The following is a 112,102-nucleotide window of genomic DNA, read 5'->3' as shown; positions in this document are numbered from 1 at the left end:
AAACCCGTTTGCCCGGTCCGTTGCAGACGATTCAAAAGCAGGACCTGAAACGCCTGCAACTCTTCGACATGACGTGCGAATTCGGCTGCATCAACCGTCGCCATCCCGTCCTTGCGCCGTTTTACATTGGTCAGCTTCCACTGCCCCGTGGCACGCGCGATCTTGTGCGAGACATAGCTCTCTGCCGGGTTGCGGGTAAGAATGATTTTTGCACAGCGGGGATCATCAAGAACGGCATCCAGAATCCGTGGATCATGGTCGTGAAAATAGCGGAAACCGGCAAAATCCTCCGCGTCACGAAACCGGGCAAGAAACCCCAGTGGATCCTGTTCGCGCTGGTCCTGCGACCAGCCCAATGTGGTGTCCCGATTGGGGTAACTGATGAAATGCGGATTGAACGCCTCGCCGTGGCACGTGACACCATCAAGCGCGTTCAGGTTGGCCTCTAGGAAATTGGAGCCGGTCCTCATCTCGGCAAAGACGACAAAGTAATCAAATGTTCCGGTCATGAACTACCGCACCAAATAGGGTTTGCGAGAAGGTTTGGGCATGTTCAACGGCCCCTGTTCTGCCGGGAAATCGCCCATCAGATAGGGATGCATGCCCTGGTTCTTGAGGTTCTGCAAAAACTGGCCGAACCCCGCTAGGTCCACCATTGTTGGCGCCGTATTCAGATGCCGTTGTGTCTGTGCGCCGAACTCATCCAGAATGGTCTGGATCGGTTCCATCGGGGATTCAACAAATTCTGCCATGGTCCAGATCCGCACCCGGGCTTTGACGTGGCGGGACCGCAGCACCTCGATGTGCTTTGCTTCGATCTGTTGCAGGCGCGCAGCCTCGCGGCGGAGTTCCGAGAAATTCTTGTTCGAGCGAAACAAAGGCACCGCCCAAGCCCCGGAAATGACCGAGACCTGCGCATTCGGATCACGTGCGACCAACCAATTGATGGCCTGATTGTCCTGCGGGCCGAACTGAAAGCACTGTCGCTCTCCTCGGGTGTTCCAGATCAGGTTGGTCAGGAAAGCCTTGGGATTGTAGTCGCGCAGACTGGTGCTATCGCAAAGCGCCCCGTTGATCAGTGTCTGGCGATCAGCGAATTCGACCGCGTCAGGAGAAAAGAGATGCCCGTGCACCTTGGCGCCAGTCGCCTGGGTCAGCCAGTCTTCAAAGTTCTCAAACAGCTCGCTAAAGCCCTGAAACATCGAATAAGGGTTGCAGGTCACACCGTTTTCGGACCCGTTGGCTGGCATCCGGCTTTGCATATAAAGACCCGGTCGCCCCCGCGTGCGCCGCTCAACCGCTTTGGCAAAAATCCGGTCGATCTTTCCCGGGTTGGGTTCTGTCCCCTTCATCGCGTCGGGATTGTCACCCAGGAACGTGGAATACAGTCGCTCTGCGTGTGGCCAGATTTTGCGCGCGACAAAACAGTCGGACCTGCGCAGCAATTGCAGATGATCGTCATAGAAATTGTGCGGTTTGCCCTGAAAATCAAACTTGGAGAGTGTCAGCGACCGGCTTTCGATATTTGAGGAGTAAAGCCGCACCAGCGTTTGATAGTAGCTTTCATCGGGGATCCAAACCTTGCGAAAATAGCGGTCATACCGCTCGCGCTCCGGATCTTCGAGAATCGCAGACAGGGTTTGGCGTGTCAGGCACCACCATTGGCTGCCCATATGGGGCACCAGCCCATCCGGAACCCTGCGTTTGATGCCTAGCCGACGTTGAAGGTTGACGTATTTATCGAACAGAAATCGCTGCGTTTTCCAGGAAAAGGGAAACCGCAGAGTAAAGCGTTCCACATCCAGTCCACCTACGATCCAGGGCACGTCCGCTGTTGTTGCGCTCTCGATGAAATCGGTGCGAGGTCGCGCTGCGAGATAGTCCACCAGATCAGCCACGGGCCGCAGTGGCAAACAAGAACCCGACGCCAGATAGACGTGGCGCACATCCGGATACTGCGCCAGCATCATTTCTGATGCGGATTGCGACGCAGCAACGATACCCCATGTGCCCCACTCGCACCGGTGCCGCCGCGAAAAGCGCACCATCGGCTCTCCCGCAAAGGCGGCTTTGAACGCGGAATAGGTCGACTTCGGCACCTTCTTGTCGACATGCAGAACCACAGGACAGCCCCCTGCCACCCAGTGTCGGGCGACCTGTTCGGCACGATCCAACGCGGTATGGACCAGCATGACAATGCCGACCGTGCTCATGCCCAGTTTCCTTTGGACATCAGGCCCAGGATCTCCAGCTGGCGCCAGTTGATGTATTTCTCACTCCACTTGCACCACAGTTCCGGCTGCTGTTCGCCCAGCTCTGCATAGGCCTTGTACTCTGCCGACCGGTTGTAGTGCTGGCCTCGCAGCATCTCTTCCTCGGCCTTCTCGCCAAATGTGTGGAGAAACTTGGTGTGCAGCAACGCGCCACTCGCCTTTTCCCCACCGTCGATTTCATAAACCTGGTTCAGGCCCCGTGGCAGCAGCGCGTGGGTTGAACTGACATAGGTGTAACGCCGGTCCCATTTCACCAGCGGGATCTTGTTCAAGGCTGGTGCCTTTTTGGGCTGGTCTGCAAAAAACACCCGCGCCCGAGGACCGCCCTGAATCCAGAGATTGCCATAAAGCGGATTGCGCTTGATCGAGTAGTTGCCGCTGTCGAACCAGTTGGCAATTTCAAGCGGATCCTGACCCGCACGGTAGGGCACCGCATCCAACCGCCCTTTCGGGTAGACATCGATCAACATGGCAGAAAAACTGCGGATGCCAGAGTTATCCAACCAATCCGTCAGCGCCCGCAGGGGCCGACTGTCGCAGAATGGGTAGATGAACAACTCATCCGGGTCTACCACAAGGACCCAATGCCCGTCAGCATAGCGGCGTTTGAGATAGTTCATCCAGTCGACGCCATAGCCCGCACGGCGATAGCTTGCCATCGTATGCCACACCGACACATCGCTCATTCCCGCCAGGTAGTCTCGGGCACCGTCGACCGATCCGTTGTCCACGACAAGAAAGTGATTCACGCCAAGTTTGCGATAATAATCAAGGAAGTATGGCAGGCGGATTTTCTCGTTCCGCATTGTCATAACCAGAAGAATATCCCCCGGCCTGATCCGTGCGGTATTGTCCTGAACAGCAGAGAGTTCGCGGGACTTGCGCAACGCCCGTAGGATGCGACGCTTCCGTCGCAGGCGCATCCGATAAGACTCCCAAAGGCTCAAGACTGCATCCATTCCCGGTTGAACAGGGCCCGTGAACAGGGACCATGGCGGGCCGCCGCCCATCCGGCCCCATCCTGCCAGCGACATTCCGCACAATATGCCATGTAACCTATTTGGAAACAATGAATTTGGAACTGGCGCGGTTGTTGCCAACTCTGCTCTTGCGTTGCCTCAGCCGCTTTCCGGGCAGGCGCGCAGAGCGGCCAGTTCCAGATCAAATGCACGGCTTGGCATTCGTCCGTCCCGCTGATCACGCCACAGACAATAGGCCGCCATCCGCCAGTGGTACCACGGGCGTAGCGCGAGATAGCGCGCAACAAGTTGTGGGTCCGGATAGCGGTCGAGGAAGGCCGCCTCTTCCGCCGCGCTAAGCGGCGCGCCACGGTAAACCTGCTGCATGGCAGGTGACAAAAATAGCGCCAGATCCTCAGTCGGGTCACCGATCTGCGGGCATTGCCAGTCAATCAGGGTCAGCGTGCCATCATGGGCCACAATATTCCCCGGCACGGGATCTCCGTGGATCAAAGTGGGTGACAGATAGGGCGCGACCTCTCCCCTCGGCTCCACCGACAACAAGGTCTCAGCCCCATGGCAACGTCCAAGGATGTGATGCGTCTGTTCGGCCAACGCCCTGCTGCCATTACACCCTTGCGGCAGACCGGAAATGGTTGGTTGGTCATGCAGACGTCCAAGCAGCTGAGCGACATGGCCTGCGTTCTGTGACCAGGTTTCACCCGGGATATGTGTGTAAGCGAGCCACTGTTGCCCCTCGAACGCTCCATCGGACAGATAATGTGGCACCATCCCGGTTCCGCCCAACGCCTGAAGCGCGGCCCGCTCTCGCTGCGGATCATTTGCAAAGAGTGGGTTGTCGGTATCACGAGCATAGAGTTTGACCACCACAGTCCCAAACCGCCAAACGCGATTTGACCGCCCCCCGACAAGGGGACGGGCAACCGTAATGGTCAGGCCTATCTCGGCCAGATGCGCCAGAAAGCGCTCTTCGTCATGTGACCGGTGCTGTCGCAGATCAGGCTCCGTTGCTGTGACGCAATCCTATAGACGCGTCCGCGCCCGGTGCCCAGCGCGATGCCCGGTATCAGCTGCCGGCAGATGCAGGCTCTCTCAGGGCTGTCACGGATGACGCCAGAATAGCCGAGCCGCTTTCGAGGATCAGGGCAACCTCATTCCCTTGCATCTGGGTTTCCTTCACGCGGGTATAGGTCTCTGCGGCATCGCTCAGGACAACCTCACCATTTTTCTGGCTTTCCAGGGTGAAGCTGTAGCTTCCTGGCGGGAAGGGAAGACCGTCATCATCAATCCCTTGCCATTGATAGGGATCGGCAGAAACCGGCATGGCGATGCGCTGCACTTCGGTTCCCTTGTCGTTCTTGACAATGAGGGTCACGGTATCGGCGATCTTGGCCGGATTGGGAGACACGGTGATCGGATTGGCACCATCAAAATGGGACGGCGCAGTTGATCGTGTTTCCATTCCGACCCAACCTGACATTGCAGCCATATTGGCCAGACCCAGCTGGGCCTGCATTGCGGTCAACAGATCATTGCCCTGCACCTGCTGTTCCACCATCGAGAACTGCGCCAGCTGTGCCGAATACTCTGTCGAATCAATTGGTTCCAGAGGATCCTGATAACGCGCCTGCGCCGTCAGCATTTTCAGAAAGGTTTCGAAATCCGACGCGATGCCGGTGGCTTTCTTGGGTGTGGCAGCTGCCGCTGCCGCCTGCTGTTGTTGCGCTGCAGAGGCGCCCGTTACAGTTGTCATCTCATTACATCCTCATATCCACGCCGGCATCCCCAATGTTGAGCGGCGGTGCAGTCATTTCAGAAGGCGCATCGGCCATCACGGCAGAACCTTCCGCAGCAGAGCCACGGCCCTGTCCGGATCCCTGACCCGATTCGCCACCACGGCCACCCTGGCCAGCCGTTTCACCGCCAGAGAACTGGAACGAAATGTCCTCGAACCCCATGCGGCGGAACTCATCCGCAAGCTCATTGATATGGCGGCGCATCAGATCACCTGTTTCCGGGCGTTCCGTCTGGATCATGACGCTGACGCCGGTCTCCGTCACCGAAACACGCATGTTCACATGGCCCAGTTCCTTGGGGTTCAGCGCCACGTCAACGTTGCGATCTCCCTTGGTGGCAAGTGCCTCAGCCATCTGATTCGCAATCAGCCGCGGCGTTTCCGGCTTGTGAATGGTGCCCGGGCTCATGGTCGCTTCGGTCAGAAGCTGAGACAGCCCTGGCATCTCCATACCGATCAGGCTGGTCCCCGATTGGCCTGCCAGCGGTTCAATCGCAGTAAGTGATTCGATCTGCATCGCAGGGGTTTGGGGCATCGCCGCCGTCAGCGCGCCAGCCCCCAAACCAAAACGGGCGACCGAATAAACACCATGAGCTGAGGTTGCGGAATAGGTCGGCGTCGGCGTCGCTGTCGAGGTGGAGGACGAAGTCTGCTCCACACCGGACAGGCGCGCTTCTGCGCGTTCTTTCGATACGCTGATGGCATCCCGCGCGGCAGATACCGAATCAGCGGCCTGCCCGGCGGTAAGCGCCGCGGCGGACACTTGCCCCGGGTTTTGCTGCATGACCGAGGTCTGGACAGTGGCGTCCGTCTGCGGGTTCGAGTGGATGGCCGCGCCATCCCCTCGCTGAACCTGTTGCTGTGCTGTTGATTCGCCGGTTTTCACCGCTGCGACAGATCCTTTTGTCGCCAGATCAACCCGGCTGGCATCCGCTTTATCTGGTGCAGCCCCACTCTGAGCGGCAGGGCCATTTGCTTCGGCCGGGGCCGTCTTTGCTCGTGCGGTGGCAACCTCAACGTCAACAATCCGACCGATTTTCTGATGAACCTCGGTTGCATCAATGGCGGCAGCTGCCGGATCAGCCTGCGTCGCAGCAGCAACAGCAGACGGATCCGCCGCATTCGCCCCAGCCGCGGCTACGGCTGCCTGAGACACCTGCGCATGACGGATGTTACCAGGCACCGGTGGAGTGGACAGAGCAGCCGCCATCTTTCCTGCTTCGGAAGAGCCGCCATTTGCAGTCGTCTCGGTCGTCGGTGTCTTGACCTGCCCATCCGCAGCGACAGGAGAATCACCCCCCTCGTGATCTGCAACCGGCTGCGGATTTTCTGTCGACACGATGCCTTCATCACCGCCATCTGCAACCAGATCACCTGTCACAACGGCAATGTCCGACGCCCGTTCACGAGGCACGTCAAAACGGATCGAGTCAGGAGCATCCGTATCCACACCCTCATCTGGGGCGTCATCGGAGACAGCAGCATCCTTTGCTGTATTTTCGTTGGATTCGTCAGTGTTTGCAGCGACCTCATTCTCTGTCGTCTCTGCTGCGACAGCCGGTTCAGCTGCTTCGCCAGTCTTTGTTTCTGCTGTCTCTGCCATGACCGCATCAAAGCTCGCGCCTTTGCGGGAATTGGCTGATTCGCCTTGCTGGATCTTCTCCGATCCTTGCGCGCCACCAGAAAGGGGGCCGGTAAGTGCGTTGATAAACATTGGCTTCCAGACATTCTATCTCGGTGTCTGGCACCTTAGCGCCAATCAGTTACGGCAATTTTAACCGATCATCGGCCAAACTCTGAAAAATCGAAGCAATTTCGACGTCTCAGAATGAGGTACAGAATGGAACAGATTGCTCATATGCCAAGCGTTCAGCGCGCAGGCAAAATAAAGTCGCAACCCCAGGATCCCCTGCGCAAGGCTGCCCAGGATCTTGAAGCGACGTTTCTTACAGAAATGTTGAAATCTGCCGGATTGGGCGAAACCAGCGAAACCATGGGTGGTGGCGCAGGTGAAGACCAATTCTCCAGCTTTCTTGTCCGCGCCCAGGCGGAACAAATCACCAAAGCAGGCGGGATCGGTCTCGCCGAATCTCTCTATCACGCATTGAAAAAGGCACAGGACAATGACTGATCGCACCCCTCAGGACATGATTGAACAGCTCGACGACCTGCTGGATCAAGAGCGCATCGCGCTGCTTGCAGGTGATCTCCATGAACTGGAGCCGCTTCTCGCTCAGAAAGAAGAGATCATCACCGCGCTGAACATGGCCGGTGATCTGGAGCGCGAAACACTGGAAAGCGTTCAAAGCAAAGTCACCCGCAATCAGGCCCTTCTGGACAGTGCAATGGAAGGCATTCGTGCCGTGGCCGCCCGAATGGCGGAACTGCGTCGCGTGCGCAAAGGACTGGATGTCTATGACCAGGCCGGCCGCAAGACCCGTTTTGCCACTCGTGGCGCACCTACTCTGGAAAAACGCGCCTGATCGGAAAATTTTGGAAAAATTCTAGCAATGGAATTCGCGGCATTAGCACTCCTTTAGCACATATTGGGCCAATGTCGCTTTGCACCTTCCAAAGAGGTGGCGCGGAAGCCGGATGGCGGAACGCATGGTCAGAAAGACGTCAGAGAGCGCCCTTCGGGGCAGGGAAAACCAGAGGTAAAATAGGCCTCGAACTAAAGGAATACATGCTATGTCCAGCATTCTGACTAACAACGGCGCAATGGTTGCTCTGCAGACTCTGAAGTCTGTAAACATGGACCTGAACGACACCCAGAGCCAGATCTCCACCGGTAAGCGCATCGGTTCTGCAAAGGACAACGCTGCTGTTTGGGCGATCTCCAAAACCATGGACTCCGATATTGCCGGTTACAACTCGGTTCAGGAATCCCTGGGCGTGGGTGAGGCAACTGTTGCTGTTGCTCTGTCCGGTGCCGAACAGATCGTTGAAACTCTGACCGAGATGAAACAGCTGGCGATTTCCGCAAACTCGGAAAACGTGGATCACGCCAAAATTCAGGACAGCCTCGCCAAGAAAGCGGCACAGATCGAATCCATCATCGACTCTGCTGAATTCAACGGTGCCAACCTTCTGGATGCGGCAACCACAACTCAGCTGACCGTTCTTGGCGGTCTGGATCCGTCGGCGGACACCATCACCGTGACGTCGATCGACTCTGCCGCGGATCTTAGCACGGCCGGTATCACCGCGATTACCGACGTTGCGACCGCGTCTACTGCGCTGACTGAGATCGAAACCATGCTGGGCAACGCGATTGACGCTTCTGCTCAGCTGGGTGCGGACTCCAACCGCCTGAGCGACCAGAGCAAGTTCGTGTCGAAGCTGAACGACTCCCTGAAAATGGGCGTCAGCACCATGACCGACACCAACATGGAAGAATCGTCTGCTCGACTGAAGGCGCTTCAGACCCAGCAGCAGCTGGCAGTACAGTCTCTGTCGATTGCAAACCAGGCACCGCAGACCCTGATGTCGCTGTTCCGTTAAGGGCAGCTTGATCTGGGGCGCGTCATTCGCGCGCCCCAGATCCCATATCGCAGAGAATCTGTAGATTACATGTTAGGATAACACGTGAATGCCCTTCTAAAGGCGAAGAGCGCCTACTCGGCGGCAAAGGCCCCGACACGAACTGCCAAAAACCTTGAATATGAAGTCATCGCGCGCATCACCCGCCGCATGGTTGCCGCCGCCCAAAAAGGTCGGCCTGGTTTCAAGGAACTGGTGGAAGCCCTGAAAGATAACCGAAAACTCTGGTCTATTTTCGCGGACGAAGTCGCCAATCCGGAGAACCCTCTCCCCGAAGATCTCAAGTCTCAGCTGCTCTACCTTAGGGAATTTACAAATCAACACACCAGCAAAGTCATGGCCCGCAAGGCGGATGTCCGGATGCTGGTGGAAATCAATACGGCCATCATGCGTGGCCTTCGCAGCGGAGCGTCGTAAGATATGAGCGGATTGGTTCTGAAACTTGCCCCAAAAGAGCGGGTCCTGGTCAACGGAGCGGTGATCGAAAACGGTGATCGTCGCAGCCGGTTGTCCATTGTGACCCCCGATGCCAACATTCTGCGTCTGCGTGACGCAATCCATCCCGAAGAAGCCAACACACCGGTGCGCCGCGTGTGTTATGCGGCCCAGCTGGTTCTGTCCGGCGATGTGAATGGCGAAGATGACCGCCTGCAGATGCTCCGCCGCATCGAAGAGCTGAGCCAGGTCTTTACCGATCCTGACAGCCGGGCCTCGCTTGCCGAAGCAACGGATGCTGTCTTGTCGGACAATCATTACCGGTGTCTCAAGGCTCTGCGTGCACTTCTGCCGCGCGAAGACCGTCTTCTGGCGGTACGTCCTTCCTGATTTTTGGGCACTATGGCAGCCGAACCATTCGGCTACATCGACCAAGAAATCTCTGATCGCCGACAAGTGGACCTTGTCCAACACCAAGACAGCCCCAGTCGGCAAAAATAAGAAATGCAGTCTCTGCCTTGCAAAAAGACGCCGCACCTCAAAGGTGCGGCGTCTTTTTTTGTTGGGGGGCTCCGATTGCCGGTTCCTGCCAGGGCAGCAAAATGATTGCCTGATTTTCGCACTATTTATCGCATTCAGCAGCAGACAAGAGAAAGGCGCCCGGTCAGGCGCCTTATCTTTCTGAATGATTGTGGGGTCACCGATCTATCAACGCAGGGCACCCGCCCGGCGGACCATCAACATCAACCTGTTGAAGCTGCTTTTGATACCATCTGGATCGGATTTCCCGAAGAATGAATCCAACTCCGGCCAGAGCTTCACTGCCTGATCAAGCGTTACGTCATTGCCTTCCGAATACAGACCGGCGCGGATCATCACCTCTGACTGCTCGTACGCGCCAAGATATTTCCGCACATCCAGAATGGCGGCATTTTCCTCTTCAGTGGCCGCTGCAGGCAGACTGCGCGACACGGATCGAGACACATCAACGGCGGGAAACCGGCCGCGCTCTGCGATTTCACGGTTGAGCACGATATGACCATCCAGAACGCCACGCAGGATGTCGGCGATCGGCTCATCCATGTCCGAGCCGGCAACCAGAACGCTGAAGACGGCCGTGATATCCCCCTGACCGTCGCTGCCTGGCCCCGCACGCTCGCAAAGCCCGGTGATCAGCGGGGTCACCGAGGGTGGATAGCCCCGCAAAGCAGGTGCCTCGCCGGAAGCAACCGCAATCTCGCGGTGGGCTTCGGCAAAACGCGTGACGGAGTCTGCGAGAAACAGAACGTTTTTGCCCTGGTCACGGAAATGCTCGGCGACGGCCATCGCCGACCATGCACAGCGGCGCCGCACCAATGCCGACTGGTCGGAGGTCGCGGCCACAACAACCGCGCGTTTCATCCCGTCAGGACCCAGAACCTCATTGACGAAGTGGTTGACCTCGCGTCCTCGCTCCCCGATCAGCGCCATAACCACGACATCTGCTTCCATATTCTGGGCCAAGGTCGCCAGAAGCGTGGATTTCCCAACGCCAGATCCCGCAAAAAGACCAACACGCTGGCCTTTCACGATGGGGAGAATCGTATTGAAAACCGCGAGCCCAGTCGCGAGTCGCTCTCCCATCGGCCGGCGCTCTGCCGCTTTTGGGGGCGCCGCCATCAGGTCACGTGCGGTTTCTCCGCGCATCATCGGGCGCCCGTCAAGCGGCGCACCAAAAGGATCAATGACGCGGCCAATCCAGCTGTCGGCAGGCGCAAATTCCGGTGTCGGATGCAACAAAACCGGATCACCCACGGCAACTCGATCAGGGGCAGTATCCGGCAACATGCTGATTTCTCTTCCAGAAATTCGCATCACCTCGCCTTGCAGCGGATCTTTCCCTCCGCGCCGCAGGACCAAGCGATCGCCGATCCGTGCCTGACCGTCCAGCCCTGATACTGCAATAGCACCCCCAGAAATTTCGGTTACACGGCCCACCGCAGCGGACAGGCGCTTGTTCGCCAAATCTTGGGTCAAGGCATTGATGGCTGAGATCATGTTCTGCGTCTCCAACTGTTCCTGAAAACAATTTCTAAAGGAATCGGGGTTAAGCCTTGATTGAAATTGATCGAGGGAGAAGCCCCGGTGTTCAAAGAACTGAACGTCTTTAAAATTGCGTATTCCATGGCGACCCATGCGGGTAAGCGCCAGGCATTGGTTGCACAGAACATCGCCAATGCGGATACCCCCGGCTACAACGCCAAGGACATCAAGCCCTTTAAAGAAGTCTACGCACAGCGTGCTCGGCCCGGCGACATGATCGCAAGCCGTGCCAACCATCTGAACGGTGGCAGCGGTGCAGACATGAACTGGGCCGTGACTGAACAGCGCGGCGGCAGCGACCCCAACGACAATTCCGTTTCTCTAGAAGCCGAAATCCTGAAAGGGGTCGAGGTCAAGCGTCAGCACGACCGCGCATTGGCGATCTACAAATCGTCGATGAAAGTCCTGCGCGCCAGCCTTGGCAAGAACTGAGGAGGGTAGACCATGAGCGAATTTGCCAAATCACTTTCTATCTCTGCCAGTGCACTGCAGGCCCAATCGACCCGCCTGCGTCACGTGTCCGAGAATATCTCCAACGCCGACACCCCCGGCTATCGCCGCAAGACTGTCCCGTTTGAGGCGGTGCGCGACCTGTCAGCTGATGTCGAAAAAGTCTCTGTTGGACCTGTGCGTCTGGACCGCTCTGATCTGGAGCAGGTCTACGATCCGTCCCACCCGCTGGCAGATGACAGCGGCCACTACAAAGGATCAAATGTCGATCTGATGATCGAAATCGCTGACGCCCGCGAGGCGCAGCGCAGCTACGAAGCCAACCTCAAGATGTTCGAGCAGGGGCGCCAGATGTCCTCTTCGCTGATGGATCTCTTGCGCCGCTAACCTGAATTCGACCAACCCCACTTTATTACTGGAGATCCAGAATGGATATTCGCAGTCTTTCCGCCACCTCCGGCTATGCCGCCGCCCGCCCGGCCACCAAAATCGACCCGGAGCACACGGCAACCAGCCCCACGGCGCGGATCAAAGCCAGCTTTGAAGAGTTCAACAACACTCTTCAGCAAAGCGAACAGACCTCTGTCACCGCGATGACCGGAAATGGCGATCCGCACGCGCTGGTCCAGGCGCTGGCGCAGACTGAACTGGCTGTCGAAACAGCGGTGACCGTCCGCAACAAGGTTGTCGAAGCCTATCAGGAAATCCTGCGGATGCCGGTTTAACGCCATGCTGAGCGAGGGGATTTTCTACGACACGCTACGCCAGGCTCTGTGGACCTCTGTGATCATGTCCACACCGATCCTGTTGGTGGCGCTGGTTGTTGGTCTGGCTATCGGCCTGTTCCAGGCGCTGACCTCGGTGCAGGAAATGACACTGACCTTTGTCCCCAAAGTTACAGCAATCGTTATCGTTTTCTGGATGACCATGGGCTTCATGACGCAGTCCTTGGTCGCATTCTTTGAAGGGCACATCGTGCCGTTGATCGCAGGAGGTCTGTGATGGGTGTCACCGGTTACACCACTTTGTCCCGCCAGTCGGGTCTGATGCGCGAAATGCGGGTTGTTGCAAACAACATCGCAAACGCCGCCACCACTGGCTACCGTTCCGAAGGGCTGATTTTTTCGGAGTTCATTCAATCTGCTCCCGGCCAGGAATCCCTGTCGATGGCGCGCGCCAACATCCGCAACACCTCTCTGGCGCAGGGTCAGTTGACCCAGACCGGTGGTGATCTGGATCTGGCACTGGAAGGTGACGGCTATTTCATGGTCGAAACCCCAATGGGCGAACGTCTGACCCGATCAGGCACCTTTTCCACCAATGCCGCCGGCGATCTGGTGACCATGGATGGGTACCGGGTTCTCGACGCAGGCCGCGCGCCGATGTTTGTTCCTGGTGATGCCAAATCGGTGAAATTCGGCGCAGACGGCACGCTCAGCGTGGATGGGCGGGCCTTGGGCCAGATCGGCATTTTCAAGCCGGAACAAACCCACCAGATGGTGCGCGAGGACGGCGTGATGTTCCGCGTCGATGGCGAAGTGGAAGCTGCGTTTGAAACCCGCGTTCTGCAAGGCTTTCTCGAAGGATCGAACGTCAACGCCATTTCCGAAGTCGCCCGCATGGTCGAAATCCAGCGCGCCTATGAAATGGGTCAGAGTTTCCTGGAAACCGAAGACCAGCGTGTACGCGACGCCATCAAGAAACTGATCAAGACAACCTAGGAGTAAGCCAATGCGCGCCCTCAAGATTGCTGCAACAGGTATGACCGCGCAACAGCTGCGCGTTGAGACCATTTCCAACAACCTCGCGAATATGAACACCACAGGCTATAACGCCCGGCGTGCTGAATTCGCTGATCTGCACTATCAGCAGGTGACACGTGCAGGCACCGTGAATGCCTCGGACGGCACTGTTCTGCCGACAGGGGTTCAGGTTGGTCTGGGTGTTCGGGCCTCTGCCATTTCCATCCACCTCGCCCAAGGCGCGCTCACTCAGACCGGTAACGATCTGGACGTGGCCATCGATGGCAAAGGCTACCTTGAAGTCACGCTGCCCTCTGGTCAGTCGGCCTATACCCGCGATGGTTCACTCAAACGCTCGGCCGAGGGGCTGATCGTCACCTCCGACGGTTTCACTGTTTCCCCTGACATCACCATCCCCGCGGATGCACGCAATGTGTCAATCAACGCCGATGGTGAAGTCTACGCCTATTTCGATGAAACCGCCGAAGGCCAGCTGATGGGTCAGCTCACGCTTGCCGGTTTTTCCAACCCCAAGGGGCTCGAGGCTCTGGGCAGCAACCTCTTTGTTGAGACCGAAGCCTCTGGTGCAGCAACCGTTGCCTCCCCTGGCGAAAACGGTCTGGGCACCCTGCGTCAGGGATACCTGGAGGCGAGCTCTGTCGACGCAGTCCGCGAAGTGACCGAACTGATCGAAGCACAGCGCGGTTATGAAATGAACGCCAAGGTCATCTCGGCAGTCGACCAGATGATGGGCGCAACCACACAGGTGCGGTAATGAAACGGATCCTCGCCATCTTGATGCTTGTCTGTGCCCAACCCGCTTGGGCAGAGATCCTGGTCCCGGTGCGCACCATCCGCGCCAAGGAAATCGTCACGGCCGAGGATCTGGCCCTGAAATCCGCCGACGTGCTCGGCGCGCTCTCCGACCCGTCCGAGGTGATTGGCAAAGAGGCGCGCGTTGCCCTTTACGCCGGGCGCCCCGTGCGTGCAGGCGACGTCGGCCCGCCTGCCATTGTTGAACGCAACGACCTTGTCACCATTCGCTTTACGCGCGGTGGGCTGACCATCATGGCAGAGGGCCGCTCGCTCGGCCGTGGCGCCGATGGAGAGGCCATTCGCGTCATGAATCTTTCGTCACGCACAACCGTCACCGGCCGCATCGCGTCCGACGGAACAGTTGAGGTAAACTAATGAACAAGAAACTCTTTTCAGCCAAGACCGCCCTCATGGGTGTGGTCATGCTCAGCGCCTGCGGACGGATGGATCACGTTGGCAAACCGCCCAGCTTCAGCCCGGCGAATGAAACCCCGGAACATGTCGCCATGTTGTTCCAGGGCCTGCCAACCGATACGCAGACCCAGCGCCCCGTTGATCAGGCATCGCTCTGGAGCGGCTCGCGCCAGTCCCTGCTGGGCGATCGTCGCGCCACCAAACGCGGCGACATTCTCACTGTCGTGATCGAGATCGACGAAGAGGCCGAAATCTCCAACGACACCAAACGCTCGCGTTCTGGCTCCGAAAGCCTGGCCATGCCGCAGCTGCTTGGCCTGCCTCAGCGGCTGGATCGTCACCTGCCTGAAGGCGCGACTGCAGCCGATGCCGTCGATCTGAGCAGCACCAGCCAGTCCGGTGGCAAGGGGTCGGTCAAACGTAGCGAACGGCTTGAACTGCGGGTCGCGGCCACAGTTGTCGATGTTCTCCCGAACGGCGTTCTGGCAATCAGCGGCACCCAGGAGCTGCGCGTAAACTTCGAACTGCGTGAACTGCTGGTCACTGGCTATGTCCGACCCGATGACATCAGCCGCCAGAATGAAATCACCTATGACAAGATCGCCTCTGCCCGCGTGTCCTATGGCGGCCGTGGTCAGATCACCGATGTCCAACAACCCCGTTACGGCCAGCAGGTGCTGGACGTGATCCTGCCATTCTGAGGACTGTCCATGCTGTCTAAACTCCTGCCCGTCATCCTTCTTTTGGTTGGAACTGCTGGTGGAATCGGCGCGGGGATCGTCATGGCCCCCGCCCCCGAAGAACACGCGCAGGAAGGCGCAGAACCTGTGGAAGAGGCTCAGAAAGAGCCCGAAGAGGAAAAAGAACCGACCCGCGAGTTCGTCAAAATGACGAGCCAGTTCGTCGTCCCCGTTGTTGAGCGGGAGAAACTGTCGTCGCTGGTGGTGATTTCCCTGAGCCTTGAGGCAAACATCGGCCTCACCGAAAAGATCCACGCCTATGAACCCAAACTGCGCGACATGTTCCTGCAGGTTCTGTTCGATCACGCCAACATGGGGGGATTCAACGGCGCCTTCACCCGCTCTGACATGCTGACACCACTGCGCACCGCGCTGCGTGAAGCGGCGCAAAAAGAGTTGGGTAAAGACATTCATGACGTCCTGATTGTCGAGATGTCACGCCAAGACGTCTGATCAATCCCACCTGATAGATCACCACAAAGAAACCCCCGGCACCAAATTGGCGCCGGGGGTTTCGTTTTTCGGTGACCGTTTTCAAGCAGGATCAACCCTGAAAGTTTACGGCCTGGCTCACTCCTGGTTCATCAGACGATTGCGCTGTTTCTCGGCCAGCTCGACCTTGCGGCGCTGGCGTTCTTCCTTGGCCATCGTCTCGACCGCATGTTTGCGACCAAAGGCCTTGCGCAGTCCATCCATCGCACGCAGTTTTTGCGCAGTGATCTGGGCGAGCTCCATATTCAGCTGCCTCTTGCTGCGGCTATGCCAGCTCTGCCAAAGAAGATCCGCGCCGAGCGCTTTCATCGCGTGATCGCTATGGGCCAGTTCGCGGGTTTCCTGATACTGTCGGTCCAGTTTTGCCAGCTGACCGCGCAAACGTGCCTCGGCATCAAGCACCGGTTTCACCTTGGCATGTTCGCGCAGGTACATCGCTTCGGTCACGCTGGCCATCTGGTCGAGCATTTTCTGTTTCATCACACCATCCCCTTCGCCCGTTGACGCATTTTCTCCGCAAAGCGGATCGCAGCGGCGACCGGCGCGTAATGTTCTTCGTGGATTTCGTCACCAATTTCGACCGCCGCATGAAGCGCACGGGCAGTTGGTGGGTCACTGTGAATCGGAACGCCATTTTCATTCGCGACCTCGCGAATAATCGCGGCCACCTCATCAACACCCTTGGAAACACAGACCGGAGCCTGCCCTGGCTGCCGATCCCATTTCAGCGCCACCGCATAGTGAGTCGGGTTCACGATCACCACGTCCGCCGTTGCGACATCTTGAACGCCCGCGCTCATGGCGATTTGCTGGGCCTTTTGCCTGCGCGCGCCCTTCATGTGCGGATCGCCTTCCGAGTTTTTCATCTCGTCCATGATTTCTTTGCGGGACATCATGTTCTTGCGGGTGAAATCCGCCTGCTGAAAGGCCGCGTCCACGACGCCCACGGCCAGCGCAATAATCAGCGCCAGAACCATGAACTCAATCGCAAGCTGCCCCAGCATCGTCACCACGACAAAAGCGCCCGTGGCTGCAGAGGCAATCATGTCGGGCAAACGGTAGTTGAGATAGATCCCCATGCAGACCGAAAACAGGATCAACTTGACCGTGCTTTTTGCAAACTCAAACAGGCCGGTCATGCCGAACTTGTTCTTGGCATTCGACATGATCGAAATCCGCGAGAGTTTTGGCTCCAGCTTCGATGGGGCAAAAACCAGCGCGCGTTGGCCGACCAGGGACAGGATCACCGCCGCAGCCGGGATGATGAACATCGGCGCCATAGCAGAGGCAACCGATTTCAGAAGGCCGCCAACCGGCGGTGTGCCGTTATCGGAAAAAAACAGCTCCGCATGGCGGTCGGGCTGATCCAGAAACGACATCATGAGGCTGCCCATGTCCCGGACCATGTCCTCGCCTGCGGTGTAGACGACGATGATCAGACCCAGATACGCCGCAGCCACGGACAGATCCGTGGACTTGGGCACGTCGCCCTTTTCCCGCGCCTTGCGGATTTTCTCTGGCGTCGGTTCGTATGACTTGTCTGAATCGTCGTCTTGGCTCATCGCATGCCCTCACCCGGATTTGCGAAGAAACTCATAAGCGCCGTGCTCCAGATCTCAAGCAGCATGGGGCTGGCGACCATCAGGATGGCAAGCCCACCAAAGGTCACGACCGGGGCACCGACAAAGGCAACCATCAGCTGCGGCATGGCACGGTTGATGACACCCAGGGTGAGGTTGTAGATCAACGCCCCGATCAGGAACGGCGCTGCCAGCGAGAACCCGAGCGAAAATGCTCGTGAAATCCGGTGGACGCCCCAGTCGGACAGGCCCATAGCCGCCGGGAACTCTCCCATTGGGAACATCATGTACGAATAGATCATGAACTCTGCCGCCCGTACGTGGATGCCCAGCATCACCGCAAGGGCCAGGGCAGAAATCAGCAAAACCGCCCCGATTGCGGGCATTGCCTCAGCACCGATGCCGCCCAGAACCTGTGCAAGCGACGTCGACTGCGCCGCAATGGTGCCCGCTGTCTGAATGGCGTGAATAAAGAGACGGATGCCAACTCCCAACGCCAGGCCAATGATGGCTTCACTCGCCGCATAGCCCGCGTATTGCAGCGGTGTGTCAGGGGCAGGAAACAACGGCAGCGCCGGCGCCACAACAAATGTAAACGCAAGCGCAATCGCCAGTTTCACACGCACTGGAACATATTGTTCGCCAAAGGCCGGCAACATGGCGACCATGGCCGATACTCTCAGAAACACGATTGCCCCATGCCAAAAGCCGGCGCCCAGAAGGGCCACCAGCTCTGGAGGCAGAAAGCCGATATTCATGCGGGGACCATCCCGACCAATGCGGGCCGTGCTTCCAAGCCGATTTCCTCGAAACTCAGCACCGGGTTCATGATCCCGCGTGATTTCAGGATCGTTCGCAAATATCGGCGGCGGCGGGTCGAGGTCACGACTGCTGCAAAAACGCCCTGCTCTGTCGTGGTGTTCAACCGATCGGTCAACCCCTCTGCCAGCTGGTTGAACTTGTCCGGTGGCAGCGCAATGTCGACGGCCCCGCCGTGTGCATCAATCTGATAGGTGGAGAATGTCTCCTCCCACTCCGGTGCCAACTGGATCAACGGAATTGTGCCGTCCTCGCGTTTCATCTCTCCGACGAGCTGGAAGCCGAGACGTTGACGCACGTGTTCACAGATCATCTCGGGCTGCGAAATATGCTGGCGCGCTTCAGCGATGGTTTCCAGGATCAGTGGCATGTTGCGGATGGAAACACGCTCTTCCAACAGCAGGCGCAGCACCGCATGAAGCGTGTCCATCGGCACCTTGTCAGGCACCAGTTCATCCAAAAGCTTGCGGTTTGCTTCGGCGCGGAACTCATCCGATAGCTCTGTCATCTCGTTAAGCAGGCGACGCAGTGCTTTCAGCGTCAGCAAGCGGGGGAAGTTCTGCTTGATCACTTCCAAAAGGTGGGTTGCCAGAATTTCCGGCGCGGTCACGATGGTTGCACCAGACAGCGCAGCCTGCTCTTGCGACTTGGCCGAAATCCAGCGCGCGGGCGCGCCATAGACGGGTTCTGTCACATCTGTGCCCGGCGGCAGCGCATCCTGATTGTCGGGCATCAGCGCCAGAACCATATCCGGACGCAGATTGCCGCGCACCTGCTCAACCCCCTGCACCTTGATCACATAGGTGCCCTGCATCAGCTCTGGTTCATCGGTCAGGCGAATTTCCGGCAGAATGAGCCCAAAGGTCGTCGCCACATGGGTTCGCATGTTTGCGATACGGGCATCCAGACCGGTGCCTGCATCCAACACCATGCTCACCAAATCCGGCGCGAATTCCAGATGCAGATCATCAAGATCCAGAATATCCCCAAGCGCCCGGCTTTCCTTTGGCTGCATGACCTCTTCGATCTGCTCTTCCATCTCGGCCTCGGCCTCATCGGTGATTTTCTTGCTCATCCGATAGGCCGTGTATCCCAGAACGCCGCCACCAACGATAAACGGAATGAACGGCAGGCCCGGAACCAGTGCAAACAACACCATCAGGACAGCCACAGTTGCCAGCGCGGCAGGGTGTTTGCCCAACTGATCCGCCAGCGCCATGTCGGTCGCACCGGTCGCACCACCACGCGCCAGCAGCAGCGCCGCAGCGATCGAGATGATAACAGAAGGGATCTGCGACACGAGGCCATCGCCGACCGTCAGGATCGCGTAGGTTTCAAAAGCAGCCCCCACGGGCATGCCGTGAACCAGGATCCCCATCACCAAACCCATGATCAGGTTCAAAAGGGTGATCAACAGGCCCGCAATCGCGTCGCCCTTCACAAACTTGGAGGCACCATCAAGGGAGCCAAAGAACGTGGTTTCACGCGATTCCGCTTCACGACGTTCCCGGGCAGTCGCATGGTCGATCGCGCCTGCGGACATATCACTGTCGATCGCCAGCTGCTTGCCTGGCATCCCGTCAAGGGCAAACCGCGCACCCACCTCGGCCATACGGGCGGCGCCTTTGGTGATCACCATGAAGTTCACGATCAGCAGCACGCCAAAGACGACAAGACCAAGGAAGACGCTGCCCCCCATCACGAACTGGGCAAAGCCCTCGATCACACCGCCAGCTGCATCAGTGCCTGTGTGACCTTGGCCGATGATGAGCTTGGTCGACGAAACGTTCAGCGACAAACGCAGCATGAGAGAGGCCAGAAGGATCGTCGGGAAGGACGAGAAATCAAGCGGCCGCTCAATGAAAAGAGTGATGGTGAAAATCAGAATCGCCAGACCAAAGGACGCGGCGAGCCCGATATCCAGCACCCAGGCAGGCATTGGCAAGATCATCATCACGATGATCGCCATCAGCGCCAGCGCAAGAAGCACGGTCGGGCTGAACACTTTTTGGATGTCGAAGTTTTGCACGAAAGTCTGCCCTTATTTCAGAACGATCAAGGCTTGCGCCGAAGATCCGCCACCGTTCAACGGCACGAGAGAGCCCATGCGGGCCGTGCCCTGCGCGATCAGTGGCGAAGGATTGTGAAGATTGACCAGCGGTTGCGGCGCTGTGAACGTGGCCCGCTGACGGGTCCGCTCCACCGGGAGGGCCGCAACAGTTTCGACCGGCTTCAGCTGTGCACGAACCCGGTCAAAACGCGCGGTATAGCGGTTGGCATAGGTGGGTGTGCGCGAGTGATAGGCGCCTGCCGCCTTTGACCAATCGCCGAATTCATTGTGCAGGTCGCGCAAAAACCGCGCCGCGTATTGGGCATTGGCAACCGGATCGAACATCTGGTCGATGGAGTCGAATGCCTGCCCGTGCCATTTGAAATTGATCTGGAAACACCCGACATCAAAGCTACGCGCGCCGCGTTTGAAATGGGAAAACACATAGGCGCGGGCTTCGTCTTCGGTCTGGAACCACTTGCCCGCCCCTTCCATGTTGACGGTCCAGGGCCAGGGCTGCAGTCCCTGCTTGCCACCCCGCCCTGTTTCGGTGCGGGTGATTGCACGCAAAACATCCAACGGCACACCCTGATCACGGGCGGCCCGACGCGCAGCAAGATCACAAAGTGCAGAAACCTGCGGCGAGGCCGCAAAGGCCGGTGCAGGCACGATCCCCGCAAACAGCCCAAAAGCGGCCAAACCAGCCGCGACGTACAACCTGAAGGCAGGTTGCTGATATCCCGCAACGGTCGTTGACCGCTGCCGTCTGAAAAAACGAGTCATTTTCGGCATTCTGCCTGTCCAAATGAGGATTCACCCTAATCCTGAAATTAGGCCGAGACCGTTGACAAAGCGTTAGCACTGAACACGCAAAGACCGCCCAAGAGGCGGCCTTTGTCTTTGCAAGATCTTCTAGTGGCTCCGGATTATCAGGATCCGTTGCCGACCTCGTTTTGCCGGGTCACCCGTTCCAAAAGATCGGCGATGCCACCTCGGGTTCCTTCGCTGCTCTCCACCAGGGCGCGGGCGTGGGCTAGGGGCGGCAAGCCTGTCGGCTCTTTTGCGGTTTCCTTGATCTGCGTTGTAACTTCGGCAACCCCGCCAAATTGCTGGGCGGCGTCCGGATCGATTTCAGACAGCGTTTCGCCATCCTGCGAATGCCAGAACCCGCGGGCGGCGGCGTCCTTGTCTTCGACTTCCAGCAGATACTCACCGGCCCGCGCATATTCCCCGTTCTGCCACAGCGCTTCTGCCCGCAGTTTGTCGGCATCAGACCCAGACAAACCCATCAGTTCCACCAGGGCGGCATGGGGTTTTTCCTGAACCAATGCAGCCTTTGCCAGCATCAAGCGGCGCTTGGTGTTGCCCGGTTCCATCGCCAGCTTTTTCAGCAAGGCCTGGGCCTGCTGGGCAAACCCAAGATCAAGCAATCGCGCAGCCACCAGATCGGCAACCGGCTCGACGTCTGCAGCCTTGCTGTTGGCGGCAAAAACCAGGGCATACTGAAGGAATGTCACGTCATCCGCCCGCTCTGTCAGCAGCGTCATAAGCGGTATCATCGCGGTCGCGCGGGCGGCATCACCGTCGTGGCGATCAACCTTGTCCAACTGCGCAAAACTGTCATGATACTGACCCGTCAACGCCAACGCGGTCACGATTGCCTCGCGCAGATCAGCACCGAGCTCCGAATCCCGGCTTTCGACTTCGTAGGATGCCGCCAAATCCGGCACATCCGGCGACAGCGCCTTACGCTCATCATAGCTGAGTTCAATCAGTTCGATCAAAGCGCGTGGTGCATTTTCCGTGCGTTCCGCAACCTCTTCGGTCAACTCTTCTGCAACGGTTTCAATGTCGCCTTCCAGCTTTGCCAGCTCTGCCTCTGCGAGGTTGATGTCAGGAATGTCCTCAACCCCCATCCGGTCAAGCGACCGCAGCGCAGCACCCGCGAGATGCGGGTCACCGGCCTGGGCGAAAAGTTTGCTCAATCGCGGACCCACCTGGATCCGCAGGTGCGGAGGCATCTTGGCAAAAGCCTGCTGAATCGCGTCGGTGTTGGCGCTTTTCTTGATGGTGCCGTCGGCAAGTGCGGCCCAGAATGCCACGTCACTGTTGCAGACCTGTTGGCCGGCAAAGGCGTGATTGACATCCATCTCCTTGCCGTCAAGGATCGCCGCCATTGCGGCCAGCGCCATCGCGTCGTCATGTTCCACAGCGCCCGAGGGCATCATGTTCAAGATCGCCTGCGCCTCAGCTCCGAAACCGAAATAGACATAGGCCCGTGCCAGTCGCAAAACCGCGACCGGATCAACGTCATCAAATTCACGCACCAGCGCGGCGCGCAGCGGCGGGATCTGCTCGTTAAACGAAGCGTCGGACCCCCAGTTGTGCACTGCAACCTGATAGCCAGGCATGCAGTGAGAGGCCTCGCTGCTGGTCGGCGCACGGCGGGCAGAAAGGCCGCTTTCGCGATCGACAGAGGACGTCACAGCGACCTGATCCAGCGGATCAAGCGGACGATCAGCCAGGCCAAGCGGGTCAATGATACGTCCACCATCCCGCGCGTTCATGCCAACCAGATCCAGCAGGCCCTGGTTGGTTGCGCGGCCAATTTGCTGCAACAGACGTTGTTCAGACGCATTGACCGTGGCCGCCCGTTCGTTTTCAGCCAGATCCAGCAGCAGATCACTGTTCACCTCAACCGCGACCGGTTCCTCCTCCAGCTTTTGTGGTTCACGGGCTGGTGTCACCTCAGTGGCGGCAGCGACTTGCTGCGCACTGCGCTCTGGCTTGGGATCCGCCAGCGTCACGGAGGACAGGTTGAGCCCGGTCGATGTCGACCCGCTGACAGGAAGGCGAATTTCCCGGCTGAGTGCTGCCTGCTCTGCCGGATCGGGCTGTGTCACGGCCGGGGTTTCGAGCGAAGAGGCGGCAATCTGAATAGTCTGTGTCGGGGTTCGGCCGGAAATCACACCAGCGAGATCCAGCGCCGTGCGGGCATCAGCGGCGGCACGGGCTGCAAGGTTGAACCGATAGCCAGAACCGGATGCCGCACCCAGCCCACCGGGAATGAGCGGCAACGACGTTGGCAAGGCGGCCCCGGTCAACTGACGCGGCGCGCCTCCTTCTCCATCGCGGATATCGACCACGAGAAATCCGTCATCTTCGATAAACGTGCTGATTTCACATTCGCAGCCCAGCTGCAGCTGCAGCGGTTGCCCCGGACCTGCCTGGGTGACCGCCTGCAGCCGGGTGCGGGGGATCAGATTGAACACGCTTGAGGTGTCAAAAACGATCGCTGGCGCATCAACCGACAGGCTGGCGGATTGGCCGGACTGGTTCAGGGACCAGGCCACGCCGTCAGGCAACCGCATGACCAGGCGGGAAAAGCTGTCGTGCTCGCCCGAACGGGTCACGACAGTTTGTGCGCCAGCGGTCGATGCGAGTGCCGCAATAAAGGCAGGTGCGATGGCTCGCCACATTATGCTGCGTCCTGTTTCACCGATTTCAGGGCGTCCTCAAGCTCGGAAAAGCCGGGACGGATATGCGAGGGCGTATTCTGACGGCCCACTTCGATACAAATAGCGGCTGCATGGTTGTGCAGATTGGCCACCAGAACCTCACGGATGAGGGAGTAGAAATGGCCGTCCTCTTCGGTCACAGACTTCACTTTGCCTGCGAAGGGGCCAACGATGCCATAGGCCAGGAAAACCCCAAGGAACGTCCCGACAAGCGCGCCACCAATCAGTTTACCCAGAACCTCTGGCGGCTGGTCGATCGAGCCCATCGTCTTAATGATACCAAGAACCGCCGCAACAATGCCGAGAGCGGGCAGACCATCCGCCAGCGACTGAAGCGCATGGCTGGAATGCATGGCATGATGCAGGTTTGCCTCGATCCGTTTTTCCAACACTTCCTCCACCTGGTGGGGGTCGTCATAGTTCATCGACGCAGAGCGCATGGTATCGCAGATCAGGTTCACAGCTTCCTTGTCCGCCAGAATCTTGGGGTAGCGGTTGAAAACAGAAGAGTTTTCCGGATCTTCAATATGCTGCTCCACCTCAACCGGGTTGGCGCGGGCAATTCGGATCAGCGAAAACAGCAGGCAGAGCAGATCGCGGTAGTCATCCGGCTTCCATTTGGGGCCTTTGAATACCTTGCCCAGATCTTTCAGCGTGTGCTTCACGCCACCCATGTCATTGCTGATGAGAAAGGCACCGATGCCTGCACCACCAATCATCATGAATTCGAATGGCAGAGCTTTGATGATGATCGCAAACTTACCACCAGCAAGGAGGTAGCCGCCGAACACCATGACAAAGATAACCACGATGCCTACTATACCAAGCATAGGTCCACTCCGAATTTCGTTTGTTTGTACAAGTTTAGGCGATTCACGTTAAAAAAGCCTGAGGAGTGGCCGCGGCTCACTCCTTTGGAACAGACCCATTACGACCCGCCAGGACCACGCTGATGGTATAGGCAGCTTGCGGGCTGAGACCCGCCATGATGCCTGCTGCTGCCTCCGGGCGCATCCGCGCGAGGAAACCCGCCGCAAAGGCCGGATCCATTTCCTCAAACAGGGCAGCTGATTCCTTGGGTTTCATCTGCTCGTAGACTGCTGTCAGCCGCGTCAGATCCCCTTCGGTTGCGCCATCAGCCAGGGCAAGCGTGGATTTCAGCTCTTCCTCGGCTTGTTCCAGCGCGACCAGTTTCTGTTCAATCGCCTCATCGGCAATCTCAAGCGCCTTCATGCGGTCTTCGATCTCCGCTTCGCGGGCGCTGAGGGCGGCTTCACGCTCCTTGAAGGCCGCGAGCATGCTTTGCAGTTCCGCAGAAGATGGCATGGATTGGCCTTTCAGCCCGCCCTTGGCTTCGCCGTCTGCGACGTCTTCCTGCTGCAGATTGGCAACCTCGCGCGCGATCGCGGGGCCTGCCTCCAGGCCCAGCCGCACAGCGGCCGACCCGATCAGCAAAAGAGCCAGCATCATCAGCGCACTGCCGCGGGCGCGGCGGTTGCGCTGCTTCTTGGCCGGTTTGGCCTTGGGCTGTTTGACTTTGGCTTTCGACATTATGCTACCCGACCCTGTGCACGGTTGTGACGTACAAACATCAAGCCTGCGGGTTTTGCGGGCTCTGCTTCTGCTGCAGGTGCCGGTTCTTTTTCGGCCTCATAGGCCGCAGCCAACGCGTCCGATTCTTCCGCAACAGGCGCTGCCGGTGCCGGGGTCGGGGCTGGCTTTTCTTCTGCCTGGGTCTCGGGCATCGGCACATCTGGCAGATCGTGCATCGAGGCCATCATCAGTTCCAACCGCTGTGCCACCGATTCGGCACGCTCCGTCAGCTGATCCAGCGCCTTGCTGGAGCCATCGGAGACATGGCGCGCGGCCAGCAGCGATTTGTTCAGATCATCAACCTGTGCCGACAGCACGGCAACGGCGCCACCGACGCCTTTTTCCAGGTCATTGAATTTCTTCAGGCGGCGCGACAGCACGAGGCAGTAGAAACCCGCCCCCATGGCACCGGCAGCCAGCAGGATATCCGCAATCAGTTCCATCCCGTTCTCCTAGTTCAATACGAAGTCCATAATCAGCAGATCACGCACCCGGCCCTGACCGGCTGCAATGTTGATCCGCCGCAGCATCTGTGCGCGCAATTTTGGCAGGGCCATCGGATCGGTCAGATCCTCAAGCTCCAGAGCCCTGAGATAACTGTTGAGAACATCGACAATCCGCGGGAGGATTTTTTCGACCTCTGCCTGATGGGCAAGATCTACCTCCAGCTGGGAACGGAATCGAAGGTGTTGCAACCCGCTTGCTTTGCGCAAGGAGATGATGATCGGTTCCATTTCGATAAAGGCGAGATTGGCGATATCTTCCGCCGACTCACCATTGTCCACGCCTTCTGGCGCCACTTCGGTCGCTTTCACCCCTTCTGGGGCCGCGCTCTGACCAAAGGGAAGAAGGCCTGACTGGACAGCGAAGAATCCCCCACCGGCACCAGCAATCGCAAGAACAACCCCAATGATGAGGGGCATCTTGCTCTTCTTGGCCGGGGCGTCCTGTTCCGTGTCTACTACAGCGTCTGTCATGACTATCCCTAATACGTCGTGCAGCACCTTCTTAGCTTGCGGACACTAACCGAATGTTAAGGGCAATCCGGCAAAAGGGTTGCACATCGGACAGAATGCCGGTGCTACGGAGGTTAATGTGCAGCAGATCAAGAATGTCTGGGCAGGTTTGGATACGCGGAAGCGGCTGATTGCCGTGGGAGCCACGGTTATCGTGATTCTCAGCGTCCTGGCGATGTCCCGTGTGGCGAATACACCCACGATGCAACTATTGTACGCCGGGCTGGAAAGCGGCTCGGCCGGGGATGTGGTGCGAGCGCTGGATCAGCGCGGTACACAATATGAAGTCCGCGGCGGATCAATTTATGTTCCTGCCACGGAGCGAGACGAACTTCGGATGACGCTGGCAAGCGAAGGCCTGCCCGCAAATGGTGGCCGCGGCTATGAGCTGCTTGATTCGCTCAGCGGATTTGGAACCACCTCGCAAATGTTCGATGCCGCTTACTGGCGTGCAAAAGAAGGCGAACTGGCCCGCACGATTGTTGCCAGCCCCCATGTCACGCAGGCGCGTGTTCATATCGCCAATACCGGATCGAATCCCTTCCAACGCACGGCTGAGCCGACTGCCTCTGTGTCGGTTGTGCCGATGGGCTCTCCCATCACACCGCAGCAGGCCAATGCGATTCGGTTCCTGGTGTCGTCAGCTGTGACCGGCCTGTCCGTCGACAATGTCGCGGTGATTGATGCAAACGGCGCGCTGATCGGCTCGCCCGAGGCCGCCGCGGCCGCGGGAGCAGGTACCGACGATCGGTCGCAGGCGATTCGTGAACGCGTCATGCGCCTGGTCGAAGCCCGCGTTGGCCACGGCAATGCCGTTGTCGAAGTCAGCGTCGAAACCGTGACCGATACCGAATCCATCCGCGAAAAACGCGTTGATCCGGAAAGCCGCGTGGCCATCAGCACAGACGTGGAAGAGCGCGCCGATTCCTCGCAGAATCAGTCCGGCGAAGTAACCGTGGCCTCCAATATCCCTGATGGGGATGCTGCCTCTGGCGACGGTTCCAAAGCCAGCACCAGTGCAACACGTGAGCGGGTCAACTACGAGATTTCCGAAACCGAAAAGGAAATCATCCGTGGCCCAGGTGCGATCAAGCGGTTGACTGTTGCTGTACTCCTCAACGGTGTTGCGACCACCAATGCTGCTGGTGAAACCGTGATGGAGCCGCGTTCGGAAGAAGAGCTGGGCGCCCTGCGTGAGCTTATTTCAGCTGCTGTCGGGTTCAGCGCCGACCGAGGTGACGTTATCACGCTGAAATCCATGGAGATGCCGACGATCGAACCGCAGGGTACGGTGGTGTCCTCCTCTATCTTCGACAACATCTATCTGGACGCGATGTCTCTGATCCAGATGGCTGCACTTGCTTTGGTGACCCTGATCCTTGGGCTATTTGTGATCCGCCCGATTCTGTCGAACCAGGCCAGTGTTCCTGCACTTGGTGCGCCGGATGGTGACGACATGGGCGGCCTGCCCGAACTCCCAGCCCTTGGCGGCGGCGACTTTATGGCCAACCCCAATCTTGGTGCGAACCTTGCGCTGGATGGTGAAATCCAGAACGGCGATGGCGGTTTTGAACCGATGGGCGGCATGGGCATGGGCTCTGGCCTGGACGACCTGGGCGGTATGGGCGACCTGCCGGCCTTGGGTGGTGGCCAGGAAAACCCGGTTGATCGCCTGCGCTCCATGATTGGCGAACGCCAGGAAGAAACCGTGCAGATCCTGCGTGGCTGGTTGGAAGAAAATGAGGAGAGAGCCTGATGACGATTGCCCATCTTCTTGAAGATTTCGCACCGCAAACGCCTGTCGTCGCGATGCCCGAAATCAACGAAGCCGAAATCGAAGAGCAGAAACTGGCATCCTATGAAACCGGCTATAGCGCGGGTTGGGATGATGCCGTGACGGCCAAGGACAACGAAGTCACAAAGATTTCGTCTGAACTGGCCAGCTCGCTCGAAGATCTTTCCTTCACCTTCCACGAGGCCCAGAGTCAGCTTCTCGAAACTCTGGATCCCATGTTCAAGGTGTTGACCAGCGCGGTTCTGCCGGATGCGATGGCTGCTAGCTTTGGCCATCACATCGTCGATCAGCTGACCGATATGGCAAAATCACAGGCAGATCAGCCAATCAACATCGTTGTTTCCCCAGGTGAAGGTGCCGCGGTTCGCGCGCTGCTGACGCGCAGCTTTTCTGTGCCAGTTGCCGTGCGCGAAGACGTCGGGCTGAGCGCGGGGCAAGCCTATCTGAAGGTGGGTGGAGTGGAGCGGGAGCTCAACAGTGCCGCCCTGATCGACGCAATCAAGGATTCGATCGAAGCCTTTTCTCATCAAATGACCGAGGACAGTAACTATGGATAACTCCGCCGAGATGAAGACGAAATCCCCCGACGCAGCAAATCCGTTTGTCTCTGTCCCTGTCGAAGTCGTGGTGTCTGTTGGCAAGGCACGCCCCCTGATCCGTGATCTCGTGAATCTCGGTGAAAATGCCATTCTGACCCTCGACAAACGGGTCGAAGACCCGGTCGATCTCTACGTTGGGGATCGTCTGGTGGCGCGCGGCCAGTTGGAAGAGATGGAAGGTGAACAGGCCGGACAGCTGGCTGTTCGACTGACGGAAATTGCCGATCTGCAAAGCGGGCTGGGATGACACGCACTCCTCTTGCTGTTGCTGCGCTGGCACTAGCGCTGGTCTTGGGTCTGCCCGGTTTCGCGGCGGCCCAGGATCTGAGCCTGTCTTTGGGTGATGGGCAATCGCTTTCGGCGCGCTCGATTCAGCTAATCCTTCTGATCACGGTCCTCAGCCTCGCGCCGGGGCTGTTGATCATGGTGACCTGTTTTCCCTTCCTGGTGACGGTGCTGTCCATCCTGCGGCAGGCCATTGGTCTGCAGCAGGCGCCGCCCAACATGATGATGATCAGCCTGGCGCTGTTTCTGACCTACTTCGTCATGGAGCCGGTTTTTGACGAAGCATGGCAAACGGGCATTAACCCTCTCATCGAAGAACAGATCGACGTCGAAACAGGCATGGAGCGCGCGCTTGTGCCGTTCCGTGAATTCATGGCCGCCCGTCTGGATCCCGATACCTTTTATGCCATTGCGGACCTCCGCCCGGGCACGGCTGGTATTGATCCAACCCCAGATGCCCCGCTTTCCACCTTGGTATCCAGCTTCCTTTTGTCGGAAATCGCCCGCGCCTTTCAGGTTGGGTTTCTGGTGTTCTTGCCGTTTCTTGTCATCGACCTGGTGGTAGCTGCGGTTCTGATGTCGATGGGGATGATGATGGTTCCCCCGGCAGTTGTCTCGCTGCCGTTCAAACTGGCCTTCTTTGTTGTGGCAGACGGTTGGAGCCTGATCGCAAGCGCGCTGGTACGCAGCTACTATCCTTAGGGTTTCCGCGGCGCGCCTTTCATTAGCCCGGATTGCAGAGATGCATCCGGGCTTTTTTACGCCCGGTCACCAGCTCAACGAATTGGGACAGGCCCGCGCAGATCACAAAGATCCCCGGTCCGTTCCCAATTGTCTGATACAGCCCTTTGATCCCGCTTTCCTGCCAATGGTGCTGGGCGCGAACGCCATGTTGCGGTCATAGCAGACGCTCGTTTCGTCGTTCGTGCGGTCGATTTTCGAAACTGTAGCCGCTGTTCCACGCCAGCGCCCGGCCTTAGGCAGCCAAGTTCCGGCCCGGACAAATGGCCAATGGGTACATCCCTGCAGGGCCTTCCATTCACTCGGCAGACCAGCGGGTACAACACCCTGCTAGTTCCGCACGTAGACGCCACAAAGAAACACCCCCCGAACCCAAAAGGTGTCGGAGGGCGCTGTCTGCAAAACTTGGTCGGCTGTTTACGGTCAGCGCACCACGAACTCTGCATGAAGCGCGCCAGCGGCCTTCAAGCTCTTGAGGATGTCGATCATATCGCGGGGGGAAACGCCCAGGGCATTCAGACCCGCAACCACTTCGGACAATGTGGTGGTCTCAGGCACCTCAGCAAGCTGGATCCCCTCTTCCTCGTCGATGGCTGCACCGGTGCGAGGAACCACAACCGTTTCACCATCAGAGAACGGGTTTGGCTGAACCACAAGCGGCGTTTCCTCGATCCGCAGTGTCAGGTTACCCTGCGCAACAGCAACACGCGAAATGCGCACATCGCTGCCCATCACAATTGTGCCGGACCGCTGATCAACAACAACACGTGCCTTGCGCTGAGGTTCGACCAGGATGTTCTCAATCCGGCCAACCGCATGCGCCGTAGAGCGGGCGTTGGTCCGCTGGACGTCAACCTCTACCGTTCCGGAATCCCGCATCAGGGCGACGCTGCGGCCAAATTCAGCATTGATCGCCCGTTCGATCCGGCCTGCCGTGGTGAAATCGGGCTCTCGCAGAGCAAGACGCATGGAAGTCAGCGACGCAAGATCGAAATCGATCTCACGCTCAACCCGCGCACCCGACGGGATCACGCCAGCTGTGGGGACGCCTTGGGTGACAGAGGCGCCTTCGCCCTCGGCCACGGCGCCACCAGCCAGAATCGTGCCCTGCGCAACAGCGTAAATCTGACCATCCGCCGCATTCAGCGGTGTCATGATCAGCGTGCCACCCAGCAAGCTCTTGGAATCGCCAATGGCGGAGACGGTTACATCCACCGTTCCGCCAACCCGCGCAAAGGGCGGCAGGGTTGCCGTCACGAACACAGCCGCCACATTCTTGGGACGGAACTGTTCGCCGGTCACATTGACCCCCAGCCGTTCCAGAATGTTCGACATGATCTCTTCGGTGAAGGGAGAGTTCCGCAGGCCGTCACCCGTCCCGTTCAGGCCAACAACCAGGCCGTAGCCGACAAGATCATTGCCGCGGACCCCGTCGAATTCCACCAGATCCTTCAGACGGATGGCATTGGCCTGTGCCATCGCAGGCAGCAGAACCAAAGCCAGAAGAAAACGAACAATCCGCATCATGTCAGGAACCTCATCAGGGACAGCTGCGATGTGCGCGCCGTCACGGTGAACAGGCTCTCCAGTTGGAACTGGGCCTCTTCCAGACGGGTCGCGGTTTCGTAGGGATCCGCCTGAACCAGTTCATTGAAGACAAGGCTGAGGCTGGTTTCCGCAGCCGCATTGCGTGCCGAGGTTTGTTCGATACGCCCCTCGATAAAACCGAGGTCCGATTGCATCTGCACCAGTTGGTCCGTGCTTTCACGCAGCTCGATCCCCGTTGAGCGCAGCAACTCGAACTTCAGGTTCGTGTCGAGCGTCAGCGCAGGCTCATTCACCAGCGAGGAAATCGACAGGCTCATCAGGGTCTGCTTGAATGCAGGATCAGTCGCCAAGAGCGAGACAGTCACCTCCTCGTTCGGGCCAACTTTCACCGGATCCATCCGGTCAGGAGAGCCGTTGTACATCACCGCATCAAAACCAGCCGGATCGTTGAACCAATCCTCAACAGCCTGAACGATATCTGTCGCTGTGGTCAGACCTGCAACCTCGGTCACGAGGTTCGTCATGAGCGTGTCAAAGCTCTCCAGAGGTTTGGTTTCTGTGTCCTTGCCGCCAAACAGGCTGCGCCCGGCAATTTCCCCGTTCAGCCCGCGAATTGCCTCGGTCAGATAACCGCGCGCCTGATTGGAAATCTGGCGAGAAGTGTCATCATTGGGCGAGGTCGTGACCGCAAAGATATCCGATGTCAGCTTGGCTGCATTGTCATGCAGCAGCGTGATGTTTTCCTGCGCGGAAGAGGCAAAAAGCGAGGCTTCTGTGTTGGCCACCTGAAAGGATTTCAAGCGACTCAGGCTGCGCTCTACATCAGACAGATAGGTCAGATCACCGCCCAGTTTCTGGGTCAACTGAGAGGTCTTTCCGGTGCTCAGTTCCTGCGTCAGTGTCGAAATATTGTTTTTCAGATCGACGGAGCGATTGCGCAGGAACAGGTGGTGGGCCATGTCGCCATAGGAAGTCAAAATCATTCGTCAGATCCTCAGAAGCGTTTCCATCAGCTCATCTACGACAGAGATCATTCTGGCGTTCGCTTGGTAAACTTTTTCAATAACAATCAGGTTCTGCAGCTCGGCGTCGCTGTCGACACCCTGAGCCAGCTGGCGCTGTTGCATTTCCGTGTGGGTTGCCTGTGCAAAGGCAACATTCTGTTGGGCGCTGTATTCGCTTTGCGCAAAACGCGACAACAGGTTCGCGCTCAGCGTGCTGGCATCCAGATTGGCCGTTCCCAGGCCTACAGACGACACCAGACGCTTGGTATCCAGCGCGTCAGTATATGCCCGCAGCAGTGATGCATCGCCAGCATTGCCCGGACCGGCGGCATTCAGGCCATCACGCAAGCGCCAGGTTTCCGCCTGCCCCTGCATGGCAACCTTGTCATTCAGCTCGATCCGGTTGGCGATGCCGACAGTATTGGCCGGATCGAAAAAGGCCCCCTGATCGGTAAACAGCCCCGGATCCAATGCACCCAGTGTCGTATCAAGTGCCGGGTCCTGGAACCGTTCAATCAGATCCCGCGCCACCGCATCCAGATCTTCCTGTGCCTCAACGGTCAGCACGTCGCGTACTTCGAAGTTGGCCGCAAGACTGCCACCGCGCAACGGACCACCCGGACCGGTATCAACATCAATGCCATTGATCTGCAGGCCAGACAGCAGGCCATTGCCCAGCGTCATGTAGGGGAGGGTGTCGGCCTTGCCATCAAAGGTTAGCTCTGCTGGCTGACCATCAAGCAAGACAGCCCCCCCGTCCGAAAACAGCGCGACCTGACCACGATCGCGGTTCACAACCTTGACGGGGATGATTTCATTTACCTGATCGATCAGCAGATCCCGCTGGTCCAGCAGAGACACCGTATCAGCACCAGCCGCCTGGCTGATGGCAATCTTGGCATTCAGCTTCTGGATTTTTTCCAACGACTGGTTGACCGTTTCAACCTGCACATCAATCGCGCGATCTGCGGCCGTACGTTCATTCCGCAGCCCCTCGGCGGCGTCAGAAATGGACCGAGCCAGTTCCTCTGCCTGGATGGACAGGTCATTCAGGCGAGGACCGGAATCGGGGCGAGAAATCGCCTCGATCAGGGCCGAGTCGAAATCGGTAAGACGCTGGGTGACCGAATAGGGATCATCCGCCTTGCCGACCAGTTCGACCATGCGGCCATAGAAATCCGACTGCACCTTGGACACGCCAAGTTCGGTGTTTGCGGTGCGGACGCTGGCCTGCAGGCCCGGGTCGTTGAACCGCTGCACCCCGTTTACGCGAACTCCGGCGAAACCGTCCCCCGCACTGGTGAGAGCAACAGAGCGGCGCGAATACCCCGGTGTCAGGACATTCGCCAGGTTTTCCGAGACAACCGAAGTCTGACGGCCAGCCGCCGTCAGCCCGGACATTGCGGAATTGAGAGCACTTGTAATGGTCATGATCAGCCTGCTTTCAAAGGTGCAGTGTCAAAGAGAAAGGCGCGTTATCAGCGCTTGATGTTGGTGGTTTCCTGCAACATCTCATCCACGGTCTGGATGACTTTCGCGTTTGACGAATAGGCGCGCTGTGTCTGGATCATGTTGGTCAGTTCACCGGCCACATCGGTGGCGGATTCCTCACGCGCATAGCCCAGAATATCGCCTGTCGGACCTTCCCCAGCATTCCACAGGAAGTAGGAGCCACTCTCGCTTGAGGGCATATAGGTCTGGCGATCCATCGCGATCATGCCATTGGGGTTGGGCAGGTCGACAAGCGGCACCTGATAGACCACGCGGCTGACACCGGTGTCATAGTTGGCACGCACAAAACCCGCCTCGTCGATTTCAACGCCGGTAAAGTTACCAACCGGGGCACCATCCTTGGAGATCGATGCCGGGGCAAATGTATCAGACAGTTGCGTCAGGCCATTGTCATCACCGATCATGCCGATGTTGATCTCCATCGGGCCACCGGCAACGTTCACGATGATCGAACCGGTTGCAGGATCATAGGCACCGCCGGCAGAGCCCAGGGTCACGGCGTTCAGCGCACCACCAGAGGTTCGGTTGTCATCAAAGGTCAGTGTGTATTCACCAATCGGTGTTGCACCTGTCGCGGTGTCGGTGATGATCATGGTCCATTCGTTGGACTCACCGGTTGCCGGGACGGTTGGGACGAACTCAATCTGCAGGGACTCGGATTTGCCGAGGTTGTCGTAGTATTCAATCGACAGGTTTTCGCTGGTGCCCGCGGCGCCCGACTCGGTCGCAGTTGCGGGCAGGTTCACACCCAGCGACATTTCTGTGGTTGGTTCACCCGACAGTTTGTTCACGTTGAAGCGGACCGGCTCCAGCCCGTCCGAGGTATCACGCGCATAGGGCGGGATGGTGCCGTCAGACTGCGCGGGCCAGCCCATCAGAACCAGACCGGACTCGGTTGCCAGCAGACCATCGGCATTGGTCCGGAAAGACGCGGTAGTGGTCAACATCATTTGCGGATTGGATGCACCGACCTCAACCTCTGTCATCGAGGTTACTGGCAGCATACCCCGGCCACGTACCGCCAGGTCGGTCGCGTTGTTGGTCGATACCAACGGGCCACGTTCGTCGATCAGACGCACATTCGTGGTGCGCACACCGCCGGCGGAATAGGTGCCACCAGAAGACCCCATGACCATCGAATGGAAATCGGTTTGCACCCGCTTGTAACCAGCGGTCGAGGAATTGGCGATGTTATCGGAAATAGAGGCCAGTCGGCTGGCATTCGCGGTCAGTCCGGACACGCCGGCATTGAGCGAGGAAGAAATCGTCATGGATACGCCTTTCTGCTGCATCGAATCTTTCTTGATGCAACAGCTAGCCGATCGCCCATTAACGGGCGGCTAACAGATAAAATTGTCTGGTCTGTTGGCCGCCCGAAAGGGCAAATCCGTGGAATTACTTCCGCAGGAGGACGATTTCGATCCGATTATTGCGCGCCGCCATCGGGTTTGCATCGGTCAACTTGCGGTCTGCATGCCCCGTGACGCGGTGGATTCGCTTGGATTTGGTCCCACCTGATTCGAGCATAACCCGCGTCATGTCCGCACGTGCATGCGACAGCTCCCACACTGGATTATTGGCGATCACAACAGGGTGCGAACGGGTATGCCCACCAACCGCAATGTTGTTTTCAACCACACCTGTCACACGCGCGACCATCTCGATGATGTCGCGGAACAGAAGCGTCGGCTCAGGCGTGCCTTCCTTGAACAGCGGAGAGGTCTCTGTGTCGAAGAGTTCGATCACCAGTCCCTCATCCGTGACGCGCGTGATGATATGCTGCGCCATCTCAAGCGAGACCATGCTTTCACCACCACGACCGTTCAGTTCTTCGGCCAAGGCGCGGAAAGTCTCATCCGTCTGTTCGCGTTCCTGATCATCCTGAACCCCGGTATCACCCTGGGCCTGCTGCGCATCCATCGGGTTGGTGTCAGATGCACCCGTCCCGTTCTGCGGTTTGATCTGTTCGGTGAACATGCTGTCACCATTGAACGCGCCATTGCCGCCACCAGACACCCGGCTGAGCGGAATGGACGGCGAAAAGTAATCCGCCAAACCCTTGCGTTGTTTTTCTGTCGTTGCGTTGAGCAGCCACATCAACATGAAGAATGCCATCATTGCCGTCACGAAGTCCGCATATGCGACCTTCCATGCGCCACCGTGGTGACCATCGCCACCACCTGATTTCTTCTTCTTGATGATAATGGGCGCCACATTGCTCTGTGCGCTCATATCCACCACCTATTTTCACCCACTACCGGGATATCAGGTGGTGTCTTAAGTGAGGCTTAACAGATAAATTTGCCGGCAGTTATAGACGCCCAACCTCTGCACCTTGCCAGCCCCGGACGCGGAAACCTGCCTACAGGGTCCAGCGTCCGCAGGCTTGCTGTCTCAGTTCTCCAGCAGAATGTCGCCGTAGGTGTCGCGCAATTTGTTTTTCAAAACCTTACCCGTGCCCCCAAGCGGCAAGCTGTCGACGAACACCACCCGGTCGGGCACCTGCCAGCTGGCCACTTTGCCATCATAGTGCGACAGCAGTTCGTCGGCGTTCAGGTCAGGATCGGATTTGATGGCAATGATAACCGGCCGTTCATCCCACTTGGGGTGTCGGGCTGCGATGGCTGCGGCCTGGGCGACTTTGGGATGGGACATGGCGATATCTTCCAGCTCAACCGTCGAAATCCACTCACCTCCGGATTTGATGATGTCTTTTGAGCGATCCCGGATAATCATGTAGCCATCCTGATCCAGTGTTGCGACATCGCCGGTATCAAACCAACCATCATCGGTAAGAGCGGATCCATCAGCGCGGAAATACTGATCGATGATCCAGTGGCCCTGGATCTGAAGATTGCCCTGCGCCTGACCATCGCGCGGCAAGACCGTGCCCTCATCGTCCACGATCCGCAAATCGACACCATAGGGCGGTCTGCCCTGCCCCTCTCGCAACTTTGCCTGCGCCTCTGTGTCCAGCGCATCGTGTTTCTGCAAAAGCTGGTTCAATGTTCCCAGAGGACTGGTTTCAGTCATGCCCCACGCATGGACCAGATCCACACCATATTTGTCGCGGAAGGTCGGGATCATAACGGTCGGCAGAGCAGATCCTCCGACGATGGTGCGCTCCAGACTGTCCGCGGTAGAGCCCGTTTCGGCCAAACCCTGCAGCAATCCCATCCAAATTGTCGGAACGCCCAGCGCCACTGTCACCTTCTCAGCGTCGATCAGTTTGGCAAGGCTGACACCATCAAGATGCGGTCCCGGCAAAACCAGTTTGGCCCCAACCGAGGCCGCAATATAGGGTGTGCCCCAAGCGTTGACATGAAACATGGGAACAACCGCCAACACGGTATCACGCGCCCGAAGCCCCATGCCATCCGGCTGATTCCCCCCCAAGGAGTGCAGCACGCTGGTACGATGGGTGTATTCAACGCCCTTGGGGTTGCCCGTCGTACCGGAGGTATAACAGAGACTGGACGCCGTGTTTTCATCCAATTCCGGCCAGTCAAAGCGCCCATCTTCGGCGGCGATCAACTCATCATAGAACAGGACGCCATCAATCTGTTCTGCAATGGCTTGGTCACGGGGGCCCATCACGACAATATGGCGGACACCCGAAATATGAGCGCGAAGCTGGGCCACCGCAGGAACAAAGGTGGTGTCGATGAAAAGCACCTGATCCTCGGCATGATTGATGATGTAGATCAGCTGTTCGGGTTTCAGGCGCGGGTTAATCGTGTGGCAGACATACCCGGCACCAGAGACGGCAAAATAGATTTCAAGGTGCCGCCGGTTGTTCCAGGCAATGGTTCCACAGCGTGCGCCCTGTTCCAGGCCGAGACGCCCCAACGCAGCCGCCAGTTTGCGTGCGTTCTGATCGATATCACCCCAAGTCACATGCACTGTTTCGCCGGACGTTTCGACAGATGTCACCGTAGTTGCACCGTGAAAGCGGCCCGCATGTTCGATCAGCGACCCGATGTTGAGCTGTTTGTGCATCATCTTGCCAAGCATATCGTCATGTACTCCAAGTCAGAAATTCAAATATGTGCTGCAGCTTCGCGGATCATATCCGCTGCTTTTTCCGCGATCATGATGGTTGGCGCATTGGTATTCCCACCAACCAGGCGTGGCATGACCGAGGCATCGACCACCCGCAGACCGTCCAACCCGTGCACCCGTAGCTGAGGATCCACCACAGCCATGTCATCCATGCCCATCTTGCAGGTGCCAACCGGGTGATAGATCGTATCAGCCCGATTTCGAATGTGCTGTTCCAGCGCGGCGTCATCTGGCTCGCCTTCGATAAACAGCTCTTTGTGAATGTAGCGCGCCAAAGGCTCTGCCGCCATGATCTGGCGGGTCTTGCGCACGCCCTTCATCAAGACATCCAAATCCTCAGGATCTGACAGAAAACCAGGATCAATGCGGGGTGCGGCCATCGGGTCGGTGCTCTCCAGCGTGACCGATCCCCGCGATTTTGGACGCAGGACGCAAACATGACAGCTGAAACCATGTCCCAGATGCAGCTTGCGGGCATGGTCATCCACGATGGAAATCACGAAATGCAGCTGCACATCGGCGCGGTTCTCAGCCGGATCGGTCTTGAAGAACGCCGCCCCCTCGGCAAACGGAGTGGCAATCATCCCCGTGCCGGTCTTGCGCCAGTTCAGGATATGACCCAGCAGAGAGACGCTGCCCGGCAATGAGATGCCAAAATTGTCGCGATCCCTGGATCTGTAAGCCAGGGTGAAGTCCAGATGATCCTGCAGGTTCTGCCCCACACCTGGCAGGTGGTGCCGCATCTCGATGCCGTGGGGGCGGATGTCCTCTTCGCGGCCAACGCCGGACAGCTGCAAGAGCTGTGGAGAATTGAACGCCCCGCCACAAAGGATCACCTCACGCGCGGCTTTGACCTCATGGCTTTGTTGATGCTGCAGATACTGGACCCCAACAGCGCGCTTGCCCTCAAACAGGATGCGGCTGGCGTGCGCCCCGGTGAGAACCGTCAAATTGGGCCTGTCCATAACGGGATGCAGATAGGCCGCCGCCGCCGAGCAGCGTTCACCGTTCCTGGCCTCGTCATGAAACTGGGTGACCTGATAAAGGCCGATACCTTCATTGTCGCCAGAGTTGAAATCATCCACCTGCCGGATCTGCAGCGATTGACCCGCCGCGACAAAGGCATCCGTTATGGGGCGCGGTGATTTCTGGTTGCTCACCTGCAGTGGGCCGCTTGCACCGTGGACGTCATCAGCGCCGCGTTCGTTGTTTTCAGCCTTGCGAAAGTAGGGCAACACCGATTGCCAGTCCCAGCCCTCGCAGCCAAGGCTGGCCCATTCATCATAGTCACCGGCGTGGCCACGAATATAAAGCATTGCGTTGATCGCACTGGAGCCGCCCAGCCCCTTGCCCCGAGGCTGGTAACCCCTGCGCCCGTTCAAACCGGGCTGCGGCACTGTTTCATAGGCCCAGTTGTTGATTTTTGGTCGGCCCGGCAACATCGCCACCACGGCGGCTGGAGCCCGAACAAGAATGCTGTCTCCGCGCCCACCAGCCTCCAGCAGGCAGACAGTTGTGTTCGGATCTTCGCTCAACCGCGATGCAAGCGTTGCCCCTGCCGAACCGCCCCCCACGATGACATAATCCGCCTGCATAACGATCCTCCCGCACAACCAACATCTTGCAGCGCTCCCCCGCTGCGCAGGATCATTGACCCCACAGCAAAGATGAGCGCCGCAATTGGATCGCCTGTCCACACTGACGGAACGTCAATGCATCGGGGATCAGCCCAGAACGGTTTCAACCGCACGCTGAGTGGCTGCAACAATCTGGTCCGCATCTTGTCTGGTCAGGCAGAAGGGCGGCGCAAACCCCAGAATATCCCCCTGAGGCATCGCGCGGGCGATGACCCGGTCCTGCTCTAACAGGGCTGCGGCCACTTGCGGTCCGATCTTGCGGGCGGGATCAAACAGTCGGCGGTCATCGCGGTCTTCCACGAATTCGACAGCAGCCAGCATGCCCTCACCGCGGATGTCACCCACATGTGCATGCGACCCCAATGCCGCACGCAGCCCCTCTTGCAGGTAGGCACCGACGGTTCCGGCGTTCTCGACCAGTCCCAGCTTGTCGATCAGCTCCAGATTGGCCACCCCTGCGGCAGCCCCGATGGGATGCGCCGAATAGGTCCAGCCGTGACCAATCGGGCCATTCTCGTCGGTGCCCTGCTCCAGCACCTTCCACATCCGATCAGACACGATAGATCCTGACAGCGGCGCATAGGCCGAGGTCAGCCCCTTGGCGATGGTGATGATATCGGGCTTCATACCGTAGTGGTCCGAGCCAAACATACTGCCAAGCCTGCCAAAGCCGGTGACAACCTCATCCGCGATCAGCAGGATATCATGCTTCTTGAGAACGGCCTGGATCGCATCCCAATAGCCCGCAGGTGGCGGCACGATACCACCTGTTCCCAACACCGGTTCACCGATGAAGGCCGCGATGGTATCGGCGCCTTCCGCCTTGATCAGAGCCTCAAGCGAGGCAACGCATTGCGCCACAAACTCCGCTTCCGACTGGTTGGTATCCTCCCGACGGAAGTAGTAGGGCGCATCCGTATGCACGACCTGCGCCAGGGGCAGATCGAATTTCTTGTGGAACAGCTCCAACCCGGTCAGTGAACCTGTCATCAGGCCTGAACCGTGATAACCGCGCCAGCGAGAGATGATTTTCTTTTTCTGCGGACGCCCAAGGATGTTGTTGTAATACCAGACCAACTTGATGTTGGTTTCATTCGCATCAGAACCGCCAAGTCCAAAATACACCTTGGACATATGGGACGGCGACCGATCCAGAATCATCTTTGCCAGCGTGATCGACGCCTCTGTCCCATGGCCGACATAGGAATGGTAATAGGCCAGTTCCCGTGCTTGTTCCGCGATGGCATCGGCAATTTCCTGACGGCCATATCCGACATTGACGCAGTAAAGCCCTGCAAAAGCGTCCAGAAGCTGGGTTCCATCCCGGTCTTCGATGTGAACCCCACTGGCCGTCCGGATCACCCGGTTCGCACTTTCACCACGCGCGTGCTGCGCAAGATGGGTGGAGGGATGAAAAAAGCAATCGCGATCCCAGGCATCAAGATGATCATTGGTCAGCATATTCGGTCCTCATATCTGCGGACCCAAGGCGTGGATCCATATTTTGTACACAACCAGTCAAACGAAATGCATTCCGTCAAGCATTTTTCCGAGAATAACTGGGAATAACTGGGAATAACTGGGAATAACTCACCAAACCCCGATAGGAATTGCCAGATCAATTCCGATTTGTGTACAAATTCAAAGAATCAGTGAAAAAGAGCCCTTCCATGTCAGCCATCGACCTCCCCTTTTCCAGACAGGAATACGACCGACGCCTAACCAAAACACGGGCCGCCATGCAGGCGCTCGATCTGGATATCCTTTTTGTCACGGACCCTTCCAATCAGGCATGGCTGACGGGCTATGACGGATGGTCCTTTTACGTTCATCAGGGCGTCATCCTCCCGCAGGAAGGTGACCCGATCTGGTGGGGGCGGCGGATGGATTCCTTTGGCGCCCGCCGTACCGTGTGGATGCAGGAAAGCGAGATCATCGGCTATGACGACAGCTACGTCCAATCGACCACGCGCCACCCGATGCAGGATCTTGCCCAGCATTTGCTGGCACTCGCGGATCGACAGGGGTCTGCCCGCCCGCGCATCGGGGTCGAGATGGAAAACTACTATTACTCAGCCAAGGCCCATGCCGTTCTGACCAACGCCATGCCCAAGGCACCTCTCATTGATGCAACCGCGCTGGTGAACTGGCAGCGCGCTGTCAAATCCGACGAAGAGAAGGTCTTTATCCGCAAGGCCGCCCGGATTTCCGATCATATCATGCAGCTTGCCATCGATCGCGCGGCCCCCGGTCAACGCAAGAATGAACTGGTTGGCGATATCATGCAGGCGGGCATCTATGGCACTGGCGGGGATTGGGGGGATTACCCGGCGATTGTTCCACTCACCCCTTCCGGTCAGGACGCCACAGCGGCGCATCTGACGTGGGACGGTCGCGAGATGCAGATGGAGGAGGCAACATTCTTTGAACTTTCCGGCTGCTATCGCCGCTATCACGCCCCCCTGTGCCGGACCGTCCATCTAGGCCCCGCGCCAAAGGACATGCTGCACGCAGCCCAGGCGCTGGAGGACGGGTTGGCCGCCGGGATCGAGGCCGCACGCGCAGGCAATACCGCCGGTGATATCGCGCGCGCCCTGCATGCAGAACTGAAAAAGAACGGCATCGATCGCAATGGGCGCTGTGGCTACCCAATCGGGCTCAGCTATCCGCCAGACTGGGGAGAGCGGACCATTTCCATCCGCGAAGAAGACAACAGCGAACTACGCCCTGGCATGACATTTCACTTCATGCCCGGCCTCTGGATGGACAACTGGGGTCTGGAAACCACCGAAACCATCCTGATCCGGGACAGCGGCCCTGCAGAGGCACTATCGCAGATAGATCGCAAATTGTTCGTGAAGGACGCAGACTGATGCAGCGGCTCGCCCGCACCGAGGAAATTCTTGCCCAGCTTGTGGGGTTTCCCACCGTGTCCTGCGACAGCAACCGGGCCTGCATTGCCTATGTTGCCGAACAATTGGAGGCCGCAGGCGCACGGGTGGAAATCCTGCCGGATGAGAGCGGGCACAAGGCCAATCTCCTTGCCACCATCGGCCCCGACCGACCCGGTGGTTTGATGCTGTCTGCCCACAGCGACGTGGTGCCTGTCACCGATCAGATCTGGCAGAGCGACCCCTTTACCCTGCTGGCGCGCAATGACGCACTGTATGGGCGCGGAACATGCGACATGAAGGGGTTTCTGGCGGCGACGCTGGCAATGGCGCCCCATTTCGCTGATCTCCCGCTCAAGCGGCCGATCCACTATGCCATCACCTATGACGAGGAAATCGGCTGTTTTGGCGCACAGCACCTCGCCCGCATTTTGGAAAGCCGGCCAATCCGGCCCGCACAGGCGCTCATTGGCGAGCCGACGGAAATGCAGGTGATTGTTGCTCACAAAGGGTGTTTTGAATACACGACCATCATCAGCGGGCTAGAGGGTCACGGATCCATGCCCGACCTGGGTGTGAACGCCGCTGAATACGCTGCGCGCTTTGTCAGCGCTCTGGTAAGGCTGAAACAGCAGCTGAAATCGGCATGCCCCCCAGACAGCCCATTTGATCCACCCTGGACCACAATCAATACGGGCGCCCTGACCGGCGGTCAGGCGCATAATGTGATCCCCGGCACAGCCCAGATCGATTGGGAAATGCGCCCGGTTCAGCGGGTCGATGCGCTCCATGTGAAACAAACGCTGCAAACCCTGTGCGAAGAGGAACTGCTGCCCGAAATGCGGGCGGTATGTCCGCAGGCTGATATCGTGACCACCGCACTGGCGGAAGTGGACGGGCTGAACGCGATGACGCAAAATCCATTGCGTGACACCCTTCTCGCAATCACTGGACAGAATGGCGCCTCTACTGTTCCCTTCGGCACTGAGGCAGGCATCTATCAGGCCCTTGGGATGGATGTCGTGGTCTGCGGGCCCGGATCCATCGCGCAGGCCCACAAACCGGATGAGTTTATCACCCACTCGCAACTTTCGCTCTGCCTTGATCTGTTGGAGCAGCTGGCGCAAAGACTGACATGACACCAATTCGCAGGACAGAATGACTCTGAACACCCCCACCCAACTCACGGCAGCCGCCGACTTGTCTGCAAAGGACCGGTTCGAGTGGATCCACGGCGAAATACGCGACCGGATCTGCCTGCTGGACTATGCGCCTGGCACGCGGCTATCCGAGGTTGCCCTCGCAGAGGAGTTTGGAATCAGCCGCACACCGCTCCGCCGTGTTCTCGGCCGTCTCGAAGACGAGGGCCTGCTGCAATCCGTGCATGGGGCAGGTACGTTTGTGACGGAAGTATCCCTGGAGGAGCTGGAGCAGACGTTTCAGCTCCGCATGGAATTGGCAGGGCTTCTTGGCCAGCTGTCACCGAAACAGGATCTCGACGAAATCATCGGTACGTTCCACCGGCTCGCGGATCGATCGCTGGATGGGTTGCAGGACCAGGACCCCCGCGCATTTGCGCAGCTGTTGACTGATTTCTTCAGAACCACACTTCTGCTGACAGACAACCAACCGCTACGCGACACCGCAGAACGGCTGTATTACCGCACAGCACGGTTCTGGTTGCAGTCGGTCTTTGCCTCTCGTCTGGATCTGGCGGCAGAGATGGAGATCTTTCACCGAGAGCTGAAAGACGTCATTGGAGCGCTGCAAATCGGAGATCTACATGCCGCCGCATTGATGCAGCGCGCCCATATTTCCATGAGTTTTGTCAGGATGAAAGCGGGCCAATTGTCCGCCCTCTGACTGCGGGGATGCAGTCAAATTCCTTAAGTCGCGGTTTTCGGAGAAGAGTGGTGCCGCTGAAGGGACTCGAACCCCCGACCCCATCATTACGAATGACGTGCTCTACCAGCTGAGCTACAGCGGCGACCTGAGGCGATAAAACTGCCCGAAGTCTTGTGCGGCGCGCTTTAGCATTCACGCGCCGCACGGAAAAGATCTATTTTGCGTCCTTCAATTCCGCATCCTCTGATGCGGTTGCGGAACCATCTTCAGCGTCAATCTGATCATCTTCCAACAGTTCGACATCGGCGATATCGGCCCCATGTGCCTCGTCTGCCTGCGGCTTGCCAGTCAGCAACGGGAGCACCTGCGGGCCCATCACATGAGGGGCTTCTGGACGGGTCCAGCTAAGGGTGTCGAAACTTGCGCAGTTTTCACAGACCGGCGCCCAGTCGGCATGGATGTGATTGCATTTGTCACAAACCCACTGTGGCCCGCGCGGTGCACTGAGGGCACGAGTGAGCCACCCCTGGATGACCGCATCTGGTGCACCTTCGCCCTTTTCGATTGCCGCCATCAACGTCAGCGCCCGCGCATCCGGTGCGCGCTCTACCAAATCTCCCAGCGCCCGACGGGCCTCGGGGAAATCTTCGGCAACGATGTTCAGCTCTGCCATGATCAGGCGTGTTTCATCATGCTGTGGCGCCAACCGCGACAGCTGCACAAACCGTTTGACCCGCTCCTGCGCGCTCTCGCCCGGCTCTACCTCCGCAAAGGCCTGTGCCAGATCAGGGTGTGGCTGGGCCTCCCATGCCTTCTTCAGGACCCGGATAGCGTTGCGTTTTTTGCCACGAGAAAGGTATGTCCGGGCCGCCATGGCTGCAGCGGGGACCAGATCAGGGGACAGGCGATTGGCCTCGATGGCCTGCTCCTGCTGCTCAACGGTGGCTCCATCCTCGACAATTGCCTTGGATGCGGACAGTGCCAGAACCGCATCCCGCCGCTTGTACACATCGCGCGGCAGAGTTCCGGTCTTGAGTTTGGTCGTGAGCGTCTTGCGCGCACCCGCCCAATCCTGGGCCCGGGCCTGTAGCGTCAACAGTGTATCCTGCACTTCTACGTGCTTGGGACGCAGGGCAAGAGCCTTTTCCGCCAGCTGGCGCGCGGTCTCTGTGTCACCTTCGGACAGCTTCTGCTTCATGATCCCGCGCACACCGACAAAGCGGGTGGACTGATTGCTGACAAGACGCTTGTAGGCTTCAGCGGCCTTTTTCGTATCTCCGGCCATTTCAGCAGCCTGCGCAGTCAACAGGTCTGTCAGTTCCGGGTTGTTCAGGTATTTCTCTGCGCGGGCGGCTTTGGCCATCGCAAGACGCCCCTCACCAGAGGCAAGCGCCATCATGCCATCAGACAGGGCCTGATAGCCTTTCCGCTCGCGCCCCTTGTCCCAATAGCGCGACAGGGCCGTTTCATCCCCGTTCAAAAAGCGCAGCGTGGCAATAAGCAACGACAGCACCTTGAACCCAAGCCAGACAGCAAACACCAGCACAGCAAGCGCAATCACCGACTGCAATGCGCTCAGGGTGTATTCGGTGCCTGCAACTGTAATCTGCACACCGCCGGCGGTCTCTGTCAGCAGAGAGGCACCAAACGCGAGAACCGCAACAATTGCGACGAAAACGAGGATCTTCAACAATGACCAGAGCATGGCGGCTTCCTTATTTGGCGGTCAGGCTTGTGGCCAATTCATTGACGGCGGCAATGGCAGACAGGCGCGCGCGTGCCGCAGCCTCCCAATCTGCCAGCGGCGCCCGTGCAGCCTCCGGCAGGGTGGACAGCTCGTCCAGGGCACCTTGCAGGTTGCCTGCGTGAACCGCTGCTTCGGCGCGGGACAGGACAGCATCCGGATCCTCGCCATCGCGCGGCTCGACTGATCGGGCACCAAGCTGGCGGCGGACATAGGCGGCCAACCCGCCAGTGCCTTTGGTTTCGTCCCGCGCAACGGCCAACGCATCGCGCGCCGCAGGGGCAAAACTGTCTCTGAGGCTCGATAGCGTGCTGACGCCACCCTCGGCAGATCCAGCCAGCGCATCGGGGACATCAACGCCCAGCGCGGTCAGTTCGTCCAGCAGTCCCGCATAGCTCGCGCCTGCATCAATCGCGCCCCGCAAACGTGCCACGACAGTCTGCGCACTGGCCAGACGCGCAGCTTCGGCGCTGGCGATTTCCATTTCGCTGGCCTCTGCCAGTTTTTGTTCGATCTCTGCGCTTTGCGCTGCCAGATTGTCCTGCAGCTTTGCCAGCTCCGCCTCAAAGGCGGCGACCGCTTCAGGGCTCGCTGCATCTGTGATGGGGCGGCTTTCCAACGCATCGACACGTTGCGCAAGAAGGTCGAGCGCATCGGTCACGTCAGCCGTCCCAGACGAGGTACCAGCCGAGCGGAGCGCATCCAATTCCTGCGTCAGCGCATTTAGCTGCGTCTCAATCGGATCCAGTGACGGGGCAGTTGTTTCGGAAAGCCGCGCCTCGAGCTCAGCTATTTTCGCATTCAGCTCTTGCTCGACACTCTCAAGCTGCGCTGCATCCAAACCGGGAGCAGAGCGCCAGGAGGGAGGCAGGAATTCATTGAGTACATTTGTTTGCCCTGCAACGAACCCAAGGCCCGCGGCTACGACACCACCCAACAAGGCAGCCCCAAATCCGCCGCGTCGCTCAATAACCTGCTGCGGTTCAGGTGCCGGGGGTTCAGCGTATGATGGCTCCGCCGTTTGTTCAGGAACGGTAGCTTCATCATGCTGTTCATCGGCAACGGGTTGATCCGCCTCAGCGACAACTTCGGGGTCCGCTGATGCATCGGTCTCGACCTGCACGTCCTGTTCCGGGTCAGGTGAATCCCCGGACTGCTCCGGCTTCGCTTCTGCGGTCTCGGCGTCAACAGGCTCCGTCAGGGTGTCTGTTGCCTTGGTCTCGGTGTCCGTCTCCGCAACAGACGTATCGGCAATATCCACCTTCGTCTCTTCGGATTGCTTCTTGTCAGCCACGCCGACGCCCCCCTCGATTCTTCAAAAAATCTCAATACATCAACTCGGCATCAAACTTACTGTGCCGATGGTCCACCCTCAACCCGCGCCAGACGGGCTGCGGCATCACGGACCAGTATGTGCATCTGCTCTCCAGTTGGAGCCTTACATATCTGCAAGTCTTTGCAATTCAAGCGTTTCAATGGTTCCGCGACGGCATCACTCAGGGCCAGTAGGCAGAGTTCCGCGCGATATGGTGCCAATTTGACGAATTGCGCAGCGGTCCGCGGTGAAAAAAGCGGCACGATCATCACATCTTGCGCATCCATCGCCCGTTCTGTGTCTGCCTCGTAACCTAGGGCAGGCTGGTCATAAATCACTGTCTCAGTGCAGGAAACACCCGCATCCCGCAGCCGCTGCGCTATGAAACCTCGGCTGTGAACACCCCGCAGATGGACCAAAGGCCGGTCAGGGCGACGCTCAATCAGGTTGGCAACCAACCCATCCGCATCCTGGCCCGCGCAATTGGCCATCCACCCGATCTGGGCTGCGGCCGAGGTTGTGCGGGCACCAACGCAATAGGCGCGCTGCGATGGATCGGCGGGCCTTGGCGCAAAGGCAACCGCATTGGCAGAGGAAAAGATCACATCCCTGGAAAATGGATCCCCCAGATCATGAGCAACGGGCCGCGGTTCGATCAATGGCGCAAAGATCGGCGTGACCTTGGCCCGCGTGGCAGGGTCCAGTTCTTCAACGAATCGCCGTGCCGCCATCTGGGGCCGTGTCATCAGCAGGCCGACCATCTCTCGCCCCTCGGGATTGTTCGCCACTGACTTAGGTGGTAGCCCCGGCACGACAATGATGCAACGGTAACGCCATGACACAACGCCTCACCATTCTGGGACTGGAAAGCAGCTGCGATGACACTGCCGCCGCTGTGGTACGTCGCGAAATGGACGGATCGGCAACGGTGATGTCGTCCATAGTATTTGGCCAGACTGACCTGCATAGCGCCTACGGAGGTGTGGTGCCGGAAATCGCCGCCCGCGCCCACGCCGAGAAATTGGACCATTGCGTGCGCGATGCACTTGATGCAGCTGAAGTGACGCTTGCAGACCTTGATGCTGTCGCAGTGACCGCAGGCCCAGGTCTGATTGGTGGCGTAATATCTGGCGTCATGTGTGCCAAGGGGATCGCGGCGGCAACCGGCCTGCCGCTTGTTGGTGTGAACCACCTTGCAGGCCACGCCCTGACACCCAGGCTGACCGACGGCGTCACCTACCCCTATCTCATGCTGCTGGTTTCCGGCGGCCACTGCCAATATCTCATTGTTCGCGGCCCCGAAGACTTTACCCGTTTGGGCGGAACCATCGACGATGCCCCCGGCGAAGCCTTTGACAAAACCGCCCGGCTGCTGGGTCTGCCCCAGCCAGGTGGGCCATCGGTTCAGGCAGAAGCAGAGAACGGCGATCCGCGCAGATACCGCTTTCCTCGTCCTCTCTTGGACAGGCCGGATTGCAACCTGTCATTCTCGGGCCTGAAAACGGCACTGATGCGGATGCGCGACCAGATCGTCGCGGAAAAGGGCGGATTGACCCGTCAGGATCGTGCTGATCTCTGCGCCGGGTTTCAAGCGGCTGTCGCCGATGTCCTATCCGAAAAGACCCGCCGTGCGCTGCGTATCTACATGGCGGAAAATCCGGCCTGTCCGACCGTCGCTGTTGCAGGTGGTGTTGCTGCAAATACTGCCATTCGCGCCGCGTTAGAGACGGTATGCGCCGAAGCGGGGGCAGAATTTACCGCCCCCCCACTGGCGCTTTGCACCGATAACGCTGCGATGATTGCCTATGCCGGTATTGAACGGTTCGAGATCGGCGCCCGTGATGGCATGGACCTATCTGCGCGGCCGCGCTGGCCGCTCGATCAATCAAGCCCAGCCATGTTGGGCAGCGGTAAAAAAGGTGCCAAAGCATGAGCGTCGCAGTTCTTGGTTCTGGCGCTTTTGGCACCGCATTGGCGATCTCGCTGGCCAATGAGGGCCCTGTCACGATGTGGGCGCGCGACGCAGATCATGCCCGCGACATGCAAAACAGTCGCGAAAACTCCAGACGCCTGCCGGGTGCAGTTTTGCCAGATGCCCTGACAGTAACTGCCGAATTGGACCGGGCAACGCAGGCTGACGTGGTTTTGCTGGCCGTACCGATGCAGAAACTGCGGCAGGTGGTATCAGAGAATGCCGATCTTTTGCGCGAACGCACGATTGTCGCCTGCTGCAAAGGTATCGAACTGAACAGTGGCCTGGGCCCAATCGCGGTCCTCCGCGAGTGCCTGCCACAGTCGACCTCTGCCCTGTTGACCGGGCCCAGCTTTGCTGCCGATATCGCGATTGGCTTGCCAACTGCGCTGACATTGGCCTGCCAGGACGAAGCACAGGGCAAGGTGCTGCAACAGCAACTGACGACCTCCAATCTTCGCCTGTATCGAACGACCGACACCATCGGGGCCGAACTCGGCGGGGCGTTGAAAAATGTGATGGCGATTGCCTGTGGCGCTGTCATTGGCGCCGGGCTTGGCGATAGCGCGCGTGCAGCGCTCATGACACGCGGCTATGCCGAAATGCAGCGGATGGCGATTGCCTGTGGTGCACGCGCCGAGACAATGGCCGGTCTTTCCGGGTTTGGGGATCTTACCCTGACATGCAGTTCCGAATTGTCTCGGAACTACCGTCTCGGCCTGTCGATTGGCCGCGCAGAACCTTTTGACCCCTCGGTTACGGTCGAAGGCGCTGCAACGGCCCGCGCGGTTCATGAAGAGGCCCAATCTCGGAAACTTGATATGCCGATTACCGCAATCGTGGTTGCGCTGCTGGATCAACGCTTGACCATTGCCGATGCCGCGGCTCAACTGCTCTCACGACCATTGAAAGAGGAATGATATGCTGATCGCTCTGATTGCGCGGGACAAACCCGACCATCTTCAAACCCGCATGGACAACCGCGCTGCACATCTGGCCTATATCGAAACCACTGGCTGCGTTGCCCAGGCTGGTCCTCTTTTGGATCAGGACGGTGGCATGGTTGGATCGCTGATCATTCTGGACGTCGAGGACATGGCAGCAGGGCAAGCCTGGGCCGACAACGACCCCTACGCAAAAGCTGGGCTGTTTGAAGCGGTTGAACTGATCACTTGGAAAAAGGTCGTCGGCTGATGGCATATTGGCTGTTCAAATCCGAGCCTTCAACTTGGAGCTGGGATGACCAGCAAGCCAAAGGTGATGCGGGCGAGGAATGGGACGGCGTAAGAAATTATCAGGCCCGCAACTTCATGCGGGACATGAAACTGGGCGATCGCGGATTCTTCTACCATTCGCAAAAGGAAAAATCCGTGGTCGGCATCGTTGAAATCTGCGCGGAGAGCCACCCCGACAGCTCAACCGATGACGAGCGCTGGGAATGCGTGGACATCAAAGCGATCCGCAGCTTTGTCACGCCTGTCACGCTGGAACAGATCAAGGCAGATCCCCGACTAAGCGATATGGCCCTGGTCAAAAGCTCGCGTCTGTCGGTGCAACCGGTGACGGCTGAGGAATGGAAAATCGTCTGCGCCCTGGGCAACACCGACCCGGAATAACCTGATCCGGATTGACCCACCCCATCGGTGTCCTCCAAGCTCTTGCAAGGGAACCTGTACCTTGGGAGGGTCAAATGGAAATCCTGAATGTTCTGGCAGCTGCTGTTGCCGGCTTTGCGCTTGGCGCCGTCTGGTACGGGCTCTTGGCCGAACCTTGGATGCAAGCTGCGAAAGTCCCGCGCGACGAGAGCGGTAAACCCATCAATGCCCAGAATCCACTGCTATATGCCGGCACCTTTGTTCTGCAGTTGGTTGTCGCGGGAATGATGCGACATGTTTTTGCGCTCTCCGGCATCGACACATTGGGCGGCGGGCTGATTGGCGGGCTGGGAATTGGTCTGTTTTTCATCAGCCCCTGGATCATGATCAACAATCTTTACGCCGCGCGCCCCTTGCGCCTGTCACTGATCGACGGGGGCTATGCAACACTGGCCTGTGCAGCGATCGGCTTGGTACTGACGCTGTTCTGAACAGCGCTTCTGGGCAGATGCGATCGCAAAAATAAAAAAGGGAAGACCATGCCCAAATGGCAGGATCTTCCCTTTCACCCCACGTGCTCCACTTCCACCACACGTGTTCGAAATCTATGATCCTGGCCATCCTGACCGGTAAGACCACATTAGGCCGGACCGTAATGATTCCGCAAAGCCAATACCTGTAAAATCAAAGACAAATGCAGATTGGGCCGATCATCGTGAACCAACGAAAAAACCCGCCAGAGAAACCAGCGGGTTTGGATCTGCTCTCGTCGGCGGCTTAGCCGTAGACGGATTCTTTTCCGAAATGCTTGGTCAGCATGTAGTAAACCACCGCGCGGTATTTGTTGCGCTCGGACTTGCCGTAGGTTTCAACCACAGAGTTGATCGCTTCCATCAGCTCCGGACCATCTGCAAGACCCAGTTTCTTGATCAGAAAGTTGTTCTTGACGGTTTCAAGCTCGCTTTCCTGGCTCGACGCCACGGTAGAAGCATCCGCATCATAAATTGCCGGACCACAACCAATCGTCACCTTTGTCAGCAGATCCATGTCTGGATCCATGCCGCATTTGTTCTTCAGATCGCTTGCGTATTGTTCGATCAGGTCGTCGCGTTTACCCAAAGTCTCTCTCCCATTCTACGTCGTGGAACTCATTAAATCGGCCCGGATATCAATGCCCGAACCTGTTTATTGCTGGCAGCTTAACCGCTGGAACGCACAAGTGAACTGGGAATTTCACCACAGTCGGATCATTTCCAGCCATCAAAGCATCGAAAACCAACGCCACAAAAGACAAAGGCGCCCTCGAATGAGGGCGCCAAAGTCATCGTAAATCACTGGCGAGTTATACTTGGTCGCCGACGATCAGGTTGTCAGACAGCGGGATGATCGCATCTTCTTCGATCTCTGGCATAGAGCGCAGCGAGGCTTCTGTGCGAGCGTCCAACTGCAGCTGACCATTCCGGGTAAATTCCATGTCGGACAGCGGAACAGCTACCGTATACTCGTTCAGGCCAAGGAAACCACCCACGCCGATAACGCCTGCAATTTCACCATCCTGTTCGATCACATAGTCGATCTCGCCGACATCTTTGCCGGTGGCACCCAGAACATTGGTGCCGACAAGATCGGCCACAGTCAGTTCGGATTTCGGTGGCATTTTGTCGCCAGCAGCATCTGATTTGTTGTATTCACCACGCGGGACGGTTGTTGCCGCTTCAGCTGTATCGTTCACGTTCTCGTCGCCAAAGGCCGGGGTCTGGTCATTCACGGTTTCAACACCGCTGTCGACCTTGTATTCGCCACGCGGCACGGTGGTGCCGGTTGTAGTATCGATGGACGCGCTGCCAGTTTCATTTTGGCCGCCGACGGTTTCGACTTCGCCTTGGGCCTTGTACTCACCACGCGGCACCGAAGTTGCTTGAGCAGCGCCTGCACCAGCCATCAGGGCAGCAGCAGTCACACCAGCGAGAATACGGGTTTTGGCTTTCAGATCGGTCATTCGTTTTCTCCATCATTTCATCATTTGATGTACGGCAGAGAAACGACACCCGAGAGCCGAACGTTCCAAGTTTTTCGTCGCTTTTTTCTCGGAACATTTTCTACGTGCACAGCGTTTGGCGCGCATCGCACAGAAAATATGTCAGTTTGATATCAATTACATAAGCAAACACCCCACACGACGTGCGGGGTGTTCGGAATTTCCAAATCGCCTGTCAGGGCAATTCGATCAGTAGCGGTAGTGCTCTGGCTTGAACGGGCCTTCGGGAGTGACGCCGATATAGGCGGCCTGCTCCGGGCTCAGCTGGGTCAGTTTCACGCCGATGCGGTCAAGGTGCAGGCGGGCCACCTTCTCATCCAGATGCTTGGGCAGGATATAGACGTCGTTCTTGTACTCTTCCCCGCGGGTCCACAGCTCGATCTGGGCGAGAACCTGGTTGGTGAAAGACGCAGACATCACAAACGACGGATGACCAGTGGCGTTGCCAAGGTTCAGCAGACGGCCCTCAGACAGCAGGATGATCTTGTTGCCGGACGGCATCTCGATCATGTCCACCTGGTCCTTGATGTTGGTCCACTTGTGGTTCTTGAGGTTCGCCACCTGAATTTCGTTGTCAAAGTGGCCAATGTTGCCAACGATGGCCATGTTCTTCATCTCGCGCATATGCTCGATGCGGATCACGTCCTTGTTGCCGGTGGTGGTGATGAAGATGTCCGCAGAGGCGACTTCATCCTCCAGCACCACGACCTCAAAACCGTCCATTGCCGCCTGCAGAGCGCAGATCGGGTCGGCTTCGGTGACTTTCACACGGGCACCAGCGCCGCGCAGCGAAGCAGCAGAGCCTTTGCCGACGTCACCATAACCGCAGACAACCGCAACCTTACCGGCCATCATCACGTCTGTTGCGCGGCGGATACCGTCAACCAGGGATTCCTTGCAGCCGTATTTGTTGTCGAACTTCGACTTGGTGACGGAATCATTCACGTTGATCGCGGGGAAGGGCAGCTGACCTTCTTTGACCAGTTCGTAAAGGCGATGAACGCCAGTGGTTGTTTCCTCGGATACGCCTTTGATCGCATCGCGGGTTTTGGTGAACCAACCCGGGGATTGTTCCATCCGCTTTTTGATCTGGGCCTTGATGACCGCTTCTTCCTCGGACTGAGGAACGGGAATGATGTCTTCGCCTGCCTCGGCGCGGGCACCAAGCAGCACATAAAGGGTCGCATCGCCGCCATCGTCCAGGATCATGTTTGCGCCTTCCGGGAACTGGAAGGAGCGATCAAGATAGTCCCAGTGCTCTTCCAGGCTCTGGCCCTTGATCGCAAAGACCGGAATACCCGCTTCAGCAATCGCCGCCGCAGCGTGATCCTGGGTGGAGAAGATGTTGCAGGATGCCCAACGCACGTCCGCGCCCAGCGCCACGAGGGTTTCGATCAGAACCGCGGTCTGGATGGTCATGTGCAGCGAACCAACGATGCGCGAGCCTTTCAGCGGCTTGCTTTCACCGTACTCTTCGCGCAGCGCCATCAGGCCCGGCATTTCCGTTTCAGCGATGTCGAGTTCTTTGCGGCCAAAGCTGGCCAGCGCAATATCCTTGACGATGTAATCACCGGGCATTGCTTGCTCCATTCAGGTTTCATGTTCACTTACCGCACGAGGTAGCACTGCAATGGTTTATAAGCAACGAAGATGCCCCAGATGAAAGCCGGGGCGCAGCGACTTGCCGCCGCGCGCCCCGACCCCCAACGGTTTCGGGGGGACCAAAATCAGCTGGGTGTGCCCGGATCTTTGGCCTCTTCCATCACCTGGAAAAAGCCGGTGCCCGATGCCACCACACAACTGAGCCCGTTGGGATGGGAAACCAGAACCGTAAAGGTTCCGGTCGTATCAGACGCCCAGAATTCGATCACAGTGGATACGGGGCGACTGGCCTGCAGCCCTCCGGCGGTCAAACGCTCGGCATAGGACGACTGCAACCGTTCGATCAGATCATCACGGGGAGTGCAGGCAGAGGCCACAGCAGGCGGCGCAGTCGCGAGCATTCCAAAGATGAGCGAAACTGAGACAAGACGTTTAAACATGGCGAACTCCTTTCGTATGTGCCAAGTGCCACGAAAGAGGCTTGCCAAATTGGGGCAAGAGCCCCTGTCGTCTATATAAATATGGGGTCAGAGCCGGTGTTTTTCAAATAAACCCCTCTCAACTGTTCGTGGTCCAATCGTGTGCTTGCCCGATATTTGGCCGCTCAACCTGCCTGTTCAGATCCTGAGATTGCACCACCTTCTCTGGTCCGCTACTCACAAGGTGATCGTGACAGAAAGGGACAGATCATGCCCCCCACCCCCCCTCGCGCATGGCAACGGATGCTCTCTGGTCGTCGTTTGGATCTGCTAGACCCGACCCCCGTCGATGTGGAAATCGACGACATTGCGCATGGGCTTGCGTTCGTGGCGCGCTGGAACGGGCAAACCAAGGGGGACTTTGCCTACTCGGTGGCAGAACACTCCCTGTTGGTGGAAACGCTGTTCACCCGTATGCAGCCCAAAGCGCCTGTCGCCTGGCAGCTCGCGGCCCTGCTGCATGATGCGCCGGAATATGTGATCGGGGATATGATTTCGCCGGTCAAAAATGCCGTTGGCGCCGGATACGGCGAACTGGATCAACGATTGACCGCAGCGATTCACATCCGCTTTGGGCTGCCAGCGGCGCTTCCGAAAACGGTAAAGGCGCAGATCAAGAAGGCCGATAAGGTCAGTGCGTGGATGGAAGCCACGCAAATTGCCGGCTTTTCAGTGACCGAGGCAAACAGGCTATTTGGCAAACCAAACCCAGACATCATCGACGGATTGAGCATCCATCTGCGTCCGCCCGTAGAGGTCAGACAGGATTTTGTTGCCCGCCATGAAGAGCTGCTGGCCCAGCTCTGACCCTGTCCTAGTCCACGTTTTGGCGCGCTTCACGCTCGGCCCTGCGGGCCTGGCGCATCGCACGAACACGCTTTTTCTTGAATTCCGGTGACTCGATGAATGCGTTGCGGCCTGTCAGGCCCTTGTCAGCAAGGATTTGGGCGCGATCTTCTTCGCTCAGCGTGGGCCATTCCATGCCGTTTTGGACGAAACCCGCCTCTGTCAGGGCCTTTCCGATAACCGAATGGTTCAATTCACCAAAGCTGAGCCTGCTGGACTTGGGCTTGCTGACTGGCACCCACTCGGTTCGCAGACCTCCAATCACAAGCGGCTGGTTCTTGCAAAAGCTGGCCACATTGGCCGCCAGAAGGTTGTTTGCTCCGGATTGGCGTCGCAAGACCATCGCAACTTTCTGATCCGGGCGTCCCACCATCGCAAATAGATGCAACGCAGACCCGTCAGCGGCGACAACGTATTTTACGGCCTTGTAGCGTGCCAGCTGGTCTGACAACGAATGCTCCTGCGGGTGGTAGATCTCATAGCCTTCGCCCACCAGAAGCGCCTCCAGCTGCTCCTCTCCCAAAAGACCGCCCTTTCGCAAACCCAACCGCGAGCGGGAGATATAGATTTTTTCGGGGCCATCCGGGCGGATTTCTCGTGCAAATCGGCTATGGATCGCATTGCGAAAGCGCGGTGTCCCAGCGGTGATCTTGCCCAGGCCAAACCCCTGCCCGGGAACGACCAGTTCCTCCACCCGCGTCGGTTCAGCAACAGCGCGCATTGGCAGATCACCCGCCATCAGGCGCAGAAACTCTCGCTGAAACCCGCGGGTTTCCTCGCCGACGTCAGGCCGTTTCGGGATGAACAGAACGCCGTCGACCTGCGATTTCAGATGTGCCAGAGCCCAAAGGCGCGCACTGCTTTCCACGAGGAAATGGCCAAAATGCGCCCAAAGCACCCCGCCCCATAGCCACCGTCCTGTCAGAGTTTGGTTGATGCTGTCCGGCACATCCGGCGCGATGGTGATCGGCCGGTGTTTGCGCCACAGCGCTCCATGTGCGCAATAACTGCCATCTGAATAGAGCAGACCTGCCTTTTGCACCAAGGCACTGTCTGTGGGTGGAACCGCAATCGCATCAGCAAGGGTCACGATTTCCTCAGACCAGCCGCCTTGTGGCAGCGGCTGGCTGTCAGGACCAGTTGGATCGATATCAGGCGCAGAGCCGCCGCAAGGTGCGCGCACGGCGGACTACTTTGGGCTGCGTTTGGCCAGGATGCGCTGCAACGTCCGGCGGTGCATGTTCAGGCGCCGGGCCGTTTCTGAAACATTGCGGTCACACAGTTCGTAAACACGCTGAATATGTTCCCAACGCACCCGGTCCGCGCTCATCGGGTTTTCCGGTGGTGGCGGCAGCTCTTCCTCATTGGCGAGAAGGGCATTCATGATGTCCTGGGCATCCGCAGGCTTGGACAGGTAATCTGTCGCTCCGATTTTCACCGCTGCCACAGCGGTTGCGATGGCGCCATAGCCGGTCAGAACGACAACACGGCTATCCGGGCGCCGCTCTCGCAGGATTTCGACAACATCCAGCCCGTTGCCATCCTCAAGCCGGAGATCAACAACAGCAAAGGCCGGTGGACGTGCCGTTGCAATAGCGCTGCCTGCGGCAACGGAGCCGGCGGTTTCCACTTCGAAACCACGTTTTTCCATCGCCTTTGCCAACCGCCGCAGAAAGGGCTCATCATCATCGACCAGCAACAGTGTTTTGTCCGGTCCAATCTCCTGCAAAGCAGCTTCGCCCATTCTGTCGGTCTCCTGCACTGACTTCAGGTTAAAGAAGATATTACGTCTCGGCAGGGAAACGTCAAATCTTCAGGGCACTCAGATGTTGTCGACAAAGCAGCCAACCTTGTCGGCAACCTGTTCCGGTGTCTCGTCTCGGCGGAAAAACTCAACAAACCCCTGCTCTGGCAGCACCAGATAGGTGAAGGTCGAATGATCCACGAGATAGTAGTCACCGTCATCTTCGTGACGTTTGAAATATGTCTTGTAGGCCTTGCTCGCCGCACGCACCTGTTCGTCGGATCCGGTCAGGCCGATCATCCGTTCGTGCAGGTTGGCGGCAAAATCCCCAACCACCTCTGGTGTGTCTCGCGCCGGATCTACAGAAATAAAGACCGGCGTCACGTCGTAGCCACGCTCATCCAGCACGTCGATGGTTTCCGCGTTGCGTGACACATCCAGCGGGCAGACATCCGGGCAGAAGGTATAGCCAAAATATACCAGAGACGGCTTGGTGATCACATCCTTGTCGGTAACGGTCTCGCCCTTCGCATTCAGAAGTTCAAAAGGTCCGCCAATCGTGTCCGCGCCGCCCGCAATCTGGCTGCTGCGGCACTGTGCAAATGCATCGCTGTCTGACCCGCCCCGCGTCACGAACCAGGTTGCCCCAAGGGTGGCGGCAACGGCGACTGCGGCAGCGGCAGCGGCTGGGATAATCGGGTTCATCGGGCACACCTTTTCTAAGGGCATCAATCGGTATTGCGAACTGCGTTCTGCGCCAGACCTATCAGCAATCTGAGGGGATGCAATCGCACTTGTCCAACGTGGCTGGTCTGACGCTGTCGATGCATCTGCTACCCCAGTCCATTGACCAAATGCCAGACGGACAAAACAGCGCAGGAAAGGTACATACGACATATGCCTCTTGCAGAGAGGTCGGAAAACGCAGGAAAATTCACGTCTGCCTCTTGCCGGGCGATGCAGATCAAATGTCTGTGTAACTGCGCTTTCCAGCCTCAATTGGTCGGCAACATTCCCGCTTGTGGCGCGGGGTAAGCTGTGACAGCCCGGCAGATGACAGGACCGCCCAAAACGGTCATGGTAAGACCAGCAGCGGAGTAGGACATGAGCCCGACAAACATCAATTTGCTGAGCGGTCAGGAACGAAGCCACTGGATCCGCCTGCGCACCCTTATCCTGCTGCGTTGGGTTGCCATTGTCGGGCAGATCACCGCAATCACCGTGGCCCAGCGCCTGTACAATCTGCAGCTGGAACTGGTGTTGTGCTACATCGCCATCGGCATTTCCGTTCTGGGCAATCTAATCGCCATCATCCTGTTTCCCCAAAACAAACGCCTGTCAGAGTTCGAGAATTTTCTCATGGTTCTCTTTGACCTGCTGCAGCTGAACTTCCTTCTTTACCTCACCGGCGGGCTCAACAATCCGTTTGCGCTCCTGGTTTTGGGGCCGGTGACGATCTCTGCCTCTATGATGCGGCTGCGATCCACGCTGATCATCGGCGCGACAGCGATCATCCTGGTTACGCTGCTGGCTGAATTCCACCTGCCACTGCGCACCTCGCAAGGTTTCATGTTGCGGGTGCCGGATATCTTTGTGTTTGGAAATTGGACTGCCATCGTCATCGCCGTTCTGTTTATTGGCGCCTACTCCTATCGGATCAGCGCGGAAATCAGATCCATGTCCGATGCGCTTGCCGCGACCCAGATGGCGCTCTCGCGTGAACAGAAACTCACCGACCTGGGTGGCGTGGTGGCCGCAGCGGCGCATGAACTGGGAACGCCCTTGGCGACCATTAAACTGGCCAGTGCAGAGTTGATCGATGAACTGGATGATCGGCCCGATCTGAAGGAGGATGCGGCGCTGATCCGCGAACAGGCGGATCGCTGCCGCGATATCCTGCGAAGCATGGGCCGTGCCGGAAAGGATGACCTGCATCTGCGGCAGGCCCCGTTGTCCACCGTCATAAATGAGGCTGCAGAGCCTCATATGTATCGCGGCAAAACCGTCCTATTCGAAGAAGGCCCGGCAAAGGACGGCAATCCGCTGCATCCGACCATCCTGCGCCAACCCGAGATCATTCATGGGCTGCGCAATCTCGTGCAGAACGCGGTAGATTTTGCCCGCAGCACGGTCTGGATAGATGCGACATGGAACGACGATACCATCACCCTCATCATCAGCGACGACGGGCGCGGCTATCCCTCGCATCTTTTGGGGCGCATCGGGGATCCGTTCGTGCGGCGACGGCGCAGCGACAGCGACCGCAAACAGCGCCCTGAATACGAAGGCATGGGCCTTGGTCTGTTCATTGCAAAGACCCTTCTGGAACGCAGCGGCGCCCAGCTGAGCTTTACCAACGGCACGGACCCCAACCAGAACATCATGCGCGACCCCGAACGCAGAGGCGCAGTTGTTAGGGTGAAATGGCCACGGTCCAAGATTGATGCGATCACCGGCGAAAATGCCGTTCCCATCGGGGAAAATAAACGTATAGAAATTTAGATATTCACTTTTGGGAAACCAATTAAACTTCATTTAACCATTATCGGGACAAACTGGCCAAGAGAGCGACACACGAGCGGGTTATGAACATCATGCAGGAACTCCTTTCGATCGACTGGCTGGTACTGGCAACACTCTGTGCGGCGACCGCGGCTGCGGCTGTCTGGTGGCTGACACCCAATCCCAAACCCAAAGGGTTTGAACAGGATCTGCTGCAAGGCGACGGACAATCGGACGCCGTCTTTCTGTTTGATGACACCACATTGATCGGCTGGTCCTCTGGCGCACGCCGCTTCATTGGCGAACAGGCCGAAAATTTCAGCTGGGCCAACCTGCGCGACCAACTCGCACGCAGCTATCCCGGCCTTCCCCAGTCTCCCGGCTTCCTGAAGGATGTGGGGCCGCTGGTTCTGTCCGGCACGGCAAACGCAGAAAGCCGCGAAGCCCTGTGTGAATGGATCGACGGTGTGACGCGCGTCCAGCTGCGCAGCAGCAACACCCAAGAGCAGAACCACTCTAACGATCAGGAACTGACCACGTTGCGCTCTGCGGTGCATCAGGCGCCCTACCCCGTCTGGCTGCAATCAGACGATGGTGCCGTTACCTGGTCAAACCTCGCCTATGACGATTTGAGCCAGAAGATCCGTGGCCGCAACGTCGATTTCTCGGAACCCCTGTTCACCGATCTTGATGATCCGATGGCAAGCGGCAAACCCGAGCGCATCTCTATTCCGCTGCCCGACAGCAAAAAGAAACTCTGGTACAATATTTCGACCACGGAAACGGAATCCGGCTGGCTGTGTCACGCTGTTGACGTGAATGCCGTGGTCGACGCCGAAATCGCGCAGCGCAACTTTGTTCAGACACTGGCAAAGACATTCGCCCAGCTGTCCATCGGTCTTGCGATCTTTGACCGCAATCGTCAGCTGGTGCTGTTCAATCCGGTTTTGATCGACCTGACCGCCCTGCCCGCGAATTTCCTCAGCTCGCGCCCGAATATGATGACCTTCTTTGACCGCCTGCGCGATCAGCGCATGATGCCCGAGCCAAAGAACTATTCCAGCTGGCGCCATCAGATGGCCGACCTGCTGGAGGCCGCATCCGAAGGGCGCTATCAGGAAACATGGTCGCTTCCTTCCGGGTCTGTCTATTCCGTGTCCGGCCGTCCCCACCCCGATGGTGCAATCGCCTTCCTTTTTGAAGACATCACCGCCGAAATCACCCTCACGCGTCAGTTCCGGTCCGAGCTGGAGATGGGGCAGTCGATTATGGACCAGATGGACGACGCCATCGCCGTTTTCGCAAACGACGGCAGCATGACATTCTCGAACGCGGCCTATCACGAACTGTGGCAGATGGATCCCGACGCCAGCTTTGCCAAGGTCACCATTATGGACTCCAGCCGTGTCTGGCAGAACATGTGTGCAGCAACGCCGGCATGGGGCGAGATCCGTGACTTCGTTGCTGGTGGCGATGGACGCACCCCTTGGTGGGCCAATGTCCAGCTGCGCAACGGCACGCCGCTCGTCTGCAAGGTCAGCGCCATCCAGAACGGTGCAACCATGGTCAGCTTCCGTTCTCCCGAACCTGCGCCAGCGCCAGCAGATCAGCAACGCTTTGCCATCGCCAAACAGGACAAATAGGCTCTCTTCCGACGGGGATAACAGCCAATCCCCGCTTATTAAGGCCCGGCACTGCCGGGCCTTTTTTCGTTCCAGCTTGCAGCGCCCGGCGCGGGGCGGCATTGTCGCATCATGACAGCCCATTCCCTTCAGATCCCCCTTCCCTCACCTGATGTGACCGCCGCACTTGCAGCCGAAATCGGTCAGCACCTGACGGCTGGCGATTGCCTGCTTCTTGAGGGTGTGATCGGGGTCGGCAAAACCCATTTTGCCCGCAGCCTGATCCAATCACAGATGCCCGTGCCTGAGGATGTCCCCTCTCCTACGTTCACATTGATCCAGACCTACGACCTGCCACAGGCAGAGCTGTGGCATGCCGACCTATATCGGTTGTCCTCCCTGGATGAGGTCGAAGAGCTGGGCCTGACTTCTGCTTTGGAAACAGCGATTTGTCTCATCGAATGGCCGGACAAACTGGCCGAGCTGACACCGCCTTCAGCGCTCCATATTTCGCTTGAACTGGATCAGGACGCGCTGGAAGGCAGATTTGCGACTTTGCGGTGGACTGATCCCCGCTGGACCTCCCTGATGCAACAAATTGCCAAGAGCTGACATGACTGATCGTGCCACACTCATCACCAATTTTCTGTCCGCCTCTCCCTGGCAGGATTGGCATCGTGCTCCACTCGCCGGTGACGCCTCCAATCGGCGCTATGAACGGTTGCGAAATGACCAGGGCAACAGTGTTGTCCTCATGGATGCCCCGCCGGACAAGGGTGAGGACGTCATTCCTTTTATCCAGATTGCCACCTACCTGCGCGCACAAGGACTAAGCGCGCCTGAGATCCTGGCGGAAGACCGCGAAAACGGCTTTCTCATGATCGAGGATCTTGGTGATGATCTTTTTGCCCGCGTGATGGAGCGAGAGCCGGAGAAAGAAAGACCGCTTTACGAGGCTGCTACTGATGTTCTCGTCACGCTGCACAACGCACCGCTGCCCGAACTGGAGCCATTGGGTGCACGCCTGATGGCAGAATTGTCGAGCCTTGCATTTGCAAAATATCGGGACGTGATCCTGGAAGAACCCGCGCCGGAACTTTTGACCCGTTTCACAGATCAGTTCGAAGACATTCTGCGCAGTACCGTCAAAGGGGATACAGTGTTGGTTCAGCGTGACTATCACGCTGAAAATCTGCTTTGGCTGCCAGAACGCGAAGGCGTCGCACGGGTGGGGCTTCTCGACTTTCAGGCCGCGCGCGCAGGGCATCACGCCTATGATCTCGTCTCCATGTTGCAGGACGCGCGCCGCGATGTGCCTGCCGTTGTCGAGATGCAAATGATTGACCGCTACATCGCTGCGACAGGCGTTGACGAGAGCAGCTTTCGCGCCGCCTATACCGTGCTTGGTGTTCAGCGGAACCTGCGAATTCTTGGCGTGTTCGCACGCCTCGGCAGCGACTATGGCAAACCACAATATGTCGATCTGATCCCCCGTGTCTGGGACCATTTCCGCCGGGGGCTCGATCATCCGGCGATGGCCCCGTTGGCGGATTTCCTGCTGCGGGAAATGCCAACACCAACGCCAGACGTCCTAAGCCGCCTGCGTGGCCAAAGCACATGACAAATCCATCTGTCATGATCTTTGCTGCCGGGTTTGGCACGCGGATGCGCCACCTGACAGCAGACCGCCCTAAGCCGATGATCCCTGTGGCTGGCGTGCCACTGATCGATCATGCTCTGGATCTGGCGCGCGCTGTCTCGCCGCAAACCATCGTCATCAACACGCACTACAAGGCAGAGGTTCTGCATCAGCATCTTGGCGGTCAGGACGTCGCAATCAGCCACGAACACCCCGACATTCTCGACACCGGCGGTGGTCTGCGCAACGCCCTCCCGATGTTGGGAGGTGACCCCGTTTTCACGGTCAACCCAGACGTCATCTGGAAGGGACCAAACCCGCTGACACTGCTGACACAGAACTGGGATCCAGACCGGATGGATGCGCTTTTGGCCTGCGTTCCGCTTTCTCGAACTGTCGGACGGAAAGGCAACGGTGACTTTCATACAGATGCCGAGGGCCGGGTCGGGCGAGGAGGCGAACTTGTCTATGGCGGTGTTCAGATCCTGCGGACAGATGGATTGCACGATATTGAGGATGCGGCGTTTTCCCTGAACCTCCTGTGGGACAAGATGGCTGCAAAAAACAGGCTCTACGCAATGGAATACCCTGGGTTCTGGTGTGATGTCGGCACTCCAGAAGGGATCGCACAGGCAGAGGAGCTGATGGCCCAAGATGCAATTTGAGCCGCAGGACACACCGCGTCTGTTTTCCGTTCCCTGCGGTGTCGATTTTCCCCGCGCGCTTGTTCAGGGAATGATCGAGCGCGCATCCGGACACCCCCCCGAAGCGCTGGCGAAAGCCGAGCTGATCGTGAACACGTCCCGCATGGCCCGTCGCGTGCGGGATCTGTTTGATCGCGGGCCTTCGGTATTGCTGCCAAAGATTTCGCTGCTCACCGATCTCGATTTGCGCGCCACTCTGCGGGGTCTGCCACCTGCATTGCCGCCGCTGCGGCGCCGGCTAGAATTGTCACAACTGGTTGCCAAGCTACTAGAAGCGCAACCTGATCTGGCGGCTCGGTCATCGCTATACGATCTGTCTGACAGCCTTGCAGCGCTGTTTGACGAGATGCAGAGCGAGGGGGTCAGTACAGACACCATTCGCGCGCTTGATGTTTCGGACATGTCTGGCCATTGGGCGCGCGCGCAGCAGTTCATCGCCATTGCAGATGACTTTGCCACCACCCACGAAAACGCGATGGACCCGCAGGAACGCCAGCGGCAGGCCGTTCTGGACCTGATCGCGGAATGGGACGAAACACCCCCGCAACATCCGATCATCCTTGCTGGTTCGACCGGATCCAGGGGCACGACGCTGTTGCTGATGGAGGCGATCGCCAAACTGCCCCAAGGGGCCGTGGTGTTGCCCGGATTTGACGAGGATCAGCCAGATCATGTCTGGCAAACCCTAAGCGATGCGCTGAGTTCAGAGGACCATCCGCAGTATCGGTTTTTCAAACTGATGCAGGATCTTGAAATGGGGCCGCGTGACGTTCGACGCTGGACAGACGCCAACCCCGCTTCGACGCCACGCAATCGTCTGGTTTCGCTGGCGTTGCGCCCAGCGCCGGTAACCGATGCCTGGATGCGCGAGGGCCCACAGCTGCGCGATATCGACAGCGCCACTTCCGAAATCACGCTGGTTGAGGCACCGGGGCCGCGTGCCGAGGCGCTCGCGATTGCGTTGCGGCTGCGCCAGGCGGCAGAGGATGGACAGACTGCCGCCCTTATCACACCAGATCGGATGCTGACCCGGCAGGTGTCTGCGGCGCTGGATCGCTGGGACATCCTTCCTGACGATTCTGCAGGTCAGCCGCTGCAGCTTTCACCGCCCGGCCGTTTCCTTCGCCATGTGGCAGAACTTTTCTGCAAACCTCTTCAGACTGACGCTTTGCTGACGTTGCTCAAACATCCGCTTTGCCACGACGGGGCAGGTCGGGGCGATCATCTGCGCCACACCCGCGATCTGGAACTGCGCCTGCGCCGCTATGGTCCTCCGTTTCCCGACCACGACAGCTTTGCGGCCTTTGCCGTGGGTCGGGATCTTATGCCCGGTTGGACCGACTGGCTGGCCAGCTGTTTTGCCGACAAAACCACTCAGGGCGAACGTCATCTGAGTGAATGGATCAGCCAGTTGCGTGACCTGGCAGAGACGATCAGCAGGGGCAGCCAACCCGCCGAAGCAGGCGGACTTTGGGACAAGAAGGCTGGTCGCGAGGCATTGAAAGTCATCGAAAACCTGCAGGCAGAGGCGCCTTATGGAGGCGCCATGACAGCCCGCGATTTCGCTGACCTCCTGCGGGCTTTGCTGTCTCAGGGAGAGGTCAGGGACCGGGATGCTCCCTACGGCTCCATCCTGATCTGGGGGACGCTTGAAGCACGTGTTCAAGGGGCCGACCTGGTTATCCTCGGTGGTCTGAACGAAGGCACCTGGCCCGAAGCCGCCGCCCCTGATCCGTGGCTGAACCGTCAGCTGCGCCACAAGGCAGGACTTCTGCTGCCAGAGCGACGGATCGGATTGTCGGCGCATGACTTCCAACAGGCGATTGCTGCGCCAGAGGTCTGGCTGACACGGGCAGAACGCACAGATGAGGCAGACACTGTTCCGTCCCGTTGGCTGAACCGGATGACAAACCTTTTGTCTGGTCTGCCGGATCAGGGCGGGCCAGGCGCCTTGTCTGCAATGCAAGCGCGGGGTCAGATGTGGCTTGGCCGCGCCGAAGCCCTGGAGGCCCCAAAACCGCTCGCCCCAGCCCAGCGCCCTGCGCCGCGGCCACCGATTGCGGCCAGACCCAAACGGTTGACGATCACCGAGATCCCTAAATTGATCCGGGATCCCTACGCAATCTACGCCAAACATGTGCTGCGCCTGCGTCCTCTGGACCCGCTGGTTCAGGAACCCGACGCCCTGTTGCGCGGCATCGTGTTGCACAAGATCCTCGAAGATTTTGTCAAAGGCACGTTAGAGGATCCCAATACCCTGACGGTGGACCATTTCCTGACCTGCGCAGCCGAACAACTGGAGGCGCAGGTCCCTTGGCCCGTCGCACGCGCCCTGTGGCAGGCCCGGCTTGAACGCATCGCAGAGGATTTCATTGCCGGCGAACGCAACCGCCAGGCCCGCGCGCGCCCATCTGGATTTGAAGTATCCGGTAAGGTGCGTGTCACACCGCATGATTTCGAAATTGCGGGTACGGCAGACCGGATCGACGTCGACGAACGGGGCGGGTTGCATCTGTTTGACTACAAAACCGGCGACCCACCGTCTGAAAACCAACAAAAGGCCTTTGAGAAACAGCTGCTGATCGAAGCCGCCATGGCCGAACACGGTGCCTTTGAAATCTATGGAGAGGGCAGGGTGGAGCGTGCGCTTTTTCTCGGGCTCAAGGCCCCGCTGAAAGAGGTTCCCGCGCCCCTGCAGGACGAACCGCCGACAAAGGTTTGGGAAGAGTTGAGCAAACTGATCGGCGCCTATTTTGAATCTGAGCAAGGCTATAGCAGTCGCCGCATGGTGTTTCAGGATTCTCAAATTGGTGACTACGACCACCTTGCCCGCTACGGCGAATGGGATCGCAGTGCCCCAGCAAACCCGGAGACACTGACATGACCGCCCGCGATGCCGCATCAGAGGCGCAGTTTCGCGCTGCGCGTCCGGATGCCTCTACCTGGCTGGCTGCAAATGCCGGTTCCGGCAAGACAAAGGTACTGACCGACCGGGTGGCCCGGTTGCTGCTTCGGGGTGTTCAGCCGCAGCACATCCTGTGCCTTACCTATACCAAGGCTGCAGCAAGCGAGATGCAGAACCGCCTGTTCAAACGGCTGGGTGAATGGGCGATGCTGGGCGATGACGCGCTCACTTCTGCGCTGACAGAACTGGGCGAGGGGGCGATCATTTCACCAGAAGGCATGGCGCAGGCCCGCACTCTGTTTGCCCGCGCGATCGAAACCCCCGGTGGTCTGAAAATTCAAACCATCCATTCCTTTTGCGCCTCCCTGCTGCGCCGTTTCCCGCTTGAGGCAGGGGTCAGTCCGCAGTTTTCAGAGATGGAAGACCGGGCAGCGATGCTGTTACGGGCGGAAATTGTCGAGGACTTCGCCCAGGGCGATGACCGATATACCGAAGAAGCAAAACTGATCGCACAGCTGGCGCGGGTCGTGACAGACAGCGACTTTGATATGCTGACAGCCGCGATCTGCCAGCGCCGGGCCGACTTTGAGACGCCGCTGGATCGTAGCGGCCTTTTGCGGTTGTTTGGTCTACCCGCCGATTTCGACCGCACCGCACTTGAACAGTTGGTCTTTCTCGGTGGAGAGGCCGATCTGCTGGCCCGCACCCGCGCGATGCTGCTGCAGGGGGGAGCGAATGACGGCAAGGCGGCAGAGAAGCTGTCTCAGATCAAAGAGCCTACTCTTGCAGATTTGCCGGTTCTGGAATCGGTCTTTCTGACAGGCGCCAGCGCCAAGGAACCGTTCACCGCAAAGATCAACGGCTTTCCAACCAAAAAGCTGCGCGAAGCCAATGTGGAGCTGATGGACCAGCTCGAGCCTTTGATGCGGCGGGTCGAAGCGGCCCGCGCCCAGCGCTTGGCCCTCGTTGCCGTTGAAAAGTCGGAGATCCTGCACCGGTTCGCTGCGGCGTTCCTTCCGGAATATGAGCGGCGCAAGCAACTTCGCGGATGGCTGGATTTCGACGATCTGATCCTGAAGGCGCGGCAGCTTCTGAATGATCCGGCCGTTGCCGCCTGGGTGCTGTATCGTCTGGATGGTGGGATCGACCATATTCTGGTGGACGAAGCGCAGGACACCAGCCCGGTCCAATGGGACGTGGTCGAAAAACTTGCGCAGGAGTTCACCGCCGGCGAGGGCGCGCGATCAGAGGTCGAGCGCACCATTTTCGTGGTGGGTGACAAGAAACAGTCAATCTATTCCTTTCAGGGCGCGGATCCCGACGCCTTTGATCGGATGCAGGCCGAATTCTCCGCCCGTCTCGACGAAACAGGTGCAGGTCTGCAAAATGCCGCGCTTGAGTTTTCGTTCCGCTCTTCTGCCGCGGTCCTTCGCCTGGTCGACCTGGTTTTCAAGCACAGCGAAGCGGCAGGTTTTCACAAGGATGCCCTACACCGCGCGTTCAAGGCAGAATTGCCAGGCCGCGTCGATCTTTGGCCAGTGGTTGAGAAAGTCGACACCGAGGAGGAGCGCGACTGGACAGATCCTGTCGACCGCCCTGGTGCACGACACCATACCGTCATTCTCGCGGAACGTATCGCCGCATCGATCAAGGACATGATCGATACCAAGGTCACAATCCCCGAAGATGGCCCAGAGCGGGGTAGCTTTCGCAGGCGTCCGGTTCAGCCGGGGGATTTTCTCATCCTTGTGCAACGCCGGTCAGAGCTGTTTTCGGAAATCATTCGCGCCTGCAAGGCTGCGCGCCTGCCGATCGCCGGCGCCGACCGTCTGAAGGTTGGGGCAGAGCTCGCGGTCAAGGATTTGGCGGCAGTTCTGTCCTTTCTTTCTACACCAGAGGATTCGCTGTCGCTGGCTGCCGCGCTCAAATCGCCGCTGTTTGGCTGGACCGAACAGATGCTGTTCGATCTCGCCCACCGCCGAGACGGGGGCAGCCATTTGTGGAAAGCCCTGCGAGACCGCGCAGATGAATTCCCCGACACGATGGCAATTCTGGATGATCTGCGCGGTCAGACCGATTTCCTGCGGCCCTATGATCTCATCGAGCGCATCCTGACCCGTCATGGCGGTCGCCAGCGCCTGCTCGGTCGTTTGGGACCAGAGGCCGAGGATGGCATCAACGCCCTGCTCAGCCAGGCCCTCGCCTACGAGCGCAGTGATATTCCGAGCCTCACAGGGTTTCTGGTCTGGATGCAGACCGATGATCTGGAAATCAAGCGGCAGATGGGGGCGGCGGGCAATATGATCCGCGTGATGTCGGTTCATGGATCGAAAGGACTGGAAGCGCCCATTGTGATCCTGCCCGATACCGCGAAACGGCGTCCTCCCCGAGATGAGGAAATCATGCGGGCCGAGGGCGGGCCCGTTTGGAAACTGCCCAGCGCACAGATGCCGCAAGTGATGCAAGCCGCTCGCGATCATGCCCAGGACAAACAGCGCAACGAGCGGTTGCGGCTGCTGTATGTGGCTCTGACACGGGCGGAAAAATGGCTGATCGTTGCATCTGCGGGCGAGCTGTCCAAAGATGGTGACAGTTGGTACCAGATGGTCGAGCGAGCCCTGCAAGAGGCAGGCGCTCAGGATTACGACACCGGTCATGGCACCGGCCTGCGGTTGCAGCATGGTGATTGGGATGGGTTGCCGTTTCATAGCGAGCCACCGGTCGAAGTCGTGACACCGGAATTGCCCGCTGTCTTTTTGAAACAGCCTGCGGCCTACGTGGCACCGGTTGCGACCCTCAGCCCATCTGATCTTGGCGGAGCCAAGGCGCTTCCTGGGGATCTGGGTCAGGATGAGGAGGCCGCAAAAGCCCGCGGAACACGGCTGCACCTGTTGCTCGAACACCTGCCCCAAATCGCAGACAGCACAACCTGGCCAGAGATCGCGCGCAACCTTCTGGCCGGTCACGAAGAGACAGATGATCTTGTGGCCGAAGCCACGGCCGTCCTGACCGCACCAGAGTTGTCCGGCATTTTCACCGGCGACACCCTTGCCGAGGTTGCGATATCCGCCGATCTCAATGGCGCGCGGCTGCACGGGGTGATTGACCGGCTGATCATCACGAATGAAACGGTGCGAGCCATCGATTTCAAATCCAACGCAACAGTGCCCGCGTCGCCGCAAAAATGCCCCGAGGGACTGTTGCGTCAGATGGGCGCCTATGCCCATGCCCTGGCGCAATTATACCCCGACCATCGCATCGAAACCGGGCTATTGTGGACGCGCACGGCATCGTTGATGTGGCTTCCACACGATCTTGTGTCATCCGCACTTGAACGACGCCAGATACCTTGACGATCTGTTAAGCCGTTCATAGGTTCTGACCCCAACTGCCACACTCTATGGAGACATTCCAATGTCCACCGTTGCCGTAACCGATGATACCTTCGACGCCGAAGTGAAAAATTCCGCAGTCCCCGTTGTGGTCGACTTCTGGGCCGAATGGTGCGGCCCCTGCAAGCAGATTGGCCCGGCTCTGGAAGAGCTGGCAGCCGAATACGGCGACAAGGTGAAGATTGCCAAGGTTGACGTTGACAGCAACCCGAACTCTGCTGCTGCCATGGGCGTGCGCGGCATTCCGGCGCTGTTCATCTTCAAGGACGGTCAGGTTGTATCCAACCGCTCCGGCGCAGCCCCCAAAGCCGCGCTGCAGAGCTGGATCGACGAATCCATCTGATCCGCCAAGGCCGGATTGAAACATAGGAAAGGCGTCCCAGAGGGGCGCCTTTTCCGTTCATAAGCCTGAAAAGAAACGAAGGAGGGGATATATGGCGCAAACACGGGTTCTGGTCGAGTTCGGGATGGGCACGTCGCTGCGGCGCCGGGACTATACCGAGGCCGCGAAACGGGCGATCAGGGATGCGCTCTGGCACAATTCTGTAAACGTGGCAGAGCTGTTTGATTTTCCGAAAGATGCCATGCAGATCCGCGCCGAAATTGGCGTGCAGGATCCCGACGCGGTAGATCGCGACGCGCTGCTAGAGATTTTTCCCTATGGGCAGCCCGAAATCCACGTCACCAAGGGTGGATTGGATATCACCAAGGAAGGTGGAGGTCAGACAGTGATCGCCAACGCCGCAATCATTGTTTCCTTTGATATGGAGCCGGTCTGATGGCTGAAAAACGTATTATTCTGGAAATGGGCACCGGCAATGACCTGTATGGTCAGGACTATACCAAAGCTGCCCGCCGCGCCGTGCAGGACGCGCTGCATCATTCCTCAATCACACTGTTCGCCAAACTCGGCATTGATCACAGCGAAATGCGGGTAGACGTGACCATTGGCGTTCAACAGCCGGATCAAGTGGATTGTGATCTGGTTGCAGCTGATTTGCCCCGCGGGCGCGCAACTGTCCGGGCTGTCCTTGGCGGTCTGGACGTTCACGACGGAGCAGACAGCAAACATGTTGTTGCCACTGCTGCAGTCGAGGCCTGGCTACCGGATCAGGCGGCCAATTATCGCCTCAGCGACAGCTAAAAAAAGAAAAAGCCGCCCTGAACGAGCGGCCAAATCATCTTTGGGTGAGAGACAGCTCTCAGAGTTTTGCGATATCCGCGCGGGTCAGACCGATGTCTTCCAGCTGGGTGTCTGTCAGAACGGACAGAGCGGTGCGGGTTTCGCGCGCTTCTTTCCATGCCAGGAAAGAAGATTTGACGTTGTAGACTGCATCCACCAGGCGGAGTACGGTGACTGCTCCGAGCGGCGCATGGATGTTTGCGGTGGTAGCCATTGGCGCATTCCTTAATGAGAACCAGCCGACCCCGTGTCGGTTGTGAGCCTCATTTAGGATGGCGGGCTGAGTCTCACAATTGCCGGTTCGACAGCCCCGTGTTGCAGTTTGTGCATGGCCCGTTTTTTGGGCAGCCCGCCCAGATTTGGGGCAAATCCCGCGAAATCAGACCGTTTTTCCGTCGACAGGCTGGTTTTCAGGTGGTCTTTCCGTTTCGCTGCCATCGACGGGACATCGACGGAGAGTTCGGACCGCCATCATGGGCGACGTGATTTCGACCTTTCGTTGCAGCCAGAACATGGCAGCCGCATTGATGCCCGGGCAACCAATCCATTTTCCGACAAGAACAACGAAATCCCCTGCACATTGATGCCGATTTCACGGCTATTGCCTTGATCCCCGCCACCCCCAACGGATAGCACCCGCTTGAGGTGGAAAAGCCAAGTGCCCATATAGGCCTGCAAACAAGGAGAACACGATGGCAGACGATCAATTCCCAGGTTGGCATGGCACAACCATCATCGGCGTGAAAAAGGGCGATGAGGTCGTCATCGCCGGCGACGGTCAGGTGTCCCTGGGCCAAACGGTGATCAAGGGAACAGCCCGCAAGGTACGTCGCCTGTCCCCCGGCGGGTTTGATGTTGTGGTTGGGTTTGCCGGCTCGACCGCCGATGCGTTTACCCTGCTGGAACGACTGGAGGCCAAACTGGAAGCCACACCAGGGCAGCTAGCCCGGGCCAGTGTGGAACTCGCCAAAGACTGGCGCACCGATAAATACCTGCAAAAACTGGAAGCGATGCTGATCGTGACCGACGGCAGCGATATGTTTGTTATCACTGGGGCCGGCGACGTGCTGGAACCCGAACACAACGTGGCCGCTATCGGATCCGGTGGCAACTTCGCCCTGGCTGCGGCGCGGGGCATGATGGACAGTGACCGGGACGCCGAGACCGTGGCCCGCGATGCAATGGCCATTGCCGCCGATATCTGCGTTTATACCAACGGCCGCCTGACCGTCGAAAGTATCAGCCGAAAGGACTGAGATGAGCCAGATCACCCAGGATGATATTCGCGCGGCTGTTGGCTCTGGCCTGCTGAGCGAGGCGCAAGCCGCGTCGCTGACTGCTTTGGCACATAGCCGCCACGGCGCGCGAGAGAACCTGGCACCCGGAGACGAACCGTTTGAGCTGTTCCGCGGCTTCAATGAAATCTTCATCGTGATCGGGCTGATCATTCTCGCCACCGGATGGGGGGCGGTGACTGGTCTGTCCGTTGCAGGCAATTTGGGGGGCGTGTTGGAAAAGGCCACGATGTGGTCCCTGATCGGCGCGGCAATCCTGTGGGTGTTGAGTGAGTATTTCATTCGTCGCCGGCGAATGGTTGCGCCTGCTATTGCACTGTCCATCTTGTGGACGATCAACGCTTCGATCGGGATGACGGCCGAGTTTTCTCAGGTCTTCATGCTGATGCAAAACGACTATTCCAGCCTGCCTTTGCCGATGGCCCTGACCACCGCGACCATCGGGGTATTCTGGTTGCGGTTCCGCGTGCCTTTTGCGATGGCGCTGATGGCACTGGGTGTTTTTGCGATTGCCCTGATGCTGGCAGCACAGCAGGCCGGCAGTCCGGATGGGTTTGCGGATCTGTTCCTGTTCTCTGCATCCGGCCCGTTTGCCTGGGTCACCCTGCTGGTCGGTGCCGCGGTTTTCGCAGTTGCGATGCTGTTTGATCTAAGCGATCCACACCGTGTCACACGGCGGTCTGCACAGGGGTTTTGGCTGCAGGTGGTGGCGGCGCCGGCACTGGTCAACACCATCGCACTCAGCCTGCTTGAGCGCGGCACCTCCGATGCAAACATGACGCTGATGGCCGTGCTTGTTGCCTTTGCTCTTGTGGCAATCATCATCGACCGCAGGTCTTTTCTCATTGCGGCAATCGGCTACAGCGTAACCTTGGCCGCAACCGTCTTTGACGGCGAAGGTGCGGCGATGACCATTCTCATTCTGGGGCTGTTCCTGGTGATCCTCGGCGCCTTTTGGGCGCGGATCCGGGCCCTGCTTCTCTCTCCACTTTCCCGGGTGTTGCCGCTGGATCGGCTTCCGCCCGCCCATTGAAATGGAAAATCAAATGACTGATCTGACCCCCCGCGAAATCGTTTCGGAGCTGGACCGCTTTATCATCGGGCAAACCGATGCCAAGCGTGCAGTCGCCGTTGCCCTGCGAAACCGCTGGCGGCGCAAGCAACTGGGTGACGACCTGCGCGATGAGGTCTACCCCAAGAACATCCTGATGATCGGGCCCACCGGTGTTGGTAAAACCGAGATCTCTCGCCGGCTGGCAAAACTGGCGCGTGCCCCCTTCATCAAGGTCGAGGCCACAAAATTTACCGAAGTTGGCTATGTCGGGCGCGATGTTGAACAGATTGTCCGCGACCTGGTGGATGTCGCCATTGTGCAGACGCGTGAACACATGCGCGAGGATGTAAAAGCCAAGGCGCGCACAGCTGCCGAGGACCGCGTCCTGACCGCCATCGCCGGCGAAGATGCCCGTGATGCGACCCGCGAGATGTTCCGCAAAAAACTGAAAGCCGGCGAGCTGGACGATACCGTTATTGAGCTGGATATCACTGACACGTCCAATCCGATGGGTGGCATGTTTGAAATTCCGGGACAGCCCGGTGGAAACATGGGCATGATGAACCTGGGCGACCTGTTCGGCAAAGCGATGGGTGGGCGCACCACCCGCAAGAAAATGACGGTCGCACAAAGCTATGACGTGCTCATCGGGGAAGAGGCTGACAAGCTCCTGGATGATGAAACCGTGACAAAGGCGGCTCTGGAATCGGTCGAGCAGAACGGCATTGTCTTTCTCGACGAGATCGACAAGGTCTGCGCGCGTCAGGATGCCCGGGGCGGTGATGTCAGCCGCGAAGGCGTGCAACGCGACCTGCTGCCTCTGATCGAAGGCACCACCGTCTCGACCAAGCATGGCCCCGTCAAAACCGACCATATCCTGTTCATCGCATCCGGCGCCTTCCACATCGCCAAACCATCTGATTTGTTGCCCGAACTGCAGGGTCGCCTGCCAATCCGTGTCAACCTGCGCGCGCTGAGCGAGGACGATTTCGTTCGTATCCTGACAGAAACCGACAACGCGCTGACGCTGCAGTACACGGCCCTGTTGGGCACTGAAGACGTGACTGTCAGCTTCACCAAGGACGGGATCGCCTCTCTCGCCAAGATCGCGGCAGAAGTGAACCAAACCGTTGAGAACATCGGTGCCCGCCGGCTCTATACCGTGATTGAGCGCGTATTTGAGGAACTGTCCTTCTCTGCTCCAGACCGGGCCGGCGAGGAGATCAAAGTCGACGCCGATTTCGTTCGCAAAAATCTGGGCGAGTTGACGAAATCCGCCGATGTGAGCCGCTACGTGCTCTGATCATCGCGGGCAAATCCGTGCTAGCTGGACATGGCGGCAAGCGATCAGTAGCTTGCCGCCATTCTTTTATTGAACGGTGCCATGATGCGTCTGTCTCTCGCGATCTCCTGTTGTCTCATGGCGGTTTTTATTCTGGCTGGCTGCACGGACCGTTCCTTTAGTCCCACCGTCCCCGAAGCATTGGACATTGGTCAACCAAAGACCATTTTCGCCGCCACCACCCGCGTTCGACTGGAAAATGGCAACTACGGGCCAGAGCGCTCCGACCGGCTGGATTTGCTGGAGTTGACCGTTTCCATTCCGCCCGATCACCAGCCGGGACAGTTGGATTTTGGTTATGCCAATCCGGATCCAAGCTCGGAATTCACGATGGCAGGCCGGCAAATGCTGGCAAACATGGGCGACCTCAATCGCCGCGTTGCCGGCGAGCTGGCGGATTACAAACCGAATGAACGGGATATCACCGTCTTTGTGCACGGGTTCAATTCCACCCAGGCCGAAACTGCATTTCGTGCGGCGCAGCTTAGCAATGACATTGGCATACCGGGTGCGACCATCATCTATTCATGGCCCAGCCAGGGCAATCCGCTCGGCTACGCCTATGACGGGGACAGCGTGCTCTTTGCCCGTGATGGGTTGGAACAGCTGCTTAGAAACCTGCGGCCCGGTCAATCCAACCGCATTGTCCTAGTGGCCCACTCAATGGGATCGCAACTGGTCATGGAGACCCTGCGCCAAATCGAAATCAAGACACCAGGCTGGAGCAAAAAAACCCTTGGCGCGGTTGTGCTGATGTCGCCCGATCTGGATGTTGAGGTGTTTCGTAGCCAGATGAACCGTATCGACCCGCCGCCAGAGCCGTTCATCGTCATGGTGTCACGAAAGGATGGTGTACTGAATCTCTCTCAACGGCTGCGTGGCACCCATAACCGCGGCCGGCTCGGCAATATCGCCTCCCTAGAGGAGGTGTCCGATCTGCCCATTCAGGTGGTTGATACAACCGACTACGCTGATACCGCAGAATCTGGCCATTTTGTTGCTGCGACCTCGCCGGCAGTTCTGTCCATCCTGAAATCCGCCCGCCAGAGCGCGGCGGCCTTTGACAGGGAAACCAACCCGTTGCAACGGATTTTGCCGGGCCGGCTGGTGATTGATAAGGCGGATGAAGCTGTAAAGGTCACGCTCGCAGACACATATCAGCAGAACGTGTATCGCGGCGAAGATCGCTGAATTCAGCGGTGCCGACGCAGGTAGACGTAGTAGGCACCGCCACCGCCGTGGCTGACATGGGCGGGTGTCACCTGAAGCACGACGTTGGCGAGCGGGGGCAGCGATAACCATTGCGGCACCTGATGGCGCAATACACCACGTGGAACGGGCATGGGGCCCGGTTCATCACGGTCCTTACCCTTGCCGGTGATCACCAGAACCAACCGCTTGCCCGACGCATGAGCCGACATGACAAACCGCACCAGCGCAGGATGTGCACTGTCAACGCGCATACCATGCAGATCCAGTTTACCCTCTGGTTTCAATTTGCCACGAGTCATCTTGCGATAGGCCTTGCCATCCATCTGCACCGGAGCAGCCCGCAAACCGCTGGCCACTGTGGGTTTCAGATCATGCCGGGCTGACTTGGGCTTGGCGTGGGCGCCCAGTTCAAACATCTCTGGTTTGAAACGCTCTGACGGCACGGGAGGCGATTTTTTCGGCTTGGGTTTGGGCAGAGGATTGGTCGCCGGCGATGGCCGTGCCTCGGGATGGAGCCGCTCTGTCTGCTTTGCGACGCGATGCCAAAGCTCGATCTCACCGGATGTCAATTTGCGCCGGGTCATCAGTAATCCTCCGGCAAGAGAGCATATGCGCGTTGTATGGGCAGCAGAACCACCATCCTGCCCGGATCGCGCAGCTTACCAGCTTCGATCCCAGCCTCATCTCCGCTCCCAAAGAAAACATCAGCCCGCTGCGCTCCCTTGATGGCCGACCCGGTGTCCTGTGCGATCATCAGGCGCCGCATTGGCTTGGCCCCATCCTTCTCGAGCCATACTGGCGCTCCGAGGGGGGTGTAGCGCGGATCAACAGCAAGACTGCGCAACGTCGTTACAGAGCGATTCATCGCCCCCAAGGGACCCGCAGAAGCCGGAACGCGGCTCACCTCCCGGAAAAACACATAGGACGGGTTATGCATCAGCAGTTCTTCGCCGGCGACAGGGTTGCGCCGGACCCACCGTTTGATGACAGCGGCGCTGACCTGATGGATGTTGTAGATGCCGCGCCTGACCAGCTCTGTGCCAATAGAGCGATATTCGTGCCCATTTGCGCCGCCATAGCCGACGCGAATTGAAGATCCATCAGGCAGCCGAATACGGCCGGACCCCTGAATTTGGAGGAAAAACAGCTCAACCGGGTCATCAACCCAAGCAATCTCCAGACCTCTGCCTTCCATCACGCCGCTGGTCAGCAATTCTCGTCTGCTGAGCCACTGGCTGACCTTGCGGGCTTCGGGCGGCAGGCGGTAGACCGGATAGCGATAGCGGGAGCTGGGGCGCCGGGCACCTGACAATTCAGGTTCAAAATAGCCGGTGAACAGGGCGGGCGCGCCGTCCTCGATCAGGACAGGCCGGAAAAACAGCTGGAAAAATCCCTTGGCCGCCGTGGTCTCTTGGGCAGCAGCCATAGCGCACAACGCACGCCAATCCGGGTCATCAAGGTCACGGCAGGTCTGTAGAAAGGCGGCCAGGGCCGCCTCATGGTTATCATCTTCCCAGCCATCAAGCTGGTCAAATGACAGCATCGTATATGTCGTCTCTGCGGCTCCGCCCTGCGGAAACAAATATGCGCCAGTCGAGATGGCCAGCGCACAGAGTGCCCGCCGAAGCCCGAACATCACGCGTCCGTAGCGACGAGGAACCAGTTCGGATCAGAGCTGCCCATGGTGCGGCCAAAGACCCATGTATCCTTCTGGCGCTTGATGGCCTTGGGGTCCCCCTCGACGATCTCGCCGGCGCTATTGCGCACAACAGAAGTCATCTCCGCAACAAACCGCATGGTGATCTGGGCCTCTCCGGTCACAGAGTCATAGCTGGTATCGGTCAGGGTCGTTTCACGCACGCCGATGAAATCGGCCTCAATGGTCAGCCCCTGATCTTCACGATGCGCAACTGCGGTGACAAAGCTGTCGAATACGTCGGGCGCAAGATAGGGCTGGATATCATCCAGTTCGCCGCGCTCGAATGCCATCAGGATCATCTCATAGGCGCCGCGCGCGCCCTGCACGAAGTCACGGACCTGAAACGACGGCTCAACTTTCTTCATGGCCGCCAGATCTTCGGCCTGCGCGCTACCTTCGGGAACGTAATCGGTGATGTCCTGATCAGGACCACCCTCGATCACTTCGAACTCCGGCCGTTTCGACGGACGTTCGGCAGGCGGCGCGATCGGCTTCTCAAACCCCTCACGGGTGCCCAGGACGCTCTTCAGGCGCAGGATCAAAAAGACGGCGATACCCGCCAATACCAACAGCTGAATCACAGGCGACTCCATTCGGACCTCTACGGTAGATGTTCATGCTTCGTTTGAAACTAAGACGTTCCAACCTTATGTAGGTGACGGGCAGGGCCAAGTCCACCTTGCCGCAAAAGTTCTAAGGAAACCCCGCATGTATCTTTTTCTCGCTTTCCTGATGGTTCCCATCATCGAAATCGCACTGTTCATTCAGGTGGGGGGTGCCATTGGTCTTTGGCCGACATTGGCTATTGTTGTTCTGACGGCTGTTCTGGGAACCTGGCTGGTCAAGACACAGGGGCGGCTTGCCCTTGGCCAGCTGCGTTCATCGTTTGAACAGCTGAATGACCCGACAGAGGCCCTGGCCCATGGTGCCATGATCCTTGTCGCCGGCGCGCTTTTGCTGACGCCGGGCTTTTTCACCGATGCGGTCGGGTTTGCCCTGTTGATCCCTCAGGTCCGCATGTCGGTCTATCGTTACCTGCGTTCAAAGGTGACGGTGGCCAAGTTTCAGATGGGGCCTGGCACAATGCACGGACGCAGCTATCCCGGTGACGCCCGCCGCGATCCCCGCGGAGATGTGATTGATGGTGAATATGAAGAGGTCAATACAGAACGGCCCCGCAGTGGTCCTTCTGGTTGGGTCGATGGCCCACGCTGACACCGTTGAGATACGCTCTCCAAGCTGCTAAGCACAGGCGAAACTTATTTTAGGAGTAGCTTCATGGCCGAAAACGGCGCACCCGAAGGCGTACAGCAGCCACAGGTCCAGATGAGCGTTCTGGGTCAGTTCATCCGCGATATGTCGTTTGAAAACGTGATGGCGCAAAAAGGCGTTGGTGCAGATGTTCAGCCCGACGTCAGCGTGCAGGTTGCACTCGACGCGAAAAAGCGTTCGGTTGAAAACCAGTATGAAGTCATCACCAAGCTGAACATTGAATCCAAGAGCAAAGACGGCTCTGTCGTTCTGTTTGTTCTGGAACTGGAATATGTCGGTATCTTCAACATTGCCGGCGTGCCCGAAGACCAGCTGCATCCGTTCCTGCTGATCGAATGCCCCCGCATGCTCTTCCCGTTCCTGCGTCGCATCGTATCTGACGTGACCCGCGACGGTGGCTTCCCGCCGCTGAACCTGGACAACATCGATTTCGTGGCGATCTATCGCAACGAGCTGGCCCGTCGCCAGCAGGCGAGCGCGGCAGAGCAGCCGCAGCAGTAATCTGGTCGTTAGACGAAAAGAAAAGCGCCGCTGAAATCAGCGGCGCTTTTCTTTTGCCTTGCCGGCGCTGGCGTCAGTCGCCGGCCCCGTTCCAAAGCGCACCTTCGCCCATTTTGGCGACAAAGGCGGCATGTGCCTCTTTCTCTTGCTCCGTGATCCGCGGGGGCAGAGGGCTTGGCCGGGCAGTAGGCCGCCAATCATCAACCTGTACAGTGCTGGATTTTTCGCTCTTGGCGGTGGACAGGCCAAAGTCCGGCTGGCGACCGCCAATCAACTCCAGATAGACATCCGCCAGGATCTCAGAGTCGAGCAACGCCCCGTGCAATGTCCGGTTGCTGTTGTCGATATTGAACCGTCGACACAGTGCATCAAGCGTCGCCGGCGAGCCGGGGAAGCGTTTGCGGGCAATTGCCAGCGTATCGACCGCCTGATCCATCGGCAGTGCTGCCAGCCCCATGCGCTCCAGCTCGTAGTTCAAGAACTTCATGTCAAAGGAGGCGTTGTGAATGATCATCTTTGAATCACGCACAAAATCGACGAACGCCTTGCCTACTTTGGCAAAAACCGGCTTGTCCCGCAGCGTCACAGCGCCGGGCGCAGGTTGTTGCGGCGGCTCCAACAGATCGGGACCGATGCCATGAACGCCAAACGCTTCCGCCGGCATCGACCGTTCTGGGTTGATGTAGACATGAAAGGTTTCGCCTGTCGGCATGTGGTTGAGCAGTTCAACCGCACCAATTTCCACGATCCGGTCGCCTGAAAACGGATCAAAGCCCGTTGTTTCTGTATCCAGTACGATTTCACGCATTCTGCATCTGCCTTTCGATATCCCGCAAGATTTCACGCACCTGTTCTCGGGCGTGCTCGGGCGTGTCGGTTTCGATCAGATAGTCGGATCGGGCTTTTTTGTCCGCTATTGGCATCTGTTTCTGCAGGATCTGCTCGAATTGCTCAACCGTCATCGTGCCACGATCCAGAACCCGCTGACGCTGCGTTTCCGCATCGATCCACACACAGGCAACAGCGTCCATCTCTGTGTCGCCACCGGTTTCGAAAAGAAGTGGGATGTCAAAGACCAGCACGGGTCGATCCGCAGTTTTCCGGAATGTCGCGCGATCCGCCGCAACAAGCGGATGAACGATCGCCTCGATCCGGGGCAGGGCTGTGGCATCACCGACAATGACTTGACGCAGCCGGCCACGGTCTACCGCGCCCGAGACCACCGCAGCCGGAAAGGCCGCCGCCAGCGGCTCAACCGCGGCTCCACCGACATCATATAGGCGGTGAACAGCGGCATCCGCATCCCACACTGCGCAGCCCTGCTCTGCAAACAGGGTGGCTGTCGTGCTTTTGCCCATGCCGATGGACCCGGTCAGGCCAAGTGAAAAGCTCATGCCAGCGCCGCTTCGCGCGTGTCGTCATCCACTTCGGGACGGGTGCCGAACCAGCGTTCAAATCCCGGAACCGCCTGATGCAGTAGCATGCCCAAGCCATCAACCGTTGTGCAGCCAACGTCCTCTGCCCATTGCAGCATTTCTGTCTTGAGGGGGGTGTATACCAGATCGGTAACAACCGTATCCTTGCGCAAACCATCCAGCGGAACCCGCAAGCGGGGTTTGCCAACCATGCCCAGGGACGTGGTGTTCACCAAAAGCGCCGCCTGTTCCACCACATTGCCGACCTGCACCCAATCAACCACCTTGATACGAGAGCCAAATTCGTTGCGGAACTGATCCGCGCGTTCGCGGGTACGGTTGCTGAGAAGGATCTCTGGCACCCCCGCTTCGAGCAGGGAGGCGATGACAGCACGGCTGGCCCCGCCGGCCCCAAAGACAACCGCAGGCCCCGATGCAGGATCCCAGTCAGGTGCGGATTGATGCAGGTTCGTAAGGAAGCCATAGCCGTCCGTATTATCCGCAAGGATCGAACCATCCGGACGAAAGATCAGCGTATTGGCCGCCCCGATCAATGTCGCCCGATCGGTAACCTGATCGGCAATTTCCATGATCTGCTCTTTGTGCGGAATGGTGACATTGGCGCCGACAAATCCCATTTTGGGCAGTGTGCGCAGCACTTGTTCCAATTCTGTGGTCTCGACATGCAGCGGCACATAGTGGCCAGCGATGCCGTACTTCTTCAACCAATGGCCATGTACCAGGGGCGAACGGGAATGCGCCACCGGATTGCCGATCACTCCAGCCAAAGGGATCTTTGCATCACTCATTGTTCGATTACTCCCTGAAGGGCGAGATAGTTGATGAGCTCCAGCAACGGCAGCCCCAGGACATTAAAGTAGTCGCCATCAACCTGCGTGAACAGGCGAACACCTTCTTCTTCCAGCTTATAGCCGCCCACCGCATGACGGATGCTCTCCCAGTTGCGATCAACATAACTGCGAAGATAGGCATCCGAACTGGCCCGCATCCGCAAGCGAACCTGACCGACATGGCGCCAGATCGGCTCTCCGTCGCGATAGATCACAGCAGCAGACAACAGCATGTGCCGTTTACCGCGCATTTCCTTGAGCTGACGCAAAGCATCGTCAGGATCTTTTGGTTTTGATAACAATTTTCCATCAAAGTCTAAGACCTGATCACATCCCAGGACCAACACGCCTGGATGTTTCGAACTGACCTTGCGGGCTTTGGCCTCTGCCAATGTGTCAGCGATATCTCTGGGGCTTGCCTCCTCTGCAAGGAGGGCCGCCTTGATCGCATCCTCGTCGATGCGGGCGACAGAGACCTCAAACGGTATCCCCGCCTGCCGAAGCAGAGCGGCCCGGATCTGTGAACCTGAAGCCAATAGGATGTGGGTAGCCATGTGGAAAACCCCGTGGGCAAGAGTAAGATGTTCTCAGGATGGTTTGTATGAAATTTCCGCCATATCGCAAGCCGGGGAGAAGTCTGAAATCTCGGTTTGCTTGCCGGCAGATTCGCCCTGAGAGGATAGGGATAACTTCTCATCAGTGGATATGTCACTTACCCCAAGTTCACCCCAAGGTTATCCCCGAATAAAACGCAAATAAAACACGGTGTTTTTTCCTTGTTTTTATGGCCTCAACGCTAAGGGGCATCTTGTTTTGGGGGTAAAGCTGGAAAGTTTCCCACAGTGAGGATAAGCCAGTGGAAGAGTCACTTATCCACGGAAAAACAGGTGCTCTACTAAAACATCATCCTTTTAAAATTCTTTTATTTTAAGGGGAGAGAGGGAACCGAGAGGCAAAGCCATGGATCTGACTGACCTGCTCTTTGAAATTTACCCATATGCCAAATCACTGCACATAATGGCGGTGATCAGTTGGATGGCAGGTCTGTTCTATCTGCCACGTCTCTTTGTCTATCACGTGGAACAGGCGCAGAAGGTTCCTGACAGTCTCCCCATCTTTGTCATGATGGAGGAGAAGCTGCTGCGCATCATCATGCGCCCAGCGATGATCGTAAGCTGGCTGGCAGGGGGGATTATGGTTCTGACCCCTGGTATCGTCGACTGGAGCTCTCTGTGGCCCTGGAGCAAGGGTCTGAGCGTCCTTGGCATGACCTGGTTCCAACACTGGCTTCTCGCCCGTCACAGAGAGTTTGCAGCGGGTGAGAATACACGAACCGGTCGACGCTATCGGATGATGAACGAAGTCCCGACGTTGCTGATGGTGGTCATCGTTATTTCGGTCATCTTCAAGTTCTGAGTGCGGATTTGACTCAGAAGAAGTGAGCGACTACATATCGACTCAAACGGGCCCGTCCGGGATTCCGTATCTTCCTTATTATATGTCACAGCTCTTCCCCCATCCTGCGGGAAGGAAAAAGGCCGTATATTTATGACCGAACAATCCCTGAACCTGTCTGACCTGAAGGCGAAGAGCCCAAAGGCGCTCCTGGCTATGGCCGAAGAGCTGGAAATCGAAAACGCCTCGACCATGCGCAAAGGCGAAATGATGTTCCAGATCCTGCGTGAACGCGCAGATGAAGGCTGGGACATTGGTGGCGACGGTGTGCTTGAGGTGCTGCAGGACGGTTTTGGCTTTCTGCGCTCGCCCGAAGCAAACTATCTGCCGGGTCCGGACGATATTTATGTCTCTCCCGAAATGATCCGCCAGTATTCGCTGCGGACCGGTGACACGGTTGAGGGGCAGATCAAGGCGCCGCTGGAGACAGAGCGTTACTTTGCCCTGACAAACGTGACCAAGATCAACTTTGAGGATCCGGAGAAAGCACGTCACAAGATTGCATTCGACAACCTGACACCGCTTTACCCGGACGAGCGCCTGAAGATGGAGATCGAAGATCCTACCATCAAGGACCGTTCCGCCCGTGTTATCGACCTGGTGGCACCAATCGGCAAAGGTCAGCGTTCGCTCATCGTGGCGCCGCCGCGGACTGGTAAAACCGTCATCCTTCAGAACATCGCCAATTCGATCGAAAAGAACCACCCAGAGTGCTATCTGATTGTTCTGCTGATCGACGAACGCCCGGAAGAGGTGACCGATATGCAGCGTTCGGTAAAGGGGGAGGTCGTGTCCTCTACCTTTGACGAACCGGCCACGCGCCACGTTGCCGTGTCCGAGATGGTGATCGAAAAAGCAAAGCGTCTGGTTGAACATAAACGAGATGTTGTGATCCTTCTCGACTCGATCACAAGACTTGGTAGGGCCTTCAACACTGTTGTCCCATCCTCGGGTAAGGTTCTGACCGGTGGTGTTGACGCCAATGCGCTGCAACGCCCCAAGCGTTTCTTTGGTGCGGCCCGGAATATCGAAGAGGGCGGCTCACTGACGATCATTGCAACCGCACTGATCGACACAGGCTCGCGCATGGATGAGGTGATCTTTGAGGAATTCAAAGGCACCGGTAACTCCGAGATCGTGCTGGATCGCAAGATTGCCGATAAACGCGTGTTCCCGGCCATCGATATCCTCAAGTCTGGTACCCGGAAAGAAGACTTGCTGGTCGATAAGGGTGATTTGGCCAAGACATTTGTCCTGCGCCGTATCCTCAACCCGATGGGCACCACAGACGCGATCGAGTTCCTGTTGTCTAAGTTGAAGCAAACAAAGACAAATTCTGAGTTCTTCGACTCCATGAATACCTAAATCAGACGGGCCGGCACGAAAGGAAGGTCATCTTATGGACACGATTTTTGCGCTGGCCTCCGCCCAAGGGAAGGCCGGCGTTTCTGTCATTCGGCTGTCCGGTCCTCAGGCGCTACCGACAGCTTCGAAAATCAGCGGTGGCGACCTGCCGACCGTCGGCCGCGCATTGCGCGTGTTGTCGGATCAATCTGGCGAGCGCATTGACGAAGCCCTTGTTCTTACCTTTGCAGGTCCGAACAGCTTCACCGGTGAAGATACTGTTGAATTTCAAGTACATGGCAGCACATCTGTTGTAAGTGCAATGCTCGCGTTGCTGGCTGAATTTGACGGGGTGCGCCTTGCAGACCCAGGTGAGTTCACGCGCCGGGCATTGGAGAACGGAAAGCTCGACCTGTCACAGGTCGAAGCCCTCGCTGACCTCATCGACGCAGAGACCGAGGCCCAACGCATTCAGGCACAAACTGTCCTTGCCGGCGGGTTGGGGGCGCTAGCCGAGCGTTGGCGCGTTGATCTGATCCGCGCCGCTTCCTTGATTGAAGTGACAATCGACTTTGCCGATGAAGAAGTGCCAGTAGATGTGACCGATGAAGTCACGGCGCTCTTGGCCGGCGTGGCTTCTGACCTTCAACCTCAGATCACAGGCGTTCAGATCGCTGAACGGATTCGAAGCGGTTTTGAGGTCGCTATTGTTGGCGCGCCCAACGTTGGGAAATCCACACTGCTTAACGCTCTGGCCGGCCGCGAGGCCGCGATTACGTCGGAATATGCTGGCACCACTCGCGATGTGATCGAAGTGCGCATGGACCTTGCTGGTTTGCCAGTGACCTTGCTGGATACCGCCGGCCTGCGAGAAACCGATGACCATGTTGAAGGTATCGGTATTGAACTGGCCAAAAAGCGTGCTGAAACCGCAGATCTCCGTGTATTCCTTGCGGAAGACCGGAAGGATATCGACCTTCCGATACGGGACCAGGATATCGTGTTGAAGCCAAAGGCTGATCTTCTCTCAGGTGTACCGGGTGCGATTTCCGGAAAAACCGGGCAGGGGGTGGACGATCTGGTCAGGGAAATCGGGCGTATTCTCAAGGATCGAGCTGGGAAAGCTGGAATTGCGACACGCGCACGACATCGCGATGCGATGAAGGCGGCCTCCGACCGGTTGATGTCAGCTCAGGAAATCTTGAAACGCGGACCTGAGTTCTATGATATAGCAGCAGAAGATATGCGTTCCGCCATTAGATCGCTTGAAATGTTGGTCGGACGGGTGGGGGTAGAGAACCTCCTGGATGAGATCTTCTCGAGTTTCTGTTTGGGAAAATAAGGAGTGTGTTTCACGTGAAACATCCGAACTACGACGTCATTGTTGTTGGCGGCGGTCACGCTGGAACTGAGGCAGCACATGCCTCCGCCCGAATGGGCGCGCGGACTGCACTGGTCACCCTAACCAAGGACGGCATTGGCGTGATGTCCTGCAATCCTGCGATCGGTGGATTGGGCAAGGGACATCTGGTCCGGGAAATTGATGCGCTCGACGGTGTGATGGGTCGAGTAGCGGATAAAGCCGGCATTCAGTTTCGGCTTTTGAACCGCCGCAAAGGCCCTGCCGTGCAAGGACCTCGGGCCCAATCTGATCGCAAGATCTATCGCAGTGAAATGCTTGCCGAGACCGAAGCGCAGGAGAACCTCGACATTGTTGCAGGAGAGGTTGTCGATTTCCTCATCACCGGGTCTACCATCCATGGTGTTCGCCTGGCCGATGATAGCGAGATATCGGCGAAGGCGGTTATCCTGACTTCAGGGACGTTCCTTCGCGGGGTTATTCATATCGGCGATGTGTCCAAGCCCGGTGGGCGCATGGGCGACAAGCCCTCAGTCCGCCTCGCGGAGAGATTGGACAGCTTCGAGCTGCCCTTGGGTCGGCTGAAAACAGGCACGCCACCCAGGCTTGATGGGCGCACAATCGCGTGGGACCAGCTGGACGCGCAGCCGGGTGATGATGAACCGACATTCTTCAGCTTTATGACCAATCAGCTGTACGCACCCCAGGTCGACTGCGGAATCACGCATACGAATGAAAAAACCCACGAGATCATCCGCCAAAATCTTGAGCGGTCGGCGATGTACGGTGGCCATATTGAAGGGGTAGGTCCACGCTACTGTCCCTCGATCGAGGATAAGGTCGTCCGTTTTGCGGATAAGACAAGCCACCAGATTTTCCTGGAGCCCGAGGGAGCCGATGACCACACGGTCTATCCGAACGGTATCTCTACCAGTCTTCCCGTTGAAATTCAGGAGGCTTATGTCCATTCCATCTTTGGGTTGGAAAAGGCCGAGATCCTGCAGCCGGGCTACGCGATTGAGTATGACTACGTCGACCCGCGGGCGCTGGGGCTCGACCTCGCCTTGAAATCCCATACTGGTCTATATCTTGCGGGCCAGATCAATGGGACAACAGGATATGAGGAGGCAGCCGCCCAGGGGTTGGTGGCTGGCTTGAACGCCGCGCGCTTTGCGAAGGGGGAGGAGGCTCTGACTTTCAGTAGGTCTGAGAGCTATATTGGCGTTATGATTGATGACCTCACGACCAATGGCGTGACCGAACCCTATCGCATGTTCACCTCGCGCGCGGAATTCCGACTATCACTGCGTGCCGACAATGCCGATCAAAGGCTGACCGGACTGGGCATCGAGATTGGATGTGTCGGGGAGCAACGCGAGGTAGAGTTTTCCAAGAAAATGGAGAAACTCGACGTTGCGCGCGTGGTTATGGATGCTCGGACATTCACACCCAAGGAAGTGAATGCAGCAGGTATTGCCGTCAACCAAGATGGAAATAAGCGTACTGCGACCGATGTCCTTGCCTTCCCCAACGTGGGATTTGACGACATTCTCCCGCTGTTGCCTGAGTTGACGACCTGCGAAGATCCCATTCGCCGCCAATTGGAACGCGATGCGCTTTATGCCAACTATATCACCCGGCAAAAACGCGAGATCGAGGCATTGAAGCGCGATGAGGGGCACCACATCCCGCGCGACTTTTCTTATGATTTTGAGGGGCTTTCCAATGAACTCAAAGGGAAGCTGGAACGTGCTCGACCTGAAACGCTTGCTCAGGCAGGCCGGGTTGATGGGATGACCCCCGCGGCTTTGGCCTTGATTCTGGCCCGCTTGCGAAAGCGTACATCAGCGGGTCAGGAGAAGACTGCATAATGGACCGGGTTGAAATCGCGGGTGTGGATGTTTCACGTGAAACATACGACCGCCTGAAGCACTACGAATCTCTGGTTCAAAAGTGGTCCCCCAAGATCAATTTGGTGGCGAAAAGCACGCTTGAGGACGTATGGGAACGCCACATCGTGGATTCTGTCCAGGTGTGCGATCTGGTTTCCTTCCCAGAGACATGGGTGGATATCGGCAGCGGAGGTGGCTTTCCTGGTGTCGTTGTCGCGATTGTTGCTGCGGAAAAGGCGCCGGACTGCCAAGTAACGCTCATTGAAAGCGATCAGCGAAAGTGTGCGTTTCTTCGGACCGCGTTGCGCGAATGTGGGGTTAAGGGCAGGGTGATTTCCGACCGGATTGAGAAGGTTGCGCCGATGGGTGCTGGGGTTCTATCAGCCCGTGCCCTTGCTGATCTTAGTCTGCTGTTGGAATTTGCGGAAAGACATCTTTCTAAAGATGGTATCGCGCTGTTTTCAAAAGGGGTTCAGTGGAAAAAAGAAGTGGATAACGCAAGGAGCCAATGGCGTTTCGAGCTGGAATCCACTAAAAGTTGGACTGAACCCGATGCGGTTGTTCTGAAGATTGAGGGAGTAGCGCGTGTCTGATCTGTCTCGGCCAACTGGGCCTCGCATTGTCGCAGTTGCCAACCAAAAAGGTGGCGTTGGAAAGACAACAACCGCGATCAATCTTGCAGCTGGCCTGGTTGAATTGGGATATCGCGTACTTGTCGTTGATCTGGACCCGCAGGGGAATGCCTCTACCGGCTTAGGGATCGAGGCGAACGACCGCGCCAACACAACCTATGATCTGTTGATTGGCGATGTCGCTCTTCAAGATGTCATTCGCGAGACCGAAATTGAAGACCTGTGCATTATTCCGGCAACCGTCGATCTGAGCTCGGCTGATATTGAACTCTTCAGCAATGAAAAGCGCAGCTTTCTTTTGCACGATGCGCTGCGTCAGCCTGCAATGGACGAATACGACTGGGATTATGTCCTGATCGATTGCCCGCCTTCTCTGAACCTCCTGACTGTGAATGCGATGGTCGCGTCCCATTCCGTTCTGGTCCCGCTGCAAAGCGAGTTTTTTGCACTGGAAGGGGTGTCCCAGCTAATGCTGACGATCCGCGAAGTCCGGCAGACAGCCAATCCCAACCTTCGAATTGAGGGGATTGTTCTGACAATGTTTGATCGCCGGAATAATCTGTCCCAACAGGTTGAGCAGGACGCCCGCAGCCACTTGGGTGAGCTGGTGTTCGAAACCAAGATCCCGCGCAATGTGCGGGTGAGCGAAGCGCCTTCATACGCTTTGCCTGTGTTGAACTACGACACAAACTCTCTGGGGGCGAATGCATATCGTGCCCTGGCAGAAGAACTGATTGCGAGACATCAGAAACTCGCAGCCTAACAGCAGCATCTGGAGGCGCAGTAATGTCCGATAAGAAAAACAAACCCCGAGGATTGGGAAGAGGCTTGTCAGCTCTAATGGCCGATGTGAACCCGGAACCTGTCAGCACAGAAAAACAGGCAAACCGAAGCACCGAAGTTCTGGTGCCAATTGAAAAAGTTATCGCGAACCCGGATCAGCCGCGTCGCCAGTTCTTGCAGGAAGACCTGGACGATCTGACGGCCTCTATTCGGGAAAAGGGGGTGTTGCAGCCTCTGATCGTCCGTCCACGTCCTGGTGGGCAGTATGAGATCGTAGCAGGTGAACGGCGCTGGCGTGCCGCTCAGGGCGCGCAACTGCACGAAGTCCCCGTTATTATTCGTGACTATTCTGATGTAGAGATGATGGAAGTTGCCATCATCGAAAACATTCAGCGGTCTGACTTGAACGCGATGGAGGAGGCGCAGAGCTACAAGCAGCTGATGGACAAGTTTGGCCACACCCAAGAAAAGATGGCAGAAGCTCTTGGGAAGAGCCGTAGTCACATCGCAAACTTGGTTCGCCTTCTGCATCTTCCGGATGATGTTCAGACACTGGTCCAGGAACGTAAGCTGTCAGCCGGCCACGCACGTGCCCTCATCACTTCTGACAATGCGTCCGATCTTGCGAAAAAGATCGTCAAGGGCGGGCTGTCTGTGCGTGCGACCGAGGCGCTGGTGAAGAAGGACGCCGCGGGCCTTCAGACGGCGCAGGCGCGGTCTGCCAAAAAGCCGGCAGAAAAGGACGCCGACACCAGGGCGCTGGAGGGAGACCTCTCTGCTGCTTTGCGGATGAAGGTGTCGATTGACCACCGCGCTGGCGGGGAAAGCGGCACAGTCACGATCAGCTATTCGACTTTGGATGAACTGGACGATCTTTGCGGGCGTCTTAGCCGTTAGGCCGGGTCCAGATAAAAACCATGACACCCCCAAGAACCACAAGCTGGATAACCAGCACGTGGCTGGGGGCTCCGAATAGAACCGAAATCATGAATACGGCGGCGACTGATGCAGTTGCCGCCTTTTTTGCGGCTGGTCGAATGGCGCCGTGTTCGCGCCAATCCAGGATCATGGGGCCAAATATAGCGTGGCTGATCAGCCAGTTATGCATCCGCTCGGATGATTTTGCAAAAAAGAAGCTGGCCAGCAGAAGGAAAGGGACAGTTGGTAAGAGCGGGAGAGCGATACCAAGCAATGCTAGACCAACGCATAGCAGGCCGAGGCTGGCATAAAGGTATCGCATGAGGCTACTCCACCAACAACTCGCGCAGGATCGCGTTCAGAACGGCCCGACCATCATCTGTTGCAATCAATCGGTCCCCGCGTGTTTCGACCATACCGATGTCCACCAGATGCGCAATTCGGTCTGCAGGTAGGTCTTTCCCCGATATATTGCGGTAACGACCCATATCCAGTCCTTCAACCAGTCGCATCCCCATCATGAGGAATTCGGCGCTGGCATCGTCCTTTGACAGCAGGGTGCGCTGTGCCTCGCCACTCCCCGAGGTGACAGCCTCCATCCAGGCGCCAGGTTGGAGGTAGGTTTCGGTCGCGTAGCGGTTTCCGCCCAAGGTCAGACGGCCGTGAGCGCCGGGGCCAACCCCGAAGTAATCACCATATCGCCAGTAGATCAGGTTGTGGCGAGATTCCGCGCCGGGACGTGCATGGTTGGAAACTTCATAAGCGGGGAGGCCATGTGCTTCGCAGATCTCTTGCGTCGCCAGATACATGTCTGCTGCATTGTCGTCGCTTGGCAGATCTCGCAGGGTGCCGCGTTCGTAGCGATCTCCAAAGGCGGTGCCAGCTTCGATTGTCAGTTGATACAGGGACAGATGATCGATCGCCATCGAAAGGGCATCATTTAGCTCAGCTTTCCAGGTCTCGATCGTCTGACCCTGGCGGGCGTAAATCAGGTCAAAACTGACCCTATCAAAGCAGTTTCGAGCCACATCAAAGGCTGCGCGCGCCTCTGAGACACTGTGCATTCGGCCCAGTCGGCGCAGATCATCATCGTTCAAGGCCTGAACACCCATAGAGATCCGGTTTACGCCGGCATCCCGATAACCCACAAAGCGACCAGCCTCGACAGAGGTCGGATTTGCTTCAAGTGATATCTCTATGTCATTGGAAAAAGGCCATATTTCCCGTGCAGTGTCGATGACAGTCGCAACTGTGTCGGGATGCATGAGGGAAGGGGTGCCACCGCCAAAGAAAATCGTGTTCAGCACCCGGCCAGACAGCTGGGGTGCGGCACGGAGCAGTTCCCGGCGGTAAGCTTCGGCCCATTTTGACTGGTCTATCCGGGCTGTGACGTGGCTATTGAAATCGCAATAGGGGCATTTGGCCTGACAAAACGGCCAGTGCACATAAAGCCCAAATCCCCCGTTGCGCCAATCATCCACCGAAACAGGCCTCGACGAATTTTGCCACTGCCTGACCACGGTGGCTGATCTTGTTCTTTTCCCAGCGATCCATTTCCGCGCAGGTCTGTTCATGACCGTCGGGCTGGAACATCGGATCGTAGCCAAACCCATCTTTTCCACGAATGGGCCAAACAAGCTGTCCAGGCATCACGCCTTCGAACACTTCGTCATGGCCATCGGGCCACGCAAGGACGAGCGTACAGCGAAATTGTGCGCGGCGCGGGTAGGGTGCGTTCTTGGCTTCAAGCTCGGTATGGGCGCGAGTCATGGCCATCATGAAATCCCGACCATTGCCCGTTTCTGCCCAGTCAGCAGTATAGACGCCGGGGGCGCCATCCAGGGCATCTATGGTGATGCCAGAGTCATCCGACAGCGCCGGCAGTCCGGTTGCCTTTGCCGCTGCGTGGGCCTTGATACGTGCGTTGCCGACAAAGGTATCTTCGGTTTCTTCTGGCTCGGGCAGGTTCATTTCACCCGCACCAACAACCGTCACTCCAAAGGGTTGGAGGAGATGAGTCATCTCCTCCAGTTTGCCCTTGTTGTGGGTCGCGACCAGCAGCCGATCTCCCTCAAACTTGCGGGTCATGCGCACGCGGCCTTCTGGATTTCGGCCAGCTCGGCGGTTCCTTTGGTTGCCAGATCCATCAGTTCGTTCATCTGATCGCGGCTGAAGACAGAGCCTTCTGCAGACATCTGGACTTCGATCAGTTTGCCCGATCCCGTCATGATGAAGTTTCCATCAACCCCCGCTTCGGAGTCTTCAGGATAGTCGAGATCAAGAACTGGCTGGCCGGCATAAATTCCGCAAGAGACAGCGGCAACCGGATCAACCAGCGGATCGATGGTCACGTCGCCGGCTTTCATCAACTTGTTCACCGCGAGGCGCAGCGCAACCCAACCACCAGTGATCGATGCACAACGGGTGCCACCGTCGGCCTGAAGAACATCACAGTCGATGCTGATCTGACGTTCACCAAGGGCGACACGGTCAACACCCGCACGCAGCGCACGGCCGATCAGGCGCTGAATTTCCACGGTGCGCCCACCTTGTTTGCCCATCGCGGCCTCGCGGCGCATTCGGGTGTTGGTTGCGCGCGGCAGCATGCCGTATTCTGCGGTGACCCAGCCAAGCCCGGTGCCCTTGATAAAGGGGGGGACACGATCTTCGATGGTGGCGGTACACAGAACGTGGGTGTCACCCATCTTGATCAGACAGGATCCCTCGGCGTGTTTGGTGAAGCCTGTTTCGATGGAAACGGCGCGCATTTGGTTCAGATCTCGTCCAGAGGGTCGCATTGGTCATCCTTTGTTTGCTTACCCATCGGGATAGCGTCCGCAGGGATGGCGATGCAAGCAAGATTGACCTTTTGGTCCTGCGCTCTTTAATGACGGGGAACGGGGCGGGACGTGATCCCTTGCAGAACCTGACGGATGACCACAAATATAGGCCGATGAGCAACACGACCGATATCCTCAAGGACCTGAATGACCGCTCGCGGGATGTGTTTCGCGCGGTTGTTGAGTCCTATCTGGAAAATGGCGACCCGGTTGGCAGCCGTACGCTGACACGTTCCCTGAACGAGAAGGTGAGCGCAGCAACCGTGCGCAATGTGATGCAGGATCTGGAGTATCTTGGCCTGCTGAACAGTCCTCATACCAGCGCCGGGCGCGTGCCAACGCAGATGGGGCTGCGGATGTTCGTGGACGGCTTGCTGGAGGTCGGCGATCTTAACGTGCAGGACCGCCAGAAAATAGACGAGACGATGGGCGGAAACACGTCCGGTGTTGGCAGCATGTTGGATCGTGTTGGCGCCGCCTTGTCCGGCGTGACACAGGGCGCCTCCCTCGTTCTGACCCCGAAACACGAGGCTGAGATCCGGCATATCGAGTTCGTCACCCTGGGCCATGATCGGGCGCTGGTCGTCCTGGTGTTTTCCGACGGCCATGTGGAAAACCGGCTGTTCAAGCCGCCACCAGGTCAGACACCCAGCTCTATGCGTGAGGCAGCGAACTTTCTGAACGCGCTGATCGAGGGGCGCACCCTTAGTGATGTGCGCGGCGTCATTCAGGAAGAAATCAAGGCGCGCCAGCAGCAGATCGACGGTCTTGCCCGTGAAATGATCGAGAGTGGTCTTGCCGCTTGGGAGGATGAGGGAACAGATGCTGCGCGTCTGATTGTGCGGGGACGGGCGAATCTGCTTGCCGAAGCAGGCGCCGCAGAAGAGTTGGACCGCATCCGGAACCTGTTTGACGATCTGGAACGCAAGCGGGATATCGAAGAGTTTCTTCAGCTGACCGAAGATGGCGAAGGTGTGCGCATTTTTATCGGCTCAGAGAACAAACTTTTTTCACTTTCGGGTTCCTCTTTGGTGGTCTCTCCCTATATGAACGCGGATCGAAAGATCATTGGTGCGGTGGGCGTGATTGGCCCGACCCGCCTGAATTACGGCCGGATCGTGCCGATTGTGGACTATACGGCGCAACTGGTCGGGAAGCTGCTTTCCGACCGGAGTTAGAGGTGAAATATGGCAGAGCCCAAGAACGACGATTTTTTGGACGACATCACAGAAGCCGAAGCAGAAGAGCTCTCTGCGCAGACTGAAGAATTCGACGATGTCGCGCTGGAGCTGGACAGCCTGCGTGCCGAGCGCGATGAGCTGAAAGACCGTTTCATGCGCGCGCTTGCCGATGCGGAAAATGCCCGCAAGCGTGGCGACAAGGCCCGCCGTGAAGCAGAGCAATACGGTGGCTCCAAATTGGCACGCGACATGCTGCCGGTCTATGACAACATGAAACGCGCGGTTGAGGCCGCCACCGATGAACAGCGCGAAGTTTCTGCCGCGCTGATCGAAGGTGTCGAGCTGACCATGCGCGCCCTGTTGGGTGTGTTCGAAAAGCACGGCATGCAGGTGATCGCACCGGAAGTTGGTGACAAATTCGACCCTCAGGTTCACGAGGCCATGTTCGAAGCCCCGGTGCCAGGCACCAAAGCCGGCGACATCATTCAGGTTTCGGCCGAAGGGTTCATGCTGCACGACCGTTTGCTGCGCCCGGCGCAGGTCGGCGTGTCCTCGACCCCGGCAAGCTGATCGATGTAGCAGATGGGCCTGATGGCCCATGCCTGCGGCGCGAGTATTTATGGAAAGATGACAGGCGGCCTCCCGAAATCATTGGGGGGCCGCTTTTTCGTGTCAAACGTGGATTAGTCGATCGCTTCCTTGAGCCGGTATAGGGCTTCCAGGGCTTCGCGCGGGGACAGGTCATCCGGGTGGATTTCCGACAACAGCTCTTCCACGGGAGAGGGGCCTGCCGCCGGACGAGGCTGTGGCGCAGGTGCGGCAGCAAACAATGGCAAATCGTCGATCTGGATTTTTCCACCGCCGCTGCGGCTTCCTTCTTCCAGCATGTCGAGCACATCGCGCGCTCTGGCGACGACGCTGGCGGGGAGGCCGGCGAGCTGGGCGACCTGCACCCCGTAGGACCGATCTGCGGCGCCCTTCTTGACCTCGTGGAGGAAGATCACCTCGCCCTCCCATTCCTTGACGGATACGGTGGCGTTTTCCACGCCGGCGAGTTTGCCGGCGAGCTGGGTCAGTTCGTGGTAGTGGGTCGCAAACAAGGCCCGCGCGCGGTTGACTTCGTGCAGGTGTTCGAGCGTTGCCCAAGCGATGGACAGACCGTCGTAGGTGGCCGTACCACGGCCGATCTCGTCGAGAATAACCAAGGCCCGATCATCTGCCTGATTGAGAATTGCAGCGGTTTCCACCATTTCGACCATGAAGGTCGACCGTCCGCGGGCAAGGTCATCAGAGGCGCCAACGCGGCTGAACAGCTGGCTGATGAGTCCGATATGGGCCTTGTCGGCGGGAACGTAGCTGCCCATCTGAGCCAAAAGCGCGATCAGGGCGTTCTGGCGCAGAAAGGTCGATTTACCAGCCATGTTGGGACCGGTCAGCAGCCAGACGGCGGCCGCACCGTCATTGGCGGTCAGGCCACAATCATTTGCCACGAATGCGTTGCCGCCCTGCTGGCGCAGCGCCTGTTCCACGACTGGATGGCGGCCACCGGTGATGTCAAAGGCACGGGAATTGTCGACAGTCGGGCGTTGCCAGTTTTCACCGCGGGCGAGATCAGCCAATGCCGTAACGAGATCCAGTTCTGCCAATCCGCGCGCCGCCCCGTTCAGAGCCCCCGCTTCGGCCAGAATAGCGTCTGAAAGCCTTGTGTAGAGCCTTTTTTCAATCTCAAGCGCGAGATTGCCAGCATTGAGGATCCGGGTTTCGATCTCGCTCAGCTCTACGGTGGTGAAACGCACCTGGTTCGCCGTGGTCTGACGGTGGATATATGTCTCTGACAGAGGAGCAGAGAGCATTTTTTCAGCATGTGTGGCGGTGGTTTCGATGAAGTAGCCCAGCACGTTGTTGTGCTTGATCTTCAAAGAGGTGATGCCGGTGTGATCAGAGTATTTCTTTTGCAGTGCTGCAATCACGGATCGGCCTTCGTCGCGCAGGGTGCGGGCCTCGTCCAACTCGCTGTCGTAGCCTTCTGCGATGAAACCGCCATCGCGGGCCAAGAGTGGTGGCTCTGCGATCAGGGCTGCATCAAGCAGCGGCAGGAGCGCGTCGAAACCGGTCAGCGCGGTCAGTGCCTCGTGCAAAAGGGGCGGCATGTTCTGACCCGAGCAGAGGTCAGAGATCGCCTCGGCCTGGATCAATGTGTTGCGCACGGCTGCAAGATCGCGGGGTCCACCGCGTTCCAGGGCGAGGCGCGACAACGCGCGATCAAGATCAGGTGTTTTGCGAAGCGCCGCGCGCAGATCAGAGGAGAGCTGGGTCTGCTCTACTGCAAAGTCGAGCGCTGCCAGCCGGGTCTGGATGACATCCAGATTTCGGGAAGGGCTGGAGAGACGTTGCTCCAAAAGCCGCGCGCCGGCCGGCGTGACCGTCCGATCCACAACCGACAACAGCGAGCCGGTCCGACCTCCGCTAAGGGATCTGGTCAGTTCCAGATTGCGACGGGTGGCTGCATCGATCTGCACCACGCGGTCTTCGGCTTCCTGTACTGGGGGCTGGAGCAGTGGCAGTTTGCCTTTCTGGGTGATCTCAAGATAGTCGATCACGGCACCCATGGCGGAAATTTCAGCACGGCTGAAGGTGCCAAACGCTTCGAGGGTCGACACTTTGAACAGCTCGCAGACCCGTTTCTCGGCTGCGGTGCTGTCAAAGCTGGATTTCGCCAGTGGTGTGAGCGGGATCTGGTGATCGTCTGCGATTGGGCGCAGCTGGTCGAGACAAGGGCCGTCCGGCACCAAGAGCTCTGACGGGGCGAGGCGGGCGAGTTCGGGTGAGACACGGACGCGGGCGATAGGCATCACGTGGAACGCACCGGTTGAAATATCTGCCCAGGCAATCGCCGCCTCATCGCGCAGTTCGCAATAGGCCGTGAGAAAGTTGTGCCGCCGGGCCTCCAGCAGGGAATCCTCGGTGATGGTGCCGGGGGTGACCAGCCGCACCACATCGCGTTTCACAACCGATTTGGATCCACGTTTCTTGGCTTCAGCCGGGCTTTCCAGCTGCTCGCCAACTGCGACGCGAAATCCTTTTCGGATCAGGGTCAGCAGATAGCCTTCGGCGGAATGAACGGGCACGCCACACATCGGGATGTCATTGCCATCGTGCTTGCCCCGTTTGGTCAGCGCGATGTCCAGTGCTTCGGCAGCGTTTACGGCGTCCTCAAAGAACATCTCGTAGAAATCGCCCATGCGATAAAACAGGAGAGCATCCGGGTACTGCGCCTTGATGTCGAGGTATTGGGCCATCATGGGCGTGACTGTGGACAAAGTTCGGCTCCGTTTGTGGGGGATTTGATTGGCGCGACCTTACAAATCAGGCGACTGCGACGAAAGGTGAAAACGCAACTTCGTTGAGAAGGATCGCGCGCTGGGCTATGACGCTTGGGAGAGAGAGAGGACACCACCCCCGATGCCCAAAGCCAAGATTACCAACGAAGAGGCGCTTGCCTTCCACCTGGAGCCAACACCCGGCAAATGGGAGATCAATGCGACGGTCCCCATGACCACGCAGCGCGATCTGTCGCTTGCCTATTCCCCGGGTGTTGCCGTCCCCTGCGAAGCGATCGCGGAAAACCCCGAAACAGCCTATGATTACACCAACAAGGGCAACCTGGTTGCGGTGATCTCCAACGGGACAGCTGTTCTGGGTCTTGGCAATTTGGGGGCGCTGGGCTCCAAACCGGTGATGGAGGGCAAATCTGTCCTGTTCAAGCGGTTTGCCGATGTGAATTCCATCGATGTTGAGCTGGATACCGAGGATCCGGATGAGTTCATCAAAGCCGTGCGCTTGATGGGTCCGACGTTTGGCGGCATCAATCTTGAGGATATCAAGGCGCCTGAATGTTTCATCATTGAACAGCGTCTCAAGGAAGAGATGGATATTCCTGTCTTCCATGACGACCAGCACGGCACTGCTGTGATCTGTGCGGCGGGTTTGATCAACGCGCTGCATATTTCCGGCAAGAAGATTGAGGATGTGAAGATCGTTCTCAATGGTGCGGGGGCCGCCGGCATTGCCTGCATTGAATTGCTGAAAGCGATGGGCGCCCGGCATGAGAATTGCATCGTCTGTGACACCAAAGGGGTGATTTTCCAGGGCCGTACCGAGGGTATGAACCAGTGGAAATCAGCCCATGCTGTCAAGACTGAGCTGCGCACGCTGGAAGAGGCGATGAAGGATGCCGATGTGTTCCTTGGCGTTTCGGTCAAAGGGGCGGTTACGCAGGACATGGTGAAATCCATGGCCGACAATCCGGTGATCTTTGCCATGGCCAACCCCGATCCGGAGATCACCCCGGAAGAAGCGCATGAAGTGCGCGTTGACGCCATCGTGGCCACCGGCCGGTCGGATTATCCGAACCAGGTCAACAACGTTCTGGGCTTTCCCTATTTGTTCCGGGGGGCACTGGATATCCATGCCCGCGCCATCAACGACGAGATGAAGATTGCCTGTGCCCATGCGCTGGCGCGTCTTGCGCGTGAGGATGTTCCGGATGAGGTGGCGCTTGCCTATGGCAAATCCCTGTCCTTTGGGCGGGACTACATCATCCCGACCCCGTTTGACCCACGTCTGATCCATCGCATCCCGCCGGCCGTTGCCAAGGCGGGAATGGACACTGGCGTTGCGCGTCGTCCAATCATCGATATGGATGCCTATGAACATGGTCTGCGGGGACGGATGGATCCGACGCAGTCGGTTCTGCGGGGCCTGAATGCCCGTGCTCGGGCAGCGCAGTCGCGGATGATTTTTGCCGAAGGAGATGATCCTCGTGTTCTGCGCGCGGCGGTGATGTATCAGCGCTCTGGTTTTGGTAAGGCGCTGGTTGTGGGGCGTCCGGATGATGTGCGCAGCAAACTGGATGCCGCCGGCATGGGGGATGCCGTGCGCGAGCTGGAGATCGTCAATGCTGCGAATACCCAGCATTTCGAGACCTACAAGGACTTTCTCTATAACCGGCTGAACCGCAAAGGGTTTGACCGAAAGGACATTCACCGCCTGGTCGGTCGTGACAGGCACGTGTTCTCTGCCTTGATGCTGGCGCATGGTCATGGGGATGGTCTGGTCACTGGTGCAACCCGCAAGTCGGCGCATGTTTTGGATCGGATCAACCACGTCTTTGACGCCGACGCCGATAACGGATCTGCAGGCGTGACAGCGCTGCTGCACAATGGCCGTATCGTGTTGATCGGGGATACGCTGGTTCACGAATGGCCGGATGAGAATGATCTGGCCAATATTGCTGAACATGCCGCCGGTGTTGCCCGCCACATGGGGCTTGAGCCTCGCGTGGCTTTTGTCAGCTTCTCGACCTTTGGGTATCCGGTATCTGAACGGGCCGAAAAGATGCATATCGCGCCCACCGTGCTTGATCAGCGCGGCGTTGATTTCGAATATGAAGGCGAGATGACGGTGGATGTGGCATTGAATGCCAAGGCGCAGGAAGCATATCCGTTCCAGCGCCTGACCGGTCCGGCCAATATTTTGATTGTTCCAGCCCGCCACTCAGCGTCGATTTCGGTCAAGCTGATGCAGGAAATGGGCGGTGCGACCGTAGTTGGCCCGATCTTGTCAGGGGTCGATAAGCCGATCCAGATCTGCTCTACCACGTCGACCGCAAATGACATTCTGAACATGGCGGTTCTGGCCGCCTGCAATATCGGGTGAACTGATGGCAATCTGGAATCTGGGCTCTATCAATGCCGACATGATCTATGCACTGCCGCATATGCCGCAGCCGGGGGAAACCCTCGCTGCGGATGGGTTGGAGCAGTTTCTGGGCGGGAAGGGTGCGAATATGTCGGTCGCAGCCGCCCGCGCAGGCAGTCATGTCTGCCACCTTGGGGCGATTGGTCCCGAAGGGGCCTGGGCAGTCACGCGGATGTTGGAATATGGCGTGGATACACGCCATATCGCGCGGCTTGATGTGCCGACCGGTCACGCGATCATCGCTGTTGATCCCAGCGGTGAAAACCAGATCATCCTGTTTCCCGGCGCGAACCGTCAGATCACCGAGGATCAGGTCGGCGCCGCCTTGTCCAGTGCCAGTGCCGGGGACATTCTGGTTATGCAGAACGAAACAAACATGCAGGCCGAGGCGGCCCGGATGGGACGGGACTTGGGGCTGAAGGTCGCCTATGCAGCGGCGCCATTTGATGCTGAAGCGGTGCAGGCGGTTTTGCCCTATCTCGATTATCTGTTTCTCAATGAGGTCGAGGCAGAGCAGCTTCAGCAGGCGACAGGCAAGACAGCTGATGCGCTGGGCGTGGCAGATGTCATCGTGACCCTTGGGTCAAAGGGTGCGCGCCACTACGACACAAAGGCGGGCACGATGCAGGAGGTTGCGGCCCATAAGGTGACGCCAGTGGATACAACCGGCGCAGGCGATACTTTTACGGGCTATGTGCTTGCCTCGTTGGATCGGGGGTTGCCGATGGCGCAAGCGTTGGCCCAGGCAAACCGTGCAGCGGCGCTGATGGTAACGCGCAAGGGGACCGCAGATGTAATCCCTGATCTGAAAGAGGTCCAGGACGCAACGTTCTGACGCAGAGCCAAAACCCAGCATGAACACACCAAAAAGGGCGCGGGTTTACCGCGCCCTTTCTGTTTCTGTTCCGGGCACTCTTAGTGCCCCTTGGCAAAAGGTGCGGCATCGCCCCAAAGCTGCGCAACGCGCGCATCACGTCCGCAGGCTGCGCGATAGCGTTTGTAGGCCTCTGACTGGCGTTTCGGACCAAAGCGGGTGAAAACCAGTTTTGTACCCTTGTAGTAGTCCTGGTGATAGGCCTCTGCCGGATAAAACCGGCCTGCGTTCAGAATTGGGGTCACGATGGGCTGCCCAAGATCCGCTTGCGCCTGAGCCTTTGCAGCTTCGGCCAGAGACTTTTCGCCCTTGTTAGAGACGAATATGGCGGTACGGTAGCTGTCGCCACGGTCACAGAACTGACCACCAGGGTCTGTTGGGTCAACGGATCGCAGAAAGAGGTTCATCAGGTGTGCGCGGGTGACCTGTGTGGGATCAAAATGGATCTGGACCGCCTCATAATGGCCGGTGCCACCGCCAGTCACCTGTTTATAGGTCGGGGACTCGGTTGTGCCGCCAGTGTAGCCGGAAATAACAGAGCGCACGCCATCAACGCCTTCGAAGTCGCTTTCTACACACCAGAAACACCCGCCAGCGACAGTCAGGGTTTCTGTGGTCTGTGCGTGGGCCTCATGCCCCTTGAGTGCGGCTGCGAGCAGCATGAAAAGGGTCAGGAAAATCGGTTTCACGGTATCTTTGGAACGCATCTTGTCCTCCATTCAACGCTACCCTGACCCCAAGGGACGCGAGTCTCAATGCGGTGTCATCGTTTGTCACGGATAGGTGAGGATGGGTGAGGGGAAGTTACCGCTTGGAAATTGGATCCAATCCTTCTAGCGTGCCGCCACAGGAGGACCCCATGAGCGAAAAAATGAGCACGCATCAGGCGCAGGAAGATCAGCGGAACGAAGATATCCTGATCTATCTGAACGGCGAAATCGTCCCCAAGGCAGAAGCGAAAGTCAGTGTCTATGACAGCGGTTTCATGCTTGGCGATGGAGTCTGGGAGGGCCTGAGGCTCTACAATGGAACCTGGGCGTTTGTGGGAGAGCATCTGGATCGGCTGTTTGAAGCGGCCAAGGCGATTGATCTGGATATTGGCAAGAGCCGGGACGAGGTAATGCAGGCGATCCTGGACACGCAGGCCGCAAACAACATGACCACAGATGCCCATGCTCGACTGATGGTGACGCGGGGTGTGAAAACGCGGCCCTTCCAACATCCTTCGCTGTCGCAGCAGGGGCCGACGTTCACCATTATCATGGAACATTCCCGCCCGAACCTGCCGCGGCCGATCCGTCTTGCGACGGTGCCGCATCTGCGGGGCCTGCCGATGACGCAGGATCCCAAGCTGAACTCACACTCCAAACTGAACTGCATTCTTGCCTGTATCGCCGCTGAGAAAGCCGGTGCTGATGAAGGTCTGATGCTGGATGTGAATGGGTTTGTGAATACGACCAACGCCTGTAACTTCTTCATCGTCCGCAAAGGGGAAGTTTGGACCTCGACCGGTGATTACTGCATGAACGGGATCACCCGGCAAAAGGTGATCGATCTGTGTCGTGCCAACGATATCCCGGTGTTTGAACGGAACTATTCCCTTGTCGATACATATGGCGCTGACGAGGCGTTTCTGACGGGCACGTTTGGGGCGCAGACGCCCGTGGGAGAAATTGACGGCCGCCAGATCGGTGATGGTCAGATGGGCCCGATGACAGAGCGGATCCGAGGGTTGTACAAGGATCTGATCGCGCAGGAGTGTGCCTGATGCGAATTGCCATGTGGTCAGGGCCGCGCAACCTCTCGACGGCGATGATGTACGCCTTTGGCAACCGGGGCGACTGCGCGGTTGTGGATGAGCCGTATTATGCGGCTTATCTGGCGATGACGGGACTGGACCATCCCATGCGGGCCGAGGTGCTGGACAGCCAGCCCCAGGACCCGGAAAAAGTCGCCGCAGCCCTATTGGGCCCGGTTCCCGCAGCAAAGCCGTTTTACTATCAAAAGCACATGACGCAGCACATGATTGATGGTGTGCCGCGGGACTGGATGCGAGAGGTGACGAATGTCTTTCTGATCCGCCATCCCGCCCGTGTTATCGCATCCTACGGCGCGAAACGGGAGAATCCGACGTTAGAGGATATCGGATTTCGTCAGCAGGCAGAGCTGTTTGATCTGGTGGCAAGCTGGGGGCAGAAGCCCGTTGTGATCGACAGCCATGACATTCGCGAGGATCCGGCTGGGAAACTGGAACAGTTGTGTGATGCGATTGGCGTGCCCTTTTCGCCAAAAATGCTCAGCTGGCCGCAGGGGGGGCACAAGGATGACGGTGTTTGGGCCGCGCATTGGTATGGCGCGGTCTGGCAATCAACCGGGTTCGCTGGACCTGAGGGGCCGCTGCCGGAGGTGCCGGGGCATCTTCAGTCGGTGCTGGAAGACGCCCTGCCGTTTTACGAGCGCCTGAAAGCCGTCAAGATCTGAGAGGCAGGGGGCGCTGCCCCCTCACGCCTGCGGCGTTCACCCCCGGAGTATTTGGAGAAAGATGACGGGCAGGTCAGCCGATCAGCTTGCCCAGTTTCATGGCGACACCCATGTCGCCAGAGATTTTCAACTTGCCCATCATGACACCTGTCATGGGGTTGAGTTTTCCGGTCAGCAGTTTTTTCAGGTTATCGGTGCTGATGCGAATGGTGCAATCGGTGTCGCGATCCGTGGTGCTGGCCGTGCCATCGGCAAGGACGATCACGCCGTCGTTGCCACAGTCGAATTTCAGGCTGCCGTCAAAGCTCTTGCCTTGGAGCCCGTCCTGAATGCCATTGGCCAATGATTGAAGTGGCATGTGTCCTCCCCCGGATGTGCCATCTGCATGACGCCGAGGGTTAGGCAGGCGGAGACTGTCGGGCAAGGGTGACCCAAGGGGAGGCTGCCAAAAACGCGCCGTTACTGGCACCAGAGCGGATCGGAGGGACTGCGCAGAGGGGGGCGCAGCTGATCAGGCCAGGGCTTTGAGTGTCAGTGGACAGGGCTTGCCATCATAGAAGGTTGCAAGAATTGTCGAGAATTGCCTTGGGGCGTCAGGGACGGCTGCAAACAACGTCATGGAAGAGCGCAGTTTTTTTGCGTCCGTGGTGCCAAGGATGGCATCGGCCCCTTTGTCTGCGTGAGACAGCATCAGGTCGGTTACCTCAACCAGACGGGTGCGCAATAGTTCGTGTTCAAGGTAGGCTTTGGCTTCGGCCAGGTCTTCAATACCGTAGAGCTGCGCCATATGCGATTGGCCGAGTTCGGCCAGTTGGGGAAAGACGAACCACATCCAGTGGCTCGTCTTTTTACCGTTTTTCAGTTCACTCAGAACATCCGCCCAGACGGTGTCCTGAGCCTCGACGAACATCTCGAGCTCTTCTGCGAAATCATCTTCGAAGTCGCTGTCGATATCGTCGTAGTCGCTCATTTTTTCAGGCGACGGTCACGAGCAGCCAGAAGCTTCAAGCGCAGCGCGTTCAGCTGGATGAAGCCAGCGGCGTCTTCCTGGTTATAGGCGCCTGCATCTTCTTCGAATGTCACATGTGCCTCGGAGTAGAGCGAATGTTCGGAATCGCGCGCCACCACAAAGACAGAGCCCTTGTAGAGCTTCAGGGTGACGGTGCCGGTTACATGCTCTTGGCTCTTGTCGATCAGTGCCTGCAGCATCTCACGTTCCGGGCTGTACCAGAAACCGTTGTAGATCAGCTCTGCATAGCGCGGCATGATCGAATCCTTCAGGTGACCTGCGCCACTGTCCAGAGTGATCTGTTCAATGCCACGGTGCGCCTGCAGAAGGATGGTGCCACCGGGCGTTTCGTAGATGCCGCGGGACTTCATGCCGACAAAGCGATTTTCCACGAAATCAAGACGGCCGATGCCATGCTTGCGACCGTATTCGTTCAGAGCCGTCAGAATGGTTGCAGGGCTCATTGCCTCGCCGTTGATCGATACGGCGTCGCCTTTTTCAAAGCCAACGGTGATGATTTCGGGGGTGTCCGGTGCGTCCTCGGGGTTGACCGTGCGCTGGTAGACGTAATCCGGTGCCTGTTCTGCGGGATCTTCCAGAACCTTGCCTTCGGACGAGGTGTGCAGGAGGTTCGCATCAACCGAGAAGGGTGCTTCGCCGCGCTTGTCCTTGGCGATCGGAATCTGATGTTGTTCAGCAAACTCGATCAGCTTGGTCCGGCTGGAGAGATCCCATTCGCGCCAGGGCGCGATGACCTTGATGTCGGGGTTCAGCGCATAAGCGGCCAGTTCGAAACGCACCTGGTCGTTGCCTTTGCCGGTGGCACCGTGTGCAACAGCGTCAGCACCGGTTTCAGCGGCGATTTCCACCAGACGTTTGGAGATCAGCGGGCGCGCAATGGAGGTGCCGAGCAGATACTCGCCCTCATAAAGAGCGTTGCCACGGAACATCGGGAATACGAAATCGCGCACAAATTCTTCGCGGACGTCTTCGATGTAGATGTTTTCGGGTTTGATCCCGAGCATCTCTGCCTTTTTGCGGGCCGGGTCCAGTTCCTCGCCCTGGCCGAGATCGGCCGTAAAGGTGACAACCTCGCAGCCGTATTCGGTCTGCAGCCATTTCAGGATGATCGATGTATCAAGGCCGCCGGAGTAGGCCAGCACAACTTTCTTGGGCGCGGACATGGGATTTCCTCTTGATCAGAACGCCAGCGGCCTATCCGGTTTTTACCGGAAGGGCAAGGTTTTCCCCATATCGGAACCGGGACTTTGACATTATGGTCGCGATGATTGACTGACGTAGTATTTGGAGCAAGATGACAGTGATCGGCTGGAAGCTATTTATCCACTCTGTGAACATGGTTCTTCACAACATTCCACAGTTGCTGCGGATCTTTCTATTACCGACGATATTAACCGCTGCGATCGTTTATCTGATGGTTCGCTATCTGTTCAACGGCACCTTGGACGTGGCGTCGGGTATCGCGCCTCTGATGTGGCGTATCGCTGCGATCGGGGGTGTCGCAATGGCGCTGACGTGTTGGGGGACGGTTTCGTGGCACCGGTACGTTCTGCTGGAGGAGTACCCCAAGGGCTGGATCCCGGCCGTTCACATGCGCCGCATCGGAGCCTATCTGCTTGGCTTGCTTAAATTGATGCTGGTGGGCATTGCCGTTTTCGGGGTTCTGGGGCTTGTTTCTGTACCTTTGATAAGCGGGATGGAGTTGTTTGGCGTGGCGTTGGTCCTGGGCCTTGCGCTTGTTGTGCTTGTGTTCATGTATCGGCTTATTTTGATTTTGCCTGCGGCGGCATTGGGGCAGCGACTGGGCTTGAGCCAATCCCTGCAGAAAACCGAGGGTGCGTTTGGCACCCTGTTTATCCTCAGCTCCTGTCTCATCGGCCTGCAGCTGATCGCGGAGTTGATCCTGTATCTCATGGGTGATCTTGTCGCGTTGGCCGCTGTTTTTCAGATTGTGTTTGGTCTGTTCCAAGGGGTTCTGAGCATCAGCGTTTTGACGACCCTTTACGGCTACTACGTCGAGAAACGGCCGATCTGATCGGCGGTATTCTTCAGTATGCTTTGACCCTGCCCCCTTGCCTTGGGGGCGGGGTTGGGTCACTCAAGTGATATGAGTGATTTTACGACCCAGGCCCGCGCTGCAGAACAGGCCATGCGCGATGTGTTTCCCACAACACCGCTGCAACGAAATGCGTTGCTGTCAGACCGGTTCGGTGCGGAGATTTATCTGAAACGCGAGGATCTGAGCCCTGTGCGCTCCTATAAGATCCGAGGTGCGTTCAACGCGATGCGCAAACAGCCGGATCAGGATCTCTTCGTCTGTGCGTCGGCCGGGAATCATGCGCAGGGCATGGCCTATATGTGCCGGGAGCTGGGCAAGCGGGGCGTGATTTTCATGCCGGTGACAACCCCCCAGCAGAAGATTCAAAAGACCCGCATGTTTGGCGGCGATAGCGTCGAGATCCATTTGGTCGGAGACTATTTTGACGACACGCTGGCCGCGGCGCAGCAATGGAGCGCAGAAGAGGGCGGTCATTTCCTGTCGCCCTTTGACGATGCAGACGTGATCGAGGGGCAATCTTCTATCGCGGTGGAAATCGAAGCCCAGTTGGGTCATGCGCCGGATCACGTGATCCTGCCTGTTGGTGGCGGCGGTATGTCGTCTGGTGTGAAGCGCTGGTTTGGTGATCGGGTCCACTGCCTGTTTGCGGAGCCCTCCGGAGGGGCCTGCCTGCGGGCAGCCCTGGCTTCGGGTGCGCCAGTTGCGCTTGATCATGTCGATACCTTTGTGGATGGGGCTGCGGTGGGCCGGATTGGCGCGCAACCCTTTGAGATCCTCAAGGATGTCCCTTTGCCGGATGTTTTGTCGATTGATGAGGATCGCATCTGCACCACCATGCTGGAAATGCTCAACGTTGAAGGCGTTGTTCTGGAACCTGCGGGGGCGCTGGCGATCGAAGCGCTCAAGGATGTGCGGTCCTGGATCCGCGGCAAGACGGTGGTTTGCCTGACCTCGGGGGGGAATTTCGATTTCGAGCGTCTGCCAGAGGTCAAGGAACGTGCGCAGCGCTACATGGGCCTGAAGAAGTACTTTCTGCTGCGTCTGCCGCAGCGTCCCGGCGCCCTGAAGGAGTTCTTGGGGATTCTGGGCCCGGATGACGACATCGCCCGTTTTGAATACATGAAAAAATCCGCCCGCAATTTTGGCTCTGTGCTGATCGGGATTGAAACCAAGCGGCCAGAGAATTTCGCGGATCTATATGCCCGCCTGGACGCGGCGGGCTTTGCCTATACGGATATCACCAAGGATGAGACGCTGGCACAGTTCGTGATCTGACGAACCCGTGCCGTCGTTTAATCAGAGGTCGTGAAATCAGAGGTGGCTGGCCTGATCGCGCAGAAACTCTGTCTTGGAGCCCTGATAGCTTGCGATGATTTCGGGGACATTGACGGCAGCCGCCTGACCCTGCGCCGACATGCGTTCGCCTTCCTGGCATAGGGAGGAGAAGTGCTCAAAGCCGAGGTTGAGTGCGCTGCCTTTCAGGAAGTGCAGATCCTGCTCCAACCCGGACCGGTCAGTGGTTTCAAGTTTTTCGATTACACCTTCGACTTCTTCCAGAAAGATCTCTACAACTTCGCCGAAGTCTTCTGCCCCGACTTCATCCTGGAGCTCTTTGACACGTGACCAATCAATCATTGTATAAACCTTGTTTTGACATCGCGTTTTACGATTGCTTTACCTATAAATCAGTAAATTACAGGTGAACGGGAGGATAGGGGCATCTTAGCTAAACTTCACCTCCTGTTAAGTGGAATGCGCGATAGTCGCAGGTGTACAAGGTATTTCGCGCCGTTTTTTGTGGGGTTCACTCGGTGTTGCCAGATAGTTCGATCGAGATAAGCCAAGATGGGCAAGATTCATCGATCCGCCGTGTTCTGGTGGTCGATGACAGCCGCTTGCAGCGACGTATCCTCGTTGCTTCCCTCAAAAAATGGGGTTTTGAAGTCGTGGAGGCCGAGAGTGGCGAAGCCGCGATGGAGATCTGCCTGGCGGATCCACCTGACCTGATTCTCAGTGACTGGATGATGCCCGGGATGAACGGGCTGGAATTTTGCCGCGCCTTCCGGGAACAATCTAAAGACAATTATAGCTATTTTATCCTGCTGACTTCGAAATCAGAAAAGAACGAAGTCGCAGAGGGGCTCGATGCGGGGGCCGATGATTTTCTGACCAAGCCGGTCAGCTCTGATGAGCTGCGCGCCCGCATTTCTGCCGGCGAACGTATCCTTCGGATGCAGCGCGAACTGTCAGAGAAAAACCGGATTGTGTCGGATACGCTGGACGAGCTGCAGCGCGTTTATGATGCTATCGACAAGGATCTGATGCAGGCACGCAAAATCCAGGAATCGCTCGTTCCTGAGTTGTCGCGCGATTTTGGGTCTTCCACTGTCAGTTTGCTTTTGAAACCCTGCGGTCATATCGGCGGTGATCTGGTTGGCATGTTCTCACCCGGTGTGAACCGGGTTGGTTTCTATTCTGTCGACGTGTCCGGTCACGGCATTACCTCGGCCATGATGACCGCCCGACTGGGTGGGTATCTGTCTTCGACCTATTTCGATCAGAACGTGGGGATGGAAAAGCGGTTCAATCGCTTTTATGCGCTGCGTCAGCCGGAGGAGGTCGCAAGCCTGCTGAATGCCCGGCTGATCGCTGATACCGGCATCGAAGAATATTTTACCATGGCGTATTGCATCGTCGATCTGCGCAGCGGGATCCTCAAGATGGTGCAGGCAGGCCACCCTCATCCTTTGCTGATCCGCAAGGATGGCACCACTGAGTTTATCGGCAAGGGTGGCGTTCCCGTCGGTTTGGTTCCTGATATCACCTACTCGCAGGAAGAGGTGGTGATGGAGAAGGGCGATAGGCTGCTGCTTTATTCCGATGGCTTTACTGAGGCACGGCTGGAAAACGGCGAGATGCTGGAGTCTGAGGGGCTGGTGGATCTGATTGGCAAATGCAATTCCAATCAGACCGGTCAGGAGTTCTTGGACGATCTGTACTGGAATCTGACGCAAGTCATGTCGCCCGAGTTCGGTCTGGAAGATGACGTTTCCGCCACTCTGTTCGAATACGAAGGCCCGTAACCGGGATTTCCCAAATTCTGATCCGTGCTGTGGGTCCCCTGACGTTCAGGAGGCCCGTTTTTGTATTTGACTGTAAGGCTTTGATCCTCAGGTGAGGGCGTTCGCCAGCAGGTTGGCAAAATGACGGTCACCGGCATTTCCCAGGATGTCCATCGCCAGATCAGGTGTGATCCACATCGCCTCGTGCAGCACTTCTGTTGGTGGCCCCATCTGCCGGGCCGGACGGGCGATGTAGATATGGCAGAGCTTTTCTGCCCAGAGATCATATTCAGGCATATAGGCAAATCGGCGGAACGCTCCCAGCCTGCGCGGGGTGCCAATGGTCCAGCCGGTCTCTTCCATCACTTCGCGATGCAGGGCGGGTATGGGGGATTCTCCGGGGTCGATACCGCCGCCAGGCAACTGAATGTCCGGATAGGGATCGGTCTGACAGGTGACCAGCAACTGCCCGTCACGCGGCAGCAACGCATAAACACCGGGACGTCGGATGTACTTGCGCGATGTGTCCGGGATTTCTCCAAATCGTCTGATCAAAACACTGACCCCTTCACTCTAATGATGTAAACCTTATATAGGGCCGATATGCCAATCCCCGGCGCGTAAGGAAACCCCATGACACTCGTATCGAAAATCGCGTGGGACGACACCGTCCTGCCCTTCCAGCTTGATATTTCGGACATGCGCGGCCGTGTTGCGCGGCTGGATGGCGTGCTCGACGGTATCCTGAAACAACATAACTATCCTCAGGTCGTTGAGGCGCTTGTCGCCGAAATGGCGCTGTTGACCGCTTTGATCGGCCAGACGGTCAAGCTGCAATGGAAACTGTCACTGCAGGTGCAGTCGAACGGACCAGTGCGGATGATTGCCACCGACTATTACGCCCCCGAAAAAGAAGGGGAGCCGGCGCGGATCCGTGCTTATGCCAGCTATGACGAAAGCCGACTGACCGATGGTGCGCCTTTCGATCAGGTTGGTAGCGGTTATTTTGCGATCCTGATTGACCAGGGTGAGGGCATGAAACCCTACCAGGGGATCACCCCGCTGGCGGGAGGGTCGCTCGCGGCCTGTGCCGAAGCCTATTTTGCCCAATCTGAACAGCTGCCGACCCGCTTCTCGCTCAGCTTTGGGCGGTCGTCTGAACCCGGCACACCGGAACACTGGCGCGCGGGCGGCATCATGCTGCAGCAGATGCCGAAAGCCTCGCCATTTGTGGCTGACGGTGAGGGCAATGGTGACGCCCTGACAGCCGAGGATCTCATCAGTGGTGAAGAGGGCGAGAACTGGAACCGGGTCATGCACCTTTTGGCGACAGTTGAAGATCTGGAGCTGATTGGCCCTTCGGTGTCTCCCACCGATCTGCTGCTGCGATTGTTTCACGAGGAACAACCGCGCGTCTATGACACCCAGCCGGTCAAATTTGGCTGTACCTGTTCCGAAGAACGCGTGCGCCAGAGCCTGTCGATCTATTCTGCCAAAGAGATCGGCACCATGGTGAATGATCAGGGACGCGTAACCGCGGACTGCCAGTTCTGTAGCGCCCACTATGACCTTGATCCTGCAGAGTTGGGGTTTGAGGGCAAGACAAGTGACGCAGATCAGGGCGACAGTGCCTGATCTGGAGCAACAGCTGACCGCAGCGCTGGGCGCGGTGGGGGATGGGTCGTCTGACTTTGACCTTAACCCCGATGTTACCCTGCCTGCCGATCGCAAATTGCGACCGGCGGGCGTTCTTGTTGCGGTCAGCACCTTTCAGGAGGCACCACAGGTCGTCCTGACAAAGCGTTCTTCAGCGCTGAAACACCATCCCGGACAGATCGCCTTTGCCGGTGGCAAACAGGATGCGGCGGATGCAACCGTCGCGGATGCCGCTCTGCGAGAGGCGTGGGAAGAAATCGGCCTGCCACGGGAATTGCCCCGCATACTGGGCAGTCTTCCGCAGCATGAGACCGTAACGGGGTTTCAGGTCACGCCTGTGGTGGCCCTGATCGACCGCCCTTTTGAGATCCGCCCAGAGGCGGGGGAAGTTGCCGAAGTTTTCAGTGTTCCCCTGTCGCATTTGCTGGATCCCGGGAATTACCAGGTTCAGTCTCGCCGCTGGCGGGGTGTTCGGCGGCATTACTTCGCAGTGCCGTATGGTCCCTATTACATTTGGGGTGCAACGGCGCGGATGCTGCGTGGTTTGGCTGAACGGATGCAAAGATGACGGTACTGCGCACAGACTGGTTGAAGG

At 58.0% G+C, this 112,102-nt stretch carries 116 protein-coding genes and 1 tRNA gene (2 of these 117 only partly in view); 62 read left to right on the top strand and 55 right to left on the bottom strand.

Annotation, left to right across the window (positions count from 1 at the left end; translation table 11 throughout):
• From KUV39_RS13765 to fliK, 6 genes are all read right to left on the bottom strand, one after another.
• Positions 1 to 509, bottom strand: partial view of a sulfotransferase family 2 domain-containing protein gene (locus KUV39_RS13765; protein ID WP_222460025.1) — the start only. It extends 919 nt beyond the left edge of the window; the window shows 509 of its 1,428 coding nt (coding positions 1-509); the start codon lies at positions 507 to 509; the stop codon falls past the left edge of the window.
• Positions 510 to 512: 3 nt separating this feature from the next.
• Entirely contained in the window at positions 513 to 2,213 is a 1,701-nt protein-coding gene (locus tag KUV39_RS13760; RefSeq protein WP_008562667.1) for a DUF5927 domain-containing protein, read from the bottom strand.
• Positions 2,210 to 3,196 (bottom strand): glycosyltransferase family 2 protein, encoded by a 987-nt coding sequence (locus KUV39_RS13755; protein WP_037303015.1) that lies wholly within the window; start codon positions 3,194 to 3,196, stop codon positions 2,210 to 2,212. The genes KUV39_RS13760 and KUV39_RS13755 overlap by 4 nt, the downstream gene beginning before the upstream one ends.
• A 195-nt stretch (positions 3,197 to 3,391) precedes the next feature.
• Entirely contained in the window at positions 3,392 to 4,213 is an 822-nt protein-coding gene (locus KUV39_RS13750) for a phosphotransferase family protein (RefSeq protein ID WP_244998381.1), read from the bottom strand.
• 106 nt (positions 4,214 to 4,319) lie between these two features.
• Positions 4,320 to 5,006, bottom strand: a complete 687-nt coding sequence (locus tag KUV39_RS13745; RefSeq protein WP_008559591.1) for a flagellar hook capping FlgD N-terminal domain-containing protein — start codon at positions 5,004 to 5,006, stop codon at positions 4,320 to 4,322.
• A 4-nt stretch (positions 5,007 to 5,010) separates the two neighbouring features.
• Positions 5,011 to 6,762 (bottom strand): flagellar hook-length control protein FliK, encoded by a 1,752-nt coding sequence (gene fliK, locus KUV39_RS13740; protein ID WP_222460024.1) that lies wholly within the window; start codon positions 6,760 to 6,762, stop codon positions 5,011 to 5,013.
• Between the two features lie 126 nt (positions 6,763 to 6,888).
• Between fliK and KUV39_RS13735 the strand changes: the two genes are divergently transcribed.
• The 5 genes from KUV39_RS13735 to flbT all read left to right on the top strand — a co-directional run bounded on the left by KUV39_RS13735 (position 6,889) and on the right by flbT (position 9,416).
• Positions 6,889 to 7,179, top strand: a complete 291-nt coding sequence (locus KUV39_RS13735) for a rod-binding protein (RefSeq protein WP_222460023.1) — start codon at positions 6,889 to 6,891, stop codon at positions 7,177 to 7,179.
• Positions 7,172 to 7,531 carry a flagellar protein FlgN gene (locus KUV39_RS13730; RefSeq protein WP_008558845.1) on the top strand — a complete coding sequence of 120 codons (360 nt, stop codon included), beginning with the start codon at positions 7,172 to 7,174 and terminating at the stop codon, positions 7,529 to 7,531. Before KUV39_RS13735 ends, KUV39_RS13730 begins: the two co-directional genes overlap by 8 nt.
• Positions 7,532 to 7,739: 208 nt before the next feature.
• On the top strand, positions 7,740 to 8,552 hold the full coding sequence (locus tag KUV39_RS13725; protein ID WP_050674121.1) for a flagellin N-terminal helical domain-containing protein: 813 nt from the start codon (positions 7,740 to 7,742) through the stop codon (positions 8,550 to 8,552).
• An 84-nt stretch (positions 8,553 to 8,636) separates the two neighbouring features.
• The gene (gene flaF, locus KUV39_RS13720; protein ID WP_008560650.1) at positions 8,637 to 9,008 is read left to right on the top strand and encodes a flagellar biosynthesis regulator FlaF; all 372 of its coding nucleotides are present in this window, start codon (positions 8,637 to 8,639) and stop codon (positions 9,006 to 9,008) included.
• Positions 9,009 to 9,011: 3 nt separating this feature from the next.
• On the top strand, positions 9,012 to 9,416 hold the full coding sequence (gene flbT, locus KUV39_RS13715) for a flagellar biosynthesis repressor FlbT (RefSeq protein WP_008560440.1): 405 nt from the start codon (positions 9,012 to 9,014) through the stop codon (positions 9,414 to 9,416).
• A 318-nt stretch (positions 9,417 to 9,734) separates the two neighbouring features.
• Here flbT and KUV39_RS13710 read toward each other — a convergent pair whose 3' ends face one another.
• A complete protein-coding gene (locus KUV39_RS13710; RefSeq protein WP_037302613.1) occupies positions 9,735 to 11,063 on the bottom strand; it encodes a FliI/YscN family ATPase in 1,329 nt (442 codons plus the stop codon).
• A gap of 87 nt (positions 11,064 to 11,150) precedes the next feature.
• On the opposite strand from KUV39_RS13710, the gene KUV39_RS13705 reads away from it, so the two are divergent.
• Genes KUV39_RS13705 through KUV39_RS13665 form a run of 9 tightly spaced genes read left to right on the top strand, consistent with a single transcriptional unit; the run spans position 11,151 to position 15,723 of the window.
• Entirely contained in the window at positions 11,151 to 11,540 is a 390-nt protein-coding gene (locus KUV39_RS13705) for a FlgB family protein (RefSeq protein ID WP_222460022.1), read from the top strand.
• A gap of 12 nt (positions 11,541 to 11,552) precedes the next feature.
• The gene (gene flgC, locus KUV39_RS13700) at positions 11,553 to 11,945 is read left to right on the top strand and encodes a flagellar basal body rod protein FlgC (RefSeq protein ID WP_008561350.1); all 393 of its coding nucleotides are present in this window, start codon (positions 11,553 to 11,555) and stop codon (positions 11,943 to 11,945) included.
• A 41-nt stretch (positions 11,946 to 11,986) separates the two neighbouring features.
• Positions 11,987 to 12,283, top strand: a complete 297-nt coding sequence (fliE, locus tag KUV39_RS13695) for a flagellar hook-basal body complex protein FliE (protein ID WP_008559234.1) — start codon at positions 11,987 to 11,989, stop codon at positions 12,281 to 12,283.
• Between the two features lie 4 nt (positions 12,284 to 12,287).
• The gene (locus KUV39_RS13690; protein ID WP_008559581.1) at positions 12,288 to 12,560 is read left to right on the top strand and encodes a flagellar biosynthetic protein FliQ; all 273 of its coding nucleotides are present in this window, start codon (positions 12,288 to 12,290) and stop codon (positions 12,558 to 12,560) included.
• Complete coding sequence (locus KUV39_RS13685; protein WP_008558729.1) at positions 12,560 to 13,279, top strand: flagellar hook-basal body complex protein; 720 nt, start codon at positions 12,560 to 12,562, stop codon at positions 13,277 to 13,279. Before KUV39_RS13690 ends, KUV39_RS13685 begins: the two co-directional genes overlap by 1 nt.
• Positions 13,280 to 13,289: 10 nt before the next feature.
• Positions 13,290 to 14,075 carry a flagellar basal-body rod protein FlgG gene (gene flgG / locus KUV39_RS13680; RefSeq protein WP_008563117.1) on the top strand — a complete coding sequence of 262 codons (786 nt, stop codon included), beginning with the start codon at positions 13,290 to 13,292 and terminating at the stop codon, positions 14,073 to 14,075.
• Positions 14,075 to 14,491 (top strand): flagellar basal body P-ring formation chaperone FlgA, encoded by a 417-nt coding sequence (gene flgA, locus KUV39_RS13675; protein WP_008562483.1) that lies wholly within the window; start codon positions 14,075 to 14,077, stop codon positions 14,489 to 14,491. The genes flgG and flgA overlap by 1 nt, the downstream gene beginning before the upstream one ends.
• Entirely contained in the window at positions 14,491 to 15,231 is a 741-nt protein-coding gene (gene flgH, locus KUV39_RS13670; RefSeq protein WP_008560106.1) for a flagellar basal body L-ring protein FlgH, read from the top strand. The genes flgA and flgH overlap by 1 nt, the downstream gene beginning before the upstream one ends.
• A gap of 9 nt (positions 15,232 to 15,240) precedes the next feature.
• Entirely contained in the window at positions 15,241 to 15,723 is a 483-nt protein-coding gene (locus KUV39_RS13665; protein ID WP_046211419.1) for a flagellar basal body-associated FliL family protein, read from the top strand.
• A 117-nt stretch (positions 15,724 to 15,840) separates the two neighbouring features.
• On the opposite strand, the gene KUV39_RS13660 is transcribed toward KUV39_RS13665, so the two are convergent.
• The 10 genes from KUV39_RS13660 to KUV39_RS13615 all read right to left on the bottom strand — a co-directional run bounded on the left by KUV39_RS13660 (position 15,841) and on the right by KUV39_RS13615 (position 26,299).
• Complete coding sequence (locus tag KUV39_RS13660; RefSeq protein WP_008561138.1) at positions 15,841 to 16,242, bottom strand: hypothetical protein; 402 nt, start codon at positions 16,240 to 16,242, stop codon at positions 15,841 to 15,843.
• Positions 16,242 to 17,324 (bottom strand): flagellar type III secretion system protein FlhB, encoded by a 1,083-nt coding sequence (gene flhB, locus KUV39_RS13655; protein ID WP_209035075.1) that lies wholly within the window; start codon positions 17,322 to 17,324, stop codon positions 16,242 to 16,244. Before flhB ends, KUV39_RS13660 begins: the two co-directional genes overlap by 1 nt.
• On the bottom strand, positions 17,321 to 18,100 hold the full coding sequence (locus KUV39_RS13650; protein WP_008562734.1) for a flagellar biosynthetic protein FliR: 780 nt from the start codon (positions 18,098 to 18,100) through the stop codon (positions 17,321 to 17,323). Before KUV39_RS13650 ends, flhB begins: the two co-directional genes overlap by 4 nt.
• A complete protein-coding gene (gene flhA / locus KUV39_RS13645) occupies positions 18,097 to 20,190 on the bottom strand; it encodes a flagellar biosynthesis protein FlhA (protein WP_008562885.1) in 2,094 nt (697 codons plus the stop codon). The genes KUV39_RS13650 and flhA overlap by 4 nt, the downstream gene beginning before the upstream one ends.
• 12 nt (positions 20,191 to 20,202) lie before the next feature.
• Complete coding sequence (locus tag KUV39_RS13640; RefSeq protein ID WP_046211535.1) at positions 20,203 to 20,928, bottom strand: transglycosylase SLT domain-containing protein; 726 nt, start codon at positions 20,926 to 20,928, stop codon at positions 20,203 to 20,205.
• 212 nt (positions 20,929 to 21,140) lie between these two features.
• The gene (locus KUV39_RS13635) at positions 21,141 to 23,690 is read right to left on the bottom strand and encodes a tetratricopeptide repeat protein (protein WP_222460021.1); all 2,550 of its coding nucleotides are present in this window, start codon (positions 23,688 to 23,690) and stop codon (positions 21,141 to 21,143) included.
• A complete protein-coding gene (motA, locus tag KUV39_RS13630; protein ID WP_008559370.1) occupies positions 23,690 to 24,559 on the bottom strand; it encodes a flagellar motor stator protein MotA in 870 nt (289 codons plus the stop codon). Before motA ends, KUV39_RS13635 begins: the two co-directional genes overlap by 1 nt.
• A 76-nt stretch (positions 24,560 to 24,635) precedes the next feature.
• Positions 24,636 to 25,280, bottom strand: a complete 645-nt coding sequence (locus KUV39_RS13625; RefSeq protein WP_008561978.1) for a MotE family protein — start codon at positions 25,278 to 25,280, stop codon at positions 24,636 to 24,638.
• A complete protein-coding gene (locus KUV39_RS13620) occupies positions 25,280 to 25,765 on the bottom strand; it encodes a hypothetical protein (RefSeq protein WP_037302614.1) in 486 nt (161 codons plus the stop codon). Before KUV39_RS13620 ends, KUV39_RS13625 begins: the two co-directional genes overlap by 1 nt.
• Before the next feature lie 9 nt (positions 25,766 to 25,774).
• Positions 25,775 to 26,299, bottom strand: coding sequence for a flagellar basal body-associated FliL family protein (locus KUV39_RS13615; protein WP_037302615.1), 525 nt, complete (start codon positions 26,297 to 26,299; stop codon positions 25,775 to 25,777).
• 118 nt (positions 26,300 to 26,417) lie between these two features.
• On the opposite strand from KUV39_RS13615, the gene fliF reads away from it, so the two are divergent.
• Genes fliF through fliP form a run of 4 tightly spaced genes read left to right on the top strand, consistent with a single transcriptional unit; the run spans position 26,418 to position 29,719 of the window.
• On the top strand, positions 26,418 to 28,094 hold the full coding sequence (gene fliF / locus KUV39_RS13610) for a flagellar basal-body MS-ring/collar protein FliF (protein ID WP_222460020.1): 1,677 nt from the start codon (positions 26,418 to 26,420) through the stop codon (positions 28,092 to 28,094).
• On the top strand, positions 28,094 to 28,690 hold the full coding sequence (locus tag KUV39_RS13605; protein ID WP_222460019.1) for a FliH/SctL family protein: 597 nt from the start codon (positions 28,094 to 28,096) through the stop codon (positions 28,688 to 28,690). The genes fliF and KUV39_RS13605 overlap by 1 nt, the downstream gene beginning before the upstream one ends.
• A complete protein-coding gene (locus tag KUV39_RS13600; RefSeq protein ID WP_008559596.1) occupies positions 28,683 to 28,979 on the top strand; it encodes a FliM/FliN family flagellar motor switch protein in 297 nt (98 codons plus the stop codon). Before KUV39_RS13605 ends, KUV39_RS13600 begins: the two co-directional genes overlap by 8 nt.
• Entirely contained in the window at positions 28,976 to 29,719 is a 744-nt protein-coding gene (gene fliP / locus KUV39_RS13595; protein ID WP_222460018.1) for a flagellar type III secretion system pore protein FliP, read from the top strand. The genes KUV39_RS13600 and fliP overlap by 4 nt, the downstream gene beginning before the upstream one ends.
• Before the next feature lie 462 nt (positions 29,720 to 30,181).
• On the opposite strand, the gene KUV39_RS13590 is transcribed toward fliP, so the two are convergent.
• From KUV39_RS13590 to KUV39_RS13555, 8 genes are all read right to left on the bottom strand, one after another.
• The gene (locus KUV39_RS13590; RefSeq protein WP_008562581.1) at positions 30,182 to 31,285 is read right to left on the bottom strand and encodes a flagellar basal body P-ring protein FlgI; all 1,104 of its coding nucleotides are present in this window, start codon (positions 31,283 to 31,285) and stop codon (positions 30,182 to 30,184) included.
• Complete coding sequence (locus tag KUV39_RS13585) at positions 31,282 to 32,289, bottom strand: flagellin (protein ID WP_008561169.1); 1,008 nt, start codon at positions 32,287 to 32,289, stop codon at positions 31,282 to 31,284. The genes KUV39_RS13590 and KUV39_RS13585 overlap by 4 nt, the downstream gene beginning before the upstream one ends.
• 3 nt (positions 32,290 to 32,292) lie before the next feature.
• Positions 32,293 to 33,741, bottom strand: a complete 1,449-nt coding sequence (gene flgK, locus KUV39_RS13580; protein ID WP_008559635.1) for a flagellar hook-associated protein FlgK — start codon at positions 33,739 to 33,741, stop codon at positions 32,293 to 32,295.
• A gap of 47 nt (positions 33,742 to 33,788) precedes the next feature.
• Positions 33,789 to 35,114, bottom strand: coding sequence for a flagellar hook protein FlgE (locus KUV39_RS13575; protein WP_008559791.1), 1,326 nt, complete (start codon positions 35,112 to 35,114; stop codon positions 33,789 to 33,791).
• Between the two features lie 103 nt (positions 35,115 to 35,217).
• Positions 35,218 to 36,054 (bottom strand): flagellar motor protein MotB, encoded by an 837-nt coding sequence (locus KUV39_RS13570; protein WP_008562411.1) that lies wholly within the window; start codon positions 36,052 to 36,054, stop codon positions 35,218 to 35,220.
• A gap of 162 nt (positions 36,055 to 36,216) precedes the next feature.
• On the bottom strand, positions 36,217 to 37,836 hold the full coding sequence (locus KUV39_RS13565) for a long-chain-fatty-acid--CoA ligase (RefSeq protein WP_222460017.1): 1,620 nt from the start codon (positions 37,834 to 37,836) through the stop codon (positions 36,217 to 36,219).
• Between the two features lie 26 nt (positions 37,837 to 37,862).
• Positions 37,863 to 39,479 (bottom strand): GMC family oxidoreductase, encoded by a 1,617-nt coding sequence (locus KUV39_RS13560; protein ID WP_222460016.1) that lies wholly within the window; start codon positions 39,477 to 39,479, stop codon positions 37,863 to 37,865.
• Between the two features lie 129 nt (positions 39,480 to 39,608).
• Positions 39,609 to 40,982 carry an aspartate aminotransferase family protein gene (locus KUV39_RS13555; protein ID WP_222460015.1) on the bottom strand — a complete coding sequence of 458 codons (1,374 nt, stop codon included), beginning with the start codon at positions 40,980 to 40,982 and terminating at the stop codon, positions 39,609 to 39,611.
• A gap of 209 nt (positions 40,983 to 41,191) precedes the next feature.
• On the opposite strand from KUV39_RS13555, the gene KUV39_RS13550 reads away from it, so the two are divergent.
• From KUV39_RS13550 to KUV39_RS13540, 3 genes are read left to right on the top strand one after another with little or no spacing between them, the layout of a single operon-like run.
• Entirely contained in the window at positions 41,192 to 42,394 is a 1,203-nt protein-coding gene (locus tag KUV39_RS13550) for a M24 family metallopeptidase (protein ID WP_222460014.1), read from the top strand.
• Positions 42,394 to 43,551 carry an acetylornithine deacetylase gene (gene argE / locus KUV39_RS13545; RefSeq protein ID WP_222460013.1) on the top strand — a complete coding sequence of 386 codons (1,158 nt, stop codon included), beginning with the start codon at positions 42,394 to 42,396 and terminating at the stop codon, positions 43,549 to 43,551. Before KUV39_RS13550 ends, argE begins: the two co-directional genes overlap by 1 nt.
• Positions 43,552 to 43,570: 19 nt before the next feature.
• Positions 43,571 to 44,275, top strand: coding sequence for a GntR family transcriptional regulator (locus tag KUV39_RS13540; RefSeq protein ID WP_008559745.1), 705 nt, complete (start codon positions 43,571 to 43,573; stop codon positions 44,273 to 44,275).
• A 48-nt stretch (positions 44,276 to 44,323) separates the two neighbouring features.
• Here the strand turns inward: KUV39_RS13540 and KUV39_RS13535 are convergent.
• From KUV39_RS13535 to KUV39_RS13520, 4 genes are all read right to left on the bottom strand, one after another.
• A tRNA-Thr gene (locus KUV39_RS13535) sits at positions 44,324 to 44,399 on the bottom strand.
• Between the two features lie 72 nt (positions 44,400 to 44,471).
• Positions 44,472 to 45,962, bottom strand: coding sequence for a heme biosynthesis protein HemY (locus KUV39_RS13530; protein WP_222460012.1), 1,491 nt, complete (start codon positions 45,960 to 45,962; stop codon positions 44,472 to 44,474).
• Between the two features lie 10 nt (positions 45,963 to 45,972).
• Positions 45,973 to 47,295 carry a COG4223 family protein gene (locus KUV39_RS13525; RefSeq protein WP_222460011.1) on the bottom strand — a complete coding sequence of 441 codons (1,323 nt, stop codon included), beginning with the start codon at positions 47,293 to 47,295 and terminating at the stop codon, positions 45,973 to 45,975.
• 56 nt (positions 47,296 to 47,351) lie between these two features.
• Positions 47,352 to 48,077 carry a uroporphyrinogen-III synthase gene (locus tag KUV39_RS13520; protein WP_222460010.1) on the bottom strand — a complete coding sequence of 242 codons (726 nt, stop codon included), beginning with the start codon at positions 48,075 to 48,077 and terminating at the stop codon, positions 47,352 to 47,354.
• 74 nt (positions 48,078 to 48,151) lie between these two features.
• Between KUV39_RS13520 and tsaD the strand changes: the two genes are divergently transcribed.
• The 5 genes from tsaD (at position 48,152) to KUV39_RS13495 (ending at position 51,374) form a co-directional block, all read left to right on the top strand.
• Positions 48,152 to 49,249, top strand: a complete 1,098-nt coding sequence (gene tsaD / locus KUV39_RS13515) for a tRNA (adenosine(37)-N6)-threonylcarbamoyltransferase complex transferase subunit TsaD (protein WP_222460009.1) — start codon at positions 48,152 to 48,154, stop codon at positions 49,247 to 49,249.
• A complete protein-coding gene (locus KUV39_RS13510) occupies positions 49,246 to 50,208 on the top strand; it encodes an NAD(P)H-dependent glycerol-3-phosphate dehydrogenase (RefSeq protein WP_222460008.1) in 963 nt (320 codons plus the stop codon). Before tsaD ends, KUV39_RS13510 begins: the two co-directional genes overlap by 4 nt.
• A gap of 1 nt (position 50,209) precedes the next feature.
• A complete protein-coding gene (locus tag KUV39_RS13505; protein ID WP_222460007.1) occupies positions 50,210 to 50,482 on the top strand; it encodes a YciI family protein in 273 nt (90 codons plus the stop codon).
• Entirely contained in the window at positions 50,482 to 50,904 is a 423-nt protein-coding gene (locus KUV39_RS13500) for an EVE domain-containing protein (protein WP_037302616.1), read from the top strand. The genes KUV39_RS13505 and KUV39_RS13500 overlap by 1 nt, the downstream gene beginning before the upstream one ends.
• Before the next feature lie 74 nt (positions 50,905 to 50,978).
• A complete protein-coding gene (locus tag KUV39_RS13495; RefSeq protein WP_050674272.1) occupies positions 50,979 to 51,374 on the top strand; it encodes a DUF1761 domain-containing protein in 396 nt (131 codons plus the stop codon).
• Positions 51,375 to 51,660: 286 nt separating this feature from the next.
• Here KUV39_RS13495 and KUV39_RS13490 read toward each other — a convergent pair whose 3' ends face one another.
• From KUV39_RS13490 to KUV39_RS13475, 4 genes are all read right to left on the bottom strand, one after another.
• Positions 51,661 to 52,002: a DUF2853 family protein gene (locus KUV39_RS13490; RefSeq protein ID WP_008560250.1), complete on the bottom strand. Its 342-nt coding sequence runs from the start codon at positions 52,000 to 52,002 to the stop codon at positions 51,661 to 51,663.
• A 223-nt stretch (positions 52,003 to 52,225) separates the two neighbouring features.
• Positions 52,226 to 52,882, bottom strand: coding sequence for a PRC-barrel domain-containing protein (locus KUV39_RS13485; protein ID WP_046211438.1), 657 nt, complete (start codon positions 52,880 to 52,882; stop codon positions 52,226 to 52,228).
• A 228-nt stretch (positions 52,883 to 53,110) separates the two neighbouring features.
• Positions 53,111 to 54,499 carry an adenosylhomocysteinase gene (gene ahcY / locus KUV39_RS13480; RefSeq protein WP_222460006.1) on the bottom strand — a complete coding sequence of 463 codons (1,389 nt, stop codon included), beginning with the start codon at positions 54,497 to 54,499 and terminating at the stop codon, positions 53,111 to 53,113.
• A 149-nt stretch (positions 54,500 to 54,648) separates the two neighbouring features.
• Entirely contained in the window at positions 54,649 to 54,963 is a 315-nt protein-coding gene (locus KUV39_RS13475; RefSeq protein ID WP_046211439.1) for a hypothetical protein, read from the bottom strand.
• Positions 54,964 to 55,212: 249 nt separating this feature from the next.
• Between KUV39_RS13475 and KUV39_RS13470 the strand changes: the two genes are divergently transcribed.
• Positions 55,213 to 55,809 (top strand): HD domain-containing protein, encoded by a 597-nt coding sequence (locus tag KUV39_RS13470; protein WP_050674275.1) that lies wholly within the window; start codon positions 55,213 to 55,215, stop codon positions 55,807 to 55,809.
• A gap of 7 nt (positions 55,810 to 55,816) precedes the next feature.
• On the opposite strand, the gene KUV39_RS13465 is transcribed toward KUV39_RS13470, so the two are convergent.
• From KUV39_RS13465 to KUV39_RS13455, 3 genes are all read right to left on the bottom strand, one after another.
• On the bottom strand, positions 55,817 to 57,031 hold the full coding sequence (locus KUV39_RS13465; protein WP_222460005.1) for a glycosyltransferase family 61 protein: 1,215 nt from the start codon (positions 57,029 to 57,031) through the stop codon (positions 55,817 to 55,819).
• A 6-nt stretch (positions 57,032 to 57,037) separates the two neighbouring features.
• Entirely contained in the window at positions 57,038 to 57,592 is a 555-nt protein-coding gene (locus tag KUV39_RS13460) for an ActR/PrrA/RegA family redox response regulator transcription factor (protein WP_008561662.1), read from the bottom strand.
• A gap of 78 nt (positions 57,593 to 57,670) precedes the next feature.
• The gene (locus tag KUV39_RS13455) at positions 57,671 to 58,297 is read right to left on the bottom strand and encodes an SCO family protein (protein ID WP_222460004.1); all 627 of its coding nucleotides are present in this window, start codon (positions 58,295 to 58,297) and stop codon (positions 57,671 to 57,673) included.
• A gap of 399 nt (positions 58,298 to 58,696) precedes the next feature.
• Between KUV39_RS13455 and regB the strand changes: the two genes are divergently transcribed.
• From regB to KUV39_RS13405, 10 genes are all read left to right on the top strand, one after another.
• Positions 58,697 to 60,094, top strand: a complete 1,398-nt coding sequence (gene regB, locus KUV39_RS13450; protein ID WP_008558935.1) for a sensor histidine kinase RegB — start codon at positions 58,697 to 58,699, stop codon at positions 60,092 to 60,094.
• Between the two features lie 92 nt (positions 60,095 to 60,186).
• Entirely contained in the window at positions 60,187 to 61,737 is a 1,551-nt protein-coding gene (locus KUV39_RS13445) for a PAS-domain containing protein (RefSeq protein WP_222460137.1), read from the top strand.
• Positions 61,738 to 61,848: 111 nt separating this feature from the next.
• Complete coding sequence (gene tsaE, locus KUV39_RS13440) at positions 61,849 to 62,328, top strand: tRNA (adenosine(37)-N6)-threonylcarbamoyltransferase complex ATPase subunit type 1 TsaE (RefSeq protein ID WP_222460003.1); 480 nt, start codon at positions 61,849 to 61,851, stop codon at positions 62,326 to 62,328.
• A 1-nt stretch (position 62,329) separates the two neighbouring features.
• Positions 62,330 to 63,337 carry an aminoglycoside phosphotransferase family protein gene (locus tag KUV39_RS13435; RefSeq protein WP_222460002.1) on the top strand — a complete coding sequence of 336 codons (1,008 nt, stop codon included), beginning with the start codon at positions 62,330 to 62,332 and terminating at the stop codon, positions 63,335 to 63,337.
• Positions 63,338 to 63,351: 14 nt separating this feature from the next.
• Positions 63,352 to 64,020: a nucleotidyltransferase family protein gene (locus KUV39_RS13430; protein ID WP_222460136.1), complete on the top strand. Its 669-nt coding sequence runs from the start codon at positions 63,352 to 63,354 to the stop codon at positions 64,018 to 64,020.
• Positions 64,010 to 66,943 (top strand): double-strand break repair protein AddB, encoded by a 2,934-nt coding sequence (gene addB, locus KUV39_RS13425; RefSeq protein WP_222460001.1) that lies wholly within the window; start codon positions 64,010 to 64,012, stop codon positions 66,941 to 66,943. The genes KUV39_RS13430 and addB overlap by 11 nt, the downstream gene beginning before the upstream one ends.
• Positions 66,940 to 70,317 (top strand): double-strand break repair helicase AddA, encoded by a 3,378-nt coding sequence (gene addA / locus KUV39_RS13420; RefSeq protein ID WP_222460000.1) that lies wholly within the window; start codon positions 66,940 to 66,942, stop codon positions 70,315 to 70,317. The genes addB and addA overlap by 4 nt, the downstream gene beginning before the upstream one ends.
• 61 nt (positions 70,318 to 70,378) lie before the next feature.
• Complete coding sequence (trxA, locus tag KUV39_RS13415; protein ID WP_008561412.1) at positions 70,379 to 70,699, top strand: thioredoxin; 321 nt, start codon at positions 70,379 to 70,381, stop codon at positions 70,697 to 70,699.
• A gap of 91 nt (positions 70,700 to 70,790) precedes the next feature.
• Complete coding sequence (locus KUV39_RS13410) at positions 70,791 to 71,135, top strand: Lin0512 family protein (RefSeq protein WP_046211448.1); 345 nt, start codon at positions 70,791 to 70,793, stop codon at positions 71,133 to 71,135.
• Entirely contained in the window at positions 71,135 to 71,500 is a 366-nt protein-coding gene (locus tag KUV39_RS13405; protein WP_050674284.1) for a Lin0512 family protein, read from the top strand. The genes KUV39_RS13410 and KUV39_RS13405 overlap by 1 nt, the downstream gene beginning before the upstream one ends.
• 58 nt (positions 71,501 to 71,558) lie before the next feature.
• Here the strand turns inward: KUV39_RS13405 and KUV39_RS13400 are convergent, their stop codons facing one another.
• Positions 71,559 to 71,753 carry a DUF1127 domain-containing protein gene (locus KUV39_RS13400; protein WP_008562016.1) on the bottom strand — a complete coding sequence of 65 codons (195 nt, stop codon included), beginning with the start codon at positions 71,751 to 71,753 and terminating at the stop codon, positions 71,559 to 71,561.
• A 478-nt stretch (positions 71,754 to 72,231) separates the two neighbouring features.
• Between KUV39_RS13400 and hslV the strand changes: the two genes are divergently transcribed.
• The 4 genes from hslV (at position 72,232) to KUV39_RS13380 (ending at position 76,421) form a co-directional block, all read left to right on the top strand.
• Positions 72,232 to 72,795 (top strand): ATP-dependent protease subunit HslV, encoded by a 564-nt coding sequence (hslV, locus tag KUV39_RS13395; RefSeq protein ID WP_008562653.1) that lies wholly within the window; start codon positions 72,232 to 72,234, stop codon positions 72,793 to 72,795.
• A gap of 1 nt (position 72,796) precedes the next feature.
• Positions 72,797 to 73,867, top strand: a complete 1,071-nt coding sequence (locus KUV39_RS13390; RefSeq protein WP_222459999.1) for a hypothetical protein — start codon at positions 72,797 to 72,799, stop codon at positions 73,865 to 73,867.
• A gap of 13 nt (positions 73,868 to 73,880) precedes the next feature.
• Positions 73,881 to 75,191, top strand: coding sequence for an ATP-dependent protease ATPase subunit HslU (gene hslU, locus KUV39_RS13385; RefSeq protein WP_008560331.1), 1,311 nt, complete (start codon positions 73,881 to 73,883; stop codon positions 75,189 to 75,191).
• 81 nt (positions 75,192 to 75,272) lie between these two features.
• Entirely contained in the window at positions 75,273 to 76,421 is a 1,149-nt protein-coding gene (locus KUV39_RS13380) for an alpha/beta hydrolase (RefSeq protein ID WP_419555538.1), read from the top strand.
• Between the two features lie 2 nt (positions 76,422 to 76,423).
• Here KUV39_RS13380 and KUV39_RS13375 read toward each other — a convergent pair whose 3' ends face one another.
• From KUV39_RS13375 to KUV39_RS13365, 3 genes are read right to left on the bottom strand one after another with little or no spacing between them, the layout of a single operon-like run.
• On the bottom strand, positions 76,424 to 77,026 hold the full coding sequence (locus KUV39_RS13375; RefSeq protein WP_008560714.1) for a Smr/MutS family protein: 603 nt from the start codon (positions 77,024 to 77,026) through the stop codon (positions 76,424 to 76,426).
• Positions 77,026 to 78,078, bottom strand: coding sequence for a murein transglycosylase A (gene mltA / locus KUV39_RS13370; RefSeq protein WP_244998367.1), 1,053 nt, complete (start codon positions 78,076 to 78,078; stop codon positions 77,026 to 77,028). Before mltA ends, KUV39_RS13375 begins: the two co-directional genes overlap by 1 nt.
• Positions 78,078 to 78,734: a Tim44/TimA family putative adaptor protein gene (locus tag KUV39_RS13365; RefSeq protein WP_037302619.1), complete on the bottom strand. Its 657-nt coding sequence runs from the start codon at positions 78,732 to 78,734 to the stop codon at positions 78,078 to 78,080. Before KUV39_RS13365 ends, mltA begins: the two co-directional genes overlap by 1 nt.
• Positions 78,735 to 78,849: 115 nt before the next feature.
• Between KUV39_RS13365 and KUV39_RS13360 the strand changes: the two genes are divergently transcribed.
• Positions 78,850 to 79,356, top strand: coding sequence for an FxsA family protein (locus KUV39_RS13360; protein ID WP_222459997.1), 507 nt, complete (start codon positions 78,850 to 78,852; stop codon positions 79,354 to 79,356).
• 63 nt (positions 79,357 to 79,419) lie between these two features.
• Positions 79,420 to 79,914, top strand: coding sequence for a protein-export chaperone SecB (gene secB, locus KUV39_RS13355; protein WP_046211454.1), 495 nt, complete (start codon positions 79,420 to 79,422; stop codon positions 79,912 to 79,914).
• A 73-nt stretch (positions 79,915 to 79,987) separates the two neighbouring features.
• Here secB and dnaQ read toward each other — a convergent pair whose 3' ends face one another.
• Genes dnaQ through KUV39_RS13335 form a run of 4 tightly spaced genes read right to left on the bottom strand, consistent with a single transcriptional unit; the run spans position 79,988 to position 82,734 of the window.
• Positions 79,988 to 80,722, bottom strand: coding sequence for a DNA polymerase III subunit epsilon (gene dnaQ / locus KUV39_RS13350; RefSeq protein WP_008562630.1), 735 nt, complete (start codon positions 80,720 to 80,722; stop codon positions 79,988 to 79,990).
• Positions 80,715 to 81,308: a dephospho-CoA kinase gene (gene coaE / locus KUV39_RS13345; RefSeq protein WP_222459996.1), complete on the bottom strand. Its 594-nt coding sequence runs from the start codon at positions 81,306 to 81,308 to the stop codon at positions 80,715 to 80,717. The genes dnaQ and coaE overlap by 8 nt, the downstream gene beginning before the upstream one ends.
• Positions 81,305 to 82,138: a shikimate dehydrogenase gene (locus tag KUV39_RS13340; RefSeq protein WP_037302620.1), complete on the bottom strand. Its 834-nt coding sequence runs from the start codon at positions 82,136 to 82,138 to the stop codon at positions 81,305 to 81,307. The genes coaE and KUV39_RS13340 overlap by 4 nt, the downstream gene beginning before the upstream one ends.
• Positions 82,135 to 82,734, bottom strand: coding sequence for a Maf family protein (locus KUV39_RS13335; protein ID WP_046211457.1), 600 nt, complete (start codon positions 82,732 to 82,734; stop codon positions 82,135 to 82,137). Before KUV39_RS13335 ends, KUV39_RS13340 begins: the two co-directional genes overlap by 4 nt.
• Before the next feature lie 406 nt (positions 82,735 to 83,140).
• Between KUV39_RS13335 and KUV39_RS13330 the strand changes: the two genes are divergently transcribed.
• From KUV39_RS13330 to KUV39_RS13300, 7 genes are all read left to right on the top strand, one after another.
• The gene (locus KUV39_RS13330) at positions 83,141 to 83,596 is read left to right on the top strand and encodes a CopD family protein (protein WP_008560739.1); all 456 of its coding nucleotides are present in this window, start codon (positions 83,141 to 83,143) and stop codon (positions 83,594 to 83,596) included.
• 132 nt (positions 83,597 to 83,728) lie between these two features.
• The gene (gene rho / locus KUV39_RS13325; RefSeq protein ID WP_008562590.1) at positions 83,729 to 85,000 is read left to right on the top strand and encodes a transcription termination factor Rho; all 1,272 of its coding nucleotides are present in this window, start codon (positions 83,729 to 83,731) and stop codon (positions 84,998 to 85,000) included.
• Between the two features lie 34 nt (positions 85,001 to 85,034).
• The gene (mnmE, locus tag KUV39_RS13320) at positions 85,035 to 86,321 is read left to right on the top strand and encodes a tRNA uridine-5-carboxymethylaminomethyl(34) synthesis GTPase MnmE (RefSeq protein ID WP_222459995.1); all 1,287 of its coding nucleotides are present in this window, start codon (positions 85,035 to 85,037) and stop codon (positions 86,319 to 86,321) included.
• 14 nt (positions 86,322 to 86,335) lie between these two features.
• Complete coding sequence (gene mnmG, locus KUV39_RS13315) at positions 86,336 to 88,210, top strand: tRNA uridine-5-carboxymethylaminomethyl(34) synthesis enzyme MnmG (protein WP_222459994.1); 1,875 nt, start codon at positions 86,336 to 86,338, stop codon at positions 88,208 to 88,210.
• Entirely contained in the window at positions 88,210 to 88,824 is a 615-nt protein-coding gene (gene rsmG / locus KUV39_RS13310) for a 16S rRNA (guanine(527)-N(7))-methyltransferase RsmG (protein ID WP_222459993.1), read from the top strand. The genes mnmG and rsmG overlap by 1 nt, the downstream gene beginning before the upstream one ends.
• Entirely contained in the window at positions 88,817 to 89,626 is an 810-nt protein-coding gene (locus KUV39_RS13305; RefSeq protein WP_222459992.1) for a ParA family protein, read from the top strand. Before rsmG ends, KUV39_RS13305 begins: the two co-directional genes overlap by 8 nt.
• Before the next feature lie 23 nt (positions 89,627 to 89,649).
• A complete protein-coding gene (locus tag KUV39_RS13300) occupies positions 89,650 to 90,543 on the top strand; it encodes a ParB/RepB/Spo0J family partition protein (RefSeq protein ID WP_037302621.1) in 894 nt (297 codons plus the stop codon).
• Here the strand turns inward: KUV39_RS13300 and KUV39_RS13295 are convergent.
• Genes KUV39_RS13295 through rph form a run of 4 tightly spaced genes read right to left on the bottom strand, consistent with a single transcriptional unit; the run spans position 90,533 to position 93,362 of the window.
• Positions 90,533 to 90,886, bottom strand: a complete 354-nt coding sequence (locus tag KUV39_RS13295) for a YbaN family protein (protein ID WP_008560067.1) — start codon at positions 90,884 to 90,886, stop codon at positions 90,533 to 90,535. The genes KUV39_RS13300 and KUV39_RS13295 overlap by 11 nt on opposite strands.
• A gap of 4 nt (positions 90,887 to 90,890) precedes the next feature.
• Positions 90,891 to 92,045 (bottom strand): radical SAM family heme chaperone HemW, encoded by a 1,155-nt coding sequence (gene hemW / locus KUV39_RS13290; RefSeq protein ID WP_222459991.1) that lies wholly within the window; start codon positions 92,043 to 92,045, stop codon positions 90,891 to 90,893.
• A complete protein-coding gene (gene rdgB / locus KUV39_RS13285) occupies positions 92,038 to 92,652 on the bottom strand; it encodes an RdgB/HAM1 family non-canonical purine NTP pyrophosphatase (RefSeq protein WP_008560596.1) in 615 nt (204 codons plus the stop codon). The genes hemW and rdgB overlap by 8 nt, the downstream gene beginning before the upstream one ends.
• Positions 92,649 to 93,362 (bottom strand): ribonuclease PH, encoded by a 714-nt coding sequence (gene rph / locus KUV39_RS13280; protein WP_037302622.1) that lies wholly within the window; start codon positions 93,360 to 93,362, stop codon positions 92,649 to 92,651. The genes rdgB and rph overlap by 4 nt, the downstream gene beginning before the upstream one ends.
• A gap of 155 nt (positions 93,363 to 93,517) precedes the next feature.
• Here rph and hrcA point away from each other — a divergent pair, with 155 nt between their 5' ends.
• A complete protein-coding gene (hrcA, locus tag KUV39_RS13275; RefSeq protein ID WP_037303021.1) occupies positions 93,518 to 94,582 on the top strand; it encodes a heat-inducible transcriptional repressor HrcA in 1,065 nt (354 codons plus the stop codon).
• A 9-nt stretch (positions 94,583 to 94,591) separates the two neighbouring features.
• Positions 94,592 to 95,155: a nucleotide exchange factor GrpE gene (locus tag KUV39_RS13270; RefSeq protein ID WP_008559732.1), complete on the top strand. Its 564-nt coding sequence runs from the start codon at positions 94,592 to 94,594 to the stop codon at positions 95,153 to 95,155.
• A 113-nt stretch (positions 95,156 to 95,268) separates the two neighbouring features.
• Here KUV39_RS13270 and mutS read toward each other — a convergent pair whose 3' ends face one another.
• Entirely contained in the window at positions 95,269 to 97,887 is a 2,619-nt protein-coding gene (gene mutS / locus KUV39_RS13265; protein WP_222460134.1) for a DNA mismatch repair protein MutS, read from the bottom strand.
• A gap of 160 nt (positions 97,888 to 98,047) precedes the next feature.
• Between mutS and KUV39_RS13260 the strand changes: the two genes are divergently transcribed.
• Entirely contained in the window at positions 98,048 to 100,303 is a 2,256-nt protein-coding gene (locus KUV39_RS13260; protein WP_222459990.1) for an NADP-dependent malic enzyme, read from the top strand.
• A 4-nt stretch (positions 100,304 to 100,307) separates the two neighbouring features.
• Positions 100,308 to 101,180: a ribokinase gene (locus tag KUV39_RS13255; protein WP_008562110.1), complete on the top strand. Its 873-nt coding sequence runs from the start codon at positions 100,308 to 100,310 to the stop codon at positions 101,178 to 101,180.
• 80 nt (positions 101,181 to 101,260) lie between these two features.
• Here the strand turns inward: KUV39_RS13255 and msrA are convergent, their stop codons facing one another.
• Positions 101,261 to 101,926, bottom strand: coding sequence for a peptide-methionine (S)-S-oxide reductase MsrA (gene msrA, locus KUV39_RS13250; RefSeq protein ID WP_222459989.1), 666 nt, complete (start codon positions 101,924 to 101,926; stop codon positions 101,261 to 101,263).
• A gap of 152 nt (positions 101,927 to 102,078) precedes the next feature.
• On the opposite strand from msrA, the gene KUV39_RS13245 reads away from it, so the two are divergent.
• Together KUV39_RS13245 and KUV39_RS13240 are read left to right on the top strand one after the other, a co-directional pair.
• The gene (locus tag KUV39_RS13245; protein ID WP_050674297.1) at positions 102,079 to 102,987 is read left to right on the top strand and encodes a D-amino acid aminotransferase; all 909 of its coding nucleotides are present in this window, start codon (positions 102,079 to 102,081) and stop codon (positions 102,985 to 102,987) included.
• A complete protein-coding gene (locus tag KUV39_RS13240; protein WP_222459988.1) occupies positions 102,987 to 103,700 on the top strand; it encodes a sulfotransferase-like domain-containing protein in 714 nt (237 codons plus the stop codon). Before KUV39_RS13245 ends, KUV39_RS13240 begins: the two co-directional genes overlap by 1 nt.
• A 73-nt stretch (positions 103,701 to 103,773) precedes the next feature.
• Here the strand turns inward: KUV39_RS13240 and KUV39_RS13235 are convergent, their stop codons facing one another.
• The 3 genes from KUV39_RS13235 to KUV39_RS13225 form a co-directional block, all read right to left on the bottom strand.
• A complete protein-coding gene (locus KUV39_RS13235) occupies positions 103,774 to 104,058 on the bottom strand; it encodes an SCP2 sterol-binding domain-containing protein (RefSeq protein ID WP_008560213.1) in 285 nt (94 codons plus the stop codon).
• Between the two features lie 153 nt (positions 104,059 to 104,211).
• Positions 104,212 to 104,670: a DUF1810 domain-containing protein gene (locus KUV39_RS13230; RefSeq protein WP_222459987.1), complete on the bottom strand. Its 459-nt coding sequence runs from the start codon at positions 104,668 to 104,670 to the stop codon at positions 104,212 to 104,214.
• The gene (locus tag KUV39_RS13225) at positions 104,667 to 105,893 is read right to left on the bottom strand and encodes an argininosuccinate synthase (protein WP_008559277.1); all 1,227 of its coding nucleotides are present in this window, start codon (positions 105,891 to 105,893) and stop codon (positions 104,667 to 104,669) included. Before KUV39_RS13225 ends, KUV39_RS13230 begins: the two co-directional genes overlap by 4 nt.
• A 131-nt stretch (positions 105,894 to 106,024) precedes the next feature.
• Between KUV39_RS13225 and KUV39_RS13220 the strand changes: the two genes are divergently transcribed.
• Positions 106,025 to 106,765 carry a hypothetical protein gene (locus KUV39_RS13220; RefSeq protein ID WP_244998366.1) on the top strand — a complete coding sequence of 247 codons (741 nt, stop codon included), beginning with the start codon at positions 106,025 to 106,027 and terminating at the stop codon, positions 106,763 to 106,765.
• A 72-nt stretch (positions 106,766 to 106,837) separates the two neighbouring features.
• Positions 106,838 to 108,064 carry a threonine ammonia-lyase IlvA gene (gene ilvA, locus KUV39_RS13215; RefSeq protein WP_222459986.1) on the top strand — a complete coding sequence of 409 codons (1,227 nt, stop codon included), beginning with the start codon at positions 106,838 to 106,840 and terminating at the stop codon, positions 108,062 to 108,064.
• A gap of 36 nt (positions 108,065 to 108,100) precedes the next feature.
• Here the strand turns inward: ilvA and KUV39_RS13210 are convergent, their stop codons facing one another.
• Entirely contained in the window at positions 108,101 to 108,424 is a 324-nt protein-coding gene (locus KUV39_RS13210) for an Hpt domain-containing protein (RefSeq protein ID WP_008562900.1), read from the bottom strand.
• Between the two features lie 176 nt (positions 108,425 to 108,600).
• Between KUV39_RS13210 and KUV39_RS13205 the strand changes: the two genes are divergently transcribed.
• The gene (locus KUV39_RS13205) at positions 108,601 to 109,872 is read left to right on the top strand and encodes a PP2C family protein-serine/threonine phosphatase (RefSeq protein WP_008561399.1); all 1,272 of its coding nucleotides are present in this window, start codon (positions 108,601 to 108,603) and stop codon (positions 109,870 to 109,872) included.
• An 87-nt stretch (positions 109,873 to 109,959) separates the two neighbouring features.
• On the opposite strand, the gene KUV39_RS13200 is transcribed toward KUV39_RS13205, so the two are convergent.
• Positions 109,960 to 110,406, bottom strand: coding sequence for an NUDIX hydrolase (locus tag KUV39_RS13200; RefSeq protein ID WP_222459985.1), 447 nt, complete (start codon positions 110,404 to 110,406; stop codon positions 109,960 to 109,962).
• Between the two features lie 78 nt (positions 110,407 to 110,484).
• On the opposite strand from KUV39_RS13200, the gene hslO reads away from it, so the two are divergent.
• The 3 genes in view from hslO to KUV39_RS13185 are tightly spaced (each overlapping or abutting the next) and all read left to right on the top strand, a layout consistent with a single transcriptional unit that may run on beyond the window.
• A complete protein-coding gene (gene hslO / locus KUV39_RS13195) occupies positions 110,485 to 111,486 on the top strand; it encodes an Hsp33 family molecular chaperone HslO (protein WP_222459984.1) in 1,002 nt (333 codons plus the stop codon).
• Complete coding sequence (locus tag KUV39_RS13190) at positions 111,479 to 112,075, top strand: CoA pyrophosphatase (RefSeq protein ID WP_222460132.1); 597 nt, start codon at positions 111,479 to 111,481, stop codon at positions 112,073 to 112,075. Before hslO ends, KUV39_RS13190 begins: the two co-directional genes overlap by 8 nt.
• Positions 112,072 to 112,102 carry the 5' portion of a CCA tRNA nucleotidyltransferase gene (locus tag KUV39_RS13185; RefSeq protein ID WP_222459983.1) on the top strand. Its footprint extends 1,121 nt past the window's final position, so only the first 31 of its 1,152 coding nucleotides appear in the window; its start codon is at positions 112,072 to 112,074; the stop codon falls past the right edge of the window. Before KUV39_RS13190 ends, KUV39_RS13185 begins: the two co-directional genes overlap by 4 nt.

It is taken from the genome of Phaeobacter italicus, assembly GCF_019801785.1.
Lineage (GTDB): Bacteria > Pseudomonadota > Alphaproteobacteria > Rhodobacterales > Rhodobacteraceae > Phaeobacter > Phaeobacter italicus.
This window is presented reverse-complemented; position numbering and strand designations above follow the sequence as displayed.

Excerpts from the sequence above, each read along its gene's own strand:
- rdgB (WP_008560596.1), bottom strand. The coding sequence starts at position 92,652 with ATGACCCGCAAGTTTGAGGGAGATCGGCTGCTGGTCGCGACCCACAAC.
- KUV39_RS13585 (WP_008561169.1), bottom strand. The coding sequence starts at position 32,289 with ATGATTTTGACTTCCTATGGCGACATGGCCCACCACCTGTTCCTGCGC.
- addA (WP_222460000.1), top strand. The coding sequence starts at position 66,940 with ATGACCGCCCGCGATGCCGCATCAGAGGCGCAGTTTCGCGCTGCGCGT.
- KUV39_RS13500 (WP_037302616.1), top strand. The coding sequence starts at position 50,482 with ATGGCATATTGGCTGTTCAAATCCGAGCCTTCAACTTGGAGCTGGGAT.
- KUV39_RS13240 (WP_222459988.1), top strand. The coding sequence starts at position 102,987 with ATGCGAATTGCCATGTGGTCAGGGCCGCGCAACCTCTCGACGGCGATG.
- motA (WP_008559370.1), bottom strand. The coding sequence starts at position 24,559 with ATGCTTGGTATAGTAGGCATCGTGGTTATCTTTGTCATGGTGTTCGGC.
- fliK (WP_222460024.1), bottom strand. The coding sequence starts at position 6,762 with ATGTTTATCAACGCACTTACCGGCCCCCTTTCTGGTGGCGCGCAAGGA.
- KUV39_RS13340 (WP_037302620.1), bottom strand. The coding sequence starts at position 82,138 with ATGAGTGATGCAAAGATCCCTTTGGCTGGAGTGATCGGCAATCCGGTG.
- KUV39_RS13260 (WP_222459990.1), top strand. The coding sequence starts at position 98,048 with ATGCCCAAAGCCAAGATTACCAACGAAGAGGCGCTTGCCTTCCACCTG.
- KUV39_RS13455 (WP_222460004.1), bottom strand. The coding sequence starts at position 58,297 with ATGAACCCGATTATCCCAGCCGCTGCCGCTGCCGCAGTCGCCGTTGCC.
- KUV39_RS13560 (WP_222460016.1), bottom strand. The coding sequence starts at position 39,479 with ATGCAGGCGGATTATGTCATCGTGGGGGGCGGTTCGGCAGGGGCAACG.
- fliP (WP_222460018.1), top strand. The coding sequence starts at position 28,976 with ATGACACGCACTCCTCTTGCTGTTGCTGCGCTGGCACTAGCGCTGGTC.
- argE (WP_222460013.1), top strand. The coding sequence starts at position 42,394 with ATGCAGCGGCTCGCCCGCACCGAGGAAATTCTTGCCCAGCTTGTGGGG.
- flgH (WP_008560106.1), top strand. The coding sequence starts at position 14,491 with ATGAACAAGAAACTCTTTTCAGCCAAGACCGCCCTCATGGGTGTGGTC.
- KUV39_RS13460 (WP_008561662.1), bottom strand. The coding sequence starts at position 57,592 with ATGGGCGAAGCTGCTTTGCAGGAGATTGGACCGGACAAAACACTGTTG.
- rho (WP_008562590.1), top strand. The coding sequence starts at position 83,729 with ATGACCGAACAATCCCTGAACCTGTCTGACCTGAAGGCGAAGAGCCCA.
- KUV39_RS13635 (WP_222460021.1), bottom strand. The coding sequence starts at position 23,690 with ATGTGGCGAGCCATCGCACCTGCCTTTATTGCGGCACTCGCATCGACC.
- KUV39_RS13690 (WP_008559581.1), top strand. The coding sequence starts at position 12,288 with ATGCTGAGCGAGGGGATTTTCTACGACACGCTACGCCAGGCTCTGTGG.
- ilvA (WP_222459986.1), top strand. The coding sequence starts at position 106,838 with ATGAGTGATTTTACGACCCAGGCCCGCGCTGCAGAACAGGCCATGCGC.
- KUV39_RS13665 (WP_046211419.1), top strand. The coding sequence starts at position 15,241 with ATGCTGTCTAAACTCCTGCCCGTCATCCTTCTTTTGGTTGGAACTGCT.
- KUV39_RS13540 (WP_008559745.1), top strand. The coding sequence starts at position 43,571 with ATGACTCTGAACACCCCCACCCAACTCACGGCAGCCGCCGACTTGTCT.
- KUV39_RS13575 (WP_008559791.1), bottom strand. The coding sequence starts at position 35,114 with ATGCAGCAGAAAGGCGTATCCATGACGATTTCTTCCTCGCTCAATGCC.
- KUV39_RS13505 (WP_222460007.1), top strand. The coding sequence starts at position 50,210 with ATGCTGATCGCTCTGATTGCGCGGGACAAACCCGACCATCTTCAAACC.
- KUV39_RS13255 (WP_008562110.1), top strand. The coding sequence starts at position 100,308 with ATGGCAATCTGGAATCTGGGCTCTATCAATGCCGACATGATCTATGCA.
- KUV39_RS13555 (WP_222460015.1), bottom strand. The coding sequence starts at position 40,982 with ATGCTGACCAATGATCATCTTGATGCCTGGGATCGCGATTGCTTTTTT.
- KUV39_RS13615 (WP_037302615.1), bottom strand. The coding sequence starts at position 26,299 with ATGACAGACGCTGTAGTAGACACGGAACAGGACGCCCCGGCCAAGAAG.
- KUV39_RS13510 (WP_222460008.1), top strand. The coding sequence starts at position 49,246 with ATGAGCGTCGCAGTTCTTGGTTCTGGCGCTTTTGGCACCGCATTGGCG.
- KUV39_RS13375 (WP_008560714.1), bottom strand. The coding sequence starts at position 77,026 with ATGACCCGGCGCAAATTGACATCCGGTGAGATCGAGCTTTGGCATCGC.
- dnaQ (WP_008562630.1), bottom strand. The coding sequence starts at position 80,722 with ATGCGTGAAATCGTACTGGATACAGAAACAACGGGCTTTGATCCGTTT.
- KUV39_RS13435 (WP_222460002.1), top strand. The coding sequence starts at position 62,330 with ATGACTGATCGTGCCACACTCATCACCAATTTTCTGTCCGCCTCTCCC.
- rsmG (WP_222459993.1), top strand. The coding sequence starts at position 88,210 with ATGGACCGGGTTGAAATCGCGGGTGTGGATGTTTCACGTGAAACATAC.
- KUV39_RS13335 (WP_046211457.1), bottom strand. The coding sequence starts at position 82,734 with ATGGCTACCCACATCCTATTGGCTTCAGGTTCACAGATCCGGGCCGCT.
- KUV39_RS13245 (WP_050674297.1), top strand. The coding sequence starts at position 102,079 with ATGAGCGAAAAAATGAGCACGCATCAGGCGCAGGAAGATCAGCGGAAC.
- KUV39_RS13520 (WP_222460010.1), bottom strand. The coding sequence starts at position 48,077 with ATGGTCGGCCTGCTGATGACACGGCCCCAGATGGCGGCACGGCGATTC.
- KUV39_RS13485 (WP_046211438.1), bottom strand. The coding sequence starts at position 52,882 with ATGACCGATCTGAAAGCCAAAACCCGTATTCTCGCTGGTGTGACTGCT.
- KUV39_RS13330 (WP_008560739.1), top strand. The coding sequence starts at position 83,141 with ATGGATCTGACTGACCTGCTCTTTGAAATTTACCCATATGCCAAATCA.
- KUV39_RS13590 (WP_008562581.1), bottom strand. The coding sequence starts at position 31,285 with ATGATGCGGATTGTTCGTTTTCTTCTGGCTTTGGTTCTGCTGCCTGCG.
- KUV39_RS13400 (WP_008562016.1), bottom strand. The coding sequence starts at position 71,753 with ATGGCTACCACCGCAAACATCCATGCGCCGCTCGGAGCAGTCACCGTA.
- rph (WP_037302622.1), bottom strand. The coding sequence starts at position 93,362 with ATGCGACCCTCTGGACGAGATCTGAACCAAATGCGCGCCGTTTCCATC.
- KUV39_RS13380 (WP_419555538.1), top strand. The coding sequence starts at position 75,273 with ATGATGCGTCTGTCTCTCGCGATCTCCTGTTGTCTCATGGCGGTTTTT.
- hslV (WP_008562653.1), top strand. The coding sequence starts at position 72,232 with ATGGCAGACGATCAATTCCCAGGTTGGCATGGCACAACCATCATCGGC.
- KUV39_RS13470 (WP_050674275.1), top strand. The coding sequence starts at position 55,213 with ATGCCCCCCACCCCCCCTCGCGCATGGCAACGGATGCTCTCTGGTCGT.
- KUV39_RS13445 (WP_222460137.1), top strand. The coding sequence starts at position 60,187 with ATGCAGGAACTCCTTTCGATCGACTGGCTGGTACTGGCAACACTCTGT.
- KUV39_RS13760 (WP_008562667.1), bottom strand. The coding sequence starts at position 2,213 with ATGAGCACGGTCGGCATTGTCATGCTGGTCCATACCGCGTTGGATCGT.
- flgC (WP_008561350.1), top strand. The coding sequence starts at position 11,553 with ATGAGCGAATTTGCCAAATCACTTTCTATCTCTGCCAGTGCACTGCAG.
- KUV39_RS13430 (WP_222460136.1), top strand. The coding sequence starts at position 63,352 with ATGATCTTTGCTGCCGGGTTTGGCACGCGGATGCGCCACCTGACAGCA.
- KUV39_RS13550 (WP_222460014.1), top strand. The coding sequence starts at position 41,192 with ATGTCAGCCATCGACCTCCCCTTTTCCAGACAGGAATACGACCGACGC.
- msrA (WP_222459989.1), bottom strand. The coding sequence starts at position 101,926 with ATGCGTTCCAAAGATACCGTGAAACCGATTTTCCTGACCCTTTTCATG.
- KUV39_RS13755 (WP_037303015.1), bottom strand. The coding sequence starts at position 3,196 with ATGCGCCTGCGACGGAAGCGTCGCATCCTACGGGCGTTGCGCAAGTCC.
- mltA (WP_244998367.1), bottom strand. The coding sequence starts at position 78,078 with ATGTTCGGGCTTCGGCGGGCACTCTGTGCGCTGGCCATCTCGACTGGC.
- KUV39_RS13295 (WP_008560067.1), bottom strand. The coding sequence starts at position 90,886 with ATGCGATACCTTTATGCCAGCCTCGGCCTGCTATGCGTTGGTCTAGCA.
- ahcY (WP_222460006.1), bottom strand. The coding sequence starts at position 54,499 with ATGCCCGGTGATTACATCGTCAAGGATATTGCGCTGGCCAGCTTTGGC.
- KUV39_RS13725 (WP_050674121.1), top strand. The coding sequence starts at position 7,740 with ATGTCCAGCATTCTGACTAACAACGGCGCAATGGTTGCTCTGCAGACT.
- flhB (WP_209035075.1), bottom strand. The coding sequence starts at position 17,324 with ATGAGCCAAGACGACGATTCAGACAAGTCATACGAACCGACGCCAGAG.
- KUV39_RS13270 (WP_008559732.1), top strand. The coding sequence starts at position 94,592 with ATGGCAGAGCCCAAGAACGACGATTTTTTGGACGACATCACAGAAGCC.
- addB (WP_222460001.1), top strand. The coding sequence starts at position 64,010 with ATGCAATTTGAGCCGCAGGACACACCGCGTCTGTTTTCCGTTCCCTGC.
- KUV39_RS13605 (WP_222460019.1), top strand. The coding sequence starts at position 28,094 with ATGACGATTGCCCATCTTCTTGAAGATTTCGCACCGCAAACGCCTGTC.
- KUV39_RS13210 (WP_008562900.1), bottom strand. The coding sequence starts at position 108,424 with ATGATTGATTGGTCACGTGTCAAAGAGCTCCAGGATGAAGTCGGGGCA.
- flgG (WP_008563117.1), top strand. The coding sequence starts at position 13,290 with ATGCGCGCCCTCAAGATTGCTGCAACAGGTATGACCGCGCAACAGCTG.
- KUV39_RS13360 (WP_222459997.1), top strand. The coding sequence starts at position 78,850 with ATGTATCTTTTTCTCGCTTTCCTGATGGTTCCCATCATCGAAATCGCA.
- KUV39_RS13650 (WP_008562734.1), bottom strand. The coding sequence starts at position 18,100 with ATGAATATCGGCTTTCTGCCTCCAGAGCTGGTGGCCCTTCTGGGCGCC.
- flgA (WP_008562483.1), top strand. The coding sequence starts at position 14,075 with ATGAAACGGATCCTCGCCATCTTGATGCTTGTCTGTGCCCAACCCGCT.
- KUV39_RS13685 (WP_008558729.1), top strand. The coding sequence starts at position 12,560 with ATGGGTGTCACCGGTTACACCACTTTGTCCCGCCAGTCGGGTCTGATG.
- KUV39_RS13235 (WP_008560213.1), bottom strand. The coding sequence starts at position 104,058 with ATGCCACTTCAATCATTGGCCAATGGCATTCAGGACGGGCTCCAAGGC.
- KUV39_RS13390 (WP_222459999.1), top strand. The coding sequence starts at position 72,797 with ATGAGCCAGATCACCCAGGATGATATTCGCGCGGCTGTTGGCTCTGGC.
- KUV39_RS13410 (WP_046211448.1), top strand. The coding sequence starts at position 70,791 with ATGGCGCAAACACGGGTTCTGGTCGAGTTCGGGATGGGCACGTCGCTG.
- hrcA (WP_037303021.1), top strand. The coding sequence starts at position 93,518 with ATGAGCAACACGACCGATATCCTCAAGGACCTGAATGACCGCTCGCGG.
- KUV39_RS13710 (WP_037302613.1), bottom strand. The coding sequence starts at position 11,063 with ATGATCTCAGCCATCAATGCCTTGACCCAAGATTTGGCGAACAAGCGC.
- flgK (WP_008559635.1), bottom strand. The coding sequence starts at position 33,741 with ATGACCATTACAAGTGCTCTCAATTCCGCAATGTCCGGGCTGACGGCG.
- secB (WP_046211454.1), top strand. The coding sequence starts at position 79,420 with ATGGCCGAAAACGGCGCACCCGAAGGCGTACAGCAGCCACAGGTCCAG.
- KUV39_RS13230 (WP_222459987.1), bottom strand. The coding sequence starts at position 104,670 with ATGAGCGACTACGACGATATCGACAGCGACTTCGAAGATGATTTCGCA.
- hslU (WP_008560331.1), top strand. The coding sequence starts at position 73,881 with ATGACTGATCTGACCCCCCGCGAAATCGTTTCGGAGCTGGACCGCTTT.
- KUV39_RS13600 (WP_008559596.1), top strand. The coding sequence starts at position 28,683 with ATGGATAACTCCGCCGAGATGAAGACGAAATCCCCCGACGCAGCAAAT.
- tsaD (WP_222460009.1), top strand. The coding sequence starts at position 48,152 with ATGACACAACGCCTCACCATTCTGGGACTGGAAAGCAGCTGCGATGAC.
- KUV39_RS13745 (WP_008559591.1), bottom strand. The coding sequence starts at position 5,006 with ATGACAACTGTAACGGGCGCCTCTGCAGCGCAACAACAGCAGGCGGCA.
- KUV39_RS13570 (WP_008562411.1), bottom strand. The coding sequence starts at position 36,054 with ATGAGCGCACAGAGCAATGTGGCGCCCATTATCATCAAGAAGAAGAAA.
- KUV39_RS13300 (WP_037302621.1), top strand. The coding sequence starts at position 89,650 with ATGTCCGATAAGAAAAACAAACCCCGAGGATTGGGAAGAGGCTTGTCA.
- tsaE (WP_222460003.1), top strand. The coding sequence starts at position 61,849 with ATGACAGCCCATTCCCTTCAGATCCCCCTTCCCTCACCTGATGTGACC.
- KUV39_RS13625 (WP_008561978.1), bottom strand. The coding sequence starts at position 25,280 with ATGTCGAAAGCCAAAGTCAAACAGCCCAAGGCCAAACCGGCCAAGAAG.
- KUV39_RS13405 (WP_050674284.1), top strand. The coding sequence starts at position 71,135 with ATGGCTGAAAAACGTATTATTCTGGAAATGGGCACCGGCAATGACCTG.
- KUV39_RS13365 (WP_037302619.1), bottom strand. The coding sequence starts at position 78,734 with ATGGAGTCGCCTGTGATTCAGCTGTTGGTATTGGCGGGTATCGCCGTC.
- KUV39_RS13530 (WP_222460012.1), bottom strand. The coding sequence starts at position 45,962 with ATGCTCTGGTCATTGTTGAAGATCCTCGTTTTCGTCGCAATTGTTGCG.
- KUV39_RS13730 (WP_008558845.1), top strand. The coding sequence starts at position 7,172 with ATGACTGATCGCACCCCTCAGGACATGATTGAACAGCTCGACGACCTG.
- flbT (WP_008560440.1), top strand. The coding sequence starts at position 9,012 with ATGAGCGGATTGGTTCTGAAACTTGCCCCAAAAGAGCGGGTCCTGGTC.
- KUV39_RS13475 (WP_046211439.1), bottom strand. The coding sequence starts at position 54,963 with ATGTTTAAACGTCTTGTCTCAGTTTCGCTCATCTTTGGAATGCTCGCG.
- fliE (WP_008559234.1), top strand. The coding sequence starts at position 11,987 with ATGGATATTCGCAGTCTTTCCGCCACCTCCGGCTATGCCGCCGCCCGC.
- KUV39_RS13495 (WP_050674272.1), top strand. The coding sequence starts at position 50,979 with ATGGAAATCCTGAATGTTCTGGCAGCTGCTGTTGCCGGCTTTGCGCTT.
- KUV39_RS13565 (WP_222460017.1), bottom strand. The coding sequence starts at position 37,836 with ATGCTTGGCAAGATGATGCACAAACAGCTCAACATCGGGTCGCTGATC.
- KUV39_RS13660 (WP_008561138.1), bottom strand. The coding sequence starts at position 16,242 with ATGAAACAGAAAATGCTCGACCAGATGGCCAGCGTGACCGAAGCGATG.
- KUV39_RS13220 (WP_244998366.1), top strand. The coding sequence starts at position 106,025 with ATGACAGTGATCGGCTGGAAGCTATTTATCCACTCTGTGAACATGGTT.
- regB (WP_008558935.1), top strand. The coding sequence starts at position 58,697 with ATGAGCCCGACAAACATCAATTTGCTGAGCGGTCAGGAACGAAGCCAC.
- KUV39_RS13735 (WP_222460023.1), top strand. The coding sequence starts at position 6,889 with ATGGAACAGATTGCTCATATGCCAAGCGTTCAGCGCGCAGGCAAAATA.
- trxA (WP_008561412.1), top strand. The coding sequence starts at position 70,379 with ATGTCCACCGTTGCCGTAACCGATGATACCTTCGACGCCGAAGTGAAA.
- coaE (WP_222459996.1), bottom strand. The coding sequence starts at position 81,308 with ATGAGCTTTTCACTTGGCCTGACCGGGTCCATCGGCATGGGCAAAAGC.
- mnmE (WP_222459995.1), top strand. The coding sequence starts at position 85,035 with ATGGACACGATTTTTGCGCTGGCCTCCGCCCAAGGGAAGGCCGGCGTT.
- KUV39_RS13225 (WP_008559277.1), bottom strand. The coding sequence starts at position 105,893 with ATGTCCGCGCCCAAGAAAGTTGTGCTGGCCTACTCCGGCGGCCTTGAT.
- hslO (WP_222459984.1), top strand. The coding sequence starts at position 110,485 with ATGACACTCGTATCGAAAATCGCGTGGGACGACACCGTCCTGCCCTTC.
- KUV39_RS13620 (WP_037302614.1), bottom strand. The coding sequence starts at position 25,765 with ATGGAACTGATTGCGGATATCCTGCTGGCTGCCGGTGCCATGGGGGCG.
- mutS (WP_222460134.1), bottom strand. The coding sequence starts at position 97,887 with ATGATGGCCCAATACCTCGACATCAAGGCGCAGTACCCGGATGCTCTC.